The sequence below is a fragment of the Croceifilum oryzae genome (assembly GCF_030814315.1).
Lineage (GTDB): Bacteria > Bacillota > Bacilli > Thermoactinomycetales > Thermoactinomycetaceae > Baia > Baia oryzae.
The window spans coordinates 230,687-321,177 of sequence record NZ_JAUSUV010000003.1 but is presented as its reverse complement, the minus strand read 5'-3'; the positions used below and the strand labels follow the sequence as shown (position 1 = coordinate 321,177).

The following is a 90,491-nucleotide window of genomic DNA, read 5'->3' as shown; positions in this document are numbered from 1 at the left end:
ACTGGGCCTCAAGGGCCAACTGGACCCACAGGACCCCAAGGACCTCAGGGACCGACTGGGCCTCAAGGACCCCAAGGACCTCAAGGACCTACTGGGCCTCAAGGACCTCAAGGACCTCAAGGACCCCAAGGACCTCAAGGACCTCAGGGACCCCAAGGACCTCAAGGACCTCAGGGACCTCAAGGACCGACTGGGCCTCAAGGGCCAACTGGACCCACAGGGCCTCAAGGACCTCAAGGACCCCAAGGACCTCAGGGACCGACTGGACCTCAAGGACCCCAAGGACCTCAAGGACCTCAGGGACCCCAAGGACCTCAAGGACCTCAGGGACCTCAAGGACCGACTGGGCCTCAAGGGCCAACTGGACCCACAGGGCCTCAAGGACCTCAAGGACCCCAAGGACCTCAGGGACCGACTGGACCTCAAGGACCTCAGGGACCTCAAGGACCTCAAGGACCCCAAGGACCTCAAGGACCTCAGGGACCGACTGGACCTCAAGGACCTCAGGGACCCCAAGGACCTCAAGGACCTCAGGGACCTACTGGGCCTCAGGGACCCCAAGGACCTCAAGGACCCCAAGGACCTCAAGGACCTACTGGGCCTCAAGGACCTCAAGGACCTCAAGGACCTACTGGGCCTCAGGGACCCCAAGGACCTCAGGGACCCCAAGGACCTCAAGGACCTACTGGGCCTCAAGGGCCAACTGGACCCACAGGACCCCAAGGACCGACTGGGCCTCAAGGACCTCAAGGACCTACTGGGCCTCAGGGACCCCAAGGACCTCAGGGACCCCAAGGACCTCAAGGACCTCAAGGACCGACTGGGCCTCAAGGGCCAACTGGACCCACAGGACCCCAAGGACCGACTGGGCCTCAAGGACCCCAAGGACCTCAAGGACCGACTGGGCCTCAAGGACCTCAAGGACCTCAAGGACCTCAGGGACCGACTGGGCCTCAAGGACCTCAAGGACCTCAGGGACCCCAAGGACCTCAAGGACCTACTGGGCCTCAAGGGCCAACTGGACCCACAGGGCCTCAAGGACCTCAAGGACCTCAAGGACCTACTGGGCCTCAAGGGCCAACTGGACCCACAGGACCCCAAGGACCTCAGGGACCGACTGGGCCTCAAGGACCCCAAGGACCTCAAGGACCTACTGGACCCCAAGGACCGACTGGGCCTCAAGGACCGACTGGGCCTCAAGGACCCCAAGGACCTCAAGGACCGACTGGGCCTCAAGGACCTCAAGGACCTCAAGGACCGACTGGGCCTCAAGGACCTCAAGGACCTCAGGGACCCCAAGGACCTCAAGGACCTACTGGGCCTCAAGGGCCAACTGGACCCACAGGGCCTCAAGGACCTCAAGGACCTCAGGGACCCCAAGGACCTCAAGGACCTACTGGGCCTCAAGGGCCAACTGGACCCACAGGACCCCAAGGACCTACTGGGCCTCAAGGACCTCAGGGACCTCAAGGACCTCAGGGACCTCAAGGACCGACTGGGTCTCAAGGACCTCAGGGACCGACTGGACCTCAAGGACCCCAAGGACCTCAAGGACCTCAGGGACCCCAAGGACCTCAGGGACCCCAAGGACCTCAAGGACCCCAAGGACCTCAAGGACCTACTGGGCCTCAAGGGCCAACTGGACCCACAGGGCCTCAAGGACCTCAAGGACCCCAAGGACCTCAAGGACCTACTGGACCTCAAGGACCCCAAGGACCTCAAGGACCTCAAGGACCTCAAGGACCTCAAGGACCGACTGGGCCTCAGGGACCCCAAGGACCTCAAGGGCCAACTGGACCTCAAGGACCTCAAGGACCCCAAGGACCTCAAGGACCGACTGGGCCTCAAGGACCCCAAGGACCGACTGGACCGACTGGACCTCAAGGACCTCAAGGACCCCAAGGACCTCAAGGACCGACTGGGCCTCAAGGACCCCAAGGACCGACTGGACCACAAGGACCGACTGGACCTACTGGACGTACGGGCGCGACTGGAGCGACGGGCACAACTGGATCCACGGGCGCAACTGGCGTTACCGGTCCTACTGGACCAAACGTAGCATCATTCGGATTCTCTGCTCAACGTGCTTCTACTGTAGTTAACGCCAATACTCAGCTAGGGGCCTGGACCGTAACTAGCCCGTACTACACAGGCACAGGCTTTAACGCAGCAACAGGAAACTATACCATCCAGCAATCAGGAAGATACTCTGTTAAGCTGATTATCAGTTACCAGGCTGCAGCTCTAGCTGTCACAATTGGCGCTGGACCCAATCCATCATTTGTCGTACGCCGGACCTCACCCGTCGTAACAGACTTGGTAACAGGCTTACTCCCTCTACTAAACATTAACGTAGCACTCGTTCTGACAATAAGAGGAGCTTTAGGAAATGCTTCCATTACACTAACAGGGGATTTCGAACTAACAGCAGGAGATGTAATTGGTGCCTTCTATGTAGCAGACGGCTTAGCAACCAGCTTAACACTGAGTCCAGTCAGTCCCTCATCCACTGTTTGGTCCGTTCACAGATTAACTTAATATAGAATCCATGAAACCGTATAAATTAAACCAAACAACTTCCATTATCCAAGAGTCGTTTTAAACTGTAGATACTATAAAAACAACCCAGTCCTTAAGTGGACTGGGTTGTTCAGACTGCGCTCCGCACAGACAATGGACCACAATTTATCTCACATTTATTCGGGGATTTCTGCGAGTCAAACGACTTGGAACACGAACGTATTCCACCTCGAACGCCCAATAAAAATGCCCATATCAAATCATTTCACAGTACTTTGGAGCACGAGTGTTTAATTCGTCATGAATTTAAAAACTATCAAGAAGCATAGGAGACGGTGATTAATTACATAGATTTATACAAAAAACGTAGGATTCATGGTAGATTATTTGACCTTGCACCTCACGAGTTTTTTCAGGCTACTCTTAAAAAGCAAATTTCATCGTTCATTGTAAATGTATAGTACACCGAATGACTAGTATCTAAATCTGCGATTTATAGAGAATAAGAGAGATCCACTCAATATTTCAGGGGTTAAGCCGACATCAAGTTAATGCAACACATGATAAAGTCAGATGAACATCTATTTTTTATGTCCATCATTGACTACGATATCAATGAAACACAGGTGAAAGCTCTACAGAATGTCATGTCTGCTTTCACATACCGCTTAAAAGAAAGTACAGACGAGCATTACGAACAACTTCATGAGGACTCAAAGAATGACCCCGATTCAGTCCTATTTCGGTTCGGGATCGATCCTAAAGAATTGTACCTAGATCAAGCATCAAATTTTGATGAGCTCTCTAAATATGTAAAAAATCCTCCCTGACAGCATAAGCCCCAGATACTTGCTAATGGGGATGAAAAATCAGTCCATCAATACATAATTGTGCGAGTATCTGCTTGCTTGAAAACAAAACTACTACCTGACCGCCTTGTATCCACGACAAAAAAGACCACTAGATTTCTCTAGCGGTCTTTATCTGTGAACAACTCTCTACTTACTTTACTTCTGTCAAAGTTGCTTTGATTTTCGAGAAGTAGTACTGGGTATAGGCTTCATAACCAGAATCCGTTCCGATCAACAACCAAAGTTTACCTTCGCTATCTGATTTTATATAGTAAGGCTTTGATTTATTGTTGAAATTCTTGATTTCGAATGTTTCCTCATCAGTACTCTTTACTTTCCCAATCGTACCGACTAAAGCAGCATTTGCTCCACCTTGAGCTTGTTGACCATGATCCGCATTTAATCGATAATGGCCACCTTCCACATGCGATTTTGGCTCAACTGTGGCAGCTCCTGCTTTTACAAACACGGAATCCCCTGGGGATCCACCTACTCCAAATGTGCCTGATGGCGTATTGGTTGCAATATCAAAATCAAAATCTACCTTATACGTTGTATTTGGTTTTACTTTATATGTGGTGTGTACTGGCTTCGTTACATACATGAACAAGTCATCACTGTGATTACTTCCTGCAATATGAAGTCCTTTTTGTTGTTTAGTTAAATTTTTAGGAAGGTCTTGTAAAGAGAATGATAATCTCCACTCAGTTTCTGTTCCTGGTGGATAGTCCGAAAAGCCACCGTTCCATCCATTATACCCACTATCAAATGTGTCCTCTATTACAATCTTCTGAGTTGCTTTTTGCTCTGCTTCAGCTGCGTGAACAGGCTGTGATCCAGTAAAATTGACGATCATTCCTCCGAGTACTAGGGATGTTGCAAGAGCAGCAGAAATGGTTTTCTTCTTCATAATCTTCATTCCTCCATGTGAAATTAAGTAGATTAAATTCTACATACCAAGAATACAATTTCATACTAATCTTTCACTACCAATATTACAACTATAGAACTATAAATAAATATAAAGAATTATAAAGTAAGATTTACAAGAAAAAACTTTCCTGCTATGTTTATCTGGCATGTTCATTCGAAACATTTATAGGAGGAAATTACATGTTTAAAAAAGTAGCGTCATTTACAATTGGATGCAGTATCGTTATGGGGGCAACCACAGGAGCTTTCGCTAACTATAATCCGACCCCATACACAGGAGCAGATCATCCTTGTAAATCAAGCTTTGTTGATTTTCAAGCTACTATCACAAAAGAAGTAGCTGATAAAGGTGGCGTCACTACCTTAGTAGAACCATCTCTATCTTCTAAGCCTTATGAAGCACTTCCAACAAAACTATTTTACGGAACTCACGGATTCACTGGTGTTGTTAAGGGAGAAATGGTTAACGGTTCAGACAAATGGTATGTCGTTCACAATATGTGGGCAAATACATATGTTCACTCTTCTAATTTTGAAAAAAATGTAAAATGTTTGTGGAACTAAACTCTTCATATGACCACGTACATTCGAAGCATTTATAGGAGGAGATTACATGTTTAAAAAAGCAGCATCATTAGCAGTAGGATGCAGCATCCTTATGGGAGCAACTACAGGAGTCTTCGCAGCTAGTCCTAACGATAGTTTAGCACCACCACCTCCATACACAGGGGCGGATCATCCTTGTAAATCAAGCAAGACTGATTTTTACGCTACCGTTACAGAAGAAGTAACTGCCAAAGGGGGCGTCCATTCTTTGCTGAAACCTTCCCTTTCTTCTAAACCTTATGAAGCACGCCCAACAAAGTTTATTTATGGACCTCATTTGTTTACTGGCGTTGTTAAAGGAGAAATGGTTAACGGTTCAGACAAATGGTATGTCGTTCACAATATGTGGGCAAATACATATGTTCACTCTTCTAATTTTGAAAAAAATGTAAAATGTTTGTGGAACTAAATATTCTTCATAGTCATAGTAAATGGACTCTCTAACTAACGAGAGTCCATTGTTATGGTTGTTAAGGGTTTTTAAAATATTTTTTTGGAGGGAATCATATGTTTAATGGAGTTGTTCAAGGAGAAGAAGGAAACGGATCAAACAAATGGTATGTGGTACATAATATGTGGGCAAATACGTACATCCATTCTTCTAACTTTGAAAAAGATGTAAAATGTCTCTGGTAATTTCCATTAACTATCATAAAAAAGCACACCTCCCTTCTGCAATATGCGAAAAGGGAGGTGTGCTTATTCTATGGTGTCTTTCCTTTAAATAATTCTATTACTTCATCCTTTAAATCAGGAGTAATCGCCAAAATCTGTTGAGACAAGAAGGAATCCTGCACTTTGTTATGTACATTTGGCACAGGAACAAACGAGAAAACATTCACTACTAAAACTAGCAAAATCGCCATTCGCAAGAACCCGAAAACAAGGCCACCCGTCTGATTAATCGCTGATATAACAGGGATCTTGGCTACACTACCCACAACTCCGCCAATGATACGAAAAATCGTTTTGGCTACTAGGAATATCACCACAAAGGCGAGGAACGAATAGACAAAGCTGCTAATCGGAAATAGTCCCCACACACCCGTTTCTGGCACAATTCCAGGGAACCAGCCCGAGATGGTTTGGGCAAAGGATCCACTAAATTTGTAAGCGAGATAGATGCTTACAATCGTACCAAGTAAAGCGAAGACTTGGCGGACCAATCCTTGTCGGTAGCCTTGAAAACAAGCTGCTGCGATCGCGAGTAATAGGACGATATCAATCCAGTTCATCTAGGGTTGATTATCCTCAATTAAATGCATGATCTCATCGTATTCCTGCTTTAACCGTAAGTATTCATCTGCGATATTAAAAGCAGATAATACAGCCAAACGAGTCATATCTAAACGAGGATTTCCTTCTGCAATGCCTTTCATATTTGAATCCACCAGCCCAGCTACTTGGCGAGTGTAACTGGGGGTTGCTTTCCCAATGATAGGGTAGGTCTGTCCATAGATCTCCACATTCATGCGAGAACGTTGTACCATTCATATCACCAACCCACACGTAGACTGTTTTTCTTACATGTTGCACCAATTGAAGTGTTCATTACCCGATTTTCATCGAAATAAAACGATCCTATATCCCAAGTCTATCACTCATGAGCGATCGGGAGCTGGTGGAATCAAAATCGTCACACTAACTTCGTAAAACAGCACCTAATGTTGTCTGTAAATGTTCAACCACTTTTGAGTGTGTAGCCGTTACTTCAGCATCCGTAAGTGTCCGATCTGCGGCTCTGTAAACGAGCGAGTAGGCGATGCTCATCTTGCCTTCCCCTACTTGAGAGCCGATGAATACATCGAATAAGCGTACCGATTCAAGAAGTTCTCCAGCTACTTCATGGATTCCTGCCTCCAGTACTCCTGCTTCTACATTTTTGTCCACAACTAGAGCCAAGTCACGAGTTACAGCTGGGAAACGCGGGATCGCTTGATAGCGAACATCTGCTTGAATCGCTTGTTGCAGACGATCGAGGTCAAGCTGAACCATTATGGTATCCTTGAGGTCATGTTGTTTCGCCAATTGCGGATGCATCTCTCCGAGCACACCCATTACTTCTCCATTGTAAATCAATTCAGCAGTACGCCCAGGATGAAATCCTTCATGGTGATTTGCCGCTTGAATCTCAACGTTAGCCACGCCAATTCGTTCAAAAATAGCCTGCACAATCCCTTTCGCTACATAGAAATCGCCACCTTGCACGGCTTGACGGTTCCAACGGGCCGAGCGAAAATCGCCTGTTAATAGGAAAGCGAGTTCCGTACGTTCTTCAGGGAGTTCAGTAAGCTTTTTCTCTTGAGTTACGTATACCCGGCCCATCTCGAAGATAGAAAGGTCTTCGTTACCGTGCTTGACGTTATAAGCCGCTGTTTGAACAAGCTCTGGCAAAAGAGTTGTCCGTAGCACGGCATGTTCACTAGACATCGGCATCGCCAAGCGAACAAGACCTGTAGATGGGGTAAGGGAATCTACTTCTTTGCCACGCTTGCTAGAAGTAAGACTATAAGTAAGTACTTCGGATAATCCAAGATCAATCAAGAGATGACGTAGCTTCCGACGTAAACGTTGTGAATCGGTTAAACGTCCTGGCTGTTGTTGTCCCCATGGTAAGGTGGTAGGGATGCGGTCATATCCATAGATCCGTGCCACTTCTTCAATTAAATCCACTTCTAATTGAATATCTGGACGACGAGTTGGAACTTGAACATGATAATTTTTAGTCTCATCCACATGAACAGAGAAGTTCAAACGGTGAAAGATATCTAGTACTTGCTCTTGACTAATACTCGTTCCTAACACTTTCATGAGACGATCATGACGCAGAGTAACTGTCACTTCTTCAATCTCTCCAGAACGCTCTACAATCACGCCTGAGCCGACTTGCGCACCTGCAACCTCTTGCAATAACTGAACCGCACGACTTAATGCAGGTAAGATCCGCTCTGGATCAATCCCTTTTTCAAAGCGATTGCTTGCCTCTGAACGCAAGCCCAATTTACGAGATGCACGGCGAATCAGGATAGGATCAAAGTACGCAGATTCCAATAATACAGTAGTTGTCTGCGAGCGAACTTCTGAAGATTCTCCGCCCATCACACCAGCAAGCCCTAGGATCTGCTCACCATCTGTAATAAGTAGCGTCTCATCATCTAATGCTCTTGTTACTCCATCTAACGTAACAACCGTTTCTCCTGCTCGGGAACGGCGTACAACAATCTCTCCCGTTGAAATCGTCTGAAGGTCAAAGGCGTGTAAAGGTTGCCCTGTCTCTACCATCACGTAATTGGTTACGTCCACGACATTATTAATCGGACGAATCCCGGCTGAAATCAACCGATTTTGTAGCCATTGTGGGGAGGGTCCGACTTGAATCCCCTTCACAACTTGTACCGCATAAAACGGACAATCTTCTTCTAGATCAGTCGTGATCTCTACTTGTGATCTTTCAGTAGATGAGACTGCTTCTTTCCACTCTGGTAAACGAAGCTCCCGATTAAAAATGGCCGAAAGCTCATACGCGACTCCCATCATGCTTAAGCAGTCGGAACGGTTTGGAGTAAGTTCCAATTCGACTACTTGATCGTTCATCCCGAGGTACTCTTTAATATCTTGGCCGATACCCGCATCTGGTCCGAGCACAAGGATCCCTTGCTTTTGATGCTCCGTTAGGAACTTATCTGGGATGCCTAGTTCTTTCGCGGAACAGATCATACCGCGAGAAGCAACACCACGTAATTTGGTATCCTTAATTTTCATTCCGCCTGGTAGAGTGGCTCCTTTAATCGCAACGGGAACCAGTTGTCCTGCCGCTACATTAGCTGCACCACATACAATTTGAAGTGGCTCCGAACTTCCCACATCTACTTGTGTGATATTTAATTTATCCGCTTCAGGATGCTTCTCTACTGATAAAACATGTCCTACCACGACATGACTTACTCCATTATCACGCGTGTAAATGACTTCAACCTCAATGCCAGTGCGATTTAACTCTTCTGCAATCATCTCAGGGGTAATTCCCGTTAAATCTACATACTCCGAAATCCAATCATAGGAGACTAACATATATCCCCTCTCCTCTCTTAAACCGATTTAAATTGACGTAAGAAACGCAAGTCGTTGTTATATAGGTGACGAATATCATCAATGTCATATTTCAACATCGCAACTCGCTCTACTCCGAGTCCAAAAGCAAATCCTGTGTAGCGCTCTGAGTCATAGCCTGCTTTTTCTAATACACGTGGGTGAACCATACCTGCACCTAGGATTTCCAGCCACCCTTTTTCTGGATGGTAAATATCCACTTCTACACTCGGTTCAGTAAACGGGAAGTAGCTAGGACGTAAACGTACTTCTGTATCGGGACCAAACATCTTCTGAATCAGTTGTAGTAATACCCCTTTTAATTCTCCCATCGATACGCCACGATCCACTACCAAGCCCTCGATTTGAGTAAATTGGTGTGAATGGGTCGCATCATCATCATCACGGCGATATACTTTCCCTGGCATAATGATTCGAACAGGTACTTCCCCTTCTTTCGCAAGCAATGTGCGCCCTTGTACCGAAGAGGTATGTGTACGGAGCAAAATTTCAGGAGTGATATAGAAAGAATCCTGCATATCACGAGCTGGATGATCCTTAGGCAGGTTTAACATTTCAAAGTTATAGTGATCTAGCTCTACTTCTGGACCTTCTGCGATCTCGAAGCCCATTCCGATAAAAATATCTTCAATTTGCTCAATCACAGAATGAAGTGGATGAATCGAACCTGGTTCCAGTGATGCACCTGGTAGTGTTACATCGATGGTTTCACTTTGCAATTTAGCTTCTAACTCCGCTGTTTCTAACGATTCACTTTTTTGAGCGAAGGCTGTCTCAAGCGCAGCTCGTACCTCATTCGCAAGTCCACCAATCACAGGACGTTCTTCAGCCGATAAAGAACCCATTCCACGTAATACGGCTGTTAGTTCCCCTTTTTTGCCGAGATATTTTACTTTTAAATCCTTGATTAATTCCATTTCAGTAGCAGATTGAATTTCTTGTAACGCCTCAGTACGTAGACTTTCTAAACGTTCACGCATGGGAAAACACCCCTATATTCAATAAATTTTCAAGCCAAAATAAAAAAGACCCCTCCCCTATAAAGGGACGAAAGTCTTTCCGTGGTACCACCCTTTTTGAAAGAAAGGCTAAGACAAACAAAGCACCTTCTTTCCACTTTCGAACCTGGTAACGGTGGCTTAGACCGGAAACCCTTTACTCGGAAGACATGAATCCGTCTTCTGTTCAAAGATTCAGCTCACAAGTGAATTCGGCAGTCGCTTCCTTAGAGGCATTTGCAGTCTAGGATGCCTCTTCCCTAAAAAGGAGCACTTCTGCTTACTAATCTTGCTCATCGCCGTCATTCATTTTCCACATTCATGATTATCGCTATTATAACGAAGTCAGCCTCAGCTTGCAATCGATTATCGATAAGACTGGCGCACTCGTTCATACATTAAGATCGCTCCCGTTACGGATACGTTTAAAGACTCTGTATTCCCTGGCATCGGAATTTGCACTTCAACATCTGCTTGGGCTAGGACATCTGGATTTACGCCACGTCCTTCATTTCCAAGCAAGATCGCAGTCCGATCAGGAAAAGAATAATCGAAGTGACACTGACCTGCGTGCGGGGATGTACCTACAATGGTAATCCCTTTTTGCTTCATCGATTGGATCGCGAGGTCTAAATTACGCGGAAAAATCGGCACATGAAAAATCGCACCCATCGTAGCACGAACAACTTTGGGATTATATAGATCTACCGTACCGTGACCGAGGTATACTCCCGTAACCCCCATCCCTTGTGCCGTCCGCAATAGCGTCCCTAAGTTTCCTGGGTCTTGAACTTCATCTAATAAGAGAAATGTAGAAGTGCCTCGCTCCAATAAATCATTTTCCTCCCACCTGTGCATCTCAATTTCTGCCATCACCCCTTGAGGCGTTTCGGTTTCCACAAGTGATTGAAAGATCGGGGAAGAAAGTACATAGTACGGGGCTTCTACTTGATGGGTGCTAAAAAACATCTCCCATTTTTCCTGTTGTTCTTCTACCATCAAAGCGACGAACTTCGCTCCAGATCGAATCGCTTCTTGAATCAAATGCTCTCCTTCGATCAAGAAGCTTTGATGTTCTTTACGTCCTTTTCTCGTCTTTATCTTTTTCCATCTTTTTAAGGCTGTATTTTGTACAGAAGTAATCATTGTCCAAAGCATGTATCCGAACTCCTTCAAATTGGTTCATTCATTATACCATTGCCGGCATATTGGATAAAGTAACTCATAATCGGTCATTCTATTGAAAAATAGTGTAAAGGAGGCACATCCATTGAATTTTAATATCCGTGGTGCTGTCTTACATAATATTAGTGGCATGGCTGAACAAGAATTAGAGGGAATGATCGTCGATTCGATCAAGCAAGGCGACGAAAAGCTCCTACCAGGACTAGGTGTGCTATTTGAAGTCATTTGGAATAATAGCAACGAACCAGATCGCAATCAAATGATTGATACACTCCACCATAAAATCACGACAGGTCCTAAGCCTGATCCATTTGGTCCTTAAGCCATACACGAGAGGTTGATTATTTCAGCCTCTTTTTGGTTTTTAATACTGAATATTCTTTTTTAAAAACGTTTTCAAAAACAACATTGTTCAGCTCTTCACGATTTGATATGATAGGTATAAATGGTAAAGGAGGGGGCCCGTTGAAATCACTTATCGTTGTCCGCCATTGTGACGCAGAGGGGCAAGATCGGGAAGCTCCCCTAACTACGAGAGGATTTACGCAAGCAGACGAATTGACTAAATTTTTCATAAACCGAAATGAGAGCGTTTCCAAAATTATTTCAAGCCCTTATAAACGTGCAATCCAAACGATTCAACCACTCGCAAAACATTTGCAAAAAAAGATTCTCAAAGATGAGCGATTATCCGAAAGAATTCTCTCTCCTGACCCACTTGATAATTGGATCGAGATATTGGAGCAAAGCTTCGAAAATCTTGACTTTTCAGTCGAAGGAGGAGAATCCAACCGACAAGCATTTCAACGTGTTGCTCCCCTGATTCGAAGCGAGTTAGAAAGTGAAGAATCTACGGTTGTCTTTGTTACACATGGGAATCTTATGACTTGCATCCTCAAATACTTTGATCCTCAAATCGGGTTTCAGGAATGGAAATCCTTATCTAATCCGGATGTGTTCCAAGTTACTTTTTGCCCCAAAGGCACCACACTTCAGAGAATTTGGTCAGAACAAATAACTTGTAAATAGCCATAAAAACACCAAGCCAGTGAAACAACTTGGTGTTTTTATTTTGAATGAAACCTATTTTGCCGCGAAAACTCCTTGAATTTCCTTCACCTTAGCCTCATCAAGACGTTTCACAATCGCAACAATCCAACGAACCAATGCCTCACAATCTCGACGATCTAAGATCGAAGAATGACTATGAATATAGCGAGTTGGTACACCTAGACTGATACTTGGTACTCCTGTTTTATGAGTGTGGATAAAACGATTATCTGTCGCACCACCCGTGATGACCTCAAACTGGTACGGAATACCCTCTTCCTCGGCAACCTGCTTCACGAAATCAATCATGCCACAGTGGGCAATATGACCTGCATCATATAGGACGAGAAGTGGACCCCCTCCCATTTTGGTATCCGCATGCGGATTGGTCGTTCCTGGGGAATCAGTTGCAATCCCTACATCTACCACAATCGAGATATCTGGATCTACTACTTGTGCAGAAGTAATCGCCCCACGACACCCTACTTCCTCCATAACCGTTCCTACTGAAAATACTTGATTTTGATGCAAAATACCATCCTCTGATAATTCCCGTAACACATCTAATGCTACCGCGCAGCCTAGACGATTATCCATCGCCTTTGCCAGCCAGCGATTTTCGTTACTCATCGTTGTAAAAGGAGAATATGGGATGATAAAGTCTCCAGGTCTTATTCCTAATTGATCAATCTCTTCTTTACTCTCCACACCTAGATCGATAAATAAGTCAGTTACCTCGACACCCTTTTTACGCTTGGCTGCCTCCAATAAATGAGGAGCCACAGAACCAACTACACCTAAATGCCTTCCCTTAGATGTGATCACTTCTACACGCTGAGCAGGGAGGACTTGTCCCCACCAGCCACCTAGTGGATGGAATTTAAGAAACCCATCATCTGTGATACGGGTAACCATAAATCCAACTTCGTCCATATGTCCCGTAATCATAATTCTAGGACCTGTCTTTCCCTTACGAGCAATAAAACTGCCTAGGCGATCTCTATGTGTCTCATCTGCATAGAGGGCAGCATAGCGCTCCATCACTTCCCATACAGCTCTTTCAAATCCTGGTGGTCCTGCCGCCTCCGTTAGTTCCTTAAGCATGGATTCGAACGACGCCTTACCTTCTCCTGATTTCCCCATTATGTGACACTCCAATTTTATGTATCATTTTTTTCAAGCTTATAAGAATAGAGATCTCTTAATCTCTTAAGAGATCTCTATAGGCACTCCTCGGTGATTATCATCTACCCCACTAATCTTAGTTAGATCAATGGTTTATGATTAACAACCACCAAAGCCGCAACCTCCTCTACCACCGCCCCAGCCTCCTCCCCAACCGCCGAAGCCGAAGAAGCCGCAACAGCAGAAGACGCAGACGATGGCAAGAATAACTAGAATGATCCAGATACCACCGCCGCCCCAGCCAAAACCGAAGCCGCCGCCCTCATAACATCCGCCATTTAAACCACTCATGTGAATACCTCCTCTTTGGGAAGTTTCCCATGATTTAATTTATGTACAAGATATCTAATTGGCTGGACTAGTATCCGAACGCAGATCACCTATTTTTATTCAGCTTCTTTTCTGCTAAACCAAGTAAAAATCAAAATCAAGAAAAAACCAATAAATGCAAGGACTGGAATCGTAATGAAACCATCCAACCAATTCAAATAATCTTGGCTACACGGAATGCCAACCTTACATTTGAGCATTCCCCCAATAGACGGCACTTGTTGGACTAAAATATGATAGCTTGAAATCAACATCCCTATGCCCGCAAGAGAACATACATATTTCCCCACTTCCCGATCATCTCGAAATGTGGCAATACCAAGTAGGACAACCAGCGGATACATCAAGATTCTCTGGTACCAACAAAGATCACATGGTATCCAGCCCAATATTTCGCTCATGTAGAGACTGCCTCCAGTAGCGATAATCGAGACAATCCAGGCAAAGTAGAGAGCGTATCTAGATAAGAAATTCATTATTTCCCACCTAGTTCTTTATCCAATCTAGCTTTAAAAGCTTGGAAATTGTTGATTTCAGCATCGGTTGCCATTTTGCCATTGATATACACAACTGGCACTCCCGATATACCGAGGGATTCTACGTACTTATTGTCCGCTTCCACATCTGCTTTGTACTTGTCAGATTTAATATCCTTGGCTACTTGATCGGCACTCACCTCAGGAATATTTTTCTTGATCAAGTCAACTAGAAAATCAGTGGCTTTTCCTTCTGCCAGTTTATTGTACTCCACTTGATTGTTATAAACAGCGTCGTAAAATTTCCAAAAAGCATCTTTATTTTGTGCCATTACCGACTTGGCTGCCATTCCTGCCACGAGGGGTTCCGGTTTCATAAATTGGAACGGGGCAAACGTAAATTGTACCTTTCCAGAATCAATATATGATTTTAGCTGTGAGTAGTGTTGATCATGGAACATTTTACAGTGTGGACAACGGAAGTCCCCGATCTCTACAATCTTAATCGGTGCATCAGCTTTTCCGATTGAAGCTTGTTTCTCCACCTTTAGATCAACCACTTTATCTGATTGAACTGCATCGGATTTTTTCTCCGAACTAAACATGTTTACTAATGAGTAAACTCCAACGCCCAAGAACAATACTAATAAAGTAATAAAGACAATGGTAGTATTATCGCGCTTTCCTTTTTGTTTATGGCGATTTGCCATAATGACGCCCCCTTTTTATTCAGTATGAATCTTACATAGCAATATTATTGTAGCAAAAAATTGGAGATACCAAGAAAAACTTTTTTTTGGTTTTTTGATCTGTTTTTCCTTAAGAGTTTGATTTTTCCCACTTTTTATCTTGCAAAATGGTTCCCATCACTTGTACCATAGAATTAGGTATCAATAAAATAATTTTTTTTGCTCCGTACGCCATATTCATGGAGGATGATGCGAATCCTAAGGGTTACATTCGGTTCATCCAGATGACTATCAATTCATGTACGTGCCAAAAACAAATCAATCTCATAAAATGTACGAGGGGTTCCGTTAGAACAATATCCAGTCTTTTCCATGCCAATATATACAGGATCTAATTTCGATAAAACAGGTAACACTTATGATGTAAACCATACACTAAGTGTTCCAAAACCTTGAGTTAACATCAAAGGGATCGGGGGTTCCCCCTGTATGAAATATGTCATTGATACAAATGTACTTTTGACAGGGATAAGCTGTCCAGAAGAACTACAGGATGCAAAATTCGTCATCACAGCGATGGTACTTCGAGAGCTAGAGAAACATAAGTTAAGTCATAATCCACGTCTAGCTTATGATGCTCGTGTGGCTACTCGATATATTGAACAAAATCAAGCACAAATGGTTTTCGATACCAAGGATTACCAGGTACAGCTTGGAGATCAATTTGATCCAAACTATGCTGATAATAAAATTCTACAATGCTGTGTAGATAATCAGTATGGAATTATCACAAATGACCTGCTTTTAAAGCAGAAGGCTCGAGGTTTAGGAATTCAAGTTTTGGAACTAGATCAAGATGAGTGCGCGTATACAGGATACCTCGAAGCAGATGTGGATGACGAGCGTTATGCAAGCTTACTTCATAATCTTGATGAAAACGTCTTTGAACTGCTTCCAAACCAATACCTCGTCATCAACAACGACAACAAACACGTAGATTTACTTCGATGGACTGGTGAAACTCATACACATGTTCGTCCACGGGGATTTGAAACCATCTATTTTGGTAAATTTTCACCTCGAGATGCTTATCAGCGTTGTGCCCTTGACAGTTTACGAAACAATCCTATGACTGTAGTCAAGGGAAAGGCAGGGACTGGAAAATCGCTAATCGCTCTGAACTACGCTATGCACCAGATTGAAAAAGGCAAATATGATCGTCTCATCTGTTTCGTAAACCCTATGGCGGCTAGAAATAGTGCCAAATTAGGATTTTATCCAGGGACACGGGATGAGAAAATCATGGATTCCGCTATTGGATCCATGCTATGTAGTAAATTTGGCGATAAGATGGTATTGGAAGAGCTGATGAAAGGAAATGAAAAAGAGAAACAACCTCCCAAGCTATTGCTACTCCCTTTTAGTGACATCCGAGGATTTGATACAACGGGTATGAAGGCAATTGTCTACATTATCGAAGCACAAAACTTGGATGTAGATCTTATGAAGCTCGCAGTCCAACGAGTCGGAGAAGATTCCAAACTCATTATTGATGGAGACTTCGAAGCGCAAGTTGACCATACTAGTTATGAAGGAATCAATAACGGGATGAGACGCTTATCGGAAGTATTCCGCGGACAGCCTTATTACGGTGAAGTAGAACTACCCTTCATCTATCGAAGTGAAATCGCCCGAAAAGCAGACGAAATGTAAAGAGAAAGAGAACAGATCTCGATACTCCGATCTGTTCTCTTTCTCTTGACTCAACCTTTTCTATTTAACGATTCATCATGCCCAATCAGTACCATGCGAGGGCTATTTTGATGATAGGGACTGCCGTCAAATCCTCCATACGTTTGGTTTACTCGAAGTCCATTTCGATGGAGCATATCAATCATTTGATCATATGTATACATTTTTACTTGCTCTGTATAAGTTCGCTCTCCGCCTTGCTTGTCAGATAGCGTAATCTTCTTTACTACAAAATCACCCTGGATAGAACGCTCTTCTTGAATATAGATGCCATCTTGCTCCCGTTCGCTCATAGCCACTAAATGACGAATTACATATTCACGGTTCAGATAATCCATTAAAAAGCGTCCATTCGATTTTAATACGCGGGACACTTCTCGGATCACTTGTGCATTTTCTTCATCCGTCTCAAAATAGCCAAATGAGGTAAATAAGTTTAATACTACATCAAACGTTTCTCCTACAAAGGGCAGATGCCGCATATCACCAATGATAAAAGGAATCTTGTGTTGCTGATTTCGAGAAACCGCCTTTGAAAGCAGTGTAGGCGATAAATCCAATCCCACTACATTTAGATGTTCCATAGCAAGGGTTGCTGTATGTCTCCCTGTTCCGCAACACAAATCTAATATAAAATCGTCAGCAGTTAACTGAAGCCACTCGGTTATTTGTTTTACTTCTTGCTCTGCATTTTGTTGATTGCGATGATTATAAACGAGTAAGTAATCTTTTCCAAAACTCTCCTGATACCATGTCGACACCTATAACGCCTCCGCTATTCGATTCTATTAATAGGATATATTCTTATGTTATTCCCTACTGTCTAACAGCTAACCTTTATCGTTTCCAAAAGAACAAATAATGATAATACCAAGCAAATTGATCTACATTCTATAAGTGTATAATAGCAAATATTGCCTGCAAAGAAAAACGATTGTGATGAACTTCTTGATAACAATTTCGATTTTACATATAAATCAAGCTATTAAGTAATAAAAGTACAAATAACAAATACTTTCCCTAGACAGAGGAAGAACGCCAGATCATTGAAAGATACAGCGTGGGCTTTCTCACTCGTATACGGTATAATAGAAGAAGAATCCGATTTACCATCATGCGCATCGGTTTGCGTAGATATGCAGGAGCTAACTATGAGTACAAGATTTGAGGCTATATTAGAAATCGAAACGATGTTTCGGTTGATTCAACGTTCTATGCGAAAAGAGCTTCGAGAAGTATGGGGAGAAACACTTACTGGAGCTGAGTTTGTCCTATTACATCATCTTGATTTGCGTGGACCGCAGATGATCACTGCCCTAGCTCAAGAATTTGAGGTTTCAGTAAGTCATATCACTCATGTAGTAGATCAGCTCGAAAGAGAACAGTATGTAGCACGACAGCGTTCCCAGCTGGATAAAAGGGTTGTCGAAGTTCATATAACGGAAAAAGGACAAGAGAAATCATCTTGGATGTCTGAAAAAAGGAAAGAGTACCTTCTGCAAAAGTTTGATCCTTTTACACTCGAGGATCTCTCTGTCCTTCAAGATTTATATAAAAAACTTTTATAATTCCGTTTCAACGCGTTTCATTCTTCTAACATGGGTGAAACGTATTTTCCACCCATTTATTTAATCTTGTAAAACAAAAATTTCGGGAAGGTGAATATTAAACTATGGAAAATTTAAGTAGACGTGAGAAGATCTTTATTATGAGCGCCATCGCCTGTGCTCTGCTTTTTGCTTCACTCAATCAGACAATTGTCATCAACGCCCTGCCCACCATTGTCGCTCAGTTAAACGGGGCCGAGCTCTTTAACTGGGTATTTACTATTTACATGCTAACTTCAAGTATTACAGCCATTTTAGTAGGGAAGCTCTCCGATTTATATGGAAGAAAGACCTTCATTCTAGTGGGGATTGGATTCTTTCTCATCACATCTTTTCTCTGTGGAACCTCTACTACTATCGGGCAACTAATCCTTTATCGCGGCTTGCAAGGAATTGGTGGAGGTATGATTTTATCCACTTCCTTTGCTGCGGTAGGAGATCTATTTTCTCCTCGTGAAAGGGGAAGATGGCAAGGGTTCTTAAGTGCTACATTTGCCACTTCTAGCATCCTCGGACCTACTATTGGCGGTATGATCGTGGATACATGGAACTGGCACTATATCTTTTGGGTGTTTCTTCCTGTAGGGGTTGTTGCTTTTTCACTGATCTATAAACTATTTCCTACTATCCAGAACACAGGAAATAAAAAAATTGACTATCTAGGGTCTCTATTACTTACAGGAACCATAGCTCCCTTTTTATTAGTTTTTTCTTTGGCAGGAAAAGATTTTTCTTGGATATCTCCACAGATTATTGGACTATCTGGACTATCCATTCTAAGCCTTGTGTTCTTTGTCCGCGTGGAGAAAAGAGCGGCCAATCCGATTCTCCCACTCACCCTATTTAGAAATAAAATTTTTACGCTCTCCAGTAGCATAAACTTGCTTATAGGTATGGGGTTATTCAGTTGCATCACCTTTACTCCTTTCTTTTTGCAAGGAGTCCAAGGAAAGGATGCTACTACTTCAAGTATGATTATGATCCCTATTCAATTAGGTCTCGTTTTTGCTAGTTTTTTCACAGGACAATTACTCGCTCGAACAGGGAAATATAAGAAACTAAGTATCTTAGGGCTAGGTCTCATGTTGATAGGAACTCTATCCATGCTTGACACAACTACTCACACCACTCCACTCCAAACCATGTTGCAGTTATCGGTTATCGGTTTAGGACTTGGAATCACGTTTCCAATTTTTTCTGTCACGGTTCAAAACGCTATTCCTTATGAGCATCTGGGGACAGGTACCTCCTCTGTACAGTTATTCCGCCAACTGGGTGGGACCGTCGGAGTTTCAATCATGACTATGATTATGCAAGGTTCTCCACAAAGTAAATTCATAAACGAAGTCTCGGCAGCACCAAATCCATCTCTACCAAACTCTACGGTAGAAATGTTAAGCAACCCGCAGGTCTTGATGAATCCGGAAAAATTACACCACGTCCAATCAAATCTCACGCCTGAGTCCCAATCACTGGTACAATCGATACTACAGCAGACCAAGAATACTCTACTCTCTTCGTTACACAATGTATATCTAGCCCTGGCGATCCTAGTCCTGATTGCTTTTATCATCGGCTTCTCTGTACCTGAAATTGAGCTCCGAACCAGTAATAAGCGTAATCAAGCATCCTAGAAAGCCATTTAAGCCCAAGTAGTAGTCCATTGAACTACTACTTGGGCTTCTGTTATTTTATAAAAATGACGAAAACGAGCCCCCTTAAGAGCTCGTTTTTTATATAAACGGTTTGCCAACCGGTCAGATGAAGGGAGTCTATAAATTTGATAAGTGCTAAAACATTTTACAACAAATGACTAATTCTCCAATTAAATTCTTCAATCATAATCGGAATAAAATACTCCATGTTTTCCGATGTCTGTTCGCCCTCAATATTGCTCAGAACAATGTGATTACAATACTCTACTAAGCTGTTCCAGTCTGTAAAGCTTGCTAGTATCTCACTGCAGTCAAGACTGTTTAAACGTATGTAGAAATTTTCATCTTGCTTCAGTACATAATCCAGACCAATAATGGCAATGTTCAAGTCTACACAGTCTTTGACAAACTCATGGATGGCACTAACCGGGAGATAAACTTCCCCTTCAGCAGCCAAATGCCCATTTTGTTCGTACTCTGTAATTAGCCATTCTGCTAACATGTAGCTTTACTCCTCCCTTTGTTGGGTGAGCGTCTTCACGATCTCCTCGTCTTTACTATTATAATTCATTTGCATATGAATAAGATAAAAATATTACTTTCGCGATCCAAGTCTTACAAAAATTTTATTTATGTCCATGTAGCTCACAACGTAGATTGATGGCTCTTATTGTAAAAATTTGTATATAGAATATATACAATGAAGAAAGCAAATCTCCTGCTCTCAATTCATTTTTCTTTTAAAAAAATACAAACAAGACCCCATGACTAACGAGAGCTAGTCGCGGGGTCTTACAAACAGAAATTATTTCGCTTTTTTCGCAATATCTGCAAGGTCTGCAAATGCTTTTGCATCGTTGACAGCAAGGTCAGCAAGCATTTTACGGTTAATATCAACGCCAGCAACTTTCAAGCCGTACATTAATTTGTTATAAGAAAGTCCGTTGATGCGTGCAGCTGCATTGATACGTGTAATCCAAAGACGACGGAAATCACGTTTCACTTGACGACGGTCACGGTATGCATACATCAAAGATTTCATTACTTGTTGTTTAGCTGTTTTAAACAGTCTATGTTTGGATCCAAAATATCCACGTGCTAGTTTGAGTACCTTTTTACGACGACGACGTGTAACGGTACCACCTTTCACTCTTGCCACTAGTAATCCCTCCTGAACAGATCAGTTATGTTATAGATACGTAATTAAAGATTCGATACGCTTTTGGTCACCCTTAGACAGATATGCGCCCTTACGTAGGTTACGCTTTCTCTTTGGGGATTTACTCTCTAAAATATGGCTTGTAAATGCATGGCTACGTTTTACTTTGCCCGTACCCGTTTTCTTAAAGCGCTTTGCTGCTGCTTTTTTGGTCTTCATTTTTGGCATGAGCGAGTCCTCCTTACGATTGTTGTTTTGGATTTAGAATCATGATCATCTGACGACCCTCTAGCTTAGCTGGGCGCTCTACATCGGCGATCTCTTTTACTTCTTGAGCCACACGATCCAACACCTTACGGCCTAACTCTTGATGAGTGATCTGACGACCACGGAAACGAATCGATAGCTTCACTTTGTCGCCATGTTGCAAGAACTTGATCACATGCTTCAACTTCGTCTGCACGTCATTCTCTTCAATCGATGCGCTCAAACGTACTTCCTTCAGTTGAACGATCTTTTGATTCTTGCGAGTTTCCTTATCCTTTTTGCTTTGCTCATAACGGAATTTTCCGTAGTTCATAATCCGGCAAACAGGGGGTTTGGCTTGTGGTGCAATATTCACAAGGTCAAGATTTTGTTCTTGTGCCATTTTAAGTGCATCACGTAATGCGACGATTCCAGCTTGGTCTCCGTTTGCATCAATCAAACGTACTTCGCGAGCGCGAATAGCTTCGTTGATTTGATGTTGTTGATCTTTGCTGATGACCTGCCACCTCCAAAAAATGTAATATAGATAAAATAAAAAAGTGTGGACGTATGATGCGCCCACACTTCTGATTCCTGAAGTTTAATACAATCCATCAGCGAATGTTAAACCTAATCTGAACGAAATGTCAATCAGGTGAGAAGCGGGCGCCTCTTCTTACACGAATGGTATGAATATATCATGTTGGGTAAGGGATGTCAACTCCCTCATAAGCAAAACTGTTTCCTTCATGATCTTACCAAATATCCGCCAACTTCTCAATGTCTCCTCTACTTAATCTGATTTCGTAACAATTGATTTAATCTCTCCCACCATTTTTTAATCTTTCTATGAAGAGATTCATTTGCTACAGGTTCCGAATGGATTTGTGTCCACTTTGACTCTGATTGTACCTCTTCACATGTTTCATCATGCATAATGGTTATCTCTCCGTCATCATGAGAAGCCTCTTCCTCGACCATAGCTATAATCGTTTCAGAAAACTGTAGTAGACACTTTTGTCCAATCGATCGGATAACCGATGCTCTAGAGATTGCACGATGGTCAAATGAATCAGGAACCAATGATTCCAGTTTTATCATCTTTTTGCTACCTACTTCATTCGCATAAATCGCTAATACACTTTGCATTTCTGGGATGGACATTGCCTCAGGGATCGAATCATCCAAAGTATAAAAGCTATTTTGAAGCAATCTCACCGTATGATTTTCTTGACCTGTGAGAACGATTTTATCTTTCAAAGTATCTTTCATTTGATTCCATACTTCTGAGAAAGCGGGAGCATCTTGGATCATAGACCTCTTAATCCCGTGTATTTCCGTTGCTTTTGCTGAAATTCGTCCTTTGGCCTTCACTAAGCTGTGATAGAGTATCTCTCCTGAAAGGTCAACAATCGCAACTTCCAGAACCTCAGATGTTTCTCCCAATCCTGTCCCTATCATCTCAAGAATTACCATGTTATCCTGCCAATTTAGGCTCATATAAATCCTCCGTTCCACCTCTTTCATGTGTTATGATATGCAATCTCATTTTCCTATGACATTCATCTTGGAAGAAAATACAAAAAGCTTTCACCACTTACGTTTGGTGAAAGCTTTTCGACCTTAGCGACGCTCTTTGACATCTTGAACTAGATCTTTCATCAATTCATCAATCTGCCAAGAAACTTGCTCTTTATTATGGCGACGACGAACTGTTACCGATTTTGATTCTTGCTCTTTCTCTCCTATGACAAACATATAAGGAACTTTTTGCACTTCTGCTTCTCGGATTTTATATCCAAGCTTCTCCTCTCGGAGATCCGCTTCGACCCGAATACCAACACTCTTTAGCTGCTTAACTACTTCGTTAGCATATTCGTTAAAAGATCGCGATACAGGAATCACTTTCGCTTGAACAGGCGCTAACCATAACGGGAAATCGCCCGCAAAATGTTCAATCAAGACTCCTAAGAAGCGATCGACCGATCCCATTACAGCACGGTGAATGACAACTGGACGGTGTTTCTCGTTATCTTCTCCGACATAGGATAAATCAAATTTCTCCGGCATCTGGAAGTCAAGCTGAACGGTTGCACATTGATGGCTACGTTTCAGAGCATCACGGATGTGGAAGTCGATTTTCGGACCATAGAAAGCACCGTCTCCCTCGTTAATCCGATAATCAATCCCCGAGCGGTCTAGTACATTTTTTAAAGCCCCTTCTGCTTGCTCCCATAATTCATCTGAGCCCATCGAATCTTCTGGACGAGTAGAGAGTTCAATTGTATAAGGGAATTGGAAGACGGAGTATAGCTTATCGATCTGCTTAATTACGTTAAATACTTCATCCTCAATTTGATCAGGTCTAGCAAAAATATGAGCATCATCTTGTGTAAAAGTACGAACACGAAGCATTCCGTTTAGAGCACCCGAAAGCTCATGGCGATGTACTTGCCCAAACTCAGCCATACGCATCGGCAAGTCACGATAGGAACGAAGCTCATTTTTGAACATCAGCATATGTCCTGGGCAGTTCATCGGCTTTAATGCAAATTTGCTTTCGTCTACATCTGTAAAGTACATATTTTCATGATAATGATCCCAGTGACCTGATTGTTCCCAGAGACGTTGATTCATCATGAGTGGAGTTCGCACTTCCTCATACCCTGATTGAAGCTGGATTTCACGAGAGAGATTTTCTAACTCGTTGCGCATTACCATTCCTTTTGGGAGGTAAAAAGGCATCCCTGGAGCTTCTTCGGAGAACATAAATAGTTTTAAATCTTTTCCAATTCGGCGATGATCCCGCTTCTTTGCCTCTTCTAGAAAATGAAGATATTCATCGAGTTGAGATTTTTTAGGAAAAGCAGTGCCGTAGATCCGTTGTAGCATTTGATTATCGGAGTTACCGCGCCAGTAAGCACCCGCGATACTCATCAACTTAAATGCTTTTAGCTTCCCTGTAGATGGCATGTGAGGTCCACGGCATAGATCAAAGAATTCACCTTGATCATAGATGGTAATCGTCGAATCCTCAGGAAGATCACGAATCAATTCTAGTTTTAGATGATCTCCGATCTCTTCAAAAATCGCAATTGCTTCATTACGGCTTACGACACGACGAGTAATCGGTACATCTTCTTTGATCACCTTAGCCATCTCTGCCTCGATCTTCGGCAGATCTTCTGGAGTAAGGCGTGTAGGAAGATCAATATCATAATAAAACCCATCTTCAATCACAGGACCAATTCCTAGTTTTACCTCAGGATATAGGCGCTTTAGTGCTTGGGCGAGAATGTGAGCCGCACTATGGCGATATACCTCTAATCCAGCCTCATCGTCTAATGTAACAATTTTTAGTTCAGAGCCTGATGGGACGTCACGACCTAAGTCTACTGGCTTCCCGTCTAATACACCTGCTATTGCCTTTTTAGCTAGTCCATTACTAATCGAGGAAGCTACATCCAGAACCGAAACAGCTTCATCATATTCACGTACAGAACCATCTGGTAATCGTACAGAAATATTCAACCGAACTCACTCCTTTAATTATGATCGTTTTAAAACAACAAAAAAACCCGTACCCAATAGGGACGAGCTTTGTGCCGTGGTTCCACCCTTGTTTAATCATGACTGAATCGCAAAAGAAAGCCAGTCTGATCCTCAAGACACTGATAACGGCGTGTCACCGATTGCAGATACTAGCCTATAAAGGCATTCCCCACATTCGCTCGGAGGGGGTAATAGTCTGTTCATAGGATGAAGGGATTTCCAGCCGATGATCCCCACTCTCTAGCATCGTAAACAGCTACCATGACCTCGTCACAGCTCTTACAGTTGAAGTTTGTTAATCATTATATGCAAGTAGGACCAAAAGATCAAGCATCTTCTTGCACCGGAATCGATTTCACATGGCAGTGCTGGCAATCATGACACACCACTACCCTTCCCTCAAAAATCTGGAGAAGTGTACGAATCACATTTTCCTCTTGTTGCTTCGTGTGCAAGACTAGCTTTTCAGGTGCGATCGATAAAAGGGAACTAACCACTAAATCTTCATGCGAAAGGCTTTGATCCATCAATTCTTGCACAGCTCCGTCCAATTCGCGAAGTTGGTAAGGAGTTCCATCTTCCTTTAACAGCTGAAACTGCTTCGATCCTCTATGAACGACATGAATAAGTTCTACTTTCGGACTTTGAACCGACACAAAATAGCGCAGGAGTTCAATAAAATCGCGATACTCTTTATCTAATTGATACTCTTCATACGCATCTTTTACACAACGAACGAGTGACTTCCGATACGCTTTTAGACGAAATCGAACAAATCCATCAATGGACAGGACACGATTTGAATCTAGATACATCGCAATTTGCTTACTAATCCGTTCTTTACGAACATGATAACCAGTGCGTAAGTAGCTCCATGAATTTCGTTCTAATAATTGTTGCGCCCGAAATTCAATCTGATCCATCTCATCTAGCTTGATGTTCGTGTGTTCCTTTTGAATGATTCCCCTGATTAAATCTGTTTCAGCAAAATCACACAGAAAGCTGGCTATTGCGTCTCCCATCTCTCGATGGACTTCCTTGTCCTGAAGCCGACGCTTCCGTTGGGTATGTATTTTGAAAAAATGAAGCTCTCCAGTTGGTTCTTCTACGAATGATGCATTGACGCCAATCTTCTTTAATTTCATTATCATGTTGCCAAAGCGATCACGTAAAAACGCCAACTGAATGGGATCTCGACGAGAAATGGAAATAGAGTAGTCCAACGTCCCACTCCTTTCTTTGTCCACACTGGCATTTCTCCTAGTATATGGGGTGATTGGCTAAGGTATACACAAAACCAAAAACTCAATGAAGCACTAAATATCCCAGCCCGATCACCGTAAAAATACCTGATACATAACGAATAATAATATCCCAGCGGGTATTTGTTTTTATTCTAGCTAATCGAAAACCCGTTTTATTGGGCCAAAATAATGGAATGCCCGATACCGTTAATGCATCGGCAAATAAATGCGAGAGGTAACCAGCCATAAAGTATCCGAAGTACACCTGATTCGGCACAGCTAAAAAGCTAATCATTCCTACTAGTCCTACTCCCATAAGAGAGTGAGTAAAACTCCTATGAGGAACATAGGCTGCAATCACCACATATAAACCCGTTAATGCAATCCATAGCGGACCCTTATAATAAAAACATGCCGCTATGAGCAAAATCCCAATTAAAGAGGCAAAAATCGACCGATATCGGGTCTTCAAGTTTAACGTTAGATATTTACTAATATAGCTTCCCTTATGATCTAAATCAGGCAACATACTACTAAGAGTCGCCACAGCAATCCCAATGGAAAGAGTTAGCCAGTCTTGGTTTCCATCTGTATGCAGAGTAGCATAACCTACTCCGAACAACGCTCCCATTGATAAATGTGTTTTTCCTGTCATTTGATCTATCCCCCTTGTAAAACGGATATAAAACTTCGTTTCGAGTCTGTTGTTAGCAGATGAGGACAGTCCAAAGGATACATTGCCCCTAATTGGCTCCTATACTGGTCAAATAATAGACTTTATGTATAATACATATTCTATTATATATTATCTTAACTAATTTCCTTAATTAAAAAATTTCTAACCTGTTTAGAAGTAAATAGATCCTCCTTTGCTTTATTGATTCTCTAAATGGTTCAATAACCAGAAAAAGCCCTAATCCTCTAAAATCAGAGACTAAGGCTTTTTTCTTCTTTATTATCTGTATCAGAGATTAGGAGAGTTACTTCTTGTTAACTGTGTCAGCAAATTCTTGCCAAGATTTATTATACATGCTTAATTTTTGTAGAGATTCGCTCTGTAAGGTCATAAGTTCACCCTGTAGCTTTGTCTCATCATTCATTTGTGTCATCGAAGGTTCTTTGTTCGATGCCGCATCTTTCACAATCGATTCTTGATTGGTTTGAAATTTTTCGTATCCGGAGATAACCTTTTGTTTAGAATCAATAAGAAGTTTGAAATTCGTCAGAAAAGTATCGGCAGCGTTCTTTAACTTCTCTTTCTTAATTTTATCTACCTTTTTTTGAAGGTTAGGCAATTCTTTAGCCACATTCTCTAATTCTGTCTTAGACTCTGTAAGCAACTTTCTTATTTCTGCTTGCTTCTCGCTCACCTGTTTAATTTTAGTTTGATCTAGTCCAGTTTTATCCATAGAAAGAAAAATGCTACCTATTTCTGTTTCGTGAGAAGCGATTTTCGTATATTTTTGTTCGTTGTCATTAAACTTCGATACTACTTTTCCCATCTCTTTTCCAAGTTCATTCACATTAACAGAATCCGAGAACAATGAACAACCAGACAAGAGAACGAGAGAAAGCATAATAGCAAGAAACTTCTTCATAATATCCTTCCATTCTTCTATATATAATTTTTGTTTAAAGCCACAAAGACCATTGTAATCTCTTTCAAGATAATTGAAAAGAAAAATATTTATCATACATCAAAAAAGCCCTCTTTCTATACGAAAGAAGGCCCATATGGATATGATTTGATTAATTTTGCATAACAAAGTCGTTCTCGGTAAATTCGCCTTCCTCAAAGACACGTAAAGTCCGGTACTTCGTGTTCCTTTGGGCAGGTACTTTACCAGCATCACGGATGAGCTTGATGGCGAGGTTGTTATTTACTTTATGAGTTGTGCCCGCGGCAGAAACTACGTTTTCTTCGATCATCGTACTACCGAAGTCATTACAACCAAAATGAAGCGACTTCTTCCCGATATCCGGTCCCATAGTTACCCAAGAGGATTGGAAGTTATCAATGTTATCTAGCATAAGCCTCGCAATCGCTACAGCTTTTAGATATTCTTCAGGGGAAAGTTTTTCACGCTTTAGATTTGTAAAGTCTGGTTGGAATGTCCATACGATAAAAGCGAGGAAACCGCCTGTCCGATCCTGCTGTTCACGTATGCGAAGTAAATGCATGACACGCTCTTCCATGGTCTCCCCGAAGCCGATTACCATCGTAGCAGTCGAATGCAAGCCCACACGATGTGCAGTATCCATCACTTCCATCCAATCTTCCCATGTTCCCTTTAAACGAGAAATCTGTTTACGGATACGATTATCTAGGATCTCAGCACCTCCACCAGGAAGGGAATCGAGTCCCGCTTCTTTTAACTCACGAATTACTTCTTCCAGCGTAAGTCCATCCGAAACCTCTTGCATCTTCCGAATCTCAGCTGGAGAAAATGAATGCATCGTGATCTCAGGGAATCGCTTCTTAATCTCACGTAAAAGGTCCGTGTAGTAGTGAAATGGCAAATTAGGGTTGGTCCCACCTTGCATGAGGATTTCGGTACCGCCTACATCAATGGTTTCTTGAATTTTTTGGAAAACCGTATCATCGTCTAATACATACCCTTCTGTAGAGCCGGGCGCTCGGTAAAAAGCGCAGAAACGACAATACGTATCACACACATTGGTGTAGTTAATATTACGTCCAATGACAAAAGTGGTAACCGGCTCCGGATGCTTTTTTAACATCATTTGATTCGCTGCCTCGCCGATTTTCTCTATTTCATCACTATTCCATAAAGAGACGCCGTCTTCAAACGTAAGTCTCTCTCCTTTTAATGCGCGTTCCAATATCGCATCGATGTTCGACATCTCATTCACCTCCAGATTCCATATATAAAAAGTAAAGTCCTAGAGCATGTATCTCCCCAAAACTCAAATAATCAGCTTACTAAAAACTCAGTAGGGAAATACATGACCCCTATTCCTATGCTATTACTAGTTAATCAACAACGAATCCACAATCATTCATCATGTTCATTTTATCACATGACTGCACAAAGCACATGAATTTTGTTTATCACAAATTCATGTGCTCATTCGTCAACCTATAGAGGATCGATCACTATACAAAACGCCCAGTTAGCCATGCTTCTACTGATACAATCCCGCCAACTGCTGGCTCGCCTTCAGTCACACGATCTAGCGAAGCAAATACGACATAAGCTGCACCCACTGTCTGCACAGTAAATTGCCAGTATTGTGCTTGAGATAGCTCATTTTGCAAGAGTTCTACATCTGTTACTACACCATTTAATAGAATGGTTGGAGCAAGAACATCGTTCACTTCATCGTTAAAAATCCCAAGTGGAACCAAGGATTCAGATGACAGAGGAACTTCTGGATCTTGTTTTTGATCAAATTCCTCTTCCGTAGCAAAACAACGTACCTGATGCGCAAATGCAGCAATCTCCACGTTACGCGTTTCAGACTGTTGAAATGCCTCTAACACTTCCATATCTCCTGTTTGAAACACAAATGGATACATACCCGACTCTGGGTTTGTCTCCTCTTCTGGTCTCATCGAACCAAATGTGAGCCCTGTCAATTCACCTTCTTCATTCGTATCCACTTCATAGATCCCGACCGGAGAAGCCATCCCTTTACGATGGTGAAAATTGACATGAAACACTTCATGATCCTCATCCATAAGCGCAACGATCTCTTCTCCATTCGAAAAAACGAGCGAAAACTTCCTGCCAAATGAAGTCTCTGTTTGCTCACCCGTTCGAACAACAAGATCTAGGTACTCCATAAACTGCTCTTCACTTTCGATCGCAAAACCCATAGAATGCGCTGGCATATTATGTACTCTCCTTCAGTTGATAAATATTCTAACCCCTAGTAGGGAATTTTTTATGTATCATCATCAATTATTCAATATCTAAATTGTATCTATCATTTATATTTTTACAAAAAAAACGGTTTGCACTTTTGTTTGCAAACCGTTTTTTATATGGTGCCGAGGGTCGGGCTCGAACCGACACGGTAGTCACCTACCGCAGGATTTTAAGTCCTGTGCGTCTGCCTATTCCGCCACCCCGGCAAGGCAGTATAATTCATTTTTAAAAATGGAGCGGAAGACGGGACTCGAACCCGCGACCCTCGCCTTGGCAAGGCGATGCTCTACCACTGAGCCACTTCCGCAAATGGTGGCTCGGGACGGAATCGAACCGCCGACACGAGGATTTTCAGTCCTCTGCTCTACCGACTGAGCTACCGAGCCATACTTTCTTGTTAGTAGTTATTATGTAACGTTCGCTACTGACAAGAAAGAGTATAACATGGTCTTCTTCCTGAATGCAACATGTTTTTTATTATATTTTTACAGCTCACTTTTCCTTCGATTATGTCCATCAACAAAATAAGCAGTTGTATAATGTTGAATTCGTTCCATGATCCGCTTCGCCTTCATCACATCTTGTACATTCTTTTCACCTAAGCGAAGGTGAGTCTCTAACTCTTCTAAGTCCAAGTTAGATGTATAGATAGTAGGCAAGCCCTCTGCCGCCCGATAATGAAGCAAAGCGCCTAAAATTTCGTCACGCTTCCACACGGTTAAGTACTCTGCCCCAATATCATCTAAAATGAGGACTTGTACCTCTTTAAATGCTTGCAGCTTCTGTTGTAGGGAATGATCTTGAATCGCATCCTGAACTTCCCTTATCAGGTCTGGAACATACACCAGGTACGAATGGATGTTATGCTCGACTAACTTATTTGCAATCGCTCCTGCAATTCGGCTTTTACCTACTCCGAGCGGACCATGTAAATATAATCCCCTTGCCGGAATTCCTTCCGAAAAGGACATGCAAAAATCCATCGTAGCAGCGATCACTTCACTTCGTTCATCAAACTCCATTGTTTCAAAGCTTGAATTCAATATCTCTTTCGGAATATGGAGAGATCGAATTAGCTTCTGCTTCTCTTTCATGGATTCAAAAGCGGCTAATTTTTGACATTTCTTCATCCGAAACTCAATATATCCACCATATTGATTTAGATATGGATAATGCCCAGAGATCATATTAGGGCATCTTTCTAAACCAGAGCAACGACTACAATTCTCCCACTCGGACACCATCTGATTCATCTGAGGAAGCGAACGGAGATACTGCTCTTGTGGAATGTCAGGATGTCGCTCCACAAAACTGCGGACTGCCCGATGTTGTTTCAACAAGTTTACTTGCTTGTTCATTTGCTCTGGTGTAATTCCTGCCCGACGTAACATCGGCCCTGCAATTTCAGAAATGGGATTCACGGCATCTGCTCCTTTTCTCGTCCTCGATTCGCTAATTTTTCATTCATTAGACGAAGTTTGGCTTGTAGTCTTATCTTATTTTGCTCTAATTCCTCTTCACTCAGTGTAGGTGCAACTTCATTATTTTTTTCCCGCTCCAACTGTTGTGCCACTGCTTTGGGTAGAATCGATTTGGAACGCTTTGATTTCGTAGATCGAGCTGTCGTTCCTACATTGCCCTGCGACTCCCATTGCTCACTCTTAGCTATTTCGATTGCCTGCTCCATTGTTTTTACTTGTGCCCGTACCCAGTGTGCAGCAATCTTATCAATCAGACTCCAGGTTAATTTTCGATTGTATTTAATCATCACATAGTCAATCAACACATTTACAACTTGGGGCGATAAATCATACTTTTGCACCAACTTCTCCACAATCTTTAAATCACTATCTGAGACAGGACCGCCCCCTTGATAGCGATGTAACAATTCTACAGGAGATACGGTAGCCAGCAAATGAAAGTGCCTCTCTTCTGGTGAAGCATCTGGCGCGATCGTCTCTTGACTTTCCCGAACGAGCTGTGTCTGTTTAAAAGATATATCTTCCTGGGACTGCTTTTGATGGGTTTGAACCTGTGGCAATCCACCAAAACGAAGTTGGTACTCTCCGCGGACATAATTTCGAAGACGTTCTAAGTTGATCTCCCCGCGTTGCGTAATATACGGATCCTGTAAAACGGCAACCAAATCCCACGTTTCTAATTGATATAAGAAACAAATCTCTTTTAATTGAGCAATACATTCTGGGGTCCATGTACTTGAGTGGATAATCGACTGCAAGCGTAATTTTATAGAGGTAAAATCCTCATCGGACCACATCGGAATCTGTCCTTGTTGTAAATCTTCTCTAATAGGATGCTCAGGAGCTGGAAATTCTTGATCAATCTCTCCCATCTGTTGCAGATCATGGGGAGAGAAACTGCCGTATACATCTTTAAATGGCTTTGTCACATTTCGTTTTACTTGTTTTCGCCAGTTTTCAGATGGCATCGGTCCTAGCAATCTCTTTCGTAGTTCTGGATATATCTCTTTTCCTACCGATTGATATAGAGCTAGATTAAAAACTTCACTCTGAAAAAATTGGACAGGAGAAAGAGGGGAAACCAATTCATATTCATAGATTAAGCCATTCTGGGGATTCCCAAGCTCATACGTATTTAGTAATCCTACGCCTTCCAGCCGATGACGAGCCTCTAAAAAAGAGTCGTAGGGTGCTCCTAGCATCTTCATTAGCATGGCATGTGTATGAACTTCCGTCATCCCTGCACGTTCGATAGGCAATTGATAGGAAAGAGTTAAATAGAGACTATAGGCAGTTGCCCCGATCAATGGTTGATACAGTTGGGTTAGCACAATCAAATCAGTGGGTGCCAACGGACGATGAGAACGACAATACCACCCTAATTCTTTCCAATGAAACGCCATCTTCTGGTCTTCCTCCACACTTTCAATACTGATTTGTCCATTTTAACATAGGTTCCAATTTTAGAAAAAAGCTCATTTTTATCCAATTAATCCTCTTCCTCAGAAGCCTTGTCGGTATTCTCCTGACGAGAACGTTGTAATAAGTCTAATTCTGTAACAAAAACGTGAATATCTTTAAACTGGCGATAGACAGAAGCAAATCGAACATAAGCTACCTCATCAATGGTCATCAAGCGATCCATTACATATTCTCCAATTTCATTACTGAGAACTTCTGAAGTATTTTGATCACGTAACTGTTTTTCAATCTCATGGACTAATTTTTCTAAGCTTTCAACCGAAACAGGGCGCTTTTCACAAGCTCGAATCAAACCACGTAGTAATTTTTCATGATTAAACTCTTCTCTGCTTCCATCTTTTTTCACCACAATTAACGGTTTTTCCTCTATCATCTCAAAGGTTGTAAATCGCTGTTCGCACTCTTCGCATTCTCTCCGCCTGCGAATCGCTCTTCCTTCATGGGCAGGTCGTGAATCTAACACACGAGATCCATAATGATTACATTCTGGACATCTCATCCTTACGTCCTCCTTCACCATCCAAACAACTTTCGCTCTAGTGGTTTCAAATCTATTTTATTTCATCAACCTTGATATAAACAATGAAAAATCGGAAGTGCCTAAAAACCCGAGCCTACTAGAGCTCGGGTTTTACCCTGTCTAACCATATTATATACTAAGCCGACTGCACTTTTATTTGCTCATTCTCTTGACTAGCAGAAGAAGCCACTAGTTTCACCAAATCGACGATGCGACAAGAATAACCCCATTCATTATCATACCATGCTAACACTTTTACTTGGCGGTCACCCATCACCATAGTAGATAGCCCATCTACTATAGAAGAGTTTTCGTTACCAATGAAATCCGATGATACCAATGGTAATTCCGTATAAGCTAGAATTCCTTTCATCATACCTTCAGCGGCTTGCTTTAAGGCATGATTTACTTGATCTTTCGTAACATCTGTTTTTAGATCGACAACCAAATCGACGATGGATACATTAGGGGTTGGGACACGTAAAGAAAATCCGTTTAACTTTCCTTGTAATTCTGGAATCACCAGACCCAATGCTTTAGCAGCTCCTGTTTTGGTTGGGATGATTGATTGACCACATGCACGAGCCCGGCGTAAATCTTTATGTGGATTGTCTAAATTTAATTGATCATTTGTATAACTATGGATCGTTGTCATGAGACCATGCTCAATCCCAAATGTGTCATGCAATACTTTGGCAACGGGAGCTAAACAGTTCGTCGTACAAGAAGCATTTGAGATGATATGATGATTTTCGGGTTGATAGATATCTTCATTTACTCCTAAAACAATGGTAGCGTCTTCATTTTTCGCCGGAGCCGAAATCACTACCTTTTTAGCACCCGCTTGTAAGTGTAGCCCTGCTCCTTCTCGGTCGATAAATTTCCCTGTTGCTTCAACGACCACATCAATTTGTAACTCTGTCCAAGGTAACTCAGCTGGATTTCGGTTAGAAGTTAACCGAACAAATTGTTTATTTACATAAATACCGCCATCTGTCGCGATTACTTCCTCATCAAAAAAACCATGAATTGTGTCATACTTAATCAAATGTGCTAATGTTTCGGCTGGATAACTAGCATTAATTGCTATTATTTCTATTGTTGGGTCAACTATTGCTTTTCTAAAAAACATTCTACCAATGCGTCCAAATCCATTGATTGCAACACGAATGCTCATTATGGATGAATCCCCTTCCGCCTATATATAATACACACAATTCCCCTTTAATATTATAATCAGTATAACACATTTTGCAATAAAAAAAGACAAAAAAACCAATCCGAATTGTGAACAGAACGAGAGACCTGATCACCCGTAAGTGACCAAGTCTCTCCTTTTATCAACGATCCTTATTCTTCTAATTCTCTACCAAGTATCCATATACCGATTTATACTTTCCATAGTAGCCCATTACTTTTTGAACATATTTCCTTGTCTCTGAGTACTCTATGTGGTGGGCATTTTGCAATGTGCCATCCCATTTCTTATCTTTCAACCAACTCTTTACCTTATTTGGTCCAGCGTTATAGGCTGCTACAGCCACCACTTCATTTCCATTAAACTCTTTAATTAAGTAGGCCAGATACCATGTACCTATCTGAATATTCATCTTAGGGTCACCGATTTGATCACGCACAGCCGGAGAAAAGGGCGCACTTTGAATCACAGTATCAACGGTACCAGGCGTAATTTGCATTAAACCTTGTGCATTGGCGTGTGAAATCTTTGACGGATCAAACTTGGTTTCGACACGTATCACTGCCATCACGAGAAAAGGGCTTATCTTATACTGTTTGGCACTATTCAGGATATCTTCTTCATATTTTAGTGGATACATCCAGCGGTTAGAGACAGGAATTGCAATCAACATAATGATCATAATGAGGATAATCCCAATCAAGATCATTCTCTTAGGAGGCATGGCTCGAAGCGCTGGATCTATCCATTTTTTAAAGCTAGATAATTCCATAGCTGATCTACCTGTCTTTCTGTATGAAATACGAGGTGACTGTTATCAATCACAAAATCGGCCATCTTCTTTTTCTCTTCAATCGAAAGTTGTACATGAAGCCGAGCTTTTGCTTCTAATTCAGTTAGTTGATCTCGCTCCATTAAACGTACCGTTTGCAATGCTTCTGGTATATACACAACAATAACCTTTTCCACTAACTGCGTCAAACCGCTCTCGAATAGGAGTGGAACATCCCAAATAATGACAGCTTCCGGATCCTCCTTTTGAAACTCAGCTGTTTGCCTTTTCATCTCAGCTCGAATCAGAGGATGTAAAATAGCATTTAATTGCTGACGCGCATTTGGATCATGGAAGATGATATCCCCTAACGCTTTCCGATTTAATTGCCCCTGTGAATCGATCACTTCCACGCCAAATGCTGCGATCACCTGCTGTAATCCTTCCGTCTCGGGCTCTACGACTAGCCTAGCAATCTGATCTGCATCAATAATTTTTGCTCCATGTTTTTGGAACATCTTCGAAACAGTACTTTTACCAGTCGCAATTCCCCCAGTTAAACCAATAACCAAACCAAACACTCCTCTACCAAATCCGAAACAACCCCAGAACGATTAGGATAATCCCAGGGAGATACGAAATAAAATCACCAAATCCATTATATTGAAAACGAAATCCGATCCACATCCCAAATCGTAAAAAGATCCCACACATAAGTGTAATCAATCCAGCAACTGTAAAAGGAGAATAGCCCAATAAAGCAACTCCCAAACCTGCCCCAAGCGAATCAAGCGAAAGCGCAATTCCAAGTAAGATTGCCTCTGCTGCATTAATACTACCAGAATGATCCATATCAGCAGTGGTTGGCTTCTTGAGAATTTGAATCACCAGACCCCACTTAGGTAGTTCCCATATCCAAACCTTAGGATCGATCACTTGTGCAGCCGACATATCCACTTGTCCATTTTGTCCATTATCAATATCTTCTCTATCCTGCTCATTTCGAGTTATATAATGAAATAATGTCCAACATCCCAACAATATGAGGATCGTTGCCCCGATCCATTTTTCCATTTGAGGAGAGAGCCACAGGCTAATCTGATCCCCAATTACCATTGTAAGAAAAATACTAAGCCCGGAACATCCTGCAATAATGAGTATCGAGCTAATAGGAATGCGAATTCTTCGTAATCCATATGTAACGCCTGCGCTAAAGCTATCTAAACTGACTGCCAGAGCAATTCCAATCATCGTCCATATATGCCACATAGTAAAACTCCTCCATATCACTAGGTGCTATCCTAGCTTATGAAGGAGCCTAGAGGTAGGTGCATATACTACTTTTGACACTGAGGGCAAATATGTGTCCCTCGTCCACCTACCACTAATCGTTCGATCGGATTGCCACAACCATAGCATGGCTCATTCTTCCGTCCGTATACTTTAATTTGTAGTTGAAACATCCCCATCTCGCCTTGACCATTTACATAAGAACGAACAGACGAACCGCCTGCTTCCACAGCCTTCGATAATGTTTCAGAGATGCTGTGGTAAAGCACGTGGATCTCCTCATCCGTTAGCTCATTGGCACTACGTTCAGGATGGATTTTGGAACTGTGTAATGCTTCATCCACGTAGATATTCCCCAAGCCTACTAATACTTCTTGATTGAGCAATAGAGGTTTAATTTTCGTTTTTCTCCGACCAATCGCTTTTTGAAACCATTCAAGCTGATATTGATCTGGATCTAAAGGCTCCGGTCCCAGCTTTTTAAGCGGTTGATTCTCTTCCTCTTCTCCCTTTGGAAACAGATGCATCGTCCCAAATTGCCGTACATCCTTATAACGAAGTTCGGTTCCATCTGTAAAGTGGAAAATAACATGGGTATGTTTCTCTAAATCAGCATCTTGTCCCGCAACTCGGTATTTCCCTTCCATTCTCAAATGGGAGACAATAACCCATGGATCGCAAAAAATCTTTAAAAACTTACCTCTTCGTCCAATCCCTGTAATCGTAGAACCTTTTAACTCTCTACAGAAAATCTCAATATCATCTGGACGCTGGATGATTCGAGGAAGATGAACCGATACATCTTGAATCGTTTTTCCCACTACTAACTGTTCTAGCGTGCGGCGGACGGTTTCCACCTCTGGTAATTCTGGCATCTTCTGTCTCTCCCCTAGTTGTGCTTCGAACTATTTGGCTTCATACCAACTTTGACCTATATTCAGATCGACCACCAATGGAATTGATAGCTCCACCGCGTGTTCCATCATCTCACGTACCAAATCCCCCATACTGCCTAGCTCCTCGGTCGGAACCTCAAAAATCAACTCGTCATGTACTTGAAGTAGCATTCTACTCTTCATTTTCTTTTCAACCATCAAGCGATCGATGTCAACCATCGCTTTTTTAATGATATCCGCTGCCGTTCCTTGAATGGGTGTATTCATCGCGGTTCGTTCTGCAAAGCTACGGCGTGCGAAATCAGTAGCATATAGCTCTGGAAGATAACGACGACGTTGGAGCAAGGTTGTAACATAGCCATCTTGCTTCGCTTGAGCCACAATCTCATCCATATATTTTTTTACGCCTGGATACGTCTCAAAATAACGTTCAATAAATTGTTTGGCTTCCTTCTGAGGAATATTTAAGTTCTGGGACAAGCCAAATGGACTAATTCCATATACAATACCAAAGTTAACTGCCTTTGCTTGGCGACGCATGAGAGAGGTAACCTCTGCTTCCTCCACTTGGAAGACATCCATCGCTGTCTGGGTATGGATATCCTTAGCCTCACGAAATGCCTTTTGTAAACTAGGATCTCCCGAAATATGGGCTAACACGCGAAGCTCTACTTGCGAATAATCCGCAGCTAAGATCATCCAGTTCTCTTCGGACGGCACGAAAACTTGACGGATTTTCCGCCCCTCTTCTAGCCGGATCGGGATATTTTGTAGATTGGGCTCCACACTGGACAAACGTCCTGTAGCGGCAATCGTCTGGTTAAAATGGGTATGAATTTTTCCATCTGCACCAATTTCTTTTTTCAGACCCTCTACATAGGTACTCAAAAGCTTTCCTACTTGTCTGTAATGAAGAATTTTATCCACAATCTCATGTTGTGGGGCTAATTTTTCTAATACATCTGCACTAGTGGAGTAACCCGTCTTCGTCTTTTTTAATACAGGTAGACCTAATTTATCAAATAAAATCTCACCCAATTGCTTAGGCGAATTAATATTAAAATCTGTACCTGCAATATCATAAATCTCAACCGTGAGGCGTTCAAGGGTCTCTTGGAGAACAGAACCTAATTGCTCTAATTGCTCCCCATCTACTTTTACTCCTAGTTTCTCCATTTTCCCTAATACGCGCGATAGCGGCATCTCCAAATGATAGAGTAGATTCGCTAAATCAGTTCTCTCAATCTCTGGTTGTAATTGGGATTGCAGGCCGTAGAGTACATATGCTTTTTGGGCTAGATGTTGCGCAAGTACTTCCCCTGTAGGGAGCTTTCGTTTCGCACCCTTCCCATACACTTCTTCATCAGAGGCTAAGCCATATTCACTATGCTGCGAAGCCACATCGCTTAAGTTCAGACTGGTCTCAGAAGGATTTAGCAGATAGGCGGCCAGTAGGATATCGATTTCGATTCCTTCTAACGACATCCCCAACTTTGAAAGGGCAATCTCTGACCTCTTCCCATCAAATACAATCTTCCGAGAGTTGCTTGATCCAAGCCAATCTTGCAGTTTATTCCACTGGGTAACTACATTAGCCGGAATATACAGATTGGTAGCCCCATCGGATAAAGATAAACCAATTAACTCCGAACGATGCGGATTCTCTTCACTCGATTCTACATGGAGGGACAAGGAATCTGATTGTAATAGATCATCCCAATCTCCCGTAGAATCCTCTGACACGACCTGATACTCTATCAATGTTTGATCAGGCTCAGACACTTGTCCTGACTGTTCGCCAAACCCTTTTTTGATACGATCCACCAATGTCTTAAACTCTAGCTTTTTAAAAGTCTCGACTACTTCTTCGGTATGAATCGACGTATGCTCTAAATCATCGATTCCAAAGTCTAAAGGCACCTCACAACAGATAGTGGCAAGTCGTTTACTTAGTAATGCTTGCTCCTGAAATTCGGTCACTTTTTCTTGTAGCTTTTTACCAGGTAGATGATCGACACGGGCAATAATCTCTTCTACTGATCCATGTTGGTGTAATAGTTTCAAGCCTGTTTTTTCGCCTACCCCAGGGATACCCGGAATATTGTCAGATGGATCTCCCATTAATCCCTTTAAATCAATGATTTGAGGAGGAGTTAAGCCATAGCGCTCTTGAATGGTTTCTGGAGTATATCGATCTGCTTCTGTCACGCCTTTGCGAGTCATTAACACGCTAACCTGATCTGTCACTAATTGGAACAAGTCTTTATCTCCACTCACGATGAGGGCTTCCATACCCTGATCATCTGCCATTTTAGACAGTGTCCCGATAATATCATCCGCTTCATATCCTGCAATGCCATAATATCGGATTTGGCAAGCATCCAATACTTCTTTGATAAGTGGGAACTGTCCTGTTAGTTCACCCGGTGTTTTATCCCGTTTCCCTTTGTATTCTTGATAAAATTCGTGGCGGAATGTGTCTTTTCCCTCATCAAATGCGACAAGCATATGGGTTGGTTTTTCTTCTTCTAGTACTTTTAAAAGCATCATGGCAAATCCATAGGCAGCATTGGTATATAGCCCAGATGAATTTGTTAACAATGGCAGAGCATAAAAAGCACGAAAGGCAATGCTATTTCCATCAATGAGAACTATTTTTTTCTTAGACAATTGGTTCACATCCGTATCTAGTTTCTATTATTTGGACCCTTGTATTCGTAGTACTTTCATGTATGAAAGAGAGTTCTTGTTAAACATAGTTTTGAGACTCTATCATTGTATCACGCGAACCACATTTTCTTCCAGTTTGTTGGTAGTAGATTTCCAATATGAAGAAGCCGTACTGTGACTTATTACGGCTAGTAGAATGTAGCAATATCACGAGTTACAATCACACGTACAACTTGGTTCATGATTACAATCTGGCGTACAACTAGGTTGACAGTCGATCCAATCACACCAATCTTCTTTCGATTTCTTTTTTCTTTTCTTGTAGTACCAAACCATAAAGCCAAATCCCAAAATGCTCATTCCTAACAAGATAGATCCATCTATAAATTTTCTTGACCATAGTGCAATCATTCCACTAAACAGAAAAGCTAAGTTCATCCCTAGTAGCAGAAAAAACAAAGTTACGCCCCCTATAGTACCATTTCCAAAAGGAAACGAATGAAATAGACTACTAAAATAGAGAGTCCTATACCACTTAGTAATCCTGTCAAACACCGTAATCGATTTGTACTCTCACGTAATTCTTGTAGTTGAGTAAATCCATCTATGAGCATAGGGATCTGCAATATGAATCCTAACCACCACGGAATGGGAAAAGGGAGAAGAAGAAGAATCGGTAACCACAAATACCCGAGTAGGATACTTAAACAACGAGCACAAATTGGCATCGGCTTGCCATTTACATGAAAGCACCGAGAGATCTTGCGATGACAAGGAACTATATACGCTAATTTTGTCCAAATACTAGCTTCTTTCGATTCCATAACTCACGATCCATTCATAGAGAAAATAATAAAATCTACCAAACTTTTCCCGACTATTACGTATAAAAACATCTACTTTTAGTCGATGAAAAAGTAGATTAGTAGAGTGGATAGTATGGATATCCGATCCATTATCATATTAGCAATCCACCCTATTTAGAAGCACTGTACACCTTCCTTACTATTCCGGATCTCTAATATTACGGACACCTCTCATTAAAATCAGACCAGACTAGGGGCAATGTGTCTGACCACCCCTGTGAAGGAGTAGAGCCTACTTAGCGTAGTCCATCGAAGCAAAGGCGTTTTGTGACAATGTCTGAGCGTTCTTTGCGAGTTTTGCCACTTGCCCTTGCTCCGATGGACGAGGCGGACTTGCTTTTCCACATCTTCGCAGGCTCACTATTTGAGCTGTGGGCATATACATTCCCTAGCTTTGCTCCAATAGCTAATAAATAGCCCTTGTAAATCAACAAAAAGAAGCCTTTAGAAGAAAGCAAAACCTTTCTCCCAAAAGCTTTATACACACACTCTATCAGGTTCATTTCCTAGGAAATAGACAAGCAACTACTCTTTAGAGAACCAAATTGTAAAAGTAGTCCCCTCACCCACCTTACTGGTTACCTTTATCTCCCCTTCATACTCCTCAACCAAATGTTTCACAATAGCAAGTCCAAGTCCCGTTCCACCTGATTCGCGCGATCGCGCTTTGTCCACACGATAAAAGCGCTCGAAAATCCGCCCTAAATCCTCTTCCGGAATTCCCATACCTGTATCAGAGACGACCAGGATCCAATTACTCCCCTCTTGGTCTACCTGTACTCGTATTTCACCACCTGCTGGAGTATAGGCGATGGCATTGCTTACTAAATTTAAGACAATCTGTTTTAAACGATCTGGATCCATTCTAATTTGGAAGTCTTCTTTTATTTCGACTCGTAACGTTTGTTCTTTACTACGAGCTTGTTCATCTAGTGTTTTGGTGATGTTTTGTAAGAAACTAGCAATAGAAAGCTGTTCAAAGTTCATCGCCATCTGTTTGGATTCAATGGTTGATAAATCCAATAAATCTCCTACTAAGCGCTGCAAGCGAATACTTTCTTCCAAGATAATCTTTAGAAATTCTTGACAAGTATCTGGATCTTGCATGGCTCCATCCAATAAAGTTTCCGAAAAACCTCTAATGGAGGTAATCGGCGTTCGTAGCTCATGAGAAACGTTGGCCACAAAATCTTTTCTCATTTGCTCTAGACGTCTGATCGCAGTCAAGTCATGGAAAACAGCCACGACACCAATCCCATTGGACTCCACCCACATCGGGGCAAGGCTCGCCTCTAAAATACGCTCGACAGGGTGATGAAGATGGATTTCTTCCCTAATTCGAGTGCCTGTCTGAGCACATCTTGAAATCAATGAACAGAGATCAAAAGTGGTCTGAATTTCCTCATATGGAACCCCTACAATCTCATTTGGCTTCGCACCAAATTGCCGTTCAAATGATTTATTCGCAATACTTACACGCCCTCTAGCATTTACCATTAATAATCCACTTTCCATCGATTCAATCACGCTCGTTAACCTGCGTTCACTCTTCCGAATCGTTTCCATCTGAAACTGCAAAGAATGAGCCATTCGATTAATCGCTCGTCCCAATCGCCCAATTTCATCTTTTCCATCTTCTTTTACCCTTCGATGGAATCGTTTCTGAGCGATATCAACTGCTACCTGTGTCATCTCCTCTAACGGTCGTGTTACACTACTTGCGACTCGAGAACTCGCAAAAGCAGCCAACGCATACGCGATGACAAGTCCTCCCGCAAGAGATAACCACACTTGGGAAAGAGACTGATTCACCTCATCTAAAGGCGAGGAAATCCGCACAATTCCTATCTTTTTTTCGTCACGAACCACCGGCACCGCAGCGATCAATTGATCCGACTTCGGAATCGTGATGACCTCAGAACCATTGGACTGTGATCGGATCTGTTCCCACTCTGTCTCTAACTCGGTATTCGATTTACTGTTCGTCGAATCACCGAGTACTTTGCCTTGTAAATTATATAAAGTCACATGTGCCTCTAAAGTATCTCCAAATGCCTTGATTTCTTGCTGTAGAGAAGCTAAATCGCTCTCACTACCATGCCATTCAATCGTTTCAGCAATCATCTTACTTTCTTTCGTAAGCCGACTGCTGAGCGAGTCAATATAAGATGAGTGTAATAAAAGTGCTAAAAAAAATCCCGTTCCTAACACCGAGCATCCGATTAAAAACAGAAAAAGTGAGGTAATTCTAGCTCGAAACGTCTTCATAATGCTATAACTTCTTTCCCTCAAATTTGTAGCCGATCCCTCGAACCGTCTTAATATAATGAGGATTACGGGAATCGACTTCGATCTTATCTCGCAGATGACTCACATGCACATCAACAATTCGTGAATCCCCTACATAATCATAATTCCAAACCGCATTGAGCAACTGATCACGAGACAGCACCTTTCCACGATGATTTGCCATATAGGCTAGTAGTTCAAACTCTTTCGGGGTCAACTCCAATTCCTCACCCGAACGGGTCACCTCATAACCATCTGGATTAATCAGGAGTTCGCCTATTTTAATCAATGACGTTTCCGTTTCCTCCTGCTGGCTTCCTTTTAATGCTTCCACCCGACGAAGAATGGCTTTCACTCTCGCCGTTAGTTCCCGTGGGCTAAACGGCTTGGTCATATAATCATCGGCACCCAGCTCCAAACCAAGCACTTTATCAAACTCATCTGATTTTGCCGTCAGCATGAGAATCGGAACATGGATTTTCTCTTGGCGCAACCGTCGACATACTTCTAATCCATCAATCTGAGGAAGCATGAGATCCAATAATAGTAAATCAGGAAGTTGATCTTTTAATTTCTCGATCGCCATCAACCCATCCGAAGCACTGTCTACAAGAAAGCCTTCTTTTTCTAAATTGAATTGTACCAACTTTACAATTGAAGACTCATCATCCACCACTAAAATTCGTTTTGACATAATCGTCACCCCACGTATCTTGATGTTACTTCTATCATCTCTGATTTCACTTCCTATTTCCAATGATTCAATCCGTTTTTTACAAATCCTTTACAAGAAGCCCAGTCCGGAAAAATAAAAAACAACGGCAAAAAGATCACTCTACCTTTGCCGTTATTGATATATAGAAGATGTGTTTTCTCTCTTATAGCTCCATTAGTTTCTCTGCTTCATCGCGTGGAATATGCCCAATCCCAATGGGTTTACTTGTCAACAACGTAGTGTACCATGTGAATAAGTCGTGTTTCCGATAAAAGGGACTTTGCCGGATCTTTTTAAATTGAATGGATCTACAATCCACAACCTCAGTGACACGGTTAATCCCGCGACTCCGGTGAACGAGTGTTTTGCCAATCAAACTATATCCTCCATCCCGGTAACAGATCCATGAATAGCCGACTATCCCGATACTGAGGAGGATTCCAATTAAAGCCGTCCACTGCCAACTCGGTAGCCAAAAGGTATAGATGCCTCCAGCGATTGCAAAACTGATCAGCACCTTAAGCCAAATCCACTTCTTTAGCGGAATAGGCGAGAATCTCGTAAGACTTACATTCACAACGGATTGGAACTCCGGAAGGTATTCGTTTAAAAACGCCTCTACATTCTCTCGTCTCACAAAAGGAAAGAGTATGTCTTTTTCTTTATTTTTCTCATCTTTAGATGTGCATTCCACTGCTATACTAACCCAGCCGAACCACTGACGAATAGGCGTTTCAACGATTCGTACGGCTTGAATCTTATTTAATTGAATGGAGGTACGATATTTTTCAAAAAAACCTCTCTCCACAATGAAACTTGAGGGTAGTCGTATTAATTGAAATCGGTAAAACTTAATATATGTAAATAAGGCAGAACCACACCACGCAACGAAAATCGCCAGGAAAATTTCCATCACAATCATCGTTTGACTTGTCCAATCAATTCCGGAAAATAATTGCGATAGTCCTTGAGCCATTTCTTGCTTGAATCCACCTAGTTGAAAGTCACTCAGTAATTCACTCAGACGATTAAATAATGCCCATAGAAGAAAGATAACGGCTATATTAAAAGTGCTTAAGGAGAGGAGCCTTAATTCAGATGGAGAAATGCTTTTAACCCGTTTCTGAGAATCATCATTCTGATTTTCAGTTGATGATAACGAAGACGATGGTGCTTTTTCATCTAATAACTTCCTCTTTAACTCCTCTGCCACTTCTAACCGTAGCCCAACTAATTTAACCTCTGCTCCCTTTCCGCTCGGAGTCTCAATTTGAAGAGTTGTCAGCCCTAAAAGCCTTTCCATCACGGATTGAGTTACATCCACCGTCTGAATTCTCGAATGCGCGATCACCGTCTTATGCTTTGTAAATGCTCCCTTGTAAAGGCGAAAATCTGTATCTGATAAATGATATAAAGTAAACTTCCAATCAAGAACAGCCAAAAAAAGGGCAAATACAATTACTGCCAATAGCCCCCATAATCCCCAAGCAGTTGTGAAGGAAGCAACCACTATCCCAATAAGAGGGAAGATGAGATCCTGAAAAAACTTTGTTATGTATAGAATCATTGCCTTTTTACTCAGTTTTTGCATCGATTTCATCCTCGTCTACTTTAATCCATTGACGAACTTGCTCACATAGTCGCTCTGCTTCTTCAATTGGAATATATGCAACCTCAAATACACCACTACCACCTGTATGCACACGAAACTCAGCTAAGCCATATTTACTAATGATGGGACCTGTTTTGATATCAACATGTTGAATTCTTATCATCGGAACATAGATCGAAGTTCGAAATAAGGCACCTTTTTGTATCACTACATCACGTTCATCCACATCATAGCGGAAATACGTCCAACGAAAACGATTGAGCCAAAAGAAATCGAGTATCCAACCTAGTATAGAAAGACCTACAACAGTTGCCGGAATCCATAATGGCCAATTCCAATAAGAACAAGCGAAAAAGCCTACAATACCAATTAAAACCCCTGCACCATAAAAAATAACAGACTGCATCTGATGCGCACGAAATGAATCTTCTGGAAGCGTCAAGACTGGCTTCTTCATATACTCACACTTTCCACATTATGATTAATCTAATACTAAAGATACCCATTATTCCAACAAGTAAACGCAAACGAAAAGACACACCCTATGTGCAAAGGGTGTGTCTTTTCGTATCATGACTATGCGTTTAATACTTGCATCACTTTACGAACGGAGTCAGCTGATTTATCGAGTTCTTTCTTCTCTTCGTCAGTCAATTCTAGTTCAATAACTCGCTCAATTCCACTACCACCCAAGACAGTTGGAACACCGAGGTATAGATCGTTATAACCATATTCGCCTTCTAGATACGCGATGGATGGTAGGATCCGCTTCTTATCTTTTAAGATCGCTTCTGCCATTTGCGTAAGGGCAGCTGCAGGAGCATAGTAAGCACTACCATTACCAAGTAGGTTTACGATCTCTCCGCCACCTTTACGAGTACGCTCTACAATAGCGTCAAGACGGTCTTGCGGGATCAGCTTCTCGAGTGGGATTCCACCTGCATAGGAGTAACGAACGAGTGGAACCATGTCATCGCCATGACCACCTAAAACGAAGCCCGTTACGTCTTCTACAGATACATTTAATTCTGCGGCTACGAAGCTACGGAAACGTGCTGTATCCAAAACACCCGATTGCCCGATTACACGTTCTTTCGGGAAGCCAGATGTACGGAATACTTCGTAGCTCATCGCGTCTACTGGATTTGTAAGGACAAGGATGATGCAGTTTGGAGAGAATTTTACGATCTGTTCCGTAACAGAGCGCATAACTTTGGCATTGGTATTTACAAGATCGTCGCGGCTCATACCAGGCTTACGAGCAATCCCTGCGGTAATAATGACAAGATCAGAGTCTTTGGTGTCTTCATAGCTACTTGTTCCCGTGATATTTGCATCAAATCCTTGAACTGGGCTTGCTTCAAACATATCAAGCGCTTTACCCTTTGTTGGGTTTTCTGCTTGCGGGATGTCAACGAGTACTACATCACCCAATTCTTTTTGTGCTACCATTAGAGCGGTTGTAGCACCTGTAAAGCCGCCACCAATCACAGAAATTTTCTTACGACGAATCATGATCATTTCTCCTCTCAATTTATCTGATTTTTATGCCATGTTTTTGATAACGCTATCGGCAAACTCGGAACATTTCACTTCGGTTGCGCCATCCATCATACGTGCGAAGTCATAGGTAACTGTTTTATTCAAGATGGACTTTTCAATTCCTTTGTACACCAGATCGGCAGCTTCTTGCCATCCGATGTATTCGAGCATGAGAACACCTGATAGGATAACGGATCCTGGGTTTACTTTATCAAGACCTGCATACTTCGGAGCTGTACCATGAGTTGCTTCAAAGATCGCATGTCCTGTTTCATAGTTGATGTTAGCGCCTGGTGCGATACCGATACCGCCTACCTGTGCAGCCAACGCATCTGAAACATAGTCACCGTTGAGGTTTAGAGTTGCGATCACATCATACTCTTTCGGACGGGTTAGAATTTGTTGCAAGAAGGCATCTGCAATCACATCTTTTACGATAATTTTGCCTGCTGCTTCTGCCTGTGCTTGTGCTTCGTTTGCCGCCCCTGAGCCTAGCTCTTCTTTGATGCGATCATACTGTGCCCAAGTAAACACTTTATCGCCAAACTCTCGCTCTGCCACTTCATAGCCGTGAGACTTAAATAAGCCTTCGGTAAACTTCATGATATTTCCTTTATGTACGAGCGTCACAGACTTACGATTATGCTGAATCGCATATTCAATAGCAGATTTCACAAGGCGAGCAGTACCCTCTTTGGATACAGGCTTGATTCCAATACCAGATGTTTCTGGAAAGCGAACTTTCTTCACTCCTAGTTCGTCTTGCAAAAAGGAAATGACCTTTTTCGCTTGATCTGATTCGGCTTCCCATTCAATACCAGCATAGATATCTTCAGAGTTTTCTCGGAAGATCACCATATCCACATTTTCAGGATGCTTCACAGGAGAAGGTACTCCTTCGAAATAGCGAACTGGACGGAGGCAAACATAGAGATCTAGCTCTTGGCGTAGAGCCACGTTTAATGAACGGATTCCGCCACCTACTGGAGTGGTTAATGGTCCTTTGATCCCAACTAGATACTCTCTAACGCTATCGAGTGTTTCTTCTGGAAGCCATGTACCTACCGTATCATGTGCCTTTTCTCCAGCAAGCACTTCCATCCATGCAATACGCTTGTTACCTTTATACGCTTTTTCAACAGCCGCATCTAATACACGCTTCGCCGCTGCCCAAATATCAGGACCAATGCCGTCCCCTTCAATAAACGGGATAACAGGTACATTTGGAACCTGTAGTTTTCCGTTTTGAATTGTAATTTTTTCCCCAGCAACTGGTGGGACATATTGTGCCATGATGCTACACCCCTTATTTTGTTCGCTGAATATATAAAAAGAAACCAACGGGACAGCAGCCGCCAGCCACTGCCCCTAGTTGGCATTAACGTTGTTCAATTGGTACGTATTTTTGGTTTACAAGGCCCGTGTAATCTGCACGGGGGCGGATCAGGCGATTATTACTGTATTGTTCTAAAGCATGTGCTGTCCAGCCGGTAATACGACTAATCGCAAAGATAGGTGTAAAGATATCACTTTGAATACCTAGATAGTTGTATACACTTGCTGAGTAGAAATCAACATTTGGTAAAATGCCCTTTTGTGATACAACTAGCTCGTCCAATGTTACAGACATCTCATACCATTTGGTTTCGCCGACTTGCTCGCCTAGCTGGCGGGACATCTCTCTTAGATGCTTTGCACGTGGGTCTCCATCTTTGTATACACGATGCCCGAAGCCCATGATTTTCTCTTTGTTATCAAACTTAGCTTGTAGATAAGTTTCCACACGATCTACACTGTCAATCTCTTTTAGCATCTCCATCACTTGCTCATTTGCTCCACCATGAAGAGGACCTTTGAGCGCGCCGATCGCACTGGTGATGTCAGAGTAAATATCTGTTAAGGTAGCCGCTGTGACACGAGCTGCAAATGTGGATGCATTTAATTCATGGTCAGCATGGAGCACTAGAGCTTTATCAAATGCTTTTGCTGCAACGTTTGAAGGCACTTCTCCGTTCAACATATAGAGGAAGTTTGCCGCAAAGCTCAAACCAGACTTAGGAGCTACTGGTTCATTTCCAGCACGAAGACGAGCAAATGCTGCTACAATGACAGGCAGTTGAGCGGTTAATCGAACTGATTTACGATAGTTTGCTTCATGACTATTGTCTTCTGTCTCTTCATCATATAAGGATAAAGCAGAAACTGCCGTGCGTAGGAAGTTCATTGGATGTCCATCTAGAGGCCATGATTTATACTGCTCAAGCAACTGTTCTGGTAAAGCAGCGTATGCTTCCAATTCTTGCTTCAATTGCTCTAATTCAGACTTCGAAGGTAAACGACCATTCCACAGAAGGTACGCAACCTCCTCAAAAGTAGCATGATCTGCTAAATCATCAATGTCATATCCACGGTAAGTAAGCACTCCGTCCACAATGGAACTGATTTCAGAAGTAAGTGCTACCACACCTTCTAATCCTTTTGCAACCATGATATATCGCTCCTTTATTCAGTCTAACGCGCATATAGGCACCGATGCATTCTATATTCACAAGTGAAGGCGATGTCAATTTGATTATAAATGAAAATAGCAAAATATAGGAGGACCAATCATTACTTTATATAATATAATTGTTACCTTATACATAAAGAGGAAAGCCTACCTATAGATGCGAAATATTTTATTAATCTAAAAAACTCGGTGTATGGTGCCTCTATGTGCATGACGATTCATTTACGATATTAGTGTAACATAAACACCTTCATTTCGCACCTTGTGAGAAACCTGTCAATGTTCTCATTTGAAATGGTATAATCACCCTATAGATCTCTAAATTCTAGGAGGTGTGACCTCTGACACTACGACCATGGATGCAGGTGGGACTACGTAGCCTCATCGTTCTACTCATTTTAATTGGAGTATTTGTGACACTCACCTATTCTCTACCTTTGGTATATCCCTTTCTCATCGCTTGGTTGATTGCCATCTTCTTAGAACCTTCTATAAGGTGGTTGGAGCGTAAGATTCGTCTCCCTCGTTGGGCTGGGGTTTTGATTATGTTAATATTCCTGCTCTCGATCGTTTTTTCCACCATTATCTTCTTGGTTGCCGAGCTGGTTCAAGAACTCGCTAAACTAGCAGATTTCCTACCCAAATTACTAAACCAATTTGGACAACAACTACTCGATCCTTTTTCGAAAGATGGATCGAGCATGAACAAGATTGTAGAAACGATTCAAACCTATCTAGCTAAAAATCCGACCCACCAAAAAGGGATCGAAGACAGTATACGGGAAAATTTAGGTGTAATTACTGTGAAGATCACCCAAACCATTACCGACATCTTATCTGGAATCGGAACATTTCTAAGCAATCTTCCGTTTCTGCTAACGGTACTCGTCTTTGTCACTCTCGCTACTTTTTTCATCAGTTTGGATCTACATAAGATAAAAAATCGCTCAACCAAGTTTATCCCAGTGAAAGTCCGAAGTGCGGGTGGGCTTGTATTTGAAGACATTCGAAAAGCTTTATTTGGCTTTGTCCGTGCTCAAGCAACCTTAATCTCGATCTCGGGACTTATCATGCTTGTTGGATTGTTAATTTTAGGAGTAAAGTATCCATTTACCTTAGCTGTAGTCATCACGATTGTAGACCTTCTTCCGTATCTAGGGGTAGGGGCTGTAGTGATTCCATGGATTATTTATCTGTTTCTGGTTGGCGATGTAGAACTTGCCATTGGACTCAGCGTAGTTTACGCGATTATCGTAATTACGCGTCAGATATTGGAACCTAAGTTGGTAGCTAGTAATGTAGGACTGGATCCGTTGTTAACTTTGATTGCCTTGTTTGTGGGATTGCAATTATTTGGCTTTACTGGGCTTATTATTGGACCCGTGGTAACGGTGATTATGTTGGCTCTTTATAAAGCTAGGGTGTTTCAAGATGTGTATCATTATATTGTGGCACCGTTGCATCAAAATAATGAGCAATCGCAGTCACTTGAGTAGTAAGTGCTGTTGTAATGAATAGCAAAAAGGCTCTCCTATATAATGGGAGCCTTTTTGCTATTCAAATCCCATTATATGTGAATGATATGGGGTTTTCCTATATTTTTCTCCAATTGGCACAAACCTTTTTGCTATTGAGCATATATACTAATATACATGCTTGAAAAAATGATGATACAACCAAGATCACTTCTGTCTAGAAAAAAGAGAGAGCGACAGGAGGAAAGAGCGATGCAGGCCCTGGGCATTTACTTTACAGTTGTATTTGTGGTCGTTTTTATATTAGCGGATATATTGCGAGAAATTTCTTCGCGATGGGTAGATAGTGAGGAGACTGAGATAGAAGGTCCGCTTACTGGACATCCGATTCATAAAGACCCGTCATGGTGTGAAAAAATTTGCATCACGCTGATCACATCGTGGGCAATCCTTTTTATCCTATTCCTTTCTTCTCTCCCCTTCCTACTCTTCTTTCAAATTCTGACTTGGATTCATTATGCTGGACTCCACTTTGCCAACTTTGAAATGATGATCATGGCATCTTTCTCCATCGTAATCGGCGTTACCTGTTCCAGTATTCTATTATTTCTCCCCTTTCGGATTATCCTACAAGCCTTTCTTTATCATCTTCACGTTTGGCTCCTATTTCCCTTAAGTATCACCATCGATTGGCTCATCATCCACGCCATTCTAAAAGTTAGCTCTGGTATAGAGATTACCTCCGGATGGTCATCTTTTCTATTGGCTTTATATGCAAATCTACTAAATTACTTTTTTAATCGAGCTAATCCCGAAAGCCAATAGAAGCACTTATCTCTATCCATACCTCTAAATACTAAACAGGCGTGTTAATTAGAAAACAGCAATGGAATAGGGGCAATGTATCTGACCACTGTGATTGAGTAGAGCCTACTTAGCGTAGTTATTCGTAGCTAGGGCGTTTTGTGGCAACTTTGTTTGAGCGTTCTTTGCGAGTTTTGCCACTTGCCCGAAGCGGAGAATAACGGAGCGGACATACCCACATCTTCGTAGACTCACTATTTGAGCTGTGGGTAGATACATGCCCCGGAACATGCTATTATCTAAATAATTAACACGCCCCACCAATCCCCATCCAAACAGATACTCCCTACTCAACTACCGTCGCTTCGTTCCCCACACAACCATTCTCTTTGAAATACGACTCTTAATAGTATATTTCACCAACAAACGCGCCATCCCACGCGTATAAGGAATCATAATTAGAATTCCAATTATATCCGACAAAAAACCTGGAATAATTAGCAAAACCCCACCTAGAAGAATGAGCAAACCATCGATTACTTCATCCCCTGGAACTTCGTGATTCGATAACCGTAGCCGGATCACTCGAAGAGTCTGGAGTCCTTCTCTACGGGCAAAATGCCAACCAAGAAAACAAGACGCCAGAATTAACAAGACCGTAGGAATAGGACCAATCCAATTTCCAACGAGTGCAATTCCCCATATCTCTAATAACCCTAACAAAATAAAAGGAAGGAAGAGTCGTTTTATCATTCGATCACGTCCTTTTTTGAGTAGTGGAAGCGACTAAAGTAGCAAATAGATCAGGAAACTTTTCTTTCATGTTCACACGTTTCATCTCTTTGTTCACCCAGACATGAATACTATGTCCTGTAGTGAGTAATACCTCATCCCTTTTACGTTTTACCTCATATTCAAATATGAGACGACTTCCTGAAGCTTCTGTACAAGTTGTATATACGATCACTTCATCATCATAGCGTGCAGGTGCACGATAATTTGCTTTTACCTCAATAAGCGGGAGCATAACCCCTAGCTTCTCCAGTTCACGATAACTATAGCCCAGATCATGAGTATATGCAGTACGCCCTATCTCAAACCAAACCAAATAATTCGAGTGATAGACAATCCCCATCTGATCCGTCTCCTGATAACGTACCCGAATCGAGGACTGTGATACATAGTTAGATGTGTTCATTTTGGCAAGTCCCTCCGTTATGCTATCGATCATAGTAGTTGTTGCTATTATAACAAAACTCTTGCCAACCTCACTCAAATGTGAAAAGATTATGCCGACACATATTTCTACGGCCGGACTCACATAATGAGTATAAGCGAAAAAGAAAAAATCCTGCTTTGTGTACAGAAAAATATAGATAAACAGAAGGAAAGGAGTTTGAACATCGTGTTCCGCAAGCGTAAATTGAAAAAAAGAAAGCTTCGTTGGTGGGTATTCCCTCGTTTGAGTCTTTTCTAAATAAGATACAGTTAGAGCACTGGTAGCGAGTCCAGTGCTCTAATTTTATGCTTTTGGAATGATATCTGCTTGTCCTGAATAAATCGAACCGCGTGAAGAGTCAACAGTAATCATCGTCTCACTCTTTAACTGATTCACTGCATTTTCTACCCCCACTACAACAGGGATTCCCAAACTAACCCCTACGACTGCAGCATGAGAAGTAAGTCCACCTTCTTCGGTGATAACGGCAGCTGCACGCTCAAAGGATGGGATCATCTCTTTCTCTGTACCACGAGTGACGATAATCGCTCCATCTACCATTTTGCCATTGATTTCTTCTGCTGTATTCCCCACCACAACTGGACCCGAAACTACTTTCTTCCCAATTCCTTGTCCTTGAAGGAGAACACCACCTGCTACATATACCTTCATCAGGTTGGTGGTTCCTGATTTTCCTACTGGTACACCGGCTGTAATGATAACTAAATTGCCTTCTTTGATAAAGCCCGAAGCAAGAGAAGATTGTACGGCAGATTGGAACATTTCATCTGTATTTCCACAGATATTACCACATACAGGATAAACGCCATGTATGAGTTGTAATTTTCGTTGTACATCCTTATGTGGAGTTACTGCAATAATTGGCACACTCGGACGATACTTGGAAATCATGCGTGCTGTATAACCACGTTCAGTTGCTGTGATGATCGCGGAACAATCCAATGAGTGAGAAGTATAAACGACTGCTTGCCCGATTGAATCGGTGATGCTGAGATCAGTGTCTCGTTGCATCTTCTTGAGCAATTCTTTATACGGAAGGGTTGACTCTGCCTTCTTCGCAATCGTAGCCATGGTACGTACTGCTTCTACTGGATAGCGACCTGCCGCTGTTTCGCCCGATAGCATGATCGCATCTGTTCCATCAAAGATCGCGTTGGCTACATCACTTGCCTCTGCCCGTGTAGGACGTGGGTTGCGTTGCATCGAATCTAACATCTGGGTAGCAGTAATAACCGGTTTCCCAAGTAGGTTACATTTACGGATTAGATCTTTTTGTGCAATCGGTACTTCTTCGGTCGGAATCTCTACACCAAGGTCTCCACGAGCTACCATCAAGCCATCAGAAACCTTCAAGATACCTTCAATGTTGTCTAACCCCTCTTGGTTCTCAATCTTAGAGATGATTTGGATGTCGGATTGATTTTTTTCTAAGATCTTCCGAATGTCCAAGACATCTTCTGGTTTTCGGATGAACGATGCTGCGATAAAATCAACACCCTGCTCAATGCCGAAATGGATATCTGCCGCATCTTTCTCGGTGATACCTGGGAGATTGATTTTAATTCCTGGGATGTTAACCCCTTTTTTATTCTTCAAAACGCCACCATTGGTCACGCTACAGATGATATCTGTACCCGTCACTTCTTTTACCTCAAGACCAATCAATCCATCATCAATTAAGATCGTTGTGCCCGGTTTTACGTCGTTTGGTAATTGATCATACGTAACGGCTACTCTTTTCTCATCACCTAGGATATCTTCTGTGGTTAAGATAAAGGTTTCTTCTGCTTTCAATTCGACTTCTGGAGCCTTAAGATCCTTGGTGCGAATCTCTGGACCCTTGGTATCAAGCAGAATGGCAACGGTTTGTCCTTCTTCTTCCGCCGCTTGACGGATATTCCGAATCCGTCCTCCGTGCTCTTCATGGGAACCGTGAGAAAAATTTAAACGAGCCACATTCATTCCTTGTTGAATTAACTGGCGTAGAACAGAGACCTCTTCACTTGCTGGACCAATCGTACATACAATTTTTGTTTTTCGCATAGACGAGTTTCTTCCTTCCCTGTCCATAATTATATCGATAAAATACTTGCCAAATGATGATTCGATAAGTCAAGGTGATGCTTCTGACTGTTTGCCTCATCAAAATCAATTCCGAGCACTTCATTATTCCGAATCGCAACCATCATATCTTTCTTCCCGCTCAGTAAAAGATCAACCGCTTTTGCTCCCATACGGCTGGCTAACACACGATCGAAAGCAGTCGGAGTGCCCCCACGTTGTACATGACCCAACACCGTAATACGCGTCTCAAAACCAGTCGCTTTTTGCACTTGGCGGCCTATATCAACGGCACTGCCGACACCTTCTGCAACGATGATGATACTGTGCTTTTTCCCACGATCGGCACCGTGCTTCAGACGCGCAATGATTTCTTCTAAACTAGAGTTTACCTCAGGAATCAAGATTGATTCTGCTCCGCCGGCTAGCCCAGCTAATAAGGCAATGTCACCTGCATCTCGCCCCATCACTTCAACGATATATGTACGTTCGTGTGAAGTAGCAGTATCGCGAATTCGGTCGATTGCATCAATCACCGTATTAATCGCCGTATCAAATCCAATCGTATAATCAGTACCATTTATATCATTGTCAATTGTACCCGGAACACCAATGGTTGGAAACCCGAGTTCGGTTAGTTTCTTAGCGCCTTGGAACGTTCCATCCCCACCGATGGTAATAAGTCCATCAATTTGATGTTTTCGTAGTTGCTCCACAGCCTGCTGCCGTCCCTCTTCTGTACGAAATTCATCGCAACGAGCACTATATAAAATGGTTCCTCCTCGTTGAATCACATCACCTACAGAACCAACCGAAAGCTCCTTAAAGTCGCCTTGAATCAGTCCTGTATATCCACGATATACACCAAACACATGTAGGCCATGATAGATCCCATTCCGTACAACTGCACGAATAGCAGCGTTCATCCCTGGAGCATCTCCACCGCTTGTTAAAACTGCAATCCGCTTCATTCTTTTTCACTCCTCATCGAAAGCATTTCCCATCCCACAGGGACAAATTACGTCCATTCATTATAAAAAGAGAAACCGTTACCGGCTTCCCTCAAATACAGCAGTAGATGAAAACTGCCCGATTTTCGAGAACTTTTGGTAACGGTCTTCCACTAATTCCGACTGGCTAAGTGGTAAGAGTGAAGTTAGATGCTTACATAATATATGCTCAATCGTCTGAGCCATCAGCTGTGAATTACGATGTGCTCCGCCCTTAGGCTCTGAAATAATCTCATCCACAATTCCCAACTTCTGAAGATCTTGTGCTGTAATTTTAAGTGCCTCTGCCGCCTCTTGGGCTTTCGAAGCGTCTCGCCATAAAATGGCAGCAGCGCCTTCTGGAGAGATAACGGAATAGTAAGCGTGCTCTAGCATCAAGAGACGATTTCCTACACCGATTCCGAGTGCCCCTCCACTACCACCTTCACCCGTGACCACACAGATAATCGGAACTTCAAAGCCTGCCATCTCCCGCAAGTTTCGAGCAATGGCTTCACTCTGCCCACGTTCCTCTGCTTCGATCCCTGGATGAGCACCTTGGGTATCAATAAACGTAATAATAGGACGACCAAATTTATTAGCTTGTTGCATAAGGCGTAAGGCTTTTCGATATCCTTCTGGATGAGGTAGACCGAAGTTTCGGGCAATCTTATCCTTTGTATCCTTGCCCCGCTCTTGCGCGATCACAGTAACAGGAATCCCATTTAGCTTCCCGATTCCTCCTATAATCGCGGAGTCATCTCCATAATGGCGATCTCCATGCAACTCAATAAAATCTTGGAAAATCTCTTGGATATAATGCACACTCGTTGGGCGTGATGCATGACGAGCAATTTGTACTTTCTGCCAAGTTGTCAGATTTCCATATATTTTCGTTTCGAGATGTTTTGCTTTCGCTTCAAGTGTATCAATCTCTGAGCTAAAATCAATGTCTTTTTCGGTTGTAAATGCTTTCAATTCATCAATTTTTTGTCGTAGCTCTAAAATCGGCTTTTCAAATGGTAGATAATTACTCATCGTAGTCACCCCCTGATCGTATGAAGTTCAAGAATTTTTACAAGCGTATCACGTAATTCAAGTCTTGGGACGACTAGGTCCAATTGACCATGCTTTAATAAGAACTCCGATGTCTGAAAATCATCTGGAAGTTTTTGGCGCACAGTCTGTTCAATCACTCGTCGCCCAGCAAACCCGATCAATGCTCCCGGCTCTGCAATATTAATATCTCCTAACGAAGAAAAACTGGCCGATACTCCGCCTGTAGTTGGATTGGTTAAGATAGAGACAAAAAGAACCTGATTCTGATTCATCTTTTGAAGAGCTGCACTCGTTTTTGCCATCTGCATCAACGAAAGCGCTCCCTCCTGCATACGGGCTCCTCCAGAAGCAGAGAAGAGAATAAAAGGAAATCTCTTTTGAACAGCACGTTCTGCCGCACGGGCAATCTTCTCGCCTACTACGGATCCCATGCTCCCCATCCGAAATCTAGGGTCCATCACGCCGAGAATAACGGGATAACCATCCATTGTTCCTTCACCTGTGATAATCGCCTCTTTCAGGTCTGTTTTCTCCATATCCTGCTTGATTTTTTTCTGATAATCTGGAAATTGAAGTGGATCAACTGAGATCAAATCAGAGTCATACTCAAAAAATCGTCCATCATCTACTAAAGATTGAATTCGCTCTGGTGCTGTCATCATAAAGTGATAGCCACATACCTTACATACCTTCTCGTTTTTCTCTACTTCTTTTGAAAGAAGAATCGTTCCACAAGTAGGGCACTTTTGCATGATCCCTTCTGGGACCTGATTTTTCGTTGCTTCTGTAGGAATAGTTGCATACTTTTTTTGTTTGCGAAATAGATCCTTAAGCAAGTGGGATCACCTCATTCGATAGATTCATCTATACTGGATTACTATGCGATTCAACTGTTTGAAACATAGATGGACTGAAATGTTCTTTCACCAACGATAGAGATTGGACCATGTCACGCTCACGAATCGCCGTAAGTAGCTTCTTATGCTCGTCCCACAATGTTTGAGCACCCGTTACCTTTGATAAAGATAAAACAGCAGGCTTAGTATGTAAGAACTGCATAATTTCCTGCCAGATACGAATTAATAAATGATTTCGGGATAAATAAACAAGGCGCTCATGAAACGTGGAATCTAGTTGTACGACTTGCTCTAGCTTCTCTACTTGCAAAAGCTGATCATTCATCTCAAATAATTCAGCGAGATCCTCTTCTTTCAAGCGATCGCATAAGAGCCAGACAGCCCCCATCTCCAAAAGAACGCGAGTTTCTAATAAATTCTCCAGTACTTGATGTCCTTGCAAAATATATTTGGCTAATAACTCTACAATGTGATTCGACTGAGATGACTCTAAGAACGTTCCCTCGCCACGTCTGGTCGAAATAATCCCCAGTAACTCTAGAGATCGTAATGCCTCTCGTACCGTAGAACGCCCGACTTGTAGTCGTTCAGACAACTCTCGTTCAGAAGGAAGGCGATCACCTGTACATAGACCATCCGCTTCAATTAATTGATGGATGCTATTTAAGATGCTATGGAATTTATTCGAACTTACATCCTTCATCCTATGTGTACTCCTAACAAACAAAGATGTCTTGATCATGATTGTAGCCTATTTTCGCTGGGTAAGTTGCAGTGTCCGTTCATAAATGACATCCGGATTTAGCTCTACCCGTGCCACACCTGTTTCAATCGCGGCTCTGGCAACCTCAGAAGCTACTTTAGCTGAAACCCTAGGGTCGAGTGCATCTGGAATCACTTTTTCTGCTGATAATTCCTCTGGAGAGACAAGATCGGATATCGCATACGCCGCGGCTACTTTCATGGCTTCGTTAATCCGTTTTGCTCGTACATCAAGCGCCCCTCGAAAAATACCCGGAAACGCTAATACATTATTAACCTGATTTGGATAATCAGAGCGTCCTGTCCCCACTACCCTCGCACCAGCTTGGTACGCTTCTTCTGGCATGATTTCGGGTGTTGGATTCGCCATCGCAAAGATAATCGGGTCACGATTCATAGAGCGAACCATCTCTTGTGTCACCATTCCCGCCACCGAGATGCCAATAAATACATCCGCACCATTCATCGCGGTAGCTAAATCCCCTGTTAAACCAGAGCGATTCGTTACCTGTGCAATCTCTTCTTTCATCGAATTCATCCCCTGAGGGCGTCCTTCGTAAATAATTCCCTTACTATCACACATAATGACATCCTGTACACCCAAGCTAATCAATAATTTAATAATCGCGATCCCAGCGGCTCCTGCACCACTTGTCACCACTCGAATCTCGGAAAGCTTCTTATTTACCACTTTGCAAGCATTGATTAGTCCCGCCAATGTAACAATGGCCGTCCCGTGTTGATCGTCATGAAACACAGGAATTTCCACTTCTTCTTGCAAACGCTCCTCAATTTGGAAGCAATTCGGTGCCGCGATATCTTCTAGATTTACACCCCCAAAAGTGGGAGCCAGCATCTTTACTGTTTTTACTATCTCTTCTACATCCGTTGTATCTAAACACAATGGAAAAGCATCGACCCCTGCAAACGATTTAAAAAGGAGCGCTTTTCCTTCCATAACGGGCAGAGCTGCTTCTGGACCAATGTTTCCAAGGCCAAGTACCGCCGTACCATCTGATACAACTGCTACTAAGTTGCCTTTCATCGTGTAGTCGTATACTTTATCTGGATCTACATGTATCTCACGACAAGGCTCAGCTACCCCTGGAGAATAGGCCAGGCTTAAATCATAGGAAGTTTCAACCGGAACCTTTGATTGCACTTCTAACTTCCCTTGATGTTTTCGATGCATCTCAAGTGCCGCTTCTCTTAAACTGGACAAACCTGATCTCTCCTCTATCACTACGCTTCTCTATGTCTCTTATCGGTGGTCAGACCACCAATAAGAGACATTATACCAAAATAGCGCTAAGGGGTAAAAGGGAACATAGCATCCATCTTCATTATTTATAAACATTAATACGAACCGCATCCGTTCCGAGCAACGCTTCCACTTCCTTTTGAAAATGAAGAGTTGTATTTACTCCATACTGATGAACAGGGAGAGAATGCCCTTTTTTCGTCCGTTCATAAACTAATTGGACAGGTGTTTTTCCATAGTTTTCTTTTATGATCATCTTTAATGCATACAAAATTTCGGATCTCTCTTGATGCGTGCGGATAAAAATTTGTACTTGCTGATTTGCTCCAGGCTCAGCCGCTTGATTCAGTTCATCTAATTGAATCATTTGATTCGCAATACACTTTCCACTTTCATTATTACCTTGATACACACCTTTGATGAGTAATGGTTGATCTTCTTGGAGAAACGATCGCACCCGCCGATACGTATTCGGGAAAATAACTACCTCTACCGTACCCGTTTGATCCTCTAGCTCTACAAACGCCATCGGATCTCCCTTTTTCGTGAGAATCGATTTAATATGAGTCACAATCCCCGCCAATACAATCGATGCCCCGTCCATTCCTTCCTCTAATTGATGAATCCGGTGTGTAATCTGTCCTTCATATTGCGGCTGATAATCATCTAAAGGATGCCCCGAAAGAAATAAACCTAGATATTCTTTCTCCAACTGAATCCGCTCTCTAGATGAATACAGAGCGACTTCTTCATAATTGCGGGTTAACGGTTCTTCGGTAAAGAGGTCTTCATCATCTTTAAACAGATCCATTTGATCTTCTAAGCCCCACTTTTGAGCCATAGATGTCTTCTCTAATACCTCTTCCAACATCTCTTTTTGGCTCGCGCGATGCCCGGGCAACGATTCAGTAGCTCCGCATAAAATCAATGATTCCAATACCCGCCGATTGCAAATCCGAAGATCAATCCGGCGACAGAAATCGCGAAGATCTACAAAGGGTCCTTTCTCCCTTGCTTCCAATATCACATCAATCGCCTGTGTTCCTATATTTTTGATCGCCGCTAATCCAAAGCGAATCTGATTTCCTTCGATTGTAAAATGATGACGACTAGATTGAATATCAGGTGGCAGGATCGAAACCCCCATTCGTTTCGCCTCGTCCATGTATTCAGCTACTTTCCCCTGATTCCCCATCATCGTCGATAGCTGAGCCGCTAGATATGCTTGCGGATAGTTTGCCTTCAAATAAGCCGTTTGATAAGCTAAGACGGCATATGCCACCGCATGACTTCGGTTAAATCCGTAATCAGCAAAACGAACGATGAGATCATAAATCTGATGACCAACCTCTTCTTCAAATCCATTTCCCACACATCCCTGGACAAAGGTCTTCCTCTGTTCATCCAGCAAATCTTTCTTCTTCTTCGACACCGCACGACGTAAAATATCGGCTTGTCCCAAAGAAAAGCCAGCCAATGTTGCGGCAATCTGCATGATTTGCTCTTGATACACAATAATCCCATAAGTAGGGAGCAATATTTCTTGCAATGCTGGATGAGGATATGAAATAGGCTCCAATCCATGCTTAGCCCGAATATATCGCGGGATTTGCTCCATCGGTCCCGGTCTATACAGCGCAAGAACCGCTACAATATCCTCAAAGTGGTTCGGTTTCAGCTCACGAAGCACCTTGCGAATCCCACTGGACTCTAATTGAAAGACACCTGTCGTTTCGCCTTTTGCCAATAGTCGATAGGTAGCTTCATCCTGATAATCACAATCCTCAAACGATACCTGAATCCCTTGATCACGCTGGATCATCTCAATCGCTTTTTCAATAACACTTAGATTGCGTAGTCCGAGAAAGTCCATCTTAAGTAGCCCAATCTGCTCTAACGCTTCCATCGCATACTGCGTGAGGGATACCCCGTCTGAGCCCTCTTGCAGAGGAACCCAGTCCGTCAACGGCGTTTTCGACATAACGACCCCAGCCGCGTGTGTAGAAGTATGCCTTGGGATCCCTTCGATTCGTCTCGCATAATCTACTAACTGTGCCATCTTCGGATTTAATTGATATATCTCCTCTAATTTAGGCTCTAGCTGAAAGGCACGTTTTAAAGTCATACCCGGGTTTCCGGGAATCAACTTCGCCATTCGATCTACTTCTTGGTACGAAAAGTTTAAAACTCTACCCAAATCACGAATCGCCGCACGGGGAGCCATCGTTCCAAATGTGATAATCTGCGCAACTCGATCGTTTCCATACTTCTCCGTCACATACGCAATCACTTCTTCTCGCCGTTCATAGCAAATATCGATATCAATATCAGGCATACTGATCCGTTCAGGATTCAGGAATCGTTCGAAAAGTAATTGATACTTAATCGGATCCACATCCGTAATCTCAAGCACATACGACACCAAGCTACCTGCCGCAGATCCCCGACCCGGACCAATCGCAATTTGATTTTGATGAGCAAAGGACACCAAATCCCATACCACTAGGAAATAATCAGCAAAGCCCATCTGATCAATCACATCAAGTTCATAGTGAAGACGTTTCTCTATCTCAGCTGTCAATTCCCCGTATCGTTTCTGTGCACCCTTCTCACAAATGACCCGTAAATACGCACTACTGCTTCCCACTTGCGGAAGGGGAAATTCAGGAAGTAACCGCTCCCCAAAGGAAATCTCCACATCACATCGCTCGGCGATCTTCACTGTATTCGTGATCGCTTCCGGTACATGGCTAAATTGCCTAGCCATCTCTTCCACACTCTTAAAATAAAACTGATCGTTCGCAAATCGTAATCGATTCTCATCCTCTACTTTTTTACCAGTACCGATACAAAGCAAACAGTCATGAACTTGATAATCATCTTGATGTACATAATGAATGTCGTTGGTCGCAATCAGCCCTAGATCATACTCTTTCGCCCATGAAATAAGCCTCTGATTTACCTTTTGCTGCTCCCATATTTGATGATCCTGTAATTCTAAGAAAAAATGCTCTCGTCCAAATATATCCACATATTCTTCTAGTAAGCGCTTCGCCTTCTCATCATCATCTTGCAAAATAGCCTGTGGAATCTCACCACCTAGGCAAGAACTAGTCGCGATTAATCCATTCCGATACTTACGAAGTAACGATCGGTCAATTCTGGGTTTATAATGAAATCCGCGAAGGTGCGCTTCCGTCGTCAGCCGAATGAGATTATGGTAGCCTTCGGTTGACTCTGCCAATAGGAGTTGATGGCAGATTTTCTGCTCTTTTAACATCGGTCTTTCTAGATAATTCTCGCTCATATACATCTCACAACCGATAATGGGCTTAATCCCCGCCTCTAGACAAGCCCGGTAAAAAGGGATCACTCCATACATCGCCCCATGATCCGTAATCGCTAACGCCTTCATCCCGTTTGCTTTGGCTGTCTGGACAAGCTGTTCGATCCTACCTGCTCCGTCCAACAAACTATACTCACTATGTACATGCAGATGCACAAATTCATCCTTCATCCTTCACCCCTCCGTTCGTCTTCTTTTGTGATTTATTATATCATTCAATTGAAATAGGGGAACAAATCTTCCCTTCCACTTATTAGTTATGTCAATTTTCCTTACATGGTCGAAATATCAGCAAAAATAAGGTATGATGGTTAGTATAACGAAAAAAGGGGGAGCATCCATGATTATTAGTCGCAGGGCATTGGCTAGGGCTAAACTGGAAAAGTTAAAACAAGGTTTCTCCGTATATACCGAAATCGAAGAGATTGCACAGTCTATTGAAAAAAAGCTGGATACGATCGATTTTCCAGTCCACATTGATCGCACAGACCTTGGATGTTGGTTCATCCCCGAAACAGATACTTCAGATCATAAGGTTGAATAATACAAGTGAAAAACACACCTGATCCTCTGAGATCGAGGGTGTTTTTCGTACTTTTTTGTAGGAGGCTTCTCTCTTGGGTGTACTGATTTTCACACTGGGTATGATCTCTTTTTGTGCAGTTGTCGTTTTTTCTTTCGTGTATAGACGTAGCCAAGGAAACACGCGCATGAAGAATCAAGGATTTATGAATATCTCCATGGGGGCTTTATTCCTCAGCTTAGCTGGCTTAGAATATGCTACCCTTACCTTTAAATCTCCATTAGGATATATCCTGCTCGCTTTAATCGCTCTTATTGGACTTGTTTGCTTCTATTATGGATACAAGAGGGTCCAGCTAAGCCGGCAGAAATCATAGATAAACGAATGTACACCACTTATGGATGATGAAACACCATAAAGACGGCTCTCCAAACAATTTAGAAGAGTCGTCTTTTCTATTTATCAAAAAGTTTCCTCACGACCTTTCTTGACTGAACAGTCCGCAAATGGTAAGGTAACGTGAGAAAGGAGGTAAAACAATATGGCTAGAAACAAAGAATTCGATACCACACTTGTGTTGCGTAAAGCTACGGAGATATTCGGTCATTACGGATATGAAGGCACATCCCTGCAAAACTTACTTGACGGATTAGGCATAGCCCGCCAAAGTCTTTACGACACATACGGTACCAAAAGAGAGCTGTTCATTTTAGCGATTAAACATTATTTGACTGAGAAATCATCGGCTGTTGTTGAATATCTCGAACGACCCGGTTCAGGGAAAGCAGCGATTGCTGATATTTTTTATCAAATTGCGACCGTTTTAAAAGATGAACTGCGCCGTAATGAATGTTTTATTATATGTAGTGCCATCGATCAAATCCCCCACAATCCCGAAATCGCTACCTATTTCGAGAAAGACAAAGCTCGATTAGAACAAGCCTTTTATGAAGCATTATTGCGCGCTAAACAACAGGGCGAATTAAGTGATCGGCAGAAAGACTTACTTGCCCTTGCCAGATATTTATACCATGCACGCTATTCACTTACTCAAGCGGTCAAGATCACTTCAGATCCGAAAGTACTAGATAACATCGTAGCCGTCATCCTATCCACTTTAGACTAATCATGGAGTACTTTCACTGCTTCATGATCGTCAATTTTTCGCGGACTGGATTGCTCGTTACCTTACATCTCGAAAAACAAATCTCTGACCAGAAATTATTTTTAACTTTTTTCTTGACCAAACGATCTAGAAAGAGTATGATGATGTTGTAAGAGAAATTCGGCGAAAGAATTTGAACCGAATGCTTCTAGCAAAGCCAAGGAGGTGTTAGAAACCAAATCAGTAGATATTTTAGACTGATTGATCTATATAAGATCATTACTTATTTTTTGATCATTCTAGACCATTTGGTCTTTAAAAATGATAAAGCAGTCACGTAAAACCAAAAAACAAACATCCTTTAGGAGGAATACATTATGACTACCCAAATGACAAAAGAACAAATTCGCGAAAGAGCAGAAGGTGTATTTAAAAACCATCTCAAATATTTATCTGCTGGCGAGATTGCAACATGGACCGATCTTTTCCATCAAGATGGAGTGTTAGACTTCCCTTATGCAATTGGAAACTTCCCTAAAAAAGTAGAAGGTAAAAAAGCTCTTTATGATTACATGATCAACTTTCCAAAGCATTTTAGCGTCAAGTTCTATGATTTGAAGTTTTACCCTACTGAAGATCCAGAACTCGTAATCGCTGAATTCAAATCTACAGGGAAACATCTTGAGACTGGGAATCCATATGAACAAACTTATATCAGTGTCGTTCAAACGAAGGATGGTTTCATCCAAGTGTATCGCGATTTCTGGAACCCAATGGTAGCGATTGAATCGATCGGCGGGAAATTAGAAGAGTTTATTGGATAATCCAAGACAACAGAACCAATAAACTGATGATGTTGTAGATCAACCACTTCTTTGACCATTTCAGACCATTTGGTCTTGAAAATGATAAAGCAGTCACATAAAACCAAAAAACAAACATCCCTTAGGAGGAATTTATTATGACTACCCAAATGACAAAAGAACAAATTCGTGAAAGAGCTGAAGGCGTATTTAAAAACCATCTCAAATATTTATCTGCTGGCGAGATTGCTACATGGACCGATCTTTTCCATCAAGATGGAGTGTTAGACTTCCCTTATGCAATTGGAAACTTCCCTAAAAAAGTAGAAGGCAAAAAAGCTCTTTACGATTACATGATCAACTTTCCAAAGCATTTTAGCGTCAAGTTCTATGATTTGAAGTTTTACCCTACTGAAGATCCAGAGCTCGTAATCGCTGAATTCAAATCTACAGGGAAACATCTTGAAACTGGGAATCCATACGAACAAACATATATCAGTGTCGTTCAAACGAAAGATGGCTTCATCCAAATGTATCGCGATTTCTGGAACCCAATGGTAGCAATCGAATCGATCGGCGGGAAATTAGAAGAGTTTGTAGGGTAATGTTTTAAATGAAAGTTAGTTATGCATAAACATAAACGGAGTAGGCCAGACAACCAGTCTGACCTACTTCTGTTTATGCGGAAAATATTCTCGTATTCTCGCTTGCATAATTATGTGCCTAAAAAACTCCAGTGTTACACATTTTCATTTCATCAACCGAACTATTAATCGGTAAGCTTAATAGCCCTTAGAGTATAGGTATCATAAGCAGGAGCATTCGCTCCAGTTGAATATAAGACAACGGGAGCTCCAGCTATAACTCTTACTCCAACAAGTTGCCCAGCAGTTACACGCTGAATACTATTAGCTGAGATCGTAAGATTCGCTCTAACATTTATATTCCTACCTAAAGGGTTTGGTGGTGCTGCACCATTAATTTGTAACTGAACTAAAGCATCACCAGCCATCGCTCCTGCCACAATCGTATAGTCAATTGCATATACACCGCTTTGTTGCACAACAACTTGATTATTTGTTGGTGAATTTAGCGTAAATTGTCCAGTTGGAAATGAAGTAGAGGCTACGGTAAATGGAATGAATTGATTAAGAGGAACTGTTGTAGCATTGGCATCCTTTACTCCACCTCCAGAAATATTAGTAGCTCCCGTTGGGCCGGTAGCTCCCGTTACTCCAGTGGATCCAGTTACTCCATCGGCTCCGGTAGCTCCCGTTACTCCATCTGTTCCAGTTGCTCCATCAGCTCCGGTCGCTCCAGTTGCTCCATCGGCTCCAGTCGCTCCAGTTACTCCATCGGCTCCGGTAGCTCCCGTTACTCCATCTGTTCCAGTCGCTCCAGTTGCTCCATCAGCTCCAGTCGCTCCAGTTGCTCCAGTCGCTCCCGTTATCCCATCTGTTCCAGTCGCTCCAGTTGCTCCATCGGCTCCAGTTGCTCCATCGGCTCCAGTCGCTCCCGTTACTCCATCTGTTCCAGTCGCTCCCGTTACTCCATCGGCTCCGGTAGCTCCCGTTACCCCATCGGCTCCAGTCGCTCCCGTTACTCCATCTGTTCCAGTCGCTCCCGTTGCTCCATCGGCTCCAGTTGCTCCATCGGCTCCCGTTGCTCCATCGGCTCCAGTTGCTCCATCGGCTCCAGTCGCTCCCGTTACTCCATCTGTTCCAGTCGCTCCAGTTACTCCATCGGCTCCGGTAGCTCCCGTTACCCCATCGGCTCCAGTCGCTCCAGTTACTCCATCTGTTCCAGTCGCTCCAGTTGCTCCATCGGCTCCCGTTGCTCCATCGGCTCCAGTCGCTCCAGTTACTCCATCGGCTCCGGTAGCTCCCGTTACCCCATCGGCTCCAGTCGCTCCCGTTACTCCATCTGTTCCAGTCGCTCCAGTTGCTCCATCGGCTCCCGCTACTCCATCTGTTCCAGTCGCTCCCGTTGCTCCATCGGCTCCAGTTGCTCCAGTTGCTCCATCGGCTCCAGTCGCTCCCGTTACTCCATCTGCTCCGGTGGCTCCCGTTACTCCATCGGCTCCGGTAGCTCCCGTTACCCCATCGGCTCCCGTTACTCCATCTGTTCCAGTCGCTCCCGTTACTCCATCTGTTCCAGTCGCTCCAGTTGCTCCATCGGCTCCCGTTACTCCATCTGTTCCAGTCGCTCCAGTTGCTCCATCGGCTCCCGTTGCTCCATCGGCTCCCGTTGCTCCATCGGCTCCAGTCGCTCCAGTTACTCCATCTGTTCCAGTCGCTCCCGTTGCTCCATCGGCTCCCGTTACTCCATCTGTTCCAGTCGCTCCAGTTGCTCCATCGGCTCCAGTTGCTCCATCGGCTCCAGTTGCTCCATCGGCTCCAGTCGCTCCAGTTACTCCATCGGCTCCAGTCGCTCCAGTTACTCCATCGGCTCCAGTCGCTCCAGTTACTCCATCGGCTCCAGTCGCTCCAGTTACTCCATCTGTTCCAGTCGCTCCAGTTGCTCCATCGGCTCCCGCTACTCCATCTGTTCCAGTCGCTCCAGTTGCTCCATCGGCTCCAGTTGCTCCAGTTGCTCCATCGGCTCCAGTCGCTCCAGTTACTCCATCGGCTCCGGTAGCTCCCGTTACTCCGTCGACTCCGGTGGGGCCGGTTACTCCATCTGCTCCGGTGGCTCCGATAGCGCCCGTAGCCCCGGTAAGACCGAGTTCTTCAACTATTGCTTTAAGGATACCTGCAATGGCTCCAGACGCTCCAGTCGGCACTTCTAAACTCACATTGGCGGAACCAGAGGTTACCGTAATGTCTAATGTATTGGATATAAAGTTTATGGTATCTCCGAAACCAAGCTGAACACTTCCGTCTGCGCCAGAGTTCCCCTGAACCACAAATAAGAAATCACCTGTAGCTAAAGATCCCGTCGCTCCTTGAGGTCCTGTTGACCCTTGGGGTCCCGTGGCTCCAACCGTTCCCGATGGTCCTGCTGGTCCCTGAGGTCCTGTAGATCCCTGAGGTCCAGGAGGCCCTCCCGATGATCCTGTGACTCCCGGCGGTCCTTGAGGCCCCGTAGGTCCCCTCGTAACATCTGTTCCTAACACGTTTTCTAACTTCTCGTTTAGAATCCATTCTTTCTTCCCAATTACATTAATCGTCTCGCGAACGCTTTCATTAATCGTAAGTAAATCGCTAATCGAAGGTTGAAAGGTTGTGGATACTCCAGGGAGAGTTCCTAGAACATACTGAAGCTTTTCTCCTTCCGCATTAATAATATGGCTAAGACCTAGCTCTTCTAAGGCAATGGACGACAGCAATAGGTTTACTGCGTCTTCTCGAGTAAGCGTAATATTCGGCGTAATATTCGGCATATTCGATTGAGACATACTACTTTACCTCCCCATACATAACTCCTACTTATACGTATGCAGTTGTGTTGCCAAAAAGGAGATTACAATTGATAGTGACAAAATCATAATAGGTCGTGCCTAAACAAGAGCCATAAATCTCACTTATCATCGATTTTGAGTTCCCTACTGTTTCATACAGAATTAATAAATATACAAAATTACCTACGGCAACACCATGCCAACAAGTAAAATCATGTACAACGAGGAATATCAGGAAATTTCCTCCATCGTGTACTCAATAAGTTATAGATCTAGAGATCTAATACCGGAATACCAATTTACATCTGTAATATTATCAATTAATCTCTTTCGGTTCTTATTAATCATAAAAGAAAACTTACCAGGGGACCAGATTAGGAGATTTCCTCCAATATCTGTATCTTTCCATGTAAGCAAAACCCAATCACTACTTCTTTGTTGATCATCTTCTGTTTAATTATTTCTCGTAAACTGAGCCCCTTTCTTGACGTTATCGACGAGCTTCTTAACAGCAGGCTTGACCACATTTTTGACTGCTATTTTTACCTTGGTATAAGCATTCCTCTTGTAAAACCTCATTAGATATTCTTAACTTCATAATTAGTTGCTTAATCTCTTCTAACCGCTTCTGTCGCTCTTCTTCCGTAATCTTAGGCGCAAACACATTTATAGTCGTATTACCGAAATTATAGGTCGCATCTGGACGAAAATCCCCCTCCATTAGGCATCACCTCTGTTAAAGGTATGCAGGCAACGAGGATCTTTGTTCAACCTGAGCCTCCAGATGATTGAAGACCCACTATTTTTTAAAACAAATCCCTTTGAACCATCTAACTCTAACAGGTTAGATATTCAAAGGGATTATTCTTTCATTTAACCATCCACTACTTCTCAATCATCTGCGCCGTAATCAACGCCTTCCCTACCACCTGCTGATCCGTTAACACCTCTACATCCAACTTCGCCTGATTCCGGCCCAGTTCTAAAATCTTAGGCACAATCTCAATCATCGTTTCCAATTGAACCGGCTTGAGCGTATACAAGGTAAAGTTTTGGATCACTAAGTCTTCTCGATGATATTTCCGAAGAAGTCGTAGGCATGTCTCGGTCATCAAGGTCGTTAGGACACCTGTGCTTAAGATGCCAAGCGAATCGGTCATCTGCGGGCTAATTTTACCGCGTAAAACGGGCGTCCCTTCTTTCAATACCTCTTGGAATCCCCTTGTTGATAACTCATGAACCGTTTCGCCTACTTGGGGCTGTTTTTGCATGGTTTGTAGGGATTCGATCACGTCTTGTCTGCTGACGATTCCGAGTAGCCTTTTCTGTTCATCGACCACAGGCAATAACTCAATCCCTTCCCACACCATCTCATGGGCCGCCGCAGCGAGAGAGGTGTGTGGATGGACATAGACAGGACTACGCGTCATAGCCTTCTCGATTCGATCGGAAGCAGAGAGACCAATCACATCTTTAGCTGTAACCATTCCTACGATTCTACCTGTTTCCTCTACTACTGGGAATTTACTATGTGAGGTTTCTCTTACTAGTTGATGAAATTTATCGACTGAATCCATAGGCTCTAGTGTAATAGGCTGGCCGTGAGTGGCTAAGAGATCCTCTACTAGTAAAATCTCTTTTTTAATCAATCGATCATAGATTGCACGGTTGATCAAGCTCGCTACGGTAAATGTATCATAGCTACTCGAGATGACAGGCAATTGGTAGAAATCCGCCATTTGCTTTACTTCCTCAGTCGCATCAAAGCCCCCCGTAATCAGTACCGCCGCCCCGTATTCCAACGAAACTTGGTGGACACGATCACGATTCCCTACAATTAATAGATTGCCTGGACCAACATAACGAAGAAGTGCTTCTAATTTCATCGCCCCGATCACAAATTTCGTTAACGTCTTATGAAGCCCTTCTTTCCCTCCGAGCACCGTTCCATCTACGATGTTTACCACTTCTGCAAATGTGATCTTCTCAATCTCAGAACGTTGTTTTTTCTCGATTCTCACCGTTCCGACACGCTCAATCGTATTCACAATCCCTCTGGTTTCGGCATCTTTAATCGCCCGATAGGCGGTCCCATCACTTACGCCGAGGGTCTTTGCGATTTGGCGCACAGAAATCTTATGCCCTATCTCCAACTGCTCTATGTACGCTAAAATTTGTTCATGTTTGGTAGTCAACCCAAATCCTTCTTTCTCCGCATCTTCTATTACATTTATTATACACAACAAACCCCGAGATTCCTAAATCTGTATTCTCTATCAATCACTACGATACTGACCTGAGATTGATCCTATACCATGTCATGTTAACTTGTGGGCATTTTCCATAAAAAACGCTAATCAGATCGATTAGCGCCTATCGTTATAAAAGGTCCTACACCTTCTTACGGGATGTCCAGAAGTTCAAGTTGGCTCCCTATTTTCTTAAAAAAAGCCGGTGTAAAATGGGTCGGAATTCGCTCACTAGGAAATGCGTTGAAATAATGAGAGGCTGCTCCTACATCCAAACCAGAATGAAATAAATTACAAAATGTAGCCTCGTATTTGCTCAAAATCCACAATTCTTGAGCTAAATATGGTATCGGTGGATATACAGAAGGAATATCAGTAGTTAATTCTTTTAGATAACGGCTATGCGCCCACCAAAAATTCCCTGCAAAAGCTACTGCTCCAGGTGTATATTGAAGACTACTAACATCTACTTTCTCTAGGCATTCAAGGGCTAAAGAATGATGATCGATTAAGAGAGTTTCCAACATATTTCTCCAATCTGCCACATTCGATTCAGTTGCTTGACCAAAGTGTCGTACACCCTTTGTATGCAAATATAACACTCGGACGTTCTGTTTATTTACAGTACTATATTCATGCAACCACAATAGAGTTGATTTTTCCCATTCATGTGCGTCAGGTTTAATGACATATTGAAGGGTATCATCGTATTGATCGATTCCTAACCGTTGTAGGTCTTCCTCAATACGACTCGTATCATCAATCTGATCTGTAACGATATTTAAGAAAATCGCATCTAACTTTTGATATAAACCAGATGAACATAGCCGTTTAAGCTGACTGTCCACTATATCAATCCAATTGTTTACTGCCCATGCATGCATAAAACAAACAATGGAGTGTGTAGGAAAGTCTACTAATCTATCAGATAGTCTTATAGACAATTCCATCACCTTTTTGTTTTATTTTATTTTCTTACTCTCTATAAATATGATCGCTAGTCTCATAGTGTGATAGATTTAGACAACTAAGGCATCCTTGCTCCATGCGTAGTCTCATACTCTATCTTTTTATATTTTCTATCTTTTATAGACAACTATTGTAACGGGCAAGCACTAAAATGAATTAATATAAAGAGTATTCATTGTTCTCTATCACCACTTTAGAAAGGGAGTTGAGATAGTTGAATATCCCCATTGAATTACATCATATCCCAACAGCGTGGAGAGGACATGAACCATTTGCTATATGGCTCGTACAAAGACTACAACCAAATGTTACGGTAGATTTAGGTGTTGATTCTGGATTTTCCACGTTCTCTCTAGCCATTCCGAACATTGGTACGGTCTATGGTATTGATCATTTTGCAGGAGATCCACATGCAGGTTTTCGAAACACCTACGATTCCGTAATGGCAACTAAAGATGTTTTAAAGAATAAATACGGCATAGATAATATTCAAATCATAAAAGGAGATTTCATAGAAGTCTCGAAGACATGGACCCAGCCAATCGATATACTTCACTTAGACGGATTTCATACGTATGATAGCGCTAAAGCAGATTTTCTTCATTGGCTTCCTCACCTACAAGAAAATGGAGTTATGTTGATGCACGATGTAGTCTCATTTCCATCCGTAAAACAAGTCTATGATGAATCTACTATGTATCGTTGCTACTTTCCTCATTCAGCTGGGCTGGGAGTCTTGTCTAGAAATAAAGAAATAATAGAAGAAATTGTAAAGCTATTTGGTTTAACCTTTGAAAATGCTTAATAGATAAAAATGTTACACCCATGTAAATAAACCGCACCCCCATTGTTAGATACGAAATACAATCTAACAATGGGGGTGCTTTTTTATGACTGAATCGATTAACGTCTATCACATATAATAAGATCTTTGCATTCTTTTCTGTTCCTGATAATACTCCTGTTCTGTATGCATCCATTCTAACCGTTGTCTGTATTCCTTTTGGATCTTCCTTCTCTGGCTAGATCTTTGCCATTCTTGCTTATATGCTAACAAGATCAACAGAGCTAGGGCGCCCCACAATCCCAAGAAACATAACTGTTTCAGCTCAGATGTCTGTTTGGACATATTGGTTATAAAGACCATGCACAGTGCCAAAGTAACCGATATTTTGATTCCAACCCAACGCATCGTCACATGAAATCCCCCTCTTCCTTCTCCTCTACACTATATGTCCAAGCTTCTAGATCATGACATAAAAAAGAGAGATGGCATTTAACCATCTCTCAAGTAAATTACGGATGTACCTGTACGATACTAGGTCCATTTCTATCATAAAAACTCGGATTAAACTGAGTAGGAATTCGCTCATTCGGGAATGGGTGATAATAATGTTCTATATACCAACCCGTGTTATATATATTGCAAAACTTGACTTGCGTACTACTCAAAATCCACATTTCCGAAGAATGATAGAGACTGGGTGGATATGCTTGGCTAACATCAGCAGGCAAACGTTTAATGTACTGACTATTCGCCCACCAAAAGTTCCCTGAAAAATGCGGACTCATCGCTATACAAAATTGAAGACCGCAAGCATCTGCTTTTCCTAGACATTCCATGCACAAAGTATGATGATCGATTACGACGGTTTCCAAAACATTTCTCCAATCTGCCACGTTCGGTTGTTCTGGACCCCCGAAATATCTCAAACCTTTTACATGGAAATAGAGAATCCGTACATTTTGGGGATTTACAGTACTATATTGCTGTAACCACGCTAGTGTCGATCTTTCAAAATCATGCATGTCCGGCTTAATAATAAATTGAAGAGTATCATCATATTGTTCGATTCCCATCCATGCTAGCTTTTCTTCAATATGATGAGTATCCATCTGATTGGTAACGATATTTACGAAAACAGCATCTAACTTTTGATACAAACCAGATGAACATAACCGTTTAAGCTGTCCGTCCAGTATCTCTGCCCAGTTGTGAATGGCACATGCATGAATAAAGCAAACGTTTGCATGGCCAGGAAACTCTACCAACCTATCAGATAGCCGCACAGCCAAGTTCCGTCACCTTCCCTGCTTTATTTTCCTTACTCTATAATCTATGAATTTCATTCTATAAGGTGTGTACACTCTGCGTAGGTCTATTTTTCTATTTTTTGATTTTTATAGACATCCGTTGTTACAATCCCTTTTCGTATACATACTATATTTAGAATTCTGATCCCATAGAGAGGCGATGATAGATTTGGATATTCCAATTGAAGTTCAGCATATCCAGACAGCTTGGAGAGGGCATGAGCAATTTGCAATGTGGCTCGTACAGAGATTGCAACCCAATGTGACTGTAGACTTAGGTGTTGACTTGGGATATTCTATGTTCTCTCTAGCTACGCCTAAGATTGGTACTGTCTATGGTGTAGATCATTTTCAAGGGGATGAACATGCAGGGTTTAAGAACACGTACGATTTTGTGGTGGGAACGAAAAGTATTTTAGAAGAAAAATATGGTATCGATAATATTCAAGTTATACAGGGCGATTTTACCGAAGTCGCTCAGACATGGACACAATCTATTGATATCCTTCATATAGACGGCTTTCATATATATGAGAGTGCTAAAAAAGACTTCCATCATTGGCTACCTCATCTACAAGAAAATGGAGTTATGATTATGCATGATGTAGTCTCTTATCCCGATGTAAAGAGAGTTTATGATGAATCTAATCTATATCGTTGCTACTTCTCACATTCAGCTGGATTGGGAGTCCTATCTAGGAATAAAGAATTAATTGAAGAAATTGCAGGTTTATATAATTTGACATTTGAGGATGCTTAACATAAAAAAACGGTAGATCATGTCCTTTTGAAGACATGGTCTACCGTTTTTGCGATCTCTATAAATGGAGAGATTCATGAGGCTCTAGGACAACCCCTTCTAGGCCTTTTTCCTGTAAGTCTCTCACAAACTTTTCCCCATCCTGCTTAATCGGTGGAAACGTATTATAGTGAATTGGAACATATTTCTCTGCCCCAATCCACTCGGCCGCAAGCAGAGCTTCTTGTGGCCCCATGGTAAAGTTTCCTCCGATTGGAAGAAGGGCTAGATCTATTTTTTGCCCAATCCCTATCAGTTTCATATCCGAGAATAAAGAGGTATCTCCAGCATGATAGATGGTTCGGTCACCTAATGTAACTAGAATACCACCCGGTTGACCCGCATAGATGATTTGATTGGTCTCTGGATCTACAAAACTACTACCATGGATGGCGTTTGTATACATAACTCTCCCAAATGGAAAATCATATGGACCGCCGATCCCCATCCCGTGAGTCCGGGCAACGCCCTTTCCCTCTAAATAAAGAGCTAGTTCATAAGGAGCAATAACCAAAGCGTCGGACTTCTCTGCCAATGCGATCGTATCTCCCACATGATCGTTATGACCGTGTGTCAGTAAAATCACATCTGCTTTTTGATCCTCTACCTGTGCCGCAGCAGCGGGATTTCCAGTAAGAAACGGATCAATCCAAAAATGGAGTCCTTGATGTATGATTTCAACCGCCGCATGACCGTGAAATGTAATTTTCAATGTTCCACTCTCCCTGAAGCTTACCTTAAGAAAAATCCATAATCTCTTGAACAGGCGCTAGCATAATCGTCTGGAGATCCTTCATCGTAGCACCAAATCTTTCTTCTGCTTGCAAATATTGCATAATAACAGGAACTTCTTGAATAGCTAGAGTAATTTTCTCTGCTCCCTCTTTAAACTCGTCCGTTGGCTCGATTCCTTGCATGCGAATCTTCTGCATCGTGATATGTAATTGATGATAGCCTTTCAACATCTCTTTATAGCTTTCATTGGTCTCCAGCTCGCTTTTTAGCTTTTTCAACTCTAGGTACACATCTGATTCTCTTATGGCATTAACCATTCCATATGCAAAATCGTATGGATTCTCCATTATGATCATCCCTTTCATTTTCAAAATACTTCCATATTAGTTTATCATCTTCTGGCTAGAGATAGAAGTGCTATTAATTATCTCGTAACGAAAAATCGCCTAGTCATACGGTTGGTCAAGCCCTTTTTCCGCACCCTCTTATACTTGCCCACATAGATTGCAGTAGTGATTTTTCTGGCGGAAGGGGATTGTCATGGGGCAAGCAAAAATCCAAATCCAGGTTCTACATGAACGCCACTTTCCCGCTCATATAAACATGGTACTATGCCAGACGCTTGCTGAAAAATTAGGAATCCAAGGTTCCCCCTTTAGGATTTCATTCGGCTCAGCAACAGAAACGGGATACGCATCGATTCGGCAAAGTAATAACCCCGTCTTACGAATCAGCTCTAAACTTGCTACACATTTACGAATTGAAAACGAAACCACCATTTCCGCCTATTTTGATAACATAACAAGACGATTAAAGCTCGGACCGCTCCTTGGCATCTTAATTAATTCACATCCCAAGGAGGGGACAGATGCTCCATTTGGAGAGATCACCAAATTCCTCGATGAATGCGTGCAAGCAGCTGACAACCATGGGTTACGGATTGCCGTCATCTCGCCTGATCTCATTCATCTAGAGAGTCGGAGTATCCAAGGCTATGTGAAAGACCAGGGCAAATGGAAACGTGTTTTACTTCCCTTACCCGATGTGATCTATAATCGAATCACCTCTAGACGCATCGAAAGAACGGCATCTGTACAAAGAATGGTTGAACATCTCAAAGACTCTTGCTCTATCCCATTTTTTAATGATCGGTTCCTAAATAAAATGCAAGTCCATCAGCTATTAATCCAAGATGAAGAAGCCGCCGAAATGCTTCCTGAAACGTATTATCTAAGCACAGAAACGCTTAAAAGTATGACAAAAAAATATCCCAGCCTGTATCTAAAACCGACAAACGGAAGTCTCGGTGATGGAATTATTCGCGTCATTCGAAAAGACGATAAGTGGATTGCTCAATCCTCTGTACAAAACGGCACCACTACCAGTCATACAGCCCAAACCTTTACCGAACTAAACCATATCTTGAGAAACAAGGTTAAAAAGCGCGCCTATCTCATTCAACAAGGTCTGCAACTGGTACGCTTTCAGAATCGGGCTCTTGACTTCCGAATCCTCGTACAAAAAAACAAAACAGGCGAATGGGCTGTTACCTCCTCTATAGCCAGAATAGCGGGTGATCAGCAAATCGTCTCCAACGTAGCAAAAGGGGGAACTCTTCGCCGGGTCAAGGATATTTTATCTGAACTAGGTGATCTACGTAACAAACTAACGAGTGCTCAAATTCGAAATGTCGCAAAATCCATTGCCACCTCATTTGAACATCAAGTAGACGGACACTTTGCCGAACTAGGAATCGACCTTGCATTAGATCAAAATGGACGCCTTTGGTTAATCGAGATAAATTCTAAGCCATCCAAAACCGACGACACCGTTCACAATCCAACATTATCTGCTAGGCCTTCTGTGGTCCGTCTTATGGAGTACACCATTCACCTTACTAGCGAACACACCCGTAACAGGCACTCCCATCCTCCACACCAAGGCTATTTACAATCTATACCAAAAAGGAGGAAACCGAGATGAAGGATCCTATACTACGCAAATCAACTGCTAACCAACATGTTCTAGGCATACTAATATGTGGAGGAAAAAACGAGAAAAAGCGCCCATTTGGCGAAAGTGGCTTTTTTCGACTCCTAGCTGAAGCTGGAAAACCATTAGGAATTAATATCTTCGTATTTAATCCGAAAATGATGAATTGGCAGCGGCGAACGGCTACAGGTTATATCCCAACCGCCGAAAAAGATTCATGGGAAATGGTAACCAGACCCATACCGAATCTAATCTATGACCGCTGTTTTTACAATACAAGCAATCACTATCTCACCTATAGACCCTATCTCGCTCTCCTAAACCAAGACCCTTCTATCAAAATTTTAGGACGTCCGCTCAGCGGCAAAATCCAAACCTACTCCATCCTTCGAGCGAATAAAGAAATCATGCCTTACCTTCCTGAAACCGTAACTTATCAATCTACGGCTCAAGTATTTGATTTCTTAGATCGCTATACCCATATTGTGATCAAGCCAAATGGCGGAAGTCATGGAGTCGGAGTCGTAGCTGTCTTCCAACTCATAAAAAGAAAAGGGTTTTATATAAAAGGTCGCGATCGAAAGAATCAATCTTTCCAGACCATCGTGGAGACCAAAACACAATTACGCAACTGGATTCAACAATACATCGGCACGACCCGCTTCGTCATTCAGCCATATTTGAGCCTTTCCACTCCGGACGGTCAGCCATTCGACTTACGAATCCTCATCCAGAAAAATAAAGAGCAGGAATGGGAGACCACAGGCATGGCCATCCGAGCTGGAAAGCCAAATAGCATCACTTCTAATCTACATGGTGGTGGAAATGCTCACAGACTCCTCCCCTTTATCAAGCAGCATTTCACATCCGAACAAGTTGAAAAAATCAACGAGGATATCCAAAAACTAGCATCTGTGGTTCCAAACTTTATCGAAGAAAATCATGGTACCCTCCTTGAGCTTGGACTTGATGTTGGAATCGATCGTAATGGGAAGGTTTGGATTCTAGAGATCAATTCTAAGCCTGGACGCATGATCTTTTTGCGCACAGGTGAACACGAAATACGAAAACGTTCTATTCAGCTACCTATGCAGTATGCACAATCTCTTTTAGTGAACTAGTAGGAGGGTTTTTATGAATCCGATCATTTGCCAAGTATCGATTGCTTCTCATTTACAATCACCTACCATCGCACTTTCCCGTAGCTTAATGGAACACTTTCGAATCTCGAAAGGTCAAACCATCAAAGTTGGATTTGGGAAAAAAAACGTTGAAACACGGGTGATTATCAATAAATCGTCAGATGGCAGAATCCATGTTTCCCGCTCGCTTGCTCAGAGCCTCGCTCTTTCTTATAGCGGGAAACTTCTGGTTACCTATCAAGATCGTCGTCTCCGGATCGGCCCTGTAATCGGGATTCTTACCACGGGATTTACGGGTGATGCGAGTAAACCTTTTGGATCACGGTCTAGACTCTTCAGCTACTTTACATCAGCTGGCTCCGCTCTATATCCTTGTATGTATGTATTCACTCCAGACATGATTGATTGGCAGAAAAAAGTGATACAAGGATGGCATTATCAGAATAGTAGCTGGAGCAAGAAGACCTTCCCTTTCCCAGACGTCATTCATGAACGCTCTCCAAATCGCAAAGCAGAAACCTTATACTCTATAGGGTCGACCGTGAGTCGACTACGAAATGTGGCTCAAATCCCCATTTTTAATCAAGGTTTCTTCAATAAATGGACCATTCACCAACATCTGAGTACTAACTCCAAAGCCAATCCATACATTCCCGAAACGGTCTTAGCCCCTTCTTTATCTACGCTACAACGAATGATGGATCAACACTCTATGGTATATCTAAAACCAGCTAGAGGGAGCTTAGGTCTAGGAATATTTAAGGTGACACGCCATCCACAAAAAGGATACAATTGCCGTTTTAATCAAGGGAAAAAAAGTTTCGTCCATCGTTTCTCATCCCTCTCCAAATTAATTACCCATTTCTTTGGAAGAGGAGGACGCTTTCAAGGCTATCTCGCTCAGCAAGGGATCCATCTTATTAAAATAAAAGATAATCCGGTCGATTTTAGAGTTCATCTGCATAAAGACTATACCGGTAAATGGAAGGTCGTGGCCATAGGGGCCAAAGCGGCCGGGAGTGGGAGTGTTACGACTCACATGCGCACAGGCGGCACCGTTGTCCCTACTGAAGATCTATTCCGTGTCACCTTTGGCGAAGACTCACAGCGAATCAAAAGTCAATTAGAAAAAGCCTCTATCACGATTGCCGAATCACTCGAAAAACAACTTCAAGAGCCACTCGGAGAATTAGGGTTGGATATGGGAATTGATCAAAATCGAAAAATATGGATGTTTGAATCCAATTCCAAACCCGGAAGACACATTTTCCTCCATCCAAGCCTCAAAGATGCCGGTCGAAAATCAGCACGTTGTATCACCGAATATAGTCTGAAGTTAGCAGAATTTATTTAAGGAGAGGATAATAGATGGATCATTTACCAACTGGCTGGCTTTCCCTCGCCAACGGAAAGCCTCATACATTTTTTCCTCACCCTTCCTTTCATCGCTCCCTGCAAAACCGAAAAACACTCCCGATCTCGCTTGATGGAAAATCAGAAGTAGATCTCCCGATTAATCTGACTCCACCTCATAACTTACATCAGGTTGTTCCGACTCGATTACGTAAAAAGGAAAACGGAAAAATATTAGCTGGCCCGTTTATTGCAATCCTCAGCTCTGATAATCGACATCCATTTTCTGGTAACCACTATAATTTTCGCGATATTATCAAAATGGGAAAAAAAATGGGTGTCACGGTCTATGTAACAACACCCAAATACCTCTCCCAATCAGATGATGTCGTAAAAGGGTATCTACTCGACAGTAGGTCCAAGAAAATTAAATGGATTCCGGCCATCCTTCCAAGACCCAATGTGATCTACAACCGCATTCCGAGTCGAAAAGCAGAAAAACAAATGAGTGTTCAAGCTGTTTTAAAGAAGATTAAACATTCATCCACTCCTATTTTCAATCCTCATTACTTCGACAAATGGACCCTACACAAACAGCTCTCCTCAGATGAAAACTGTGCCAAATATCTTCCTGTCACGATGCAAATCGATCAAGAATCCGTCTTAAGATCTCTCCTAAGCTCCCACGATTCCATTATGCTAAAGCCCATTGAAGGCAAAGCTGGCATCGGGATGATGAAAGTGACGAGGAAACCAGCTGGATATGAATGTATCATCCAAACTTTACGAGAGAAAAAACGTTACAACTTAGGGACTATATCCGACGTATGGCGTGTGATTACCCCATTCCTACAACGTCGTGCCTACATCGCCCAACAATACATCCCGCTCGCTCATTATAGAAATTGTCCATTTGATGTTCGGATGCTATTCCAAAAAAACATAAACGGAGAATGGGGACTTACGGGAGTTGGAATTCGGGTAGCAGGAGAAAAAGCCATCACGACACATGTTCCGATGGGCGGGCGAATTGAAAGTGCCTCCAAAGTGTTTACATCCATATTTGGCGATCAAGAAGCCAAAAAACTTCGCGATAAATTAGAAAGAATCGGGATCACGATTGCCAAAACCATTGAAAAGAAACAAGGATATCCTCTAGGTGAGATGTCAATGGATATCGGACTTGAAAGCAACGGTCGTCCGTGGTTTTTCGAAGCAAATGCGAAACCGATGAAATTTGATGAACCCAATATTCGTGAGAAATCTCTACGTAGACTCATTCAATATAGCCTCTATCTAAGTGAAAAGGCTAAAAAGAATCAGGAGATAAAAGTATGAGAACAAAAACACTTTCATCTGAGGAAGTAGGGCGCGCTAAAGATCCTCTCATCGCTTTTTTAAAAAAATATAGTGATGGCCGAATCACAGCAAAAGGAATTAGATGGTTTAGGCAATTACCCCTAAACGAAGTCAAAGATGGAAACTGGGTCGCCATTACATGGAAAGAAAACAAAATAGCGGGTGCGATGATTATGGGGGATTATGGACGAAAAGAAGCAATGATTGTCGTACATCCGGAGTTTCGAAAACATGGGGTTGGAGAAACATTACTTAATCAAGCATTACAGCAGTTAGGAAAGGTTTATACACGAGTCGCATGTGATAATATCCCTAGCTTAAAGCTGTGCTTTTCATGCGGATTAAAAGCATTTCATCTCATGAAAGGTCCTACAGGAAAGCCAACTTTATGGCTAGGCGGGGGAAACTTTGTAAAAGAGGAAGTCGTACAATCGGAACCAATCGGTTAAACAAAAAAGAAAACCATTTATCCTAAATCCAATCGGATCAGTCGGATAAATGGTTTTACTGTGCCAACCTTTTTATAGCATTAGCTCATTACTACTTAATCATTCTCTTTGCGGACACGAATGTGCTCATCCAGTTGCTTAGTTTGTCGTAACGCACTCCACCTGGACCATAAGTATGAAGGATTTTGCCATCTCCAGCATACATTGCTACGTGTGCAATTTGACCATTTGAAGACTTTGTTCTAAAGAAGATCAAGTCACCTTTACGAAGTTCGTCTTTTGATACAGAAGTTCCTTGGGTAGCTTGTTGACGAGAACTACGTAGAAGCTTAATCCCATTTTGACCAAAGATGTATTGTTGGAACGAAGAGCAGTCAAAGGTTTTTGTTTGACCTGATTTTGCTCCAAATTGATAAGGAGTCCCTAAGTACTTGTTACCTGTTGCAATAATTTTATCTGCAAGTTGAGATCCTTGTGAAGATTCGTTATTTGTTGAACCTGTGTTACCACCAGTTGATGGCTTGTTTGTATCTGTTGAACCTGTGTTACTGCCAGTTGATGGCTTGTTGTCATCAGTTGAACCTGTGTTACCGCCAGTTGATGGCTTACTGTCATCAGTTGATGGTTTATCTGTATCGTTATTTGTAGATGTGTTACTCTTAAGAACACGCTTTGCACCGATATAAGAGGCTGCCAACCATTTGGTGCTTAGACTATCATAACGAACTCCGCCCTGACCATATGTGTGAAGAATTCTGTTGTTACCTGCATAGATTCCAACGTGACCTACTTTACCCTTACCAGACTTACTCGATGAGAAGAATAGAAGGTCTCCCACTTGCAAGTTTGACTTCGAAACAGGAGTTCCTACCGAAGCGTATTGACTTGCAGAAGTTCTTGGAAGTTTAATCCCGTATTGTCCAAACACGTACTGTGTAAACGTTGAACAATCAAATACTTTCGTCTGGCCAGATGGTGCTCCATATTTGTAAGGAGTCCCCAGGTATTTTTCCCCGGTAGCAATAATCTTGTCAGCGACAGTCACTGTAGATTGTCCACTCGTTACGGATGTACCTTTTTTGGCATCCGAGCCTGTACTCGCGAGAGCACTCGTTGTGTGGGTTGGGAACAGTGTAGCTAAACCTAAAGCAGAGACAGCAGTAGCAGTAACAGCAACTTTCTTGAAAGCTTTTACGTTAAGCATCAAATCCTCCTCAGGATATAAAATTTTATTCTTCGGTAAGGTTGTCCCCTCCGAAGTGATACCATCGTAACATAAATTAAACCTTGTTTTAGATGTAAAATTTACCACAATAAGTAAAATCAATAAATATGTAAAGAAATAAACCTCTTTTCCACAGAAATAAACCTCTTTTTTTTAGTTCTTTTTGATACATTTGTGACGAATCTGGGCACAAGTGAATATACCTAGAAACATAAGTGTTTTTATGGATGGAAAGGAGTCTTGTCTAATGAAGAATCGCAAGCGTAAACCGGGTTCTGTCAAGCGTACCCTTTTCCCAAATATTCCCTTTGACGGAAATGAGCCCATCATTGAACCCTACCATTCACCATCATCGGAAGATCAGGGATTAGTCACCTTAGATTTATCAAATCAAAAGCCTTCTGAATGGCGGCCACTCAAAGAAAGAAAACTTACCCCAACACATGATGAACCTTCCTACGAGGAAAATTCATCAGACCTCAGCGACTACGACCTATCACAAGAGTTATCTCTTTCGACTGGTCAACCTTATTCAGAAGAATTATCTACACAAATTCATGCCCGCAAGTCCAAGATCATTCCATCCCCTCCAGGCACCACCAGACTATCTATAAAAGATCAGATTCAAATCCATAGCTCTAAAGAACCTTACTTATACACAAACGATCTAACCGACGGGATTATCACAACGGAAAAAATCGCCAATCAAGCAGTAAACGCATCTAAAATCAGAAGAGGATCCATCCACCGAGAGCATCTCATCAACGAAGTAGTCGACGAATTTAAAATCGCCTCTGAAGCTGTTACATCGTCCAAAATTGCTCCTAACTCCATTCGCCAAGAGCATTTAGCAGAAGAACTGATTACAGGAGCCCATATCAAAAAAGAAACCATTACCACCAAACATGTACAACCACGCTCCATTCAATCAAACTTATTAGCAGATCGCTCCATTGACTCGTCCAAGATCCAAGAGTATGCCATCCTCGCACAACATATTGCACCGGGTCATATCGAGGGAGAACATATTTCAGAACAAGCTATTTCCGCAGAACAAATTAAAAACGGCTCGATTTCAACCGTTCATCTAACCAATCAAGCTGTCAATCATGCCAAACTGGCCAATTCCTCTGTATCTGCTGAAAAAATTCAATCCAATGCTGTTCACAATACACACATCCAAGAGGGAGCCATCACTGGAAATAAAATATCAGATCATTCCATCTCTACCCATCACTTAACCCATCAACTCATTCAAGAGCAGCATCTACAAAATCAAGCTGTCACAGCAGAAAAAATCGCAGATCTATCCATTCAACCAGAGCATCTCGTGGATCACAGCATTCAAACACGTCATCTCTCCTATCAAGCTATTCACACTCCACATATTGCAAATCAAGCCATTACCCATGATTTGATCGCTCCAGAAGCGATTGATGAAAGTATGATTCAAGACAAATGTATTCAAGATTACCACCTCGCACCTAACATCATCCACGAAGAGCATCTCACATCTGAGATTATCGGAAAAAATCATATACAACCACAATCCATCATGGAACAACATATCCGCAATCAATCCATTTCCGGAGCCAAATTAATAGACCTTTCGATTACCGCATCCAAACTATCTCCTGAATCAGTCTCCACTTCCAAGCTAATCAATTTATCCGTCACAACAGAGAAAATTGCCGATAAAGCGATCAATGGAGAAAAAATCGTTGATAAATCAATCCACGGAGAACATATCATTCCTTCATCCATTCAATCTACACATATCCATGAATCGGCAGTTACCGCAAAAGCAATCGCACTCAAAGCCATTCAACCAGATCATATCCAGCATGCAGCCATCTGTGAAGATCACATCGCTCCTCACACCGTTAGCACCAAACACATGCAAGAAAGCTCCATTACCGAAGAGCTCATCGCTCCTGATTCCATTGGCACAGATCACATTAAAAAAAGAGCCATCACAGAGAAGATAATCGCGCCTGACTCCATCGGCACAGACCACATAAAAGAAAAAGCCATCACAGAGAAGCTAATCGCGCCTGACTCCATCGGCACAAACCACATACAAAAAGAAGCCATCACCGAAAAACTCATCGCTCCTGATTCGATCCACACGGAACATATTCAAGAAGAAGCCATCACAGAGAAACTCATTGCTTCTGACTCCATCGGCACAGACCACATACAAAAAGAGGCTATTACAGAAGAGCTAATCGCGCCTGACTCCGTGAGCACAGATCACTTGCAAAAAGAGGCTATTACAGAAGATCTGATTGCCCCTGACTCTATCAGCACCCATCACATTCAGCTGGAATCGATCACAGAAGACTTGATTTTCCCAGAATCGATCCGCACAGATCATATTCAAGAGGGAGCGATCACAGAGAAACTCATTGCCCCTGATTCCATCTCTACTAGTCATATTCAAGTAGAGTCCATCACAGAGAAACTGATCGCTCCTTATGCGATCCACACGGAGCACATGCAAGAAGAGACGATCACAGATAAATTGGTTGCCCCTGATTCTATCGACACCAAACATATGAAGAAAGAGGCCATCACAGAGAAACTCGTTGCTCCTGATTCCATCAGCACCCGTCATATTCAAAGTGGAGCGATTACCAATAGCCATATCGCCCATAACTCCATTCAATCTTCGCATCTAGCCGAAAAATCGATCACAGAGGATTCTCTTGCGAACAGAAGCATCTCATCTAGACACGTCCAACCAGACTCCATTCAATCCTCACATATCGCAAACTATTCGATCGTGACCGAAAAAATCGCACCTCATGCTATCGAGTCCTTACATCTCAAAGACTTCTCTATCAATGAAAATCACGTTCAACCAGGAGCCATTCAACATAGCCACCTCTCGCCACAATTAAAAGAACAACTTGAGCCTTCCGTATTCTCAGGAATCTGTCCCTTTACACTGGATAAAAATCAAAAGAACATCCAAATTCACGTTCCATTTTCGGCAACAGATGATTATATCGTTGTAGCTATGACCAATCAGCCATCTTGTTTTGCAAGTTTGGATCACAAAAGCTCAGACAAATTCACAATCAGAGTGCAACATGTAGGACCAAAAACCTCTACATTTATCTCAGGATACATCTCATGGATCGCTACTGTTCCTACTCACGTATCTGCCCAGACCGTTACCGAGGACTTATTTAAAGAAGTGGTGGAAATTTCTTCTTATACAGAGACTTCATCTCCAAAAGAGGATAGTCCAGATTCATCGGATGAAATCATGACAGCAAAAATCTCTTCATCTAATAATGAAGAATCTCTTATCTCCCAAGAAACGGATTCATCGGATGAAATCGTAACAGCGGAAATCTCTTCATCTAATAATGAAGAATCTCTTATCTCTCAGGAAGTAGATTCCTCTGATGAAATCGTGACATCAGAAATTCCTTCATCTAATAAAGAAGATAGTTCAACCAAACCTAAGTGGGATTAGCTCCATCATTTTATGACCAAAGCGGTTTCGAAAGTCGAAACCGCTTTGGTCATTTCTCTCGTCAATACAAATAAGGCCGTGTAGAGTATAACCCTACACGACCCTTACTTATTTACACATATCGCCGAATCACTTTTTTCCCATTAAAACTAAAAATCACATTCCGCTTCTCTACAATCGTCTCCATATGAACAGCCTTCCCCCAAAGAACATAGACATGCGGCAATGTTTTTTCTAGATACTTTACATCTAATTCTACTCCCTCAAATTGATGGGCGAGTAATAGCTCTCCACTACTTTGGTAATCCCCGTCCTTCACTAAAATAACGGGACTCCCTCCATTAATCCGGCTCGCTACTAGCTGTTCACGCACATTTTCCCATGCGGTATCCGTAACGATCCATTCATTTCCCTTCTTTTCATATACATATAAATCCAAGTCCTCTACTAATTTCTTCGTTAGATAGTTTCGTATAAAAGAAAGATCCGAATCTAGTTCCCTGACTTCAAAAATTTTCTTACGTCCACGCCCCGGAACTCTTCTATATAAATCCTGTTCTTCTTTCGTCGGATGATCCCATCTCTGCTCAATCTCTTCAAACATCTTCAGTCCTAAGTAGTATGGATTCAGCGAAGTAGAAGAAGGTTGGATTACAGAAGCATTCAACTTCGCGAATTCAATCGTCTCTGCTTCACTTAGGTCCAGCTCTCGCATAATCCGAATATGCCAGTAGGATGCCCATCCTTCATTCATAATTTTCGTTTCTATCTGTGGCCAGAAGTACAACATCTCTTCTCTCATAATCGTTAGGATATCTTGCTGCCACTCAGACAGGTCTGGGCTATGGTTCATCAGGAATAATAAAAGATCTTTTTGTGGATGCTCGGGAAATGTTTTTTTCGCTGGTTCATTTGTGGAAGGTTTAGCTGGTAGCTTAGGAGAGTCTAGATTCCATAGATCGTCATAGGGAGTCGTCTTACTCGTTGGTAGATTTGCTTTAGGCGGGGCTGGCTTTCGTGACGATTTCCACAACGTGGGGTCGATATGCTCTTGAATCGCTAAGACATGATCGATAAAAGTCTCCACTTCCTCTTTGCCATATCGCAACTCGTATTCACGAATTCGATCGGAGCTAGCAGACATCCGTTCCATCATGTCTCTGGATGTATTGCCAAAGCGAACGTTATTCTTAAAAAAGTCACTATGCGCGAGGACATGCGCTACAATCAGCTTATTTTGAAGCAAGCTGTTTCCTTTTAATAAGAAGGCATAGCAGGGATTTGTATTAATCACCAATTCATAGATCTTACTTAGATTAAAGTCATACTGTGTCTTCATCTTGTGATACATCTTACCGAAGCTCCAGTGGGAAAAACGCGTTGGCATCCCATACGCTCCAAATGTATAAATAATATCTGCCGGACAAATCTCATATCTCATCGGAAAGAAATCAAGTCCAAACCCTTCAGCGATTTCCGTTATCTCAGCAATTGCCTTTTCAAGAGCTTGTTTTTCATGAGTCATAAGCAATCGATCCCTTTCCATGTAGGTTTTATACCGCATATCAGGTCCATCGATCCTATCAGCACACAACATCATCTTTCTAAATATTATAACAAAAATATAACATTCTTGACATACGGCGCCGATCTCTTTCTTACCAAAAAGTTATCATTGACATCAAAAAAGACGAGGAGTATAATTTCCGTGTCGTATAGACAATTTTATATTTTGTCTCTATTAGGTGAGGCTCCTATACGGAGAGACGCTACTGCCCAGCAATGTCGAGAGACGCCAATGGGTCAACAGGAAAGATCGGAGAGAAGGTCTTTCTTAACGTAGCTGGTCATCAGACCTATGCCGTATAGTGCCAAAGCTCAAATGAGGGGGACAACTAGGGATTAGGTCTATTTGCTATTTGCTATTTTTCGTAGCATTTTTAGAAGGCCCCATCTCTCTTGAAAACCCTCATCAAATGGATTGAGAGTTTTTTTTATTCTATGCCTTTTGTGAGGAGGAGGGGAACTATATGGACCACACCTTAGTTCAAAATCGGATTCAAACCGTACTCAACACCAATCCACATTCAGCCGAATTATTAGAAGCAATCCAACCACTACAGCCGTATGATATCTCGCAAATTATTGGTCATTTAGAGGAACCAGAGCAACTAAAACTGATTCCCAATCTACCCATACCGGTGGCCGCAGAATCACTTGAATACCTAGAGCCGGAGGTACAATACAACATCCTCCAGCATCTCGACAACTCCGTTTCTTCTTTATTATTGAAACAAATGTCAAGTGATGCAGTAGTAGATACGTTGCTCGCAATCCATCCTTATCAAGCAGAACGTCTCTTACGCCTGTTGTCAGAAGATTACCGGTTACAAATTAATCAATTAATGTCCTATCCGGAATATACAGCCGGCAGTCTCATGACCGTTGACTATATCTCTGCTAGAGCATACTGGAGCTGTAGTCGCACCCTAGAGCATATTCGAAAAGTAGGGCATGAAGCAGAAATCGTCTCTTATATCTATGTCACCAATGTTCGTGGTGAATTAGTAGGGGTCGCCTCGCTGAAAGAAATGATTTTAGCGAGCTTGGATACGACTATCGGAACCATCGCAACAACCGAACTCATCTCCGTACCCGCTGAGATGGAGCAAGAAGAAGTAGCCAAAATCTTATCCCGATATGATTTATATGCACTACCCGTTGTAGATACCCAAAAACGTCTCGTTGGCATTATCACACACGATGATGTAGTAGACGTATTAGAAGAAGAAGCGACTGAAGACTTCCAAATGCTTGGAGGTAGCCAGCCGCTAGAAGAACCCTACTTCAAAGCAACCGTCTGGAATCTCTACAGCAAACGAATTATTTGGCTACTCGTTTTATTCGTAGGAGGAGCCTACACATCCAATGTAATCGAATCCTACCAGTCCGTTATGAATCAGGTGGTAGCCTTATCCTTTTTCATTCCGCTTCTCACTGGAACAGGAGGAAATACAGGTTCCCAAATTGTTTCTACTCTCGTACGTGCACTTGGAGTCGGGGAAGTCCA

General features: G+C 42.4%; 87 protein-coding genes, 3 tRNA genes, 1 riboswitch and 2 other annotated features (1 of these 93 cut by a window edge). Of the genes, 28 read left to right on the top strand and 62 right to left on the bottom strand.

All coding sequences use genetic code 11. The annotated features are described in order from the left end of the window. From J2Z48_RS04800 to J2Z48_RS04795, 3 genes are all read left to right on the top strand, one after another. Positions 1-2,538: hypothetical protein (locus tag J2Z48_RS04800; protein ID WP_307251440.1), on the top strand; the 2,538-nt coding region annotated here is incomplete at its 5' end. A 98-nt stretch (positions 2,539-2,636) separates the two neighbouring features. Next, positions 2,637-2,849, top strand: coding sequence for an integrase core domain-containing protein (locus J2Z48_RS15715; protein WP_370872870.1), 213 nt, complete (start codon positions 2,637-2,639; stop codon positions 2,847-2,849). 231 nt (positions 2,850-3,080) lie between these two features. Next, on the top strand, positions 3,081-3,350 hold the full coding sequence (locus J2Z48_RS04795) for a hypothetical protein (protein ID WP_307251418.1): 270 nt from the start codon (positions 3,081-3,083) through the stop codon (positions 3,348-3,350). A gap of 172 nt (positions 3,351-3,522) precedes the next feature. On the opposite strand, the gene J2Z48_RS04790 is transcribed toward J2Z48_RS04795, so the two are convergent. Next, complete coding sequence (locus J2Z48_RS04790) at positions 3,523-4,281, bottom strand: hypothetical protein (protein WP_307251417.1); 759 nt, start codon at positions 4,279-4,281, stop codon at positions 3,523-3,525. Positions 4,282-4,484: 203 nt separating this feature from the next. Between J2Z48_RS04790 and J2Z48_RS04785 the strand changes: the two genes are divergently transcribed. The 3 genes from J2Z48_RS04785 (at position 4,485) to J2Z48_RS04775 (ending at position 5,546) form a co-directional block, all read left to right on the top strand. Then, entirely contained in the window at positions 4,485-4,868 is a 384-nt protein-coding gene (locus J2Z48_RS04785; protein ID WP_307251416.1) for a hypothetical protein, read from the top strand. A 49-nt stretch (positions 4,869-4,917) separates the two neighbouring features. After that, positions 4,918-5,319, top strand: coding sequence for a hypothetical protein (locus J2Z48_RS04780; protein WP_307251415.1), 402 nt, complete (start codon positions 4,918-4,920; stop codon positions 5,317-5,319). Positions 5,320-5,417: 98 nt separating this feature from the next. Next, positions 5,418-5,546: a hypothetical protein gene (locus J2Z48_RS04775; RefSeq protein ID WP_307251413.1), complete on the top strand. Its 129-nt coding sequence runs from the start codon at positions 5,418-5,420 to the stop codon at positions 5,544-5,546. 68 nt (positions 5,547-5,614) lie between these two features. Here J2Z48_RS04775 and J2Z48_RS04770 read toward each other — a convergent pair whose 3' ends face one another. The 5 genes from J2Z48_RS04770 to J2Z48_RS04750 form a co-directional block, all read right to left on the bottom strand. Next, the gene (locus J2Z48_RS04770; RefSeq protein WP_307251412.1) at positions 5,615-6,145 is read right to left on the bottom strand and encodes a CvpA family protein; all 531 of its coding nucleotides are present in this window, start codon (positions 6,143-6,145) and stop codon (positions 5,615-5,617) included. Next, a complete protein-coding gene (gene zapA, locus J2Z48_RS04765) occupies positions 6,146-6,400 on the bottom strand; it encodes a cell division protein ZapA (protein WP_072336599.1) in 255 nt (84 codons plus the stop codon). A 151-nt stretch (positions 6,401-6,551) separates the two neighbouring features. Further along, positions 6,552-8,981 carry a phenylalanine--tRNA ligase subunit beta gene (pheT, locus tag J2Z48_RS04760; protein ID WP_307251411.1) on the bottom strand — a complete coding sequence of 810 codons (2,430 nt, stop codon included), beginning with the start codon at positions 8,979-8,981 and terminating at the stop codon, positions 6,552-6,554. A gap of 17 nt (positions 8,982-8,998) precedes the next feature. Next, positions 8,999-10,000, bottom strand: a complete 1,002-nt coding sequence (pheS, locus tag J2Z48_RS04755; protein WP_307251410.1) for a phenylalanine--tRNA ligase subunit alpha — start codon at positions 9,998-10,000, stop codon at positions 8,999-9,001. A 60-nt stretch (positions 10,001-10,060) separates the two neighbouring features. Further along, positions 10,061-10,324 (bottom strand) — a binding site (T-box leader). 60 nt (positions 10,325-10,384) lie between these two features. Further along, on the bottom strand, positions 10,385-11,176 hold the full coding sequence (locus J2Z48_RS04750) for a TrmH family RNA methyltransferase (RefSeq protein WP_307251409.1): 792 nt from the start codon (positions 11,174-11,176) through the stop codon (positions 10,385-10,387). A gap of 112 nt (positions 11,177-11,288) precedes the next feature. On the opposite strand from J2Z48_RS04750, the gene sspI reads away from it, so the two are divergent. Continuing rightward, positions 11,289-11,525: a small acid-soluble spore protein SspI gene (gene sspI, locus J2Z48_RS04745; protein ID WP_307251407.1), complete on the top strand. Its 237-nt coding sequence runs from the start codon at positions 11,289-11,291 to the stop codon at positions 11,523-11,525. Between the two features lie 143 nt (positions 11,526-11,668). Then, positions 11,669-12,232: a histidine phosphatase family protein gene (locus tag J2Z48_RS04740; RefSeq protein WP_307251406.1), complete on the top strand. Its 564-nt coding sequence runs from the start codon at positions 11,669-11,671 to the stop codon at positions 12,230-12,232. Between the two features lie 54 nt (positions 12,233-12,286). Here the strand turns inward: J2Z48_RS04740 and J2Z48_RS04735 are convergent, their stop codons facing one another. From J2Z48_RS04735 to J2Z48_RS04720, 4 genes are all read right to left on the bottom strand, one after another. Further along, positions 12,287-13,396 (bottom strand): M42 family metallopeptidase, encoded by a 1,110-nt coding sequence (locus J2Z48_RS04735; RefSeq protein ID WP_307251405.1) that lies wholly within the window; start codon positions 13,394-13,396, stop codon positions 12,287-12,289. Positions 13,397-13,537: 141 nt separating this feature from the next. Further along, on the bottom strand, positions 13,538-13,729 hold the full coding sequence (locus tag J2Z48_RS04730; RefSeq protein WP_307251404.1) for a hypothetical protein: 192 nt from the start codon (positions 13,727-13,729) through the stop codon (positions 13,538-13,540). Positions 13,730-13,824: 95 nt separating this feature from the next. After that, complete coding sequence (locus tag J2Z48_RS04725; protein WP_307251403.1) at positions 13,825-14,244, bottom strand: disulfide oxidoreductase; 420 nt, start codon at positions 14,242-14,244, stop codon at positions 13,825-13,827. Next, entirely contained in the window at positions 14,244-14,954 is a 711-nt protein-coding gene (locus J2Z48_RS04720) for a DsbA family protein (protein WP_307251402.1), read from the bottom strand. Before J2Z48_RS04720 ends, J2Z48_RS04725 begins: the two co-directional genes overlap by 1 nt. A gap of 468 nt (positions 14,955-15,422) precedes the next feature. Between J2Z48_RS04720 and J2Z48_RS04715 the strand changes: the two genes are divergently transcribed. Continuing rightward, positions 15,423-16,646, top strand: a complete 1,224-nt coding sequence (locus tag J2Z48_RS04715) for a PhoH family protein (RefSeq protein WP_307251401.1) — start codon at positions 15,423-15,425, stop codon at positions 16,644-16,646. Between the two features lie 50 nt (positions 16,647-16,696). On the opposite strand, the gene J2Z48_RS04710 is transcribed toward J2Z48_RS04715, so the two are convergent. Then, positions 16,697-17,446, bottom strand: coding sequence for a class I SAM-dependent methyltransferase (locus tag J2Z48_RS04710; RefSeq protein WP_307251400.1), 750 nt, complete (start codon positions 17,444-17,446; stop codon positions 16,697-16,699). A gap of 390 nt (positions 17,447-17,836) precedes the next feature. Here J2Z48_RS04710 and J2Z48_RS04705 point away from each other — a divergent pair, with 390 nt between their 5' ends. Then, on the top strand, positions 17,837-18,253 hold the full coding sequence (locus J2Z48_RS04705) for a MarR family winged helix-turn-helix transcriptional regulator (RefSeq protein WP_307251399.1): 417 nt from the start codon (positions 17,837-17,839) through the stop codon (positions 18,251-18,253). 104 nt (positions 18,254-18,357) lie between these two features. Then, positions 18,358-19,926: an MDR family MFS transporter gene (locus tag J2Z48_RS04700; RefSeq protein ID WP_307251398.1), complete on the top strand. Its 1,569-nt coding sequence runs from the start codon at positions 18,358-18,360 to the stop codon at positions 19,924-19,926. A 166-nt stretch (positions 19,927-20,092) separates the two neighbouring features. Here the strand turns inward: J2Z48_RS04700 and J2Z48_RS04695 are convergent, their stop codons facing one another. From J2Z48_RS04695 to J2Z48_RS04575, 25 genes are all read right to left on the bottom strand, one after another. Then, a complete protein-coding gene (locus J2Z48_RS04695; protein ID WP_307251397.1) occupies positions 20,093-20,449 on the bottom strand; it encodes a hypothetical protein in 357 nt (118 codons plus the stop codon). Positions 20,450-20,752: 303 nt separating this feature from the next. Then, positions 20,753-21,106, bottom strand: a complete 354-nt coding sequence (rplT, locus tag J2Z48_RS04690; protein ID WP_072336555.1) for a 50S ribosomal protein L20 — start codon at positions 21,104-21,106, stop codon at positions 20,753-20,755. A gap of 30 nt (positions 21,107-21,136) precedes the next feature. Continuing rightward, positions 21,137-21,334, bottom strand: a complete 198-nt coding sequence (gene rpmI / locus J2Z48_RS04685; protein WP_072336552.1) for a 50S ribosomal protein L35 — start codon at positions 21,332-21,334, stop codon at positions 21,137-21,139. Between the two features lie 13 nt (positions 21,335-21,347). Next, a complete protein-coding gene (gene infC, locus J2Z48_RS04680; RefSeq protein WP_176786668.1) occupies positions 21,348-21,890 on the bottom strand; it encodes a translation initiation factor IF-3 in 543 nt (180 codons plus the stop codon). Between the two features lie 10 nt (positions 21,891-21,900). Next, positions 21,901-22,036: a sequence feature (ribosomal protein L20 leader region), on the bottom strand. A 105-nt stretch (positions 22,037-22,141) separates the two neighbouring features. Further along, positions 22,142-22,852 carry a 3'-5' exonuclease gene (locus J2Z48_RS04675; protein WP_307251396.1) on the bottom strand — a complete coding sequence of 237 codons (711 nt, stop codon included), beginning with the start codon at positions 22,850-22,852 and terminating at the stop codon, positions 22,142-22,144. A gap of 123 nt (positions 22,853-22,975) precedes the next feature. Then, the gene (thrS, locus tag J2Z48_RS04670) at positions 22,976-24,883 is read right to left on the bottom strand and encodes a threonine--tRNA ligase (RefSeq protein ID WP_307251395.1); all 1,908 of its coding nucleotides are present in this window, start codon (positions 24,881-24,883) and stop codon (positions 22,976-22,978) included. Positions 24,884-25,230: 347 nt separating this feature from the next. Then, positions 25,231-26,151 (bottom strand): sporulation protein YtxC, encoded by a 921-nt coding sequence (gene ytxC, locus J2Z48_RS04665; RefSeq protein ID WP_307251394.1) that lies wholly within the window; start codon positions 26,149-26,151, stop codon positions 25,231-25,233. A gap of 58 nt (positions 26,152-26,209) precedes the next feature. Further along, positions 26,210-26,803, bottom strand: a complete 594-nt coding sequence (locus J2Z48_RS04660; protein ID WP_307251393.1) for a metal-dependent hydrolase — start codon at positions 26,801-26,803, stop codon at positions 26,210-26,212. A 325-nt stretch (positions 26,804-27,128) separates the two neighbouring features. Further along, positions 27,129-27,842, bottom strand: a complete 714-nt coding sequence (locus J2Z48_RS04655; protein ID WP_307251392.1) for a hypothetical protein — start codon at positions 27,840-27,842, stop codon at positions 27,129-27,131. A 55-nt stretch (positions 27,843-27,897) separates the two neighbouring features. After that, the gene (gene mqnC / locus J2Z48_RS04650; protein ID WP_307251391.1) at positions 27,898-29,013 is read right to left on the bottom strand and encodes a cyclic dehypoxanthinyl futalosine synthase; all 1,116 of its coding nucleotides are present in this window, start codon (positions 29,011-29,013) and stop codon (positions 27,898-27,900) included. Between the two features lie 253 nt (positions 29,014-29,266). Continuing rightward, positions 29,267-30,004 (bottom strand): hypothetical protein, encoded by a 738-nt coding sequence (locus J2Z48_RS04645; protein WP_307251390.1) that lies wholly within the window; start codon positions 30,002-30,004, stop codon positions 29,267-29,269. 154 nt (positions 30,005-30,158) lie between these two features. Beyond that, positions 30,159-30,247 (bottom strand) — tRNA-Leu (locus tag J2Z48_RS04640). Between the two features lie 26 nt (positions 30,248-30,273). After that, positions 30,274-30,348: transfer RNA gene (locus J2Z48_RS04635), tRNA-Gly, on the bottom strand. Between the two features lie 3 nt (positions 30,349-30,351). Next, positions 30,352-30,427: transfer RNA gene (locus J2Z48_RS04630), tRNA-Phe, on the bottom strand. 99 nt (positions 30,428-30,526) lie between these two features. Then, on the bottom strand, positions 30,527-31,462 hold the full coding sequence (gene dnaI, locus J2Z48_RS04625; RefSeq protein ID WP_307251389.1) for a primosomal protein DnaI: 936 nt from the start codon (positions 31,460-31,462) through the stop codon (positions 30,527-30,529). Continuing rightward, positions 31,459-32,925, bottom strand: coding sequence for a DnaD domain protein (locus tag J2Z48_RS04620; protein WP_307251388.1), 1,467 nt, complete (start codon positions 32,923-32,925; stop codon positions 31,459-31,461). The genes dnaI and J2Z48_RS04620 overlap by 4 nt, the downstream gene beginning before the upstream one ends. A gap of 86 nt (positions 32,926-33,011) precedes the next feature. Continuing rightward, positions 33,012-33,503: a transcriptional regulator NrdR gene (gene nrdR / locus J2Z48_RS04615; protein WP_307251387.1), complete on the bottom strand. Its 492-nt coding sequence runs from the start codon at positions 33,501-33,503 to the stop codon at positions 33,012-33,014. 157 nt (positions 33,504-33,660) lie between these two features. Next, positions 33,661-34,701, bottom strand: coding sequence for a glyceraldehyde-3-phosphate dehydrogenase (locus J2Z48_RS04610; protein ID WP_307251386.1), 1,041 nt, complete (start codon positions 34,699-34,701; stop codon positions 33,661-33,663). 181 nt (positions 34,702-34,882) lie between these two features. After that, positions 34,883-35,494 carry a lytic transglycosylase domain-containing protein gene (locus J2Z48_RS04605; RefSeq protein ID WP_307251385.1) on the bottom strand — a complete coding sequence of 204 codons (612 nt, stop codon included), beginning with the start codon at positions 35,492-35,494 and terminating at the stop codon, positions 34,883-34,885. Then, on the bottom strand, positions 35,464-36,075 hold the full coding sequence (coaE, locus tag J2Z48_RS04600; protein WP_307251384.1) for a dephospho-CoA kinase: 612 nt from the start codon (positions 36,073-36,075) through the stop codon (positions 35,464-35,466). The genes J2Z48_RS04605 and coaE overlap by 31 nt, the downstream gene beginning before the upstream one ends. Positions 36,076-36,079: 4 nt before the next feature. Beyond that, positions 36,080-36,763 carry a sporulation membrane protein YtaF gene (ytaF, locus tag J2Z48_RS04595; RefSeq protein ID WP_307251383.1) on the bottom strand — a complete coding sequence of 228 codons (684 nt, stop codon included), beginning with the start codon at positions 36,761-36,763 and terminating at the stop codon, positions 36,080-36,082. Positions 36,764-36,831: 68 nt separating this feature from the next. Next, on the bottom strand, positions 36,832-37,659 hold the full coding sequence (gene mutM, locus J2Z48_RS04590; RefSeq protein WP_307251382.1) for a DNA-formamidopyrimidine glycosylase: 828 nt from the start codon (positions 37,657-37,659) through the stop codon (positions 36,832-36,834). Positions 37,660-37,689: 30 nt separating this feature from the next. Next, positions 37,690-40,350, bottom strand: a complete 2,661-nt coding sequence (gene polA, locus J2Z48_RS04585) for a DNA polymerase I (RefSeq protein ID WP_307251381.1) — start codon at positions 40,348-40,350, stop codon at positions 37,690-37,692. Positions 40,351-40,538: 188 nt separating this feature from the next. Next, positions 40,539-40,694: a hypothetical protein gene (locus tag J2Z48_RS04580; RefSeq protein ID WP_307251380.1), complete on the bottom strand. Its 156-nt coding sequence runs from the start codon at positions 40,692-40,694 to the stop codon at positions 40,539-40,541. Positions 40,695-40,820: 126 nt separating this feature from the next. After that, the gene (locus J2Z48_RS04575) at positions 40,821-41,174 is read right to left on the bottom strand and encodes a DUF2085 domain-containing protein (protein WP_307251379.1); all 354 of its coding nucleotides are present in this window, start codon (positions 41,172-41,174) and stop codon (positions 40,821-40,823) included. A gap of 315 nt (positions 41,175-41,489) precedes the next feature. Here J2Z48_RS04575 and J2Z48_RS04570 point away from each other — a divergent pair, with 315 nt between their 5' ends. Further along, positions 41,490-41,633, top strand: coding sequence for a hypothetical protein (locus tag J2Z48_RS04570; protein ID WP_307251378.1), 144 nt, complete (start codon positions 41,490-41,492; stop codon positions 41,631-41,633). Positions 41,634-41,741: 108 nt separating this feature from the next. Here the strand turns inward: J2Z48_RS04570 and pnpS are convergent, their stop codons facing one another. The 7 genes from pnpS to citZ form a co-directional block, all read right to left on the bottom strand. Beyond that, positions 41,742-43,484, bottom strand: coding sequence for a two-component system histidine kinase PnpS (gene pnpS, locus J2Z48_RS04565; protein ID WP_307251377.1), 1,743 nt, complete (start codon positions 43,482-43,484; stop codon positions 41,742-41,744). 4 nt (positions 43,485-43,488) lie between these two features. After that, a complete protein-coding gene (locus J2Z48_RS04560) occupies positions 43,489-44,199 on the bottom strand; it encodes a response regulator (RefSeq protein ID WP_307251376.1) in 711 nt (236 codons plus the stop codon). Positions 44,200-44,383: 184 nt separating this feature from the next. Beyond that, complete coding sequence (locus J2Z48_RS04555) at positions 44,384-45,811, bottom strand: PH domain-containing protein (RefSeq protein WP_307251375.1); 1,428 nt, start codon at positions 45,809-45,811, stop codon at positions 44,384-44,386. Beyond that, a complete protein-coding gene (locus J2Z48_RS04550; protein ID WP_307251374.1) occupies positions 45,795-46,289 on the bottom strand; it encodes a PH domain-containing protein in 495 nt (164 codons plus the stop codon). The genes J2Z48_RS04555 and J2Z48_RS04550 overlap by 17 nt, the downstream gene beginning before the upstream one ends. A gap of 119 nt (positions 46,290-46,408) precedes the next feature. Beyond that, the gene (gene mdh / locus J2Z48_RS04545) at positions 46,409-47,350 is read right to left on the bottom strand and encodes a malate dehydrogenase (protein WP_307251438.1); all 942 of its coding nucleotides are present in this window, start codon (positions 47,348-47,350) and stop codon (positions 46,409-46,411) included. A gap of 27 nt (positions 47,351-47,377) precedes the next feature. After that, positions 47,378-48,667, bottom strand: a complete 1,290-nt coding sequence (gene icd, locus J2Z48_RS04540) for an NADP-dependent isocitrate dehydrogenase (RefSeq protein ID WP_307251373.1) — start codon at positions 48,665-48,667, stop codon at positions 47,378-47,380. Between the two features lie 85 nt (positions 48,668-48,752). Beyond that, positions 48,753-49,865, bottom strand: a complete 1,113-nt coding sequence (citZ, locus tag J2Z48_RS04535; protein WP_307251437.1) for a citrate synthase — start codon at positions 49,863-49,865, stop codon at positions 48,753-48,755. A gap of 383 nt (positions 49,866-50,248) precedes the next feature. On the opposite strand from citZ, the gene ytvI reads away from it, so the two are divergent. Both ytvI and J2Z48_RS04525 read left to right on the top strand, forming a co-directional pair. After that, a complete protein-coding gene (gene ytvI / locus J2Z48_RS04530) occupies positions 50,249-51,379 on the top strand; it encodes a sporulation integral membrane protein YtvI (protein WP_307251372.1) in 1,131 nt (376 codons plus the stop codon). 231 nt (positions 51,380-51,610) lie between these two features. Beyond that, on the top strand, positions 51,611-52,183 hold the full coding sequence (locus tag J2Z48_RS04525; RefSeq protein ID WP_307251371.1) for a hypothetical protein: 573 nt from the start codon (positions 51,611-51,613) through the stop codon (positions 52,181-52,183). Between the two features lie 333 nt (positions 52,184-52,516). Here J2Z48_RS04525 and J2Z48_RS04520 read toward each other — a convergent pair whose 3' ends face one another. The 9 genes from J2Z48_RS04520 to J2Z48_RS04480 form a co-directional block, all read right to left on the bottom strand. Beyond that, positions 52,517-52,915 carry an FxsA family protein gene (locus J2Z48_RS04520; RefSeq protein ID WP_307251370.1) on the bottom strand — a complete coding sequence of 133 codons (399 nt, stop codon included), beginning with the start codon at positions 52,913-52,915 and terminating at the stop codon, positions 52,517-52,519. A gap of 4 nt (positions 52,916-52,919) precedes the next feature. Then, positions 52,920-53,360 carry an acyl-CoA thioesterase gene (locus J2Z48_RS04515; protein ID WP_307251369.1) on the bottom strand — a complete coding sequence of 147 codons (441 nt, stop codon included), beginning with the start codon at positions 53,358-53,360 and terminating at the stop codon, positions 52,920-52,922. A 324-nt stretch (positions 53,361-53,684) separates the two neighbouring features. After that, on the bottom strand, positions 53,685-55,445 hold the full coding sequence (gene pyk / locus J2Z48_RS04510; protein WP_307251368.1) for a pyruvate kinase: 1,761 nt from the start codon (positions 55,443-55,445) through the stop codon (positions 53,685-53,687). A 29-nt stretch (positions 55,446-55,474) separates the two neighbouring features. Continuing rightward, positions 55,475-56,434: a 6-phosphofructokinase gene (gene pfkA, locus J2Z48_RS04505; RefSeq protein WP_307251367.1), complete on the bottom strand. Its 960-nt coding sequence runs from the start codon at positions 56,432-56,434 to the stop codon at positions 55,475-55,477. A gap of 78 nt (positions 56,435-56,512) precedes the next feature. Further along, positions 56,513-57,490, bottom strand: coding sequence for an acetyl-CoA carboxylase carboxyltransferase subunit alpha (locus J2Z48_RS04500; RefSeq protein ID WP_307251366.1), 978 nt, complete (start codon positions 57,488-57,490; stop codon positions 56,513-56,515). Between the two features lie 5 nt (positions 57,491-57,495). Beyond that, complete coding sequence (accD, locus tag J2Z48_RS04495; RefSeq protein ID WP_307251365.1) at positions 57,496-58,347, bottom strand: acetyl-CoA carboxylase, carboxyltransferase subunit beta; 852 nt, start codon at positions 58,345-58,347, stop codon at positions 57,496-57,498. A gap of 28 nt (positions 58,348-58,375) precedes the next feature. Beyond that, positions 58,376-59,071: a FadR/GntR family transcriptional regulator gene (locus J2Z48_RS04490; protein WP_307251364.1), complete on the bottom strand. Its 696-nt coding sequence runs from the start codon at positions 59,069-59,071 to the stop codon at positions 58,376-58,378. A gap of 48 nt (positions 59,072-59,119) precedes the next feature. After that, positions 59,120-60,352, bottom strand: coding sequence for an NADP-dependent malic enzyme (ystJ, locus tag J2Z48_RS04485; protein WP_307251363.1), 1,233 nt, complete (start codon positions 60,350-60,352; stop codon positions 59,120-59,122). Between the two features lie 121 nt (positions 60,353-60,473). Further along, positions 60,474-63,908 carry a DNA polymerase III subunit alpha gene (locus J2Z48_RS04480; protein WP_307251362.1) on the bottom strand — a complete coding sequence of 1,145 codons (3,435 nt, stop codon included), beginning with the start codon at positions 63,906-63,908 and terminating at the stop codon, positions 60,474-60,476. A gap of 169 nt (positions 63,909-64,077) precedes the next feature. Between J2Z48_RS04480 and J2Z48_RS04475 the strand changes: the two genes are divergently transcribed. The 5 genes from J2Z48_RS04475 (at position 64,078) to J2Z48_RS04455 (ending at position 66,773) form a co-directional block, all read left to right on the top strand. Beyond that, positions 64,078-64,281, top strand: a complete 204-nt coding sequence (locus J2Z48_RS04475) for a YtzJ family protein (protein WP_307251361.1) — start codon at positions 64,078-64,080, stop codon at positions 64,279-64,281. Between the two features lie 73 nt (positions 64,282-64,354). Then, positions 64,355-64,636, top strand: a complete 282-nt coding sequence (locus J2Z48_RS04470) for a YtpI family protein (protein WP_307251360.1) — start codon at positions 64,355-64,357, stop codon at positions 64,634-64,636. A 165-nt stretch (positions 64,637-64,801) separates the two neighbouring features. Next, the gene (locus J2Z48_RS04465) at positions 64,802-65,386 is read left to right on the top strand and encodes a TetR/AcrR family transcriptional regulator (protein ID WP_307251359.1); all 585 of its coding nucleotides are present in this window, start codon (positions 64,802-64,804) and stop codon (positions 65,384-65,386) included. A 356-nt stretch (positions 65,387-65,742) separates the two neighbouring features. Beyond that, on the top strand, positions 65,743-66,189 hold the full coding sequence (locus J2Z48_RS04460) for a nuclear transport factor 2 family protein (protein WP_307251358.1): 447 nt from the start codon (positions 65,743-65,745) through the stop codon (positions 66,187-66,189). Positions 66,190-66,326: 137 nt separating this feature from the next. Next, positions 66,327-66,773, top strand: coding sequence for a nuclear transport factor 2 family protein (locus J2Z48_RS04455; RefSeq protein WP_307251357.1), 447 nt, complete (start codon positions 66,327-66,329; stop codon positions 66,771-66,773). A gap of 164 nt (positions 66,774-66,937) precedes the next feature. On the opposite strand, the gene J2Z48_RS04450 is transcribed toward J2Z48_RS04455, so the two are convergent. From J2Z48_RS04450 to J2Z48_RS04435, 4 genes are all read right to left on the bottom strand, one after another. Continuing rightward, positions 66,938-69,565 carry a beta strand repeat-containing protein gene (locus J2Z48_RS04450; protein WP_307251356.1) on the bottom strand — a complete coding sequence of 876 codons (2,628 nt, stop codon included), beginning with the start codon at positions 69,563-69,565 and terminating at the stop codon, positions 66,938-66,940. 508 nt (positions 69,566-70,073) lie between these two features. After that, a complete protein-coding gene (locus J2Z48_RS04445; RefSeq protein WP_307251355.1) occupies positions 70,074-70,289 on the bottom strand; it encodes a hypothetical protein in 216 nt (71 codons plus the stop codon). Between the two features lie 163 nt (positions 70,290-70,452). Continuing rightward, a complete protein-coding gene (locus J2Z48_RS04440) occupies positions 70,453-71,763 on the bottom strand; it encodes a DRTGG domain-containing protein (protein WP_307251354.1) in 1,311 nt (436 codons plus the stop codon). A 206-nt stretch (positions 71,764-71,969) separates the two neighbouring features. Then, a complete protein-coding gene (locus J2Z48_RS04435; protein ID WP_307251353.1) occupies positions 71,970-72,761 on the bottom strand; it encodes a hypothetical protein in 792 nt (263 codons plus the stop codon). 239 nt (positions 72,762-73,000) lie between these two features. Between J2Z48_RS04435 and J2Z48_RS04430 the strand changes: the two genes are divergently transcribed. Beyond that, a complete protein-coding gene (locus tag J2Z48_RS04430; RefSeq protein ID WP_307251352.1) occupies positions 73,001-73,591 on the top strand; it encodes a class I SAM-dependent methyltransferase in 591 nt (196 codons plus the stop codon). Between the two features lie 108 nt (positions 73,592-73,699). Here J2Z48_RS04430 and J2Z48_RS04425 read toward each other — a convergent pair whose 3' ends face one another. Together J2Z48_RS04425 and J2Z48_RS04420 are read right to left on the bottom strand one after the other, a co-directional pair. After that, positions 73,700-73,984 carry a hypothetical protein gene (locus J2Z48_RS04425; protein ID WP_307251351.1) on the bottom strand — a complete coding sequence of 95 codons (285 nt, stop codon included), beginning with the start codon at positions 73,982-73,984 and terminating at the stop codon, positions 73,700-73,702. 98 nt (positions 73,985-74,082) lie between these two features. After that, positions 74,083-74,856 carry a hypothetical protein gene (locus J2Z48_RS04420; protein WP_503128542.1) on the bottom strand — a complete coding sequence of 258 codons (774 nt, stop codon included), beginning with the start codon at positions 74,854-74,856 and terminating at the stop codon, positions 74,083-74,085. A gap of 193 nt (positions 74,857-75,049) precedes the next feature. Between J2Z48_RS04420 and J2Z48_RS04415 the strand changes: the two genes are divergently transcribed. Continuing rightward, a complete protein-coding gene (locus J2Z48_RS04415; RefSeq protein WP_307251349.1) occupies positions 75,050-75,640 on the top strand; it encodes a class I SAM-dependent methyltransferase in 591 nt (196 codons plus the stop codon). Between the two features lie 58 nt (positions 75,641-75,698). Here the strand turns inward: J2Z48_RS04415 and J2Z48_RS04410 are convergent, their stop codons facing one another. Further along, positions 75,699-76,391, bottom strand: a complete 693-nt coding sequence (locus tag J2Z48_RS04410) for a metal-dependent hydrolase (protein ID WP_307251348.1) — start codon at positions 76,389-76,391, stop codon at positions 75,699-75,701. Between the two features lie 25 nt (positions 76,392-76,416). Next, positions 76,417-76,761 (bottom strand): YlbF family regulator, encoded by a 345-nt coding sequence (locus J2Z48_RS04405; RefSeq protein WP_307251347.1) that lies wholly within the window; start codon positions 76,759-76,761, stop codon positions 76,417-76,419. Positions 76,762-76,954: 193 nt separating this feature from the next. Here J2Z48_RS04405 and J2Z48_RS04400 point away from each other — a divergent pair, with 193 nt between their 5' ends. Genes J2Z48_RS04400 through J2Z48_RS04380 form a run of 5 tightly spaced genes read left to right on the top strand, consistent with a single transcriptional unit; the run spans position 76,955 to position 82,709 of the window. Further along, on the top strand, positions 76,955-78,397 hold the full coding sequence (locus J2Z48_RS04400; protein ID WP_307251346.1) for a YheC/YheD family endospore coat-associated protein: 1,443 nt from the start codon (positions 76,955-76,957) through the stop codon (positions 78,395-78,397). Next, positions 78,394-79,527, top strand: a complete 1,134-nt coding sequence (locus tag J2Z48_RS04395; RefSeq protein ID WP_307251345.1) for a YheC/YheD family endospore coat-associated protein — start codon at positions 78,394-78,396, stop codon at positions 79,525-79,527. The genes J2Z48_RS04400 and J2Z48_RS04395 overlap by 4 nt, the downstream gene beginning before the upstream one ends. A gap of 13 nt (positions 79,528-79,540) precedes the next feature. Beyond that, a complete protein-coding gene (locus J2Z48_RS04390) occupies positions 79,541-80,902 on the top strand; it encodes a YheC/YheD family endospore coat-associated protein (RefSeq protein WP_307251344.1) in 1,362 nt (453 codons plus the stop codon). A 14-nt stretch (positions 80,903-80,916) separates the two neighbouring features. Then, a complete protein-coding gene (locus tag J2Z48_RS04385) occupies positions 80,917-82,239 on the top strand; it encodes a YheC/YheD family endospore coat-associated protein (protein ID WP_307251343.1) in 1,323 nt (440 codons plus the stop codon). Continuing rightward, complete coding sequence (locus tag J2Z48_RS04380) at positions 82,236-82,709, top strand: GNAT family N-acetyltransferase (RefSeq protein WP_307251342.1); 474 nt, start codon at positions 82,236-82,238, stop codon at positions 82,707-82,709. Before J2Z48_RS04385 ends, J2Z48_RS04380 begins: the two co-directional genes overlap by 4 nt. A gap of 91 nt (positions 82,710-82,800) precedes the next feature. Here the strand turns inward: J2Z48_RS04380 and J2Z48_RS04375 are convergent, their stop codons facing one another. Then, complete coding sequence (locus tag J2Z48_RS04375) at positions 82,801-83,913, bottom strand: C40 family peptidase (RefSeq protein ID WP_307251341.1); 1,113 nt, start codon at positions 83,911-83,913, stop codon at positions 82,801-82,803. 268 nt (positions 83,914-84,181) lie between these two features. Between J2Z48_RS04375 and J2Z48_RS04370 the strand changes: the two genes are divergently transcribed. Then, positions 84,182-87,421 (top strand): WIAG-tail domain, encoded by a 3,240-nt coding sequence (locus tag J2Z48_RS04370; RefSeq protein WP_307251340.1) that lies wholly within the window; start codon positions 84,182-84,184, stop codon positions 87,419-87,421. Between the two features lie 112 nt (positions 87,422-87,533). Here J2Z48_RS04370 and J2Z48_RS04365 read toward each other — a convergent pair whose 3' ends face one another. Further along, positions 87,534-88,946, bottom strand: coding sequence for a SpoVR family protein (locus tag J2Z48_RS04365; protein WP_307251339.1), 1,413 nt, complete (start codon positions 88,944-88,946; stop codon positions 87,534-87,536). A gap of 205 nt (positions 88,947-89,151) precedes the next feature. Continuing rightward, positions 89,152-89,318: riboswitch (M-box (ykoK) riboswitch) on the top strand. 133 nt (positions 89,319-89,451) lie between these two features. On the opposite strand from J2Z48_RS04365, the gene mgtE reads away from it, so the two are divergent. Next, positions 89,452-90,491, top strand: the 5' portion of a protein-coding gene (gene mgtE, locus J2Z48_RS04360; protein WP_307251338.1) for a magnesium transporter. The gene runs 310 nt beyond the window's last position; only the first 1,040 of its 1,350 coding nucleotides appear in the window; its start codon is at positions 89,452-89,454; the stop codon falls past the right edge of the window.

Excerpts from the sequence above, each read along its gene's own strand:
- J2Z48_RS04405 (WP_307251347.1), bottom strand. The coding sequence starts at position 76,761 with ATGGAGAATCCATACGATTTTGCATATGGAATGGTTAATGCCATAAGA.
- J2Z48_RS04645 (WP_307251390.1), bottom strand. The coding sequence starts at position 30,004 with ATGCCAGCGCATTCTATGGGTTTTGCGATCGAAAGTGAAGAGCAGTTT.
- J2Z48_RS04610 (WP_307251386.1), bottom strand. The coding sequence starts at position 34,701 with ATGAGCATTCGTGTTGCAATCAATGGATTTGGACGCATTGGTAGAATG.
- J2Z48_RS04770 (WP_307251412.1), bottom strand. The coding sequence starts at position 6,145 with ATGAACTGGATTGATATCGTCCTATTACTCGCGATCGCAGCAGCTTGT.
- ytaF (WP_307251383.1), bottom strand. The coding sequence starts at position 36,763 with ATGTGGCATATATGGACGATGATTGGAATTGCTCTGGCAGTCAGTTTA.
- J2Z48_RS04450 (WP_307251356.1), bottom strand. The coding sequence starts at position 69,565 with ATGTCTCAATCGAATATGCCGAATATTACGCCGAATATTACGCTTACT.
- mutM (WP_307251382.1), bottom strand. The coding sequence starts at position 37,659 with ATGCCAGAATTACCAGAGGTGGAAACCGTCCGCCGCACGCTAGAACAG.
- J2Z48_RS04500 (WP_307251366.1), bottom strand. The coding sequence starts at position 57,490 with ATGAGTAATTATCTACCATTTGAAAAGCCGATTTTAGAGCTACGACAA.
- J2Z48_RS04380 (WP_307251342.1), top strand. The coding sequence starts at position 82,236 with ATGAGAACAAAAACACTTTCATCTGAGGAAGTAGGGCGCGCTAAAGAT.
- J2Z48_RS04550 (WP_307251374.1), bottom strand. The coding sequence starts at position 46,289 with ATGAAGAAGCCAGTCTTGACGCTTCCAGAAGATTCATTTCGTGCGCAT.
- J2Z48_RS04605 (WP_307251385.1), bottom strand. The coding sequence starts at position 35,494 with ATGGAATTATCTAGCTTTAAAAAATGGATAGATCCAGCGCTTCGAGCC.
- J2Z48_RS04655 (WP_307251392.1), bottom strand. The coding sequence starts at position 27,842 with ATGATAAATATTTTTCTTTTCAATTATCTTGAAAGAGATTACAATGGT.
- J2Z48_RS04780 (WP_307251415.1), top strand. The coding sequence starts at position 4,918 with ATGTTTAAAAAAGCAGCATCATTAGCAGTAGGATGCAGCATCCTTATG.
- J2Z48_RS04790 (WP_307251417.1), bottom strand. The coding sequence starts at position 4,281 with ATGAAGAAGAAAACCATTTCTGCTGCTCTTGCAACATCCCTAGTACTC.
- pheT (WP_307251411.1), bottom strand. The coding sequence starts at position 8,981 with ATGTTAGTCTCCTATGATTGGATTTCGGAGTATGTAGATTTAACGGGA.
- J2Z48_RS04460 (WP_307251358.1), top strand. The coding sequence starts at position 65,743 with ATGACTACCCAAATGACAAAAGAACAAATTCGCGAAAGAGCAGAAGGT.
- J2Z48_RS04735 (WP_307251405.1), bottom strand. The coding sequence starts at position 13,396 with ATGGGGAAATCAGGAGAAGGTAAGGCGTCGTTCGAATCCATGCTTAAG.
- J2Z48_RS04455 (WP_307251357.1), top strand. The coding sequence starts at position 66,327 with ATGACTACCCAAATGACAAAAGAACAAATTCGTGAAAGAGCTGAAGGC.
- J2Z48_RS04370 (WP_307251340.1), top strand. The coding sequence starts at position 84,182 with ATGAAGAATCGCAAGCGTAAACCGGGTTCTGTCAAGCGTACCCTTTTC.
- pnpS (WP_307251377.1), bottom strand. The coding sequence starts at position 43,484 with ATGAAGACGTTTCGAGCTAGAATTACCTCACTTTTTCTGTTTTTAATC.
- J2Z48_RS04725 (WP_307251403.1), bottom strand. The coding sequence starts at position 14,244 with ATGAATTTCTTATCTAGATACGCTCTCTACTTTGCCTGGATTGTCTCG.
- J2Z48_RS04475 (WP_307251361.1), top strand. The coding sequence starts at position 64,078 with ATGATTATTAGTCGCAGGGCATTGGCTAGGGCTAAACTGGAAAAGTTA.
- J2Z48_RS04525 (WP_307251371.1), top strand. The coding sequence starts at position 51,611 with ATGCAGGCCCTGGGCATTTACTTTACAGTTGTATTTGTGGTCGTTTTT.
- J2Z48_RS04385 (WP_307251343.1), top strand. The coding sequence starts at position 80,917 with ATGGATCATTTACCAACTGGCTGGCTTTCCCTCGCCAACGGAAAGCCT.
- J2Z48_RS04515 (WP_307251369.1), bottom strand. The coding sequence starts at position 53,360 with ATGAACACATCTAACTATGTATCACAGTCCTCGATTCGGGTACGTTAT.
- zapA (WP_072336599.1), bottom strand. The coding sequence starts at position 6,400 with ATGGTACAACGTTCTCGCATGAATGTGGAGATCTATGGACAGACCTAC.
- J2Z48_RS04785 (WP_307251416.1), top strand. The coding sequence starts at position 4,485 with ATGTTTAAAAAAGTAGCGTCATTTACAATTGGATGCAGTATCGTTATG.
- J2Z48_RS04675 (WP_307251396.1), bottom strand. The coding sequence starts at position 22,852 with ATGAGCCTAAATTGGCAGGATAACATGGTAATTCTTGAGATGATAGGG.
- J2Z48_RS04620 (WP_307251388.1), bottom strand. The coding sequence starts at position 32,925 with ATGGCGTTTCATTGGAAAGAATTAGGGTGGTATTGTCGTTCTCATCGT.
- rpmI (WP_072336552.1), bottom strand. The coding sequence starts at position 21,334 with ATGCCAAAAATGAAGACCAAAAAAGCAGCAGCAAAGCGCTTTAAGAAA.
- J2Z48_RS04400 (WP_307251346.1), top strand. The coding sequence starts at position 76,955 with ATGGGGCAAGCAAAAATCCAAATCCAGGTTCTACATGAACGCCACTTT.
- J2Z48_RS04575 (WP_307251379.1), bottom strand. The coding sequence starts at position 41,174 with ATGGAATCGAAAGAAGCTAGTATTTGGACAAAATTAGCGTATATAGTT.
- J2Z48_RS04700 (WP_307251398.1), top strand. The coding sequence starts at position 18,358 with ATGGAAAATTTAAGTAGACGTGAGAAGATCTTTATTATGAGCGCCATC.
- J2Z48_RS04695 (WP_307251397.1), bottom strand. The coding sequence starts at position 20,449 with ATGTTAGCAGAATGGCTAATTACAGAGTACGAACAAAATGGGCATTTG.
- J2Z48_RS04720 (WP_307251402.1), bottom strand. The coding sequence starts at position 14,954 with ATGGCAAATCGCCATAAACAAAAAGGAAAGCGCGATAATACTACCATT.
- J2Z48_RS04445 (WP_307251355.1), bottom strand. The coding sequence starts at position 70,289 with ATGGAGGGGGATTTTCGTCCAGATGCGACCTATAATTTCGGTAATACG.
- pfkA (WP_307251367.1), bottom strand. The coding sequence starts at position 56,434 with ATGAAGCGGATTGCAGTTTTAACAAGCGGTGGAGATGCTCCAGGGATG.
- J2Z48_RS04375 (WP_307251341.1), bottom strand. The coding sequence starts at position 83,913 with ATGCTTAACGTAAAAGCTTTCAAGAAAGTTGCTGTTACTGCTACTGCT.
- icd (WP_307251373.1), bottom strand. The coding sequence starts at position 48,667 with ATGGCACAATATGTCCCACCAGTTGCTGGGGAAAAAATTACAATTCAA.
- J2Z48_RS04660 (WP_307251393.1), bottom strand. The coding sequence starts at position 26,803 with ATGACAGGAAAAACACATTTATCAATGGGAGCGTTGTTCGGAGTAGGT.
- J2Z48_RS04390 (WP_307251344.1), top strand. The coding sequence starts at position 79,541 with ATGAATCCGATCATTTGCCAAGTATCGATTGCTTCTCATTTACAATCA.
- nrdR (WP_307251387.1), bottom strand. The coding sequence starts at position 33,503 with ATGAGATGTCCAGAATGTAATCATTATGGATCTCGTGTGTTAGATTCA.
- J2Z48_RS04465 (WP_307251359.1), top strand. The coding sequence starts at position 64,802 with ATGGCTAGAAACAAAGAATTCGATACCACACTTGTGTTGCGTAAAGCT.
- J2Z48_RS04490 (WP_307251364.1), bottom strand. The coding sequence starts at position 59,071 with ATGAAGGATGTAAGTTCGAATAAATTCCATAGCATCTTAAATAGCATC.
- J2Z48_RS04705 (WP_307251399.1), top strand. The coding sequence starts at position 17,837 with ATGAGTACAAGATTTGAGGCTATATTAGAAATCGAAACGATGTTTCGG.
- J2Z48_RS04750 (WP_307251409.1), bottom strand. The coding sequence starts at position 11,176 with ATGCTTTGGACAATGATTACTTCTGTACAAAATACAGCCTTAAAAAGA.
- J2Z48_RS04480 (WP_307251362.1), bottom strand. The coding sequence starts at position 63,908 with ATGAAGGATGAATTTGTGCATCTGCATGTACATAGTGAGTATAGTTTG.
- J2Z48_RS04730 (WP_307251404.1), bottom strand. The coding sequence starts at position 13,729 with ATGAGTGGTTTAAATGGCGGATGTTATGAGGGCGGCGGCTTCGGTTTT.
- J2Z48_RS04795 (WP_307251418.1), top strand. The coding sequence starts at position 3,081 with ATGATAAAGTCAGATGAACATCTATTTTTTATGTCCATCATTGACTAC.
- J2Z48_RS04775 (WP_307251413.1), top strand. The coding sequence starts at position 5,418 with ATGTTTAATGGAGTTGTTCAAGGAGAAGAAGGAAACGGATCAAACAAA.
- J2Z48_RS04570 (WP_307251378.1), top strand. The coding sequence starts at position 41,490 with ATGTCTGAGCGTTCTTTGCGAGTTTTGCCACTTGCCCTTGCTCCGATG.
- J2Z48_RS04365 (WP_307251339.1), bottom strand. The coding sequence starts at position 88,946 with ATGACTCATGAAAAACAAGCTCTTGAAAAGGCAATTGCTGAGATAACG.
- pyk (WP_307251368.1), bottom strand. The coding sequence starts at position 55,445 with ATGCGAAAAACAAAAATTGTATGTACGATTGGTCCAGCAAGTGAAGAG.
- J2Z48_RS04715 (WP_307251401.1), top strand. The coding sequence starts at position 15,423 with ATGAAATATGTCATTGATACAAATGTACTTTTGACAGGGATAAGCTGT.
- J2Z48_RS04560 (WP_307251376.1), bottom strand. The coding sequence starts at position 44,199 with ATGTCAAAACGAATTTTAGTGGTGGATGATGAGTCTTCAATTGTAAAG.
- J2Z48_RS04555 (WP_307251375.1), bottom strand. The coding sequence starts at position 45,811 with ATGCAAAAACTGAGTAAAAAGGCAATGATTCTATACATAACAAAGTTT.
- J2Z48_RS04520 (WP_307251370.1), bottom strand. The coding sequence starts at position 52,915 with ATGATAAAACGACTCTTCCTTCCTTTTATTTTGTTAGGGTTATTAGAG.
- mqnC (WP_307251391.1), bottom strand. The coding sequence starts at position 29,013 with ATGTCGAACATCGATGCGATATTGGAACGCGCATTAAAAGGAGAGAGA.
- J2Z48_RS04395 (WP_307251345.1), top strand. The coding sequence starts at position 78,394 with ATGAAGGATCCTATACTACGCAAATCAACTGCTAACCAACATGTTCTA.
- pheS (WP_307251410.1), bottom strand. The coding sequence starts at position 10,000 with ATGCGTGAACGTTTAGAAAGTCTACGTACTGAGGCGTTACAAGAAATT.